At 72.5% G+C, this 114,659-nt stretch carries 97 protein-coding genes, 2 tRNA genes and 1 pseudogene (1 of these 100 running past the window's edge); 40 read left to right on the top strand and 60 right to left on the bottom strand.

Going from position 1 to position 114,659, the window contains the following annotated elements; translation table 11 throughout:
- The 3 genes in view from ABT112_RS06915 to ABT112_RS35320 are tightly spaced (at most 23 nt apart) and all read right to left on the bottom strand, a layout consistent with a single transcriptional unit that may run on beyond the window.
- Positions 1-349, bottom strand: the 5' portion of a protein-coding gene (locus tag ABT112_RS06915) for a GNAT family N-acetyltransferase (protein ID WP_351506382.1). The gene continues 197 nt to the left of window position 1, outside the view; the window shows 349 of its 546 coding nt (coding positions 1-349); the start codon lies at positions 347-349; its stop codon lies off the left edge, out of view.
- 23 nt (positions 350-372) lie between these two features.
- Complete coding sequence (locus ABT112_RS06910) at positions 373-843, bottom strand: NsdA family TPR-like regulatory protein (RefSeq protein WP_502975267.1); 471 nt, start codon at positions 841-843, stop codon at positions 373-375.
- On the bottom strand, positions 836-1,549 hold the full coding sequence (locus tag ABT112_RS35320) for an NsdA family TPR-like regulatory protein (RefSeq protein WP_502975262.1): 714 nt from the start codon (positions 1,547-1,549) through the stop codon (positions 836-838). Before ABT112_RS35320 ends, ABT112_RS06910 begins: the two co-directional genes overlap by 8 nt.
- A 474-nt stretch (positions 1,550-2,023) precedes the next feature.
- Between ABT112_RS35320 and fxlM the strand changes: the two genes are divergently transcribed.
- A complete protein-coding gene (gene fxlM, locus ABT112_RS06895) occupies positions 2,024-3,682 on the top strand; it encodes a methyltransferase, FxLD system (RefSeq protein ID WP_351506374.1) in 1,659 nt (552 codons plus the stop codon).
- Positions 3,683-4,020: 338 nt separating this feature from the next.
- Here the strand turns inward: fxlM and ABT112_RS06890 are convergent.
- Positions 4,021-4,094 (bottom strand) — tRNA-Ile (locus ABT112_RS06890).
- Between the two features lie 177 nt (positions 4,095-4,271).
- Positions 4,272-4,344: transfer RNA gene (locus ABT112_RS06885), tRNA-Asn, on the bottom strand.
- Between the two features lie 159 nt (positions 4,345-4,503).
- Between ABT112_RS06885 and ABT112_RS06880 the strand changes: the two genes are divergently transcribed.
- The 4 genes from ABT112_RS06880 to ABT112_RS06865 all read left to right on the top strand — a co-directional run bounded on the left by ABT112_RS06880 (position 4,504) and on the right by ABT112_RS06865 (position 11,440).
- Entirely contained in the window at positions 4,504-4,803 is a 300-nt protein-coding gene (locus ABT112_RS06880) for a YtxH domain-containing protein (RefSeq protein ID WP_351506372.1), read from the top strand.
- A gap of 735 nt (positions 4,804-5,538) precedes the next feature.
- Positions 5,539-6,996, top strand: a complete 1,458-nt coding sequence (locus ABT112_RS06875; protein WP_351506370.1) for an FGGY family carbohydrate kinase — start codon at positions 5,539-5,541, stop codon at positions 6,994-6,996.
- Positions 6,997-7,847: 851 nt separating this feature from the next.
- The gene (locus ABT112_RS06870) at positions 7,848-9,581 is read left to right on the top strand and encodes an ABC transporter ATP-binding protein (RefSeq protein WP_351506368.1); all 1,734 of its coding nucleotides are present in this window, start codon (positions 7,848-7,850) and stop codon (positions 9,579-9,581) included.
- Positions 9,578-11,440 (top strand): ABC transporter ATP-binding protein, encoded by a 1,863-nt coding sequence (locus ABT112_RS06865; RefSeq protein WP_351506366.1) that lies wholly within the window; start codon positions 9,578-9,580, stop codon positions 11,438-11,440. Before ABT112_RS06870 ends, ABT112_RS06865 begins: the two co-directional genes overlap by 4 nt.
- A 141-nt stretch (positions 11,441-11,581) precedes the next feature.
- Here ABT112_RS06865 and ABT112_RS06860 read toward each other — a convergent pair whose 3' ends face one another.
- Positions 11,582-12,643, bottom strand: a complete 1,062-nt coding sequence (locus tag ABT112_RS06860) for a serine protease (protein ID WP_351506365.1) — start codon at positions 12,641-12,643, stop codon at positions 11,582-11,584.
- A 120-nt stretch (positions 12,644-12,763) separates the two neighbouring features.
- On the opposite strand from ABT112_RS06860, the gene ABT112_RS06855 reads away from it, so the two are divergent.
- Positions 12,764-14,527, top strand: coding sequence for a molybdopterin-dependent oxidoreductase (locus ABT112_RS06855; protein WP_351506363.1), 1,764 nt, complete (start codon positions 12,764-12,766; stop codon positions 14,525-14,527).
- Between the two features lie 272 nt (positions 14,528-14,799).
- On the opposite strand, the gene ABT112_RS06850 is transcribed toward ABT112_RS06855, so the two are convergent.
- Positions 14,800-15,450 (bottom strand): fasciclin domain-containing protein, encoded by a 651-nt coding sequence (locus ABT112_RS06850; protein WP_351506361.1) that lies wholly within the window; start codon positions 15,448-15,450, stop codon positions 14,800-14,802.
- Between the two features lie 420 nt (positions 15,451-15,870).
- Here ABT112_RS06850 and ABT112_RS06845 point away from each other — a divergent pair, with 420 nt between their 5' ends.
- The 3 genes from ABT112_RS06845 (at position 15,871) to ABT112_RS06835 (ending at position 18,218) form a co-directional block, all read left to right on the top strand.
- Positions 15,871-16,602 carry an alpha/beta hydrolase family protein gene (locus tag ABT112_RS06845; RefSeq protein WP_351506359.1) on the top strand — a complete coding sequence of 244 codons (732 nt, stop codon included), beginning with the start codon at positions 15,871-15,873 and terminating at the stop codon, positions 16,600-16,602.
- Positions 16,603-16,845: 243 nt separating this feature from the next.
- Positions 16,846-17,397 carry a HEAT repeat domain-containing protein gene (locus ABT112_RS06840; protein ID WP_351506358.1) on the top strand — a complete coding sequence of 184 codons (552 nt, stop codon included), beginning with the start codon at positions 16,846-16,848 and terminating at the stop codon, positions 17,395-17,397.
- An 89-nt stretch (positions 17,398-17,486) separates the two neighbouring features.
- Positions 17,487-18,218, top strand: a complete 732-nt coding sequence (locus tag ABT112_RS06835) for a hypothetical protein (protein WP_351506356.1) — start codon at positions 17,487-17,489, stop codon at positions 18,216-18,218.
- Positions 18,219-18,439: 221 nt separating this feature from the next.
- Here the strand turns inward: ABT112_RS06835 and ABT112_RS06830 are convergent, their stop codons facing one another.
- The 10 genes from ABT112_RS06830 to ABT112_RS06785 all read right to left on the bottom strand — a co-directional run bounded on the left by ABT112_RS06830 (position 18,440) and on the right by ABT112_RS06785 (position 29,940).
- Positions 18,440-19,882 (bottom strand): sigma-70 family RNA polymerase sigma factor, encoded by a 1,443-nt coding sequence (locus tag ABT112_RS06830; RefSeq protein ID WP_351506354.1) that lies wholly within the window; start codon positions 19,880-19,882, stop codon positions 18,440-18,442.
- Between the two features lie 512 nt (positions 19,883-20,394).
- Positions 20,395-22,320 carry a DNA primase gene (gene dnaG, locus ABT112_RS06825; protein WP_351506353.1) on the bottom strand — a complete coding sequence of 642 codons (1,926 nt, stop codon included), beginning with the start codon at positions 22,318-22,320 and terminating at the stop codon, positions 20,395-20,397.
- Between the two features lie 150 nt (positions 22,321-22,470).
- On the bottom strand, positions 22,471-22,932 hold the full coding sequence (locus ABT112_RS06820) for a GNAT family N-acetyltransferase (RefSeq protein ID WP_351506351.1): 462 nt from the start codon (positions 22,930-22,932) through the stop codon (positions 22,471-22,473).
- A 74-nt stretch (positions 22,933-23,006) separates the two neighbouring features.
- Positions 23,007-24,269, bottom strand: a complete 1,263-nt coding sequence (locus tag ABT112_RS06815; protein ID WP_351506349.1) for an NAD(P)/FAD-dependent oxidoreductase — start codon at positions 24,267-24,269, stop codon at positions 23,007-23,009.
- Positions 24,270-25,013: 744 nt separating this feature from the next.
- Positions 25,014-25,226 (bottom strand): hypothetical protein, encoded by a 213-nt coding sequence (locus tag ABT112_RS06810; RefSeq protein ID WP_351506347.1) that lies wholly within the window; start codon positions 25,224-25,226, stop codon positions 25,014-25,016.
- Between the two features lie 99 nt (positions 25,227-25,325).
- Positions 25,326-26,117: a class I SAM-dependent methyltransferase gene (locus ABT112_RS06805; RefSeq protein WP_351506345.1), complete on the bottom strand. Its 792-nt coding sequence runs from the start codon at positions 26,115-26,117 to the stop codon at positions 25,326-25,328.
- A 43-nt stretch (positions 26,118-26,160) separates the two neighbouring features.
- Positions 26,161-27,258 carry a nucleotidyltransferase domain-containing protein gene (locus ABT112_RS06800; RefSeq protein WP_351506342.1) on the bottom strand — a complete coding sequence of 366 codons (1,098 nt, stop codon included), beginning with the start codon at positions 27,256-27,258 and terminating at the stop codon, positions 26,161-26,163.
- On the bottom strand, positions 27,173-28,117 hold the full coding sequence (locus ABT112_RS06795) for a phosphotransferase (protein ID WP_351506340.1): 945 nt from the start codon (positions 28,115-28,117) through the stop codon (positions 27,173-27,175). Before ABT112_RS06795 ends, ABT112_RS06800 begins: the two co-directional genes overlap by 86 nt.
- Positions 28,117-29,265 (bottom strand): hypothetical protein, encoded by a 1,149-nt coding sequence (locus ABT112_RS06790; protein ID WP_351506338.1) that lies wholly within the window; start codon positions 29,263-29,265, stop codon positions 28,117-28,119. The genes ABT112_RS06795 and ABT112_RS06790 overlap by 1 nt, the downstream gene beginning before the upstream one ends.
- Before the next feature lie 15 nt (positions 29,266-29,280).
- On the bottom strand, positions 29,281-29,940 hold the full coding sequence (locus ABT112_RS06785; protein WP_351506337.1) for a histidine phosphatase family protein: 660 nt from the start codon (positions 29,938-29,940) through the stop codon (positions 29,281-29,283).
- A 198-nt stretch (positions 29,941-30,138) separates the two neighbouring features.
- On the opposite strand from ABT112_RS06785, the gene ABT112_RS06780 reads away from it, so the two are divergent.
- Positions 30,139-30,903: a GntR family transcriptional regulator gene (locus ABT112_RS06780; RefSeq protein WP_351506335.1), complete on the top strand. Its 765-nt coding sequence runs from the start codon at positions 30,139-30,141 to the stop codon at positions 30,901-30,903.
- A gap of 569 nt (positions 30,904-31,472) precedes the next feature.
- Here the strand turns inward: ABT112_RS06780 and ABT112_RS06775 are convergent.
- On the bottom strand, positions 31,473-32,828 hold the full coding sequence (locus ABT112_RS06775) for a deoxyguanosinetriphosphate triphosphohydrolase (protein WP_351506333.1): 1,356 nt from the start codon (positions 32,826-32,828) through the stop codon (positions 31,473-31,475).
- Positions 32,829-33,286: 458 nt separating this feature from the next.
- Positions 33,287-34,324 (bottom strand): sirohydrochlorin chelatase, encoded by a 1,038-nt coding sequence (locus tag ABT112_RS06770; RefSeq protein WP_502975261.1) that lies wholly within the window; start codon positions 34,322-34,324, stop codon positions 33,287-33,289.
- A 270-nt stretch (positions 34,325-34,594) separates the two neighbouring features.
- Here ABT112_RS06770 and ABT112_RS06765 point away from each other — a divergent pair, with 270 nt between their 5' ends.
- Entirely contained in the window at positions 34,595-35,410 is an 816-nt protein-coding gene (locus ABT112_RS06765; RefSeq protein ID WP_502975260.1) for a SanA/YdcF family protein, read from the top strand.
- Between the two features lie 161 nt (positions 35,411-35,571).
- Positions 35,572-37,665 (top strand): molybdopterin oxidoreductase family protein, encoded by a 2,094-nt coding sequence (locus tag ABT112_RS06760; RefSeq protein ID WP_351506329.1) that lies wholly within the window; start codon positions 35,572-35,574, stop codon positions 37,663-37,665.
- Between the two features lie 211 nt (positions 37,666-37,876).
- Here the strand turns inward: ABT112_RS06760 and ABT112_RS06755 are convergent, their stop codons facing one another.
- Positions 37,877-38,857 carry an adenosine deaminase gene (locus ABT112_RS06755; RefSeq protein WP_351506327.1) on the bottom strand — a complete coding sequence of 327 codons (981 nt, stop codon included), beginning with the start codon at positions 38,855-38,857 and terminating at the stop codon, positions 37,877-37,879.
- 195 nt (positions 38,858-39,052) lie between these two features.
- The gene (locus ABT112_RS06750; protein WP_351506325.1) at positions 39,053-39,517 is read right to left on the bottom strand and encodes a gamma-glutamylcyclotransferase family protein; all 465 of its coding nucleotides are present in this window, start codon (positions 39,515-39,517) and stop codon (positions 39,053-39,055) included.
- A 188-nt stretch (positions 39,518-39,705) separates the two neighbouring features.
- On the opposite strand from ABT112_RS06750, the gene ABT112_RS06745 reads away from it, so the two are divergent.
- From ABT112_RS06745 to ABT112_RS06730, 4 genes are all read left to right on the top strand, one after another.
- On the top strand, positions 39,706-42,054 hold the full coding sequence (locus ABT112_RS06745) for an ABC transporter ATP-binding protein/permease (RefSeq protein ID WP_351506323.1): 2,349 nt from the start codon (positions 39,706-39,708) through the stop codon (positions 42,052-42,054).
- A 241-nt stretch (positions 42,055-42,295) separates the two neighbouring features.
- On the top strand, positions 42,296-42,808 hold the full coding sequence (locus ABT112_RS06740) for a hypothetical protein (RefSeq protein ID WP_351506321.1): 513 nt from the start codon (positions 42,296-42,298) through the stop codon (positions 42,806-42,808).
- Positions 42,808-43,932: a serine/threonine-protein kinase gene (locus ABT112_RS06735; RefSeq protein ID WP_351506318.1), complete on the top strand. Its 1,125-nt coding sequence runs from the start codon at positions 42,808-42,810 to the stop codon at positions 43,930-43,932. Before ABT112_RS06740 ends, ABT112_RS06735 begins: the two co-directional genes overlap by 1 nt.
- A gap of 269 nt (positions 43,933-44,201) precedes the next feature.
- The gene (locus tag ABT112_RS06730; protein WP_351506316.1) at positions 44,202-44,780 is read left to right on the top strand and encodes a GNAT family N-acetyltransferase; all 579 of its coding nucleotides are present in this window, start codon (positions 44,202-44,204) and stop codon (positions 44,778-44,780) included.
- 176 nt (positions 44,781-44,956) lie between these two features.
- Here the strand turns inward: ABT112_RS06730 and ABT112_RS06725 are convergent, their stop codons facing one another.
- Complete coding sequence (locus ABT112_RS06725) at positions 44,957-46,294, bottom strand: streptophobe family protein (protein ID WP_351506519.1); 1,338 nt, start codon at positions 46,292-46,294, stop codon at positions 44,957-44,959.
- A 565-nt stretch (positions 46,295-46,859) separates the two neighbouring features.
- Here ABT112_RS06725 and ABT112_RS06720 point away from each other — a divergent pair.
- Entirely contained in the window at positions 46,860-48,062 is a 1,203-nt protein-coding gene (locus tag ABT112_RS06720) for a DUF6777 domain-containing protein (RefSeq protein WP_351506314.1), read from the top strand.
- Between the two features lie 276 nt (positions 48,063-48,338).
- On the opposite strand, the gene ABT112_RS06715 is transcribed toward ABT112_RS06720, so the two are convergent.
- Entirely contained in the window at positions 48,339-49,118 is a 780-nt protein-coding gene (locus ABT112_RS06715; RefSeq protein ID WP_351506312.1) for a sulfite exporter TauE/SafE family protein, read from the bottom strand.
- A 367-nt stretch (positions 49,119-49,485) separates the two neighbouring features.
- Here ABT112_RS06715 and ABT112_RS06710 point away from each other — a divergent pair, with 367 nt between their 5' ends.
- The 6 genes from ABT112_RS06710 to ABT112_RS06680 all read left to right on the top strand — a co-directional run bounded on the left by ABT112_RS06710 (position 49,486) and on the right by ABT112_RS06680 (position 57,750).
- Positions 49,486-50,970 carry an NAD(P)/FAD-dependent oxidoreductase gene (locus tag ABT112_RS06710; protein WP_351506310.1) on the top strand — a complete coding sequence of 495 codons (1,485 nt, stop codon included), beginning with the start codon at positions 49,486-49,488 and terminating at the stop codon, positions 50,968-50,970.
- 2 nt (positions 50,971-50,972) lie between these two features.
- Entirely contained in the window at positions 50,973-53,576 is a 2,604-nt protein-coding gene (gene nirB / locus ABT112_RS06705) for a nitrite reductase large subunit NirB (protein ID WP_351506307.1), read from the top strand.
- Entirely contained in the window at positions 53,573-54,073 is a 501-nt protein-coding gene (locus tag ABT112_RS35315) for a nitrite reductase (NAD(P)H) small subunit (protein ID WP_502975259.1), read from the top strand. Before nirB ends, ABT112_RS35315 begins: the two co-directional genes overlap by 4 nt.
- A gap of 309 nt (positions 54,074-54,382) precedes the next feature.
- On the top strand, positions 54,383-55,309 hold the full coding sequence (locus ABT112_RS06690; protein ID WP_351506305.1) for an oxidoreductase: 927 nt from the start codon (positions 54,383-54,385) through the stop codon (positions 55,307-55,309).
- Positions 55,310-55,521: 212 nt separating this feature from the next.
- Positions 55,522-56,289, top strand: a complete 768-nt coding sequence (locus ABT112_RS06685) for a pirin family protein (RefSeq protein ID WP_351506303.1) — start codon at positions 55,522-55,524, stop codon at positions 56,287-56,289.
- Between the two features lie 300 nt (positions 56,290-56,589).
- Entirely contained in the window at positions 56,590-57,750 is a 1,161-nt protein-coding gene (locus ABT112_RS06680) for an alkaline phosphatase PhoX (RefSeq protein ID WP_351506300.1), read from the top strand.
- 117 nt (positions 57,751-57,867) lie between these two features.
- Here ABT112_RS06680 and ABT112_RS06675 read toward each other — a convergent pair whose 3' ends face one another.
- Entirely contained in the window at positions 57,868-58,914 is a 1,047-nt protein-coding gene (locus ABT112_RS06675; protein ID WP_351506298.1) for a helix-turn-helix domain-containing protein, read from the bottom strand.
- 1,135 nt (positions 58,915-60,049) lie between these two features.
- Between ABT112_RS06675 and ABT112_RS06670 the strand changes: the two genes are divergently transcribed.
- Complete coding sequence (locus tag ABT112_RS06670) at positions 60,050-60,436, top strand: hypothetical protein (protein ID WP_351506296.1); 387 nt, start codon at positions 60,050-60,052, stop codon at positions 60,434-60,436.
- Between the two features lie 281 nt (positions 60,437-60,717).
- On the opposite strand, the gene ABT112_RS06665 is transcribed toward ABT112_RS06670, so the two are convergent.
- Positions 60,718-61,314 carry a TetR/AcrR family transcriptional regulator gene (locus ABT112_RS06665; protein WP_351506294.1) on the bottom strand — a complete coding sequence of 199 codons (597 nt, stop codon included), beginning with the start codon at positions 61,312-61,314 and terminating at the stop codon, positions 60,718-60,720.
- 322 nt (positions 61,315-61,636) lie between these two features.
- On the opposite strand from ABT112_RS06665, the gene ABT112_RS06660 reads away from it, so the two are divergent.
- The gene (locus tag ABT112_RS06660) at positions 61,637-62,641 is read left to right on the top strand and encodes an AraC-like ligand-binding domain-containing protein (protein ID WP_351506292.1); all 1,005 of its coding nucleotides are present in this window, start codon (positions 61,637-61,639) and stop codon (positions 62,639-62,641) included.
- A 209-nt stretch (positions 62,642-62,850) separates the two neighbouring features.
- Here the strand turns inward: ABT112_RS06660 and ABT112_RS06655 are convergent, their stop codons facing one another.
- The 17 genes from ABT112_RS06655 to ABT112_RS06575 form a co-directional block, all read right to left on the bottom strand.
- On the bottom strand, positions 62,851-64,086 hold the full coding sequence (locus ABT112_RS06655) for a tyrosine-type recombinase/integrase (protein ID WP_351506290.1): 1,236 nt from the start codon (positions 64,084-64,086) through the stop codon (positions 62,851-62,853).
- A 78-nt stretch (positions 64,087-64,164) separates the two neighbouring features.
- Positions 64,165-64,353, bottom strand: a complete 189-nt coding sequence (locus ABT112_RS06650) for a helix-turn-helix domain-containing protein (protein ID WP_351506288.1) — start codon at positions 64,351-64,353, stop codon at positions 64,165-64,167.
- A 459-nt stretch (positions 64,354-64,812) separates the two neighbouring features.
- Positions 64,813-66,288 (bottom strand): AICE element replication initiation protein, encoded by a 1,476-nt coding sequence (locus ABT112_RS06645; protein ID WP_351506285.1) that lies wholly within the window; start codon positions 66,286-66,288, stop codon positions 64,813-64,815.
- 2 nt (positions 66,289-66,290) lie between these two features.
- Positions 66,291-67,130, bottom strand: a complete 840-nt coding sequence (locus ABT112_RS06640) for a bifunctional DNA primase/polymerase (protein ID WP_351506283.1) — start codon at positions 67,128-67,130, stop codon at positions 66,291-66,293.
- A complete protein-coding gene (locus tag ABT112_RS06635) occupies positions 67,127-67,840 on the bottom strand; it encodes a class I SAM-dependent methyltransferase (RefSeq protein ID WP_351506281.1) in 714 nt (237 codons plus the stop codon). Before ABT112_RS06635 ends, ABT112_RS06640 begins: the two co-directional genes overlap by 4 nt.
- Positions 67,841-67,927: 87 nt before the next feature.
- Positions 67,928-68,062, bottom strand: coding sequence for a hypothetical protein (locus tag ABT112_RS06630; protein WP_351506279.1), 135 nt, complete (start codon positions 68,060-68,062; stop codon positions 67,928-67,930).
- A gap of 12 nt (positions 68,063-68,074) precedes the next feature.
- A complete protein-coding gene (locus ABT112_RS06625; protein WP_351506277.1) occupies positions 68,075-68,593 on the bottom strand; it encodes a hypothetical protein in 519 nt (172 codons plus the stop codon).
- 10 nt (positions 68,594-68,603) lie between these two features.
- Positions 68,604-68,813: a hypothetical protein gene (locus ABT112_RS06620; protein ID WP_351506275.1), complete on the bottom strand. Its 210-nt coding sequence runs from the start codon at positions 68,811-68,813 to the stop codon at positions 68,604-68,606.
- Between the two features lie 226 nt (positions 68,814-69,039).
- Entirely contained in the window at positions 69,040-71,205 is a 2,166-nt protein-coding gene (locus ABT112_RS06615) for an AAA family ATPase (protein ID WP_351506272.1), read from the bottom strand.
- A 97-nt stretch (positions 71,206-71,302) separates the two neighbouring features.
- A complete protein-coding gene (locus tag ABT112_RS06610; RefSeq protein WP_351506270.1) occupies positions 71,303-73,411 on the bottom strand; it encodes a hypothetical protein in 2,109 nt (702 codons plus the stop codon).
- A gap of 92 nt (positions 73,412-73,503) precedes the next feature.
- The gene (locus ABT112_RS06605; RefSeq protein WP_351506268.1) at positions 73,504-73,839 is read right to left on the bottom strand and encodes an RRQRL motif-containing zinc-binding protein; all 336 of its coding nucleotides are present in this window, start codon (positions 73,837-73,839) and stop codon (positions 73,504-73,506) included.
- The gene (locus ABT112_RS06600; protein WP_351506266.1) at positions 73,839-75,536 is read right to left on the bottom strand and encodes a coiled-coil domain-containing protein; all 1,698 of its coding nucleotides are present in this window, start codon (positions 75,534-75,536) and stop codon (positions 73,839-73,841) included. The genes ABT112_RS06605 and ABT112_RS06600 overlap by 1 nt, the downstream gene beginning before the upstream one ends.
- The gene (locus ABT112_RS06595) at positions 75,533-76,033 is read right to left on the bottom strand and encodes a hypothetical protein (protein WP_351506263.1); all 501 of its coding nucleotides are present in this window, start codon (positions 76,031-76,033) and stop codon (positions 75,533-75,535) included. The genes ABT112_RS06600 and ABT112_RS06595 overlap by 4 nt, the downstream gene beginning before the upstream one ends.
- Complete coding sequence (locus ABT112_RS06590) at positions 76,030-76,311, bottom strand: DUF6303 family protein (RefSeq protein ID WP_351506261.1); 282 nt, start codon at positions 76,309-76,311, stop codon at positions 76,030-76,032. Before ABT112_RS06590 ends, ABT112_RS06595 begins: the two co-directional genes overlap by 4 nt.
- A complete protein-coding gene (locus tag ABT112_RS06585) occupies positions 76,311-76,571 on the bottom strand; it encodes a DUF6284 family protein (RefSeq protein WP_351506259.1) in 261 nt (86 codons plus the stop codon). Before ABT112_RS06585 ends, ABT112_RS06590 begins: the two co-directional genes overlap by 1 nt.
- An 89-nt stretch (positions 76,572-76,660) precedes the next feature.
- On the bottom strand, positions 76,661-77,113 hold the full coding sequence (kilB, locus tag ABT112_RS06580; RefSeq protein WP_351506257.1) for a plasmid transfer protein KilB: 453 nt from the start codon (positions 77,111-77,113) through the stop codon (positions 76,661-76,663).
- A 108-nt stretch (positions 77,114-77,221) separates the two neighbouring features.
- Entirely contained in the window at positions 77,222-77,410 is a 189-nt protein-coding gene (locus ABT112_RS06575) for a hypothetical protein (protein WP_351506255.1), read from the bottom strand.
- Between the two features lie 776 nt (positions 77,411-78,186).
- Between ABT112_RS06575 and ABT112_RS06570 the strand changes: the two genes are divergently transcribed.
- The gene (locus ABT112_RS06570; protein WP_351506253.1) at positions 78,187-78,957 is read left to right on the top strand and encodes a GntR family transcriptional regulator; all 771 of its coding nucleotides are present in this window, start codon (positions 78,187-78,189) and stop codon (positions 78,955-78,957) included.
- Positions 78,957-79,553, top strand: a complete 597-nt coding sequence (locus ABT112_RS06565; protein ID WP_351506251.1) for a GNAT family N-acetyltransferase — start codon at positions 78,957-78,959, stop codon at positions 79,551-79,553. The genes ABT112_RS06570 and ABT112_RS06565 overlap by 1 nt, the downstream gene beginning before the upstream one ends.
- A gap of 298 nt (positions 79,554-79,851) precedes the next feature.
- Here the strand turns inward: ABT112_RS06565 and ppdK are convergent, their stop codons facing one another.
- Complete coding sequence (ppdK, locus tag ABT112_RS06560) at positions 79,852-82,566, bottom strand: pyruvate, phosphate dikinase (RefSeq protein ID WP_351506249.1); 2,715 nt, start codon at positions 82,564-82,566, stop codon at positions 79,852-79,854.
- Between the two features lie 609 nt (positions 82,567-83,175).
- On the opposite strand from ppdK, the pseudogene ABT112_RS06555 reads away from it, so the two are divergent.
- Positions 83,176-83,480 (top strand): annotated as a pseudogene (locus ABT112_RS06555) (glycogen debranching N-terminal domain-containing protein); the annotation flags it as partial.
- A gap of 7 nt (positions 83,481-83,487) precedes the next feature.
- On the opposite strand, the gene dusB reads toward ABT112_RS06555, so the two are convergent.
- Positions 83,488-84,648: a tRNA dihydrouridine synthase DusB gene (gene dusB / locus ABT112_RS06550; RefSeq protein ID WP_351506246.1), complete on the bottom strand. Its 1,161-nt coding sequence runs from the start codon at positions 84,646-84,648 to the stop codon at positions 83,488-83,490.
- 187 nt (positions 84,649-84,835) lie between these two features.
- Between dusB and ABT112_RS06545 the strand changes: the two genes are divergently transcribed.
- Positions 84,836-86,290, top strand: coding sequence for an MFS transporter (locus tag ABT112_RS06545; RefSeq protein WP_351506244.1), 1,455 nt, complete (start codon positions 84,836-84,838; stop codon positions 86,288-86,290).
- Here ABT112_RS06545 and ABT112_RS06540 read toward each other — a convergent pair.
- Positions 86,263-87,144: a helix-turn-helix transcriptional regulator gene (locus ABT112_RS06540; protein ID WP_351506242.1), complete on the bottom strand. Its 882-nt coding sequence runs from the start codon at positions 87,142-87,144 to the stop codon at positions 86,263-86,265. The genes ABT112_RS06545 and ABT112_RS06540 overlap by 28 nt on opposite strands.
- Positions 87,145-87,380: 236 nt before the next feature.
- Between ABT112_RS06540 and ABT112_RS06535 the strand changes: the two genes are divergently transcribed.
- The 3 genes from ABT112_RS06535 to ABT112_RS06525 all read left to right on the top strand — a co-directional run bounded on the left by ABT112_RS06535 (position 87,381) and on the right by ABT112_RS06525 (position 91,049).
- Complete coding sequence (locus tag ABT112_RS06535) at positions 87,381-88,823, top strand: MFS transporter (protein ID WP_351506240.1); 1,443 nt, start codon at positions 87,381-87,383, stop codon at positions 88,821-88,823.
- A 584-nt stretch (positions 88,824-89,407) separates the two neighbouring features.
- A complete protein-coding gene (locus ABT112_RS06530) occupies positions 89,408-90,427 on the top strand; it encodes an aldo/keto reductase (RefSeq protein ID WP_351506237.1) in 1,020 nt (339 codons plus the stop codon).
- Between the two features lie 34 nt (positions 90,428-90,461).
- Entirely contained in the window at positions 90,462-91,049 is a 588-nt protein-coding gene (locus ABT112_RS06525) for a TetR/AcrR family transcriptional regulator (protein ID WP_351506235.1), read from the top strand.
- A 475-nt stretch (positions 91,050-91,524) separates the two neighbouring features.
- Here the strand turns inward: ABT112_RS06525 and ABT112_RS06520 are convergent, their stop codons facing one another.
- On the bottom strand, positions 91,525-92,103 hold the full coding sequence (locus ABT112_RS06520; protein ID WP_351506234.1) for a TIGR03086 family metal-binding protein: 579 nt from the start codon (positions 92,101-92,103) through the stop codon (positions 91,525-91,527).
- Positions 92,104-92,167: 64 nt separating this feature from the next.
- Between ABT112_RS06520 and ABT112_RS06515 the strand changes: the two genes are divergently transcribed.
- Positions 92,168-92,968 carry a DUF6597 domain-containing transcriptional factor gene (locus ABT112_RS06515; RefSeq protein WP_351506232.1) on the top strand — a complete coding sequence of 267 codons (801 nt, stop codon included), beginning with the start codon at positions 92,168-92,170 and terminating at the stop codon, positions 92,966-92,968.
- 118 nt (positions 92,969-93,086) lie between these two features.
- Here the strand turns inward: ABT112_RS06515 and ABT112_RS06510 are convergent, their stop codons facing one another.
- A complete protein-coding gene (locus tag ABT112_RS06510; protein ID WP_351506230.1) occupies positions 93,087-94,469 on the bottom strand; it encodes a glycine--tRNA ligase in 1,383 nt (460 codons plus the stop codon).
- A gap of 225 nt (positions 94,470-94,694) precedes the next feature.
- Between ABT112_RS06510 and ABT112_RS06505 the strand changes: the two genes are divergently transcribed.
- The 4 genes from ABT112_RS06505 (at position 94,695) to ABT112_RS06490 (ending at position 97,964) form a co-directional block, all read left to right on the top strand.
- Complete coding sequence (locus tag ABT112_RS06505) at positions 94,695-95,663, top strand: metal ABC transporter substrate-binding protein (protein ID WP_351506227.1); 969 nt, start codon at positions 94,695-94,697, stop codon at positions 95,661-95,663.
- A 29-nt stretch (positions 95,664-95,692) separates the two neighbouring features.
- Positions 95,693-96,493 (top strand): metal ABC transporter ATP-binding protein, encoded by an 801-nt coding sequence (locus ABT112_RS06500; protein WP_351506225.1) that lies wholly within the window; start codon positions 95,693-95,695, stop codon positions 96,491-96,493.
- 67 nt (positions 96,494-96,560) lie between these two features.
- Positions 96,561-97,457 carry a metal ABC transporter permease gene (locus ABT112_RS06495; protein ID WP_351506223.1) on the top strand — a complete coding sequence of 299 codons (897 nt, stop codon included), beginning with the start codon at positions 96,561-96,563 and terminating at the stop codon, positions 97,455-97,457.
- Between the two features lie 72 nt (positions 97,458-97,529).
- Positions 97,530-97,964, top strand: coding sequence for a Fur family transcriptional regulator (locus tag ABT112_RS06490; RefSeq protein ID WP_351506221.1), 435 nt, complete (start codon positions 97,530-97,532; stop codon positions 97,962-97,964).
- Between the two features lie 275 nt (positions 97,965-98,239).
- On the opposite strand, the gene ABT112_RS06485 is transcribed toward ABT112_RS06490, so the two are convergent.
- From ABT112_RS06485 to leuA, 4 genes are all read right to left on the bottom strand, one after another.
- Positions 98,240-99,079, bottom strand: a complete 840-nt coding sequence (locus ABT112_RS06485) for an isoprenyl transferase (protein ID WP_351506219.1) — start codon at positions 99,077-99,079, stop codon at positions 98,240-98,242.
- A 13-nt stretch (positions 99,080-99,092) separates the two neighbouring features.
- On the bottom strand, positions 99,093-99,839 hold the full coding sequence (recO, locus tag ABT112_RS06480; RefSeq protein ID WP_351506217.1) for a DNA repair protein RecO: 747 nt from the start codon (positions 99,837-99,839) through the stop codon (positions 99,093-99,095).
- Positions 99,840-99,945: 106 nt separating this feature from the next.
- Complete coding sequence (locus ABT112_RS06475) at positions 99,946-100,638, bottom strand: tellurite resistance TerB family protein (RefSeq protein ID WP_502975258.1); 693 nt, start codon at positions 100,636-100,638, stop codon at positions 99,946-99,948.
- A 321-nt stretch (positions 100,639-100,959) separates the two neighbouring features.
- Positions 100,960-102,726: a 2-isopropylmalate synthase gene (gene leuA / locus ABT112_RS06470; RefSeq protein WP_351506212.1), complete on the bottom strand. Its 1,767-nt coding sequence runs from the start codon at positions 102,724-102,726 to the stop codon at positions 100,960-100,962.
- Between the two features lie 351 nt (positions 102,727-103,077).
- On the opposite strand from leuA, the gene ABT112_RS06465 reads away from it, so the two are divergent.
- Together ABT112_RS06465 and ABT112_RS06460 are read left to right on the top strand one after the other, a co-directional pair.
- Entirely contained in the window at positions 103,078-104,145 is a 1,068-nt protein-coding gene (locus ABT112_RS06465) for a M4 family metallopeptidase (RefSeq protein ID WP_351506210.1), read from the top strand.
- 38 nt (positions 104,146-104,183) lie between these two features.
- Positions 104,184-104,450, top strand: a complete 267-nt coding sequence (locus tag ABT112_RS06460; protein ID WP_351506208.1) for a protealysin inhibitor emfourin — start codon at positions 104,184-104,186, stop codon at positions 104,448-104,450.
- 133 nt (positions 104,451-104,583) lie between these two features.
- Here ABT112_RS06460 and era read toward each other — a convergent pair whose 3' ends face one another.
- The 3 genes from era to ABT112_RS06445 form a co-directional block, all read right to left on the bottom strand.
- A complete protein-coding gene (era, locus tag ABT112_RS06455) occupies positions 104,584-105,546 on the bottom strand; it encodes a GTPase Era (RefSeq protein ID WP_351506207.1) in 963 nt (320 codons plus the stop codon).
- Positions 105,547-105,678: 132 nt separating this feature from the next.
- A complete protein-coding gene (locus ABT112_RS06450; RefSeq protein WP_351506204.1) occupies positions 105,679-106,032 on the bottom strand; it encodes a cytidine deaminase-like protein in 354 nt (117 codons plus the stop codon).
- A 225-nt stretch (positions 106,033-106,257) separates the two neighbouring features.
- Complete coding sequence (locus ABT112_RS06445) at positions 106,258-107,073, bottom strand: helix-turn-helix transcriptional regulator (protein WP_351506518.1); 816 nt, start codon at positions 107,071-107,073, stop codon at positions 106,258-106,260.
- A gap of 190 nt (positions 107,074-107,263) precedes the next feature.
- On the opposite strand from ABT112_RS06445, the gene ABT112_RS06440 reads away from it, so the two are divergent.
- A complete protein-coding gene (locus ABT112_RS06440; protein WP_351506202.1) occupies positions 107,264-108,721 on the top strand; it encodes an MFS transporter in 1,458 nt (485 codons plus the stop codon).
- A 60-nt stretch (positions 108,722-108,781) separates the two neighbouring features.
- On the opposite strand, the gene ABT112_RS06435 is transcribed toward ABT112_RS06440, so the two are convergent.
- The 6 genes from ABT112_RS06435 to ABT112_RS06410 form a co-directional block, all read right to left on the bottom strand.
- Positions 108,782-110,113 (bottom strand): hemolysin family protein, encoded by a 1,332-nt coding sequence (locus ABT112_RS06435; RefSeq protein WP_351506200.1) that lies wholly within the window; start codon positions 110,111-110,113, stop codon positions 108,782-108,784.
- A complete protein-coding gene (gene ybeY, locus ABT112_RS06430) occupies positions 110,110-110,607 on the bottom strand; it encodes an rRNA maturation RNase YbeY (protein ID WP_351506198.1) in 498 nt (165 codons plus the stop codon). Before ybeY ends, ABT112_RS06435 begins: the two co-directional genes overlap by 4 nt.
- A gap of 29 nt (positions 110,608-110,636) precedes the next feature.
- Positions 110,637-111,650: a PhoH family protein gene (locus ABT112_RS06425; protein WP_351506196.1), complete on the bottom strand. Its 1,014-nt coding sequence runs from the start codon at positions 111,648-111,650 to the stop codon at positions 110,637-110,639.
- A 150-nt stretch (positions 111,651-111,800) separates the two neighbouring features.
- A complete protein-coding gene (locus ABT112_RS06420; protein WP_351506194.1) occupies positions 111,801-112,919 on the bottom strand; it encodes a carbohydrate kinase family protein in 1,119 nt (372 codons plus the stop codon).
- Positions 112,920-112,995: 76 nt separating this feature from the next.
- The gene (locus tag ABT112_RS06415; RefSeq protein ID WP_351506192.1) at positions 112,996-113,919 is read right to left on the bottom strand and encodes a ribonuclease Z; all 924 of its coding nucleotides are present in this window, start codon (positions 113,917-113,919) and stop codon (positions 112,996-112,998) included.
- 4 nt (positions 113,920-113,923) lie between these two features.
- The gene (locus tag ABT112_RS06410; RefSeq protein WP_351506190.1) at positions 113,924-114,283 is read right to left on the bottom strand and encodes a histidine triad nucleotide-binding protein; all 360 of its coding nucleotides are present in this window, start codon (positions 114,281-114,283) and stop codon (positions 113,924-113,926) included.
- Positions 114,284-114,659 lie beyond the last annotated feature (376 nt).

Raw genomic sequence — 114,659 nt, 5'->3', positions numbered from 1 at the left:
GGTACTCGGGGAGAACCATCAGTCCCCGGAGCCAGAAGACCTGTCCGGCGTCCGCGAGGGTCTGGAGCTGCTTCGGCCTCCTGTCGCCGAGCGAGATCCACCACGGCTTGTCGGCGGGCAGGGTGGCGCCGTGTACGTATCCGACGATCTCCCCGTTCCGGCACGCGGTCACCGTCTCGAAGCCGTCGCTGTCGAAGGCGGCTTCCAGCCGCTGGCGGAAGGAGGCGACGGAGAAGAACGGGTCCCCGGTGTACGGCGGTGTGTCGTACACCCGGGCGTACACCTCGGCCAGGTCATCGGTGACGGCCTTGACCGAAGTTCCGTCGTACCGCTGGTACTCCGCATCCACTGGTTGATCTCTCCCCTTCTGAATCACGCGACGACTGCGCGGATCTCTTCAAGCAGCTCCCCCACCCCGCGGGCGCGTTGGTGAGGAGCCAGTCCATCGTGGACGATCTTCAACTGCTGGACTGCCCGAGCGGAAGACATGCCCGCTGTCCGGATCAGCACGATGGCCTTCCTCGTGGCATCGGCGCTGTGGTCGATGTCCCCTGCACCGATGGCTGCGGTCGCGAGCCGGCCGAGACACATGCCTCTGTTCCGGGAGTGCGCTACGTCTTGCAGCTTCTCGGACTGCGCCAACAGCTTCTGGGCTCGAGCTGTCTGGCCGAGGTCGAGGCGGCACATCCCCTCCAGGCACACCAACTCGGCCTGGTTGAGGAACGTCGTCCAATCAGGGTCGCGGCCGTCCGCCCCGCGCTCCCATTCCTTCCAGGCCCTCTTGATCGCGGACTCGCAGTTGAAAGCGTCACCGACCCGGGCGTGCCCCTGAGCCTCACGGATCGCCAGGAGCGCCGAACACCCGGGTCGGTGCGCTCCACATACCCGCGTGCGTCTGCGCGAGCCGAGCGAAGCGGATCGCTTCCCGCCCCTTGTTCAAATCCACGGCTTGGCGGGCCATGTTGCTCAGGGTCCGGCTGGAGAGCACGTCGTCGCCGGTCAGCATCGCGGCGTTCAGGGCCTCGGAGAAGTACTGTCGGGCCTGCGTGTGCAGGCCGGCGTCGTAGCTGAACCAGCCGAGGCTGGTGGTGAACTTCCCTGCGAGCGAATGAAGTTGCTGGCCCAGCTGTTCGTCATAGATGCCTCGATCGATCATGTGGTGCACCCAGAGCAAGTGCGCGCGCGTCGGCCTCCAGAGGCGGTTGCCACCGAATTGCTGATCCTGCGCATCCATGTCGTCCGCGGCTTCCCGCAGAAGCTCGACCTCGTCCTCAGCGATCTTCCAGTCAGCGGCGCCGGGTACGTCGCTCGTCGTCTGAGCCAGCCACGGCGGTGTGTCCTGGTCGCCCCGGCGAGGAGCGGGACCGCGGCGGCCGACGGCTCGATGAGCGAGGCCGGCGTCACGACGGGCACAGCGGAGGCGTCGGAGGCATCTTCTCCGGCACCCGGGCAGAGCCCCAGCTCCTCGACCGACCGCTGGAAGTACAGCTCCAGGACCACCCGCGTGTCCGGATGCGGATACGGGCGCGCCCTCGTCTCGCTCTCCCACTTCGACATCTGCCGGACGGTGAAGGTGGGGCGCTTCGAGACTCGTCCCTCGGCAGCGAGCCGCTCCGCCAGGGCGTTGAGTTCGCCCACCGCCTTCTCCTGGGTCCGGTTGCGGCTCTCGCGTAGCGCTCTCATCGGACTGCGGCTCACCGGACACCCCCTTGCCGACTGGTGTCAGCTCACCGTAGCGGTCATCCAGCGGGCCGTGTGAGGCATCGTCAGCAAAGGTGCTGGTGAGAGGCAAATGGCGTTCAAAAGGGCGGGGGAAGGGCGGGAAGGAGGCGGGCGGGGTTCGGGCGAAAGGACCTGTTCACCACCTCGGAGCTTCCGATGCACTAGGTGACCGCGGACGCACTGTGCGTATCGAAGCTTGGATGTTGACCTGGGAGGGCCCATGGAGAGCCGCACCGTGACAAGCGAGCACGAGCGCCTGTCCGCACGGCCGCGATGCGCCTCCCACAGTGACGGCGACCTCATGAGTTCCACGTTCCAGATCCAGAAGCGACCACCGGGCGCACTTCCGGCGCCCGAGGACGGTGAAAAGGTCGGTGTCATGCGGCACCGGACCCGAGAGCGCCTGAGCGCGCGCGGCCTGGCCCACGTCGCCGACAGCGTGTGCCGCGCAGGCGGGCCGCTCGACGGCCACGCGGAGTGGATCGCCGCCTTCGAGCGGGCGGGCACCACCCTCGCCTACCTCGCCGCCCAGGGTGAGCTGACCCGCGGTCTGCGCGCCGTCATCGCCCACCACGTGATCTTCCACGCCAACCGTGCCGGTCTGCCCTCCGCGGACCAGCACACCCTGTCCCACATCGCACGAGAGGTAGTCATGGGATCGAGTGACAACACCGCGTCAACGGCGGCGACCAACTCCGCGGCCTATAGCGTCAACGCGGTGAACACCGACACGCTCACCACGCCCGAGGCCGAACGGCTCCGCAACGCCCTGGTGGACCAGATCCAGGCCGAGGGCCATGCCCACACCCCGGCGGTCGAAACCGCTCTGCGCACCGTGCCCCGGCATCTATTCGTCCCCGACGCGCCGCTCGCCGACGCCTACGCGAACGCTCCGGTAAACATCAAGTACGACACCGACGGCACGTCGATCTCCTGCGCCTCCCAGCCTGGCGTCGTCGCCCTCATGCTGGACCAGCTCCAGGCCCAGCCCGGTGAACGCATCCTCGAACTCGGTGCCGGCACCGGCTACAACGCCGCCCTGCTCGGCCACCTCGTCGGCCCAGGCGGGCACGTGACGACCATCGACGTCGATGACGATCTGGTCGCAGGCGCCCGTGCCCACCTCGCCGCCGCCGGTGCCGCCAACGTCGAGGCGATCACCCGCGACGGCGCCCTCGGTCACGCCGAGGGCGCGCCGTACGACCGGATCATCGCCACCGTCGGCGCGCACGGCATCCCGCACGCCTGGCTCGAACAACTCGCCCCCGGTGGTCGGCTCGTCACTCCCCAGCGGCTCAAGGGCAGCGTCTCCCGCTCCATCGTCTACGAGAAGCACGACGGCCGGTGGGTGTCGTCGGGCTCGCAGATGAACACCTTCATGCCGCTGCGGCGCGGCATCGCCGACGACGACCGGCGCATCGTCCCGCTCACCGCGGACGGCACCGTGCGGCTTCAGGCTCCGGCCGGTCAGCAGATCGACGTCGATGCCCTCGCCGGGGTCCTGGAACAGCCGCGGACCGAGGAGTGGACCGGCATGAAGGTCCGGGCCATGGAGAGCCCGGAGTGGATGGAGCTGTTCGTCTCCTCCTCCCTGCCGTCCGGTCTGATCCGGATGCTGTTCCCGCAGACCGCCAAGGGCTCGGTGCTCGCTGAGGACCCGTACCCGTCGTCCACGGCGGCCGTGGACAAGGGCGCGGTCACCTACCTCGCCCGGCGGCTGCTGGACGAGAAGACCCCCGAGGGCGAGAAGCTCTGGGAGTTCGGCGTCATCGGCCACGGCCCCGGCAGCGACGAACTGGCCTCGAAGGTTGCCGACGCCATCCGCACCTGGGACCGAGGCTTCCGTGACCGCGAAGCAGCGTTCGAGATCCTGCCGCTCGACGCCCCCGCAGTCGAGCAGCGACCCGGCGTCTTCCTCCTGGACACCCCGCTGAACCGCGTCCTCGTCACCTGGCAGTAGCCAGGCGTGGCGCGCCCGCCGCCCCGCGGGATCTGGTTCTCCATCCTGCAAACGGCATCCTGCTTGCGCTGGGAGTCCAGCAGGGTCACGGGCTTCACGCTGTGCTCGGCGGCTGCACGACGGATGACACGGGCCAGCGGAGCGGCGGCGAGCTTGGCGGCCGGCGCGATGGCGAGCTTGGGCTCTACGAGGGTCTGTCCGCTCCGGGGTCCTCACCGTGCATGAGGCGCCGGGCTGGAGGGAACCTACGGGCCCCGGTGTGGCGATCGCGCGGCGAACGCCCCACCGGTGCTAGCGTGAAAACGGCGTTTCCGCAGGTCACGTCGTTTCTGCTGGTGTGGGGCGGGTGGGACTCGAACCCACGACCGACGGATTATGAGTCCGCTGCTCTAACCGGCTGAGCTACCGCCCCGTAACGGCGCGCCGCGCACAACTGTGCGCGCCGTCTGCCGCAGCATAGCTGCTCATAGGATCTGCCGCCCGTGTGGGCCACAGTGCCTCGCATGGAGGACATCGATCACGCTCGCGGCGGTTCCCGGGTTCGCCATGCCATGAAAAAAGGCCCCGCTACCGGGGCCTTCATCATGGGCTCCCCCGACTGGACTCGAACCAGTAACCTGCCGGTTAACAGCCGGCTGCTCTGCCAATTGAGCTACAGGGGACTGCTCTGCTCGGACCCGCCTGACCGGTTTCCCGGGGGCGTTCCCTCGCTGCGAGCAATACATTAGCGCATGCCAGGGGGTGCTTTGAAATCGGTAACCGCATCGGCACCCACGAGGCGGGGCATGCGCTCAGTACGCATCGAGTGAAGGGTGGAAGCCATGCTGTACCGGCTCACGTTCATCTCCGGTCTTGCCGTCGGTTACGTGCTGGGCGCGCGGGCCGGTCGGGAGCGGTACGAGCAGCTGCGGAAGGCCGCGCAGCGGGTCGCCCAGAACCCCGCGGTCCGCAATGCCGCGGAGTCCGCGGCGCAGAACGGGCGGTCCGCCGCTTCGAAGGCCGTCGACACGGTCTCCTCGAAGGTCGGGCACCGCCTGCCCGACTCCGTGGCGGACCGGGTCCGCTCCCTCCGGGAGCAGCGCGGGGCGACGGAGGACGACTGGGGCACCAGCAACACCTGACGCCGAGAGGCCGAGGCCCCCGGGCAGCTCGGTGACCCGGGCCGCTCGTCGGCCTGGCCGCTCGTCGGCCTGGGCGGTCGTCGGCCTGGGCGGTCGGGGGCCTGGGCGGTCGGGGGCCGGGCCTGGCCCGCCGCTCGTCGGCCGGGCGGCCGAGGGCTGGCCTGGCCCCGGCCCGGACGAGCCCCCGCCAGAGGCCGATGCCGGTGCCCCCGTCAGAGGCCGGTGCCCGAAGGCCGGAGGCCGATGCCCGGGGGCCGGTGCCCGAGGCCGATGCCCGGAGGCCGGTGCCGGTGCCGGTGCCGGTGCCGGTGCCGGAAGAACAGACCGGAGAACCGGAGAAGCGGACCGGCCCGAGCTCCCCGGATGCCGCTCGGGCCCGAGCTCCGCACCGCCCTGAGTGATGCCCCTCGCACCAGGCCCCGCACCGTCCCCCGAGTGACCTCACCCTCTCCGCACGCCGCACCGACATCCGAGTGACCTCACCCTCTCCACACGCCGCACCGGCCCCCGAGCGACGTACCCGGACATCCGGGGCGCCGGGCCGGGGCACCGAGCCGGGGCGCCGAGCCGGGGTGCGGGGTGAGGTGTCCGGGCCCGGTCGTGGGGCCCGGGGCTCTGCCGGGCCGCGTGCCGGTGCGGGCGTGCCGTCCGCCCTGGCCTGCACCGAGTGGTTCCAGCCGCCCGGGGCGGTCCGGATGACGGCACGGGGCCCGAGGTAGGGCATCATCGAGCGACATGGGGATAGTCGCCGGGTTGGACAGTTCTTCCGACTACACACGCATCGTCGTCTGCGACACCGAAACCGGTGCCGTGCTCAGGCAGGGGTATGCCCCGCATCCCGAGAGTGACGGTGACCCCGGCGGCAAGCGGACCGAGATCGACCCGCAGGCCTGGCTCGTGTCGCTCGGCGAGGCCGCCGGCAGCGGGGTGCTGGAGGGCGTGCAGGCCATCGGGGTGTCGGCGCAGCAGCAGGGGATGCTGGCCCTGGACGCCGAGGGCGGACTCGTCCGGCCCGCGCTGCTCGGCAACGACAAGCGCGCCCAGTCCTCGGCCGCCGATCTCATCGACGCGCTGGGCGGGCGTGCGGCCTGGGCCGAGGCCGTGGGCTCCGTTCCGCAGGCGTCGCAGCCACTGGCGAAGCTGCGCTGGATGGCGCGGTACGAGCCGGAGGCGGCGGCCCGTACCGCGGGGGTCCTCCAGCCGCACGACTGGCTGGTCTGGCAGCTACTCGGCCGGCCGCTGCGGCGGACCACGGACCGGGGCAGCGCCTCCTCGACCGGCTACTGGTCGGCGGCCACCGGTGCGTACCGCCCGGACCTGGTGGAGCTGGCCCTCGGGCGGCAGGTCGTGCTGCCCGATGTCCTCGGTCCCGCCGAGCCCGCCGGGACCACCCCGGAGGGGCTGCTGATCGCGGCCGGTACGGGCGAGACGATGGCGGCGTCGTTCGGGCTGGGCGTGGGCCTCGGGGACGCGGTGGTGTCGCTCGGCGCCTCCGGTTCGATCTTCGCCGTGCACCACGAGGCGCTGGCGGACTCCACCGGCACCATCACCTCGTTCGCCGACGCGACCGGCATGCACCTGCCCGTGGTGCACACCAGCAACGCCGTGCGCACCCTGCGCGGCGCCGCCGAGCTGCTGGGCACGGATCTGGAGGGCCTGTCGACGCTGGCGTTGAAGTCGACGCCCGGCTCCCACGGGCTGGTGCTGCTGCCCTATCTGGAGGGCGAGCGGACGCCGCACCTGCCGCACACCGCGGGGACCCTGGCCGGGCTGCGGCGGGAGAGCATGAAGCCGGAGAACCTGGCGCGGGCCGCGTTCGAGGGCATGCTGTGCGGGCTGGCCGACGCGCTGGACGTGCTGCGCGGGCGCGGGGTCGCGGTGAACCGGGTGTTCCTGCTGGGGGCGGCCGCCGAGCTGCCCGCGGTGCAGGCCGCGGCTCCGGCGCTCTTCGGCGCGCAGGTGATCGTGCCGCAGGCCGCCGACTACGCCGCGCTGGGCGCCGCCCGGCAGGCCGCGTGGGCGCTGGGAGTGGCGCAGGGCTACCTGTCGCCGCAGCAGCCGCCGCTGTGGCAGGGCGCGACGGCGCAGGTCTTCGATCCGGGCGAGGAGCTGGCGGTCGGCCAGGCCGTCCGGCAGCAGTTCATCGCCGTGCGGGAGCAGACCCACCCCGGGGCGTTCCAGAACGTGTTCTAGCGCCCTCGCCGGTCGCCGCTAGCCGCCCGCCGTCCGCGATACGGGCCGGCATCCGGTTTCCGGGACGGTGGTTTCCGGTCATACCTCGCACGGTGCGGACGGGTGTCCCGGCGGGCGGATCCGGCGTCGGCGAGGTGTCGGACGGGCATGGATGGCCCGTGCGCGGCCCGCGCATGGATGGCCCGTACGCGGCCCGCGCATGGACAGCCCGTGCGCGGATCACAGGCGCGGCTGCGGCCCCGGCCGGCTGGGTCGGCCGGGGGCCTGCCGTGCTCCGCCCAGGCGCCCGGCGCCCTCCCGCGCAGGCGCCCGCCCCAGCCCGAAGCGTCCACCGCCGTCCGGCCGAGGCGTCCACCCCACCCGGGCCCATGCGTCCGTCCGGTCCGTCCGGTCCCGTCCGTCCGGTCCGGTCCGTCCGGTCCATCCGGTCCGTCCGGTCCGTCCGGTCCGTCCGGCTGAAGCGTCACCCCGCCCGCGCCGGGCGTCCGTCACAACGGCCGGTGGCCGGGGACTGGCCGTGCAGCCGGGGACCAGCCCGTGCACCGGGGACCGGTCCGTGCAGCGGTTCGGACGGAACGGCAGGCCCCGGCCAGGTGTCCGCCGCACCGGCCCCAGGCGCCCGCCGCGGGCCGGGGCGAAACGTTCGGGGCCTCCCGGGCGATGCATCCGTAGCACCCGGCCGACGCATCCGCGGCGTCCGGCCGGTGCGTCCCTGCTGCCGTACGGCCCTACGTCCCGTAACAAAACGTTTGACCTCAAGTGCTGTTGAGGCCGCAAGGTGTCCGAGGCCCGCCGGTTCCGGCCGGCTCCGTGCGCTCGCCGAAGACCGTCATGACCGAAGAGAGCCCGTTGTGCTGATCCGACTCCTCAGACCCCATATGGGGCCGTACCGACGACCCGTGGCGCTGCTGGTGCTGCTCCAGTTCGTGCAGACGCTCGCCGCGCTCTACCTGCCCGCGCTCAACGCCGACATCATCGACAACGGCGTGGTGACGGGCGACACCGGCTACATCCTGGAGACCGGCGGCGTGATGATCGCGGTCTCGCTGCTCCAGGTGGCCTGCTCGATAGGTGCCGTCCTCTACGGCGCACGGACCGCCATGGCCGTCGGCCGGGACATCCGGGCCTCCGTCTTCGACCGGGTGCAGAGCTTCTCCGCCCGCGAGGTCGGCCGGTTCGGGGCGCCGTCGCTGATCACCCGCACCACCAATGACGTCCAGCAGGTCCAGATGCTGGTGCTGATGAGCTTCACGCTGATGGTCACGGCGCCGATCATGTGCGTCGGCGGGATCGTCATGGCGCTGGGCCAGGACGTGCCGCTGTCCTCGCTGCTGCTCGCCGTCGTCCCGGTGCTGGCCGTGCTGATCGGCCTGATCGTGCGGAAGCTCGGCCCGCAGTTCCGCACCATGCAGGGCCGGCTCGACACCGTGAACCGGGTGCTGCGGGAGCAGATCACCGGCATCCGGGTCATCCGCGCCTTCGTCCGGGACGACCACGAGCGGCAGCGCTTCGACCGGGCCAACACCGAGCTGACGGACGTCTCGCTGCGCACCGGGCGGCTGATGACCCTGATGTTCCCCACGGTGATGACGGTGGTGAACGTCGCCGGGGTGGCCGTGCTGTGGTTCGGCGCGCACCGGATCGACGGCGGCAGCATGCAGATCGGGGCGCTGACGGCGTTCCTGAGCTATCTGATGCAGATCCTGATGGCCGTGATGATGGCCACCTTCATGTTCATGATGGTGCCGCGCGCCGAGGTCTGCGCGGAGCGCATCCAGGAGGTCCTGGCGACGGAGTCCAGCGTCGTGCCGCCCGCCGAGCCCGTGACGTCGCTCGGCCGGCGGGGCCATCTGGAGCTGCGCGGCGCGGACTTCCGCTATCCGGGCGCCGAGGCGAAGGTGCTGCGCGGGGTGGACCTCGTGGCGCGGCCGGGCGAGACGACCGCGGTCATCGGCTCCACGGGCAGTGGGAAGAGCACGCTGCTCGGGCTGGTGCCCCGGCTGTTCGACGCGACGGGCGGCTCGGTGCTGGTCGACGGGGTGGACGTGGCGTCGATCGCCCCGGCCCTGCTGGCCGAGACCGTCGGGCTCGTGCCGCAGAAGCCGTATCTGTTCTCCGGGACCGTGGCGTCCAACCTGCGCTACGGCCGGCCGGACGCCACCGACGCCGAGCTGTGGCACGCCCTGGAGGTCGCCCAGGCCAAGGAGTTCGTGGAGCGGCTGGAGGACGGTCTGGACGCGCCGATCTCTCAGGGCGGCAGCAATGTCTCCGGCGGCCAGCGGCAGCGGCTCGCCATCGCGCGGGCCCTGGTGCGGCGGCCGGAGATCTACCTCTTCGACGACTCGTTCTCCGCGCTCGACTACGCCACCGACGCGGCGCTCCGGGCCGCGCTGTCCCGGGAGACCGCCGGGGCGACGGTGGTGATCGTCGCGCAGCGGGTGAGCACCATCCGCGACGCCGACCGGATCGTGGTCCTCGACGAGGGCCGGGTCGTCGGCACCGGCACCCACCCGGAGCTGATGGCCGGCAACGACACCTACCGGGAGATCGTGCTCTCCCAGCTCACCGAGCAGGAGGCGGCATGACCACCCAGGCACCGGCACCGCGCCGCGGACCCGCCCCGGCCGTGGGACCGGCGCGCTTCATGGGCGGCCAGCCGGCCGAGCGGTCCATGGACTTCGCCGGTTCGGGCAAGCGGCTGCTGCGCCGGCTGCGGCCCGACCGGGCCCGGCTGTACGGGGTGCTGGCCATGGGCGTGGCGAGCGTGGCGCTGTCCGTGCTCGGGCCGAAGATCCTCGGCGACGCGACCGACCTGGTGGTCGACGGCGCCGTCCTGCCGCCGCACCGGGGCGTGGACTTCGGCGCCGTGGCGGGGGTGCTGCTGTGGGCGCTCGGCGTGTACGCCGCGTCCGGGGTCTTCGGCGTCGTCCAGGGCCGGCTGGCCACGGGCGCCATCAACCGCACCGTCTTCCGGCTGCGCGAGGACATCGAGGCGAAGCTGTCCCGGCTGCCGCTGTCGTACTTCGACCGGCAGCCGCGCGGCGAGGTGCTGAGCCGGGCCACCAACGACATCGACAACATCGCGCAGACCCTCCAGCAGACCATGGGCCAGATCGTGAACTCGCTGCTCACGATCGTCGGCGTGCTGGTGATGATGTTCTGGATCTCCCCGCTGCTGGCCCTGGTGGCGCTGATCACCGTGCCGGTGTCGGTGTTCGTCGCGACGGCCGTCGGCAAGCGGGCGCAGCCGCAGTTCGTCGCCCAGTGGAAGACCACGGGGAAGCTGAACGCGCACATCGAGGAGATGTACACCGGCCATGCGGTGGTGAAGGTCTTCGGACGGCAGGCCGAGTCCGCCGAGGCGTTCCGGGAGCAGAACGAGGCGCTGTACCGGTCGGGCTTCCGGGCCCAGTTCATCAGCGGGATCATCCAGCCCGCGATGATGTTCATCGGCAATCTCAACTATGTGCTGGTGGCGGTGGTCGGCGGGCTGCGGGTGGCGTCCGGTGCGCTGTCGATCGGGGACGTGCAGGCGTTCATCCAGTACTCGCGGCAGTTCAGTCAGCCGCTGACCCAGGTGGCCAGCATGGCGAACCTGGTGCAGTCCGGGGTGGCGTCCGCCGAGCGGGTCTTCGAGCTGCTGGACGCGGCCGAGCAGGACCCGGACCCGGTGGCCCCGGAGCGCCCCGCCGAGCTGCGCGGGCGGGTCACGCTGGAGCAGGTGGCCTTCCGCTACGAGCCGGACAAGCCGCTCATCGAGGATCTGTCGCTGGCCGTGGAGCCCGGCCAGACGGTGGCGATCGTCGGGCCGACGGGCGCGGGGAAGACCACCCTGGTGAACCTGCTGATGCGGTTCTACGAGGTGAGCGGCGGCCGGATCACCCTGGACGGGGTGGACGCGGCCCGGATGTCGCGGGAGGAGCTGCGGTCCGCGGTGGGGATGGTCCTCCAGGACACCTGGCTGTTCGGCGGCACGATCGCGGAGAACATCGCGTACGGGGCGCGGGGGGCGACCCGGGAGCAGGTGGAACGGGCCGCCCGGGCGGCGCACGCCGACCGCTTCATCCGCACCCTGCCCGACGGCTACGACACGGTGATCGACGACGAGGGGACGGGGGTGAGCGCGGGTGAGAAGCAGCTCATCACCATCGCCCGCGCCTTCCTCTCCGATCCGGTGATCCTGGTCCTGGACGAGGCCACGAGCTCGGTCGACACCCGGACCGAGGTGCTGATCCAGAAGGCGATGGCGACCCTCAGCCACGGCCGGACCAGCTTCGTCATCGCGCACCGGCTGTCCACGATCCGCGACGCCGACGTGATCCTGGTGATGGAGAACGGCTCGATCGTCGAACAGGGCACGCACGAGCGGCTGCTGGCCGCCGGCGGGGCGTACGCCCGGCTGTACACGGCGCAGTTCGCGCAGGCGGTGGCGGAGGTCGACTGACCGGCCGGGGGCGCGGGGCCGCGGAGTGTCCGGCTGCGGGGTACGGAGGGCCGGGCGGCCCGCCGGCACGGGGTGCTTGTCCGTGTCCGGTGAGCCGCCCGGCCGCGTTCCGGGTCAGGCGTGCTCCGTTCAGTGGGGCGGTCAGTGCTGCCCCGCCCAGCGGCGTACCGTCGCGGTGGCGTCGGCGGCGTCCTCGGGGGTGAGGTCGGCGATCCGCGCACGGTGGTTGGCGCCGGGGGCCGGCCGGACGGCGCTGTCCCGGCTGCCGCTCCCCAGGCGGAACGGTTCCGCCCGGGCGGTGTCGTTTTCGCCGTACACGAAGAGCAGTTCCCGGCCGTGGCGCCGTACCCACCGGTCGATGTCGGGCATCGCGTCCGGCTGGAAGCGCAGGGGGATGTCCCGCGGCACGTAATTGCGCACCTGCTGGATCCCGGGGTGGCGCAGCAGGCCGGCCAGGTGCGCGGTGTCGAACCGGACATAGCCGAGCTGGGTGCCCAGCTGGTGGAAGTACGGGAGGACGGACGCGAGGCTGCGGTCGGTGTAGACCGGGAAGCGGGAGACGCCGTCGACCCACCGGTACAGCTCGTCCGTGGTGGCGGTGGGCGCGGGCACCGACGCGCAGCCGTCGGCCCCGCTGTACATCCAGAACATCAACGGCAGCCGCAGGATGGCTAGTTCGTACGCTCGGTCCGCGCTGCCGAGCGTGTGGAAGGTCTGCCCCTCCTGCCGGGCCCACCGGGCGTACCGGCCGGCCATCTCCTCCCGGCGCACCAGCGCCTCGCGCTGCACCGCCCGCAGCGCGGAACGGCAGGCGGGGGGGGGAGCTGCGGGCGCCAGTGCGGTGCCGAGCGGTGCGGTGCCGAGCGGCGCGAAGTCTCGGGGAGCCGGGGCCTCCCCGTCACCGGGTCCGCTGTCCGGTGGTCCCGGGCGGCGCCGTGCCGCCCGGCCGGGGCGGGGCGGAGTGCGGGCGGGTGGCGGAGTGCGGGCGGGTGGCGTTGCGAGGCGTGGTGGTCCGCGACGTCGTGGCCCGATGAGGTCCGGCGGGGCGGCTGGTGCTCGGTGGAGCGGGGGGGTGTGCCGGGGTCGGTGCGGCTGCCGGGCGTCGTGTTCGTCATGGGTCCAGCCAAGCCGTCGCCACCGGGGGCCCGGATCCCCCGGGAAGCGGAACGCCCTCCCCCACGCGAGGGAGAGCGCGCCCCGCATCACCCGAATCAGGCCAATCCGCACTCCGCCCGGGGACGAATGCACGGTGTGAGCGGAGAGCGAACGGCAGGGGCGGACGGGGTGGCCGGACCGAGGGGCCGTCGGTGGCGGCACCGCTCGGTGAGGGACGTGCTGGGGGCGCTGAGCGGGCTGCTCGCCGCCTTCGCGGCACTGGCGGTCGCGGAGCTGGTCTCCGCGGCGGTGCGGCCGGAGGCCGGCCCGGTCACCGTGGTGGGCGGCGTGGTGATCGACAGCACGCCGACGGCGGTGAAGTCCTGGGCCATCCGGACCTTCGGCGCCCAGGACAAGCTGGTACTGCAGCTCGGCATCCTGACCCTGCTGGCCCTCTTCGCGGTGGTGCTGGGGCTCCTGGCGCTCCGCTTCCGGCGTTCCGGTTCAGCGGGCGTCCTGGCGTTCGGACTGCTCGGCGCCGCGGCGGCACTGCAACGGCCGGCCGCACAGCCACTGGACGTGGTGCCCGCACTGGCCGGTGCGGTGGCGGGAGCGGGGGTGCTGTATCTGCTGGCCGGCCGGCTCGCGGCGCGGACGGTGCCGGGGGCGGGTACGGCAGAGGGGCCGGGACGGTCCGGTGGCGCGGACGCGGACGGCTCGGACAGCTCGGACGGCTCGCACGGCTCGGGCAGTTCGGAGGGATCGGGAGGCCCCGACGCGTCGGGAGGCCCGGGAGGCCCGGACGCATCGGAGGCCCCGGAAGGCGCGGAAGGCGCGGAAGGCCGGGAAAGAACGGAAGGCAGGCAAAGCACGAAAGGCCGGGAAGGCGGGGAAGCCACAGGCGTCTTCGACCGGCGCGGATTCGTGGTGGCGGCCTCCGTCGCCGCCGCGGCGTCGGCGGGCGCCGGCCTGCTCGGCCGCCGGCTGAACGCGTCCGGCGCCCGGGCCGCCGCCTCGCGGAAGGCCGTCGCGCTGCCCGCCCCCGCGTCACCCGCCGCACCCGTGCCCCGGGGTGCCGGCCTCGGGCTCCGCGGGCTGAGTTCCCACCTCACGCCCACGAAGGACTTCTACCGGGTGGACACGGCGCTGGTCGTGCCGAAGGTGGACGCGGAGAGCTGGCGCCTCCGGATCCACGGGAAGGGCGTCACCCGCCCGCTCACCCTGGACTTCCAGGACCTGCTGCGCCGTGCACTCATCGAACGCCGCATCACCCTGACCTGCGTCTCGAACGAGGTCGGCGGCCCGTACGCGGGCAACGCGCAGTGGATCGGCGTACGACTGGCCGATCTGTTGCGGGAGGCCGGGGTCCGCCCGCCGTCCCGGGGCGGCCCGGCCGATCAGTTGGTGGCCCGTTCCGTGGACGGCATGACGCTGGGCAGTCCGGTGGAGACCGTCATGGACGGCAGGGACGCGATGCTCGCGGTCGGCATGAACGGTGAGCCGCTGCCGTTCGCCCACGGCTTCCCGGTGCGCATGGTCGTACCGGGCCTGTACGGCTATGTGTCCGCCTGCAAGTGGCTCCAGGACCTGGAGCTGACCACGTTCGCCGACTACGACCCGTACTGGGTCAAGCGGAACTGGGCGCGCGAAGCTCCCGTCAAGACGCAGTCCAGGATCGACACCCCGCGGCCCCTCGCCGACCTCCGGCCCGGCACGGTACGGGTCGCCGGTGTCGCCTGGGCCCAGCACCGGGGCATCGACAGGGTCGAGGTGCGGGTCGACGGCGGCGCCTGGCACCGGGCGCGGCTGGCCGCGGAGGACACCGAGGACACCTGGCGGCAGTGGATGTGGGAGTGGCAGGCCACATCCGGTTCGCACACGCTCGAGGTCCGCGCCACGGACCGCGGCGGCCGCCCGCAGACCGGCGAGCGCGTGGGCACCGTTCCCGACGGCGCGACCGGATGGCACGCGCTGGTGGTCAACGTGGCCTGACCGCGCGGGTGGTCGGGGCCCGCTGCCAGGCGACACACGTTCCGCTCACGGGGCGCTGGCGCCCCTGGCGTACAGCGCAGGGCCAATCAGGGCACTGGCCGTGCGGTGCGACGGTTCCCGTATCCGGCAACACGTGATGTGCGGCAGCGGATCCGAACGCGGAAGACCCCGGCAGCGTCGCCCTGTGACGTCGCTGCCGGGATGGAGGCCCGGGCCCGGTGACACGGCAGGATGCGGAGCGGCCGGCTGCCGCCCCTCACCGCGCCGCGTGGCTACTCGGGCATCAGAACGCTGTCGATGATGTGGACCGTGGCGTTGGAGGTTTGCACATTGCCGCAGACCACGTTCGCCGCGTCATCCACCTTGTAGGACATGCCCGAACCGGAGGTCGTGAGCTCGCTCTTGGCCAGCGTGGTGTACGAGCCGTCGGCCAGCTGCTTCGGCGTGATCTCCTCCCCCACGACATGGCCGGTGAGAATCCTGGTGAGCGTGGCCTTGTCGGCCAGGACCTTGTCGAGCTGCGCCTTGGGAATCTTTTCGAAGGCGTCATTGGTCGGCGCGAACACCGTGATGTTCTTGGAGCTGTTGAGGGTGTCGACCAGCCCGGCCTTCTTGACGGCGGTGACCAGCGTGGAAAGTGCGGGGTTGTTGGACGCGGCCGTGGCGACCGGGGCCTCGGCCATTCCGTCGAAGCTTCCCTTGCCCGACTTGGGAATCGTCGAACACGCGGGGCCGAACGGCTCCGTCATGGTGTCCGTCTTCCCGCCGGCGTCGCCCTTCTCGGAATCCGAGGCGGGTGAGGAGGCCTCGGAGCCCGACGCCTTGTCCTTCATGTCGCCGGAGGAGCAGGCGGCCAGCGAAAACGGCAGGAGCACAGCGGCAGCGACGGCGAGCGTCGTGCGACGTACGAGGAGGGTGCTCACGGTTTCTCCAGAGAATTCGGTGCGATGGGCCGAAAAGCCCGTACAGTTGTGCCAGAGCCCTGAACGGACGTTCGCCATGAATTCCTCAGCAGGGTGACTGCACGCGTCGGCGACGCTCTCCGGCTTGAGCTCATGACCGGTATTCGGACCACACCGCGACGCGGATTGGTCACGCATTCCGGATCGCCGAAAATACCTCCGCTGAACTGTCCACCCCTGCGCGTCAACGCCCGCCCGGGGCAGCGTCCGTGGGCGGAAACGCGGGGGCGCCCGCTGTGATCGTTGTGGTAATTTCAGCGCCGCCGTGCGCCGCTGTGAACCGAAGGAGGTGGGACCGATCAACGCTGTGACAGGTCGGGGCTCCCTCCCACGCATGGCCCGGGGAGTGCCCGCAGAAGGCATCCCGAAAGGCTGAACGCCATGCGCTTCACCTCTGAGACGTCGTCCGACGGCGTCACCGAACAACTCTTCACCCTCGGCGAGATCCCCGGTGTCCTGTGGACGCCCGACGGCGCCACCGGCTCCCGTCCGCTGATCCTGATGGGACACGGCGGCGGACGGCACAAGAAGGCCCCGGGCGTCGCGGTGCGGGCGCGCCGCTTCGTGGCCGAGTGCGGTGTCGCGGTGGCGGCCGTCGACGTGCCCGGCCACGGCGACCGCCCCAAGGACGAGGAGCTCAACCGGATCGCGACCGAGAACCAGACGCGCGTGGAGGCCGGCGCGGAGCCGGCCCCGCTGATCGCCGCCTTCCAGGCGCTCGTGGCCCGCCGGACCGTCCCGGAGTGGCGGGCGGTCCTCGACGCGGTCCAGGACCTCGTGCACGTCGGCGCCGGCCCGGTGGGTTACTGGGGAGTTTCCCTGGGCTGCGGCCTCGGCGTTCCGTTCGTCGCCGCCGAACCGCGGGTCCGCGCCGCGGTACTGGGCCTGGGCGGCGTCCGGGCCGTGGCCGAGGACGCCGCGCGGATCACCGTCCCGGTGGAGTTCCTGGTGCAGTGGGACGACGAGCGGGTCCCGCGGGCGGAGAGCCTGGCGCTCTTCGACGCCTTGGCCTCGGACGAGAAGACCCTGCACGCCAACCCCGGCAAGCACGGGGAGATCCCGCCCTTCGAACTGGACAGCACGGTGCGGTTCTTCACCCGGCATCTCTGCTGATCCCGGCGCTTCTGCTGGTCGCGCGGCTCCGTTGGCCCCGCGCCTCTGCTGGCCCCGCGCCCGCTGTTGGTCCCGCGCCGCTGTTGGTCCCGCGCCCGGTCCGCCGAACGAGAAGGCGCCGACGGGGCGCGGGGCCGGAACCGAGGCAGCTCGGCTGCACGCTCGATGTGCAGTCCTGTGCCCCTCTCTTCTGGTGCGGAAGGACTGCACGGAGGCAAGGCAGCTGCGACTCCAGGAGGTTTTGTGAGCAGAGGTATCGATGACGACGCACTGGTTGAAGAACTCATCCACGTTGCGGGTGGTCCGGGGTACAGCAGAGAAGAGCGGCAACGGAGGGTGGAAAGCCGGCTCCCGGACGCCCGTGAGCGCATCGCCTTCCTGATGCGCAGGTTGGCCCAACGGTCCGATTGGAGCCGATTCAACACCCTGGAGAACATCGCCGCCGATCTGCGCGATGTACCCGACCTCGATCGAGTGTTGATCGATGTGGTCAGGTCAGGAGAAGGGCCGGGCTACCTGGAAGACCACATCGAGATCCTCGGGGAGTTGGCACATCCGGCAGCAGTTGATGACATCATCCGTGTATTCACAGAACGAGAACATTCCGGCGGTCCGTCCTCCGGGCTGCGCCTGAAGTGCATCCAGGCACTCGGCAGCATGGGAGGTCCGTCGGCTCGGGACTTTCTGCGGGGTATCGCGGAAGGAAACCATCCGCCGCGCCTGAAGTGGGAGGCCGCGGTAGAACTCGGGATCGAGGATGAGCTGGGCTTCGATGAGGACGAGATGTGCGGTTGAGGCAGCGTTCATCCGGCGCAAGGTCCGCTCGGCCGCTCATCGTGCAAGAACCCCTCAGTTGAGACGTGACGACCCAAGGAGTTCCCGGCATGGCGACAGATGCCTCCGACGGACCGGTTCCGGCAGCGGCCTTACGCGGGCAGCGAGTCCTCGACGTCCTGGACAAGGCGATCGACATCCAGAGCCCGCTGGTGCGCAAGAACATCGCCCGGGCCCGCCAGCGGAATCCGGAGGCGACACCGGCACAGGTGATCCGCAATCTGGAGCGGATGTACGTCAGCGCCTTGACCGGAACGGGTGCCGCAGTGGGAGGAGCCGCCGCCGCGCCCGGCGTCGGTACGGGAGTCGCCCTGGCGCTGTCGGCAGGCGAGGCTCTCTCATCTCTTGAGCTCAGCGCCCTCTTCGCACTCTCGATCGCCGAAGTCCACGGAGTCCCCATCGACGAGATCGAGCGCCGCCGGACCATCGTGATGGGAATCCTGCTCGGCGGGAGCGGCTCCGCCACCATTGCCGGGGTCGCCGAGCGTACGGGGCAGCACTGGGGACGTCAGATTGTCGCCAAGGTGCCTGTCGAGACGTTGCGTCGGATCAACAAGATCCTGGGGAAGAACTTCGTCACGAAGTACGGGACCAAGCAGGGAATCGTGGTTCTCGGTCGAGTGGCACCGTTCGGTATCGGCGCGGTGATCGGTGGTGGCGCCAATGCCGGCATCGCCACGCTGGCGGTGCGGGCCAGTCGTCGCGCATTCGGCCCACCCCCGACGTCGTGGCCGGGGCCGACGCACAGCACACCGCCGACGTCCGAGAACGCGCAGGGCTGACGCTCGGCGCGCTGAGGGGCGTCGAGCACGCAACACCTGATGGAGCTGCGGCAGGTGCGGCCCGCGCCCCGAGCGGCTGCGGCAGCAGGTCGAGGGAGTGATCCGGCAATTCGGACGGGTGGGCAGTGGCGGGAGATGCCGCCGGAGTTCGGCCAGGTTCGGCCCCGCAGGAGTTCGCCCTTGGCCGCCGTCGCCCCGGGCGAGCACCGTGCAAGGCCCCCTCAGTCCAGATAACCCCGCAGCTGGTCGGCGTAGGCGTGGTCGCGGAGTTTGCTGAGTGTCTTGGACTCGATCTGGCGGATGCGCTCGCGGGTCACGCCGAAGAGCCGTCCGATCTCCTCCAGGGTGCGGGCGCGGCCGTCGACCAGCCCGTAGCGCAGTTGCACGACCTTCCGTTCGCGCTCCCCCAGGGTGGACAGCACCGCGTCGAGGTGCTGCCGGAGCAGCAGGAACGCCGCGGACTCGACGGGTGAGGCGGCGTCACCGTCCTCGATGAGATCGCCGAACGCGACATCGTCCTCCTCGCCGACGGGCGCGTGCAGCGACACCGGTTCCTGGGCAAGCCGCAGCACCTCGCCGACCCGTTCCGCGGAGAGGTCGAGATGGGCGGCCACCTCTCCGGGGGTGGGTTCGTATCCGCGCTCCTGGAGCATCCGGCGCTGGACCCGCACGACCCGGTTGATCAGCTCGACCACGTGCACCGGGACCCGTATGGTCCGGGCCTGGTCGGCGAGGGCCCGGGACATGGCCTGGCGGATCCACCAGGTCGCGTACGTGGAGAACTTGTACCCGCGGGCGTAGTCGAACTTCTCGACGGCCCGGATCAGGCCGAGGTTGCCCTCCTGGACGAGGTCGAGCATGGTCAGGCCCCGGCCGACGTAGCGTTTGGCGACGGAGACGACGAGCCGGAGGTTGGCCTCGATGAGCCGGCGTTTGGCCATCCGCCCGAGCACCACCAACCGGTCCAGATCCAGGGCAAGTTGGGAGTCGAGCTGTGCGGCGGGGGTACTGCTCAGCTTCTCCTCGGCGAAGAGCCCGGCCTCGACGCGGCGGGCGAGTTCGACCTCTTCGGCGGCGGAGAGCAGCGGGATCCGGCCGATCTCGCGCAGGTACTGGCGGAAGAGGTCGGAGGAGGGGCCGGAGGTGTCGGCGCGCTGGGGCCGCGGCTCGGGAGTGATCTTCTCGACGACGATCTCGGCCGTGGACGGCTCGGACCCGGGGCCCGGGTCGTCGGTCCCGGCCGCCGTCCCGGGTATCGCCGCCGTCCCGGATACCGGAGCGGCGACGGGGGCCGTCGCAGAGGCTTCCCGACCGGCCTCGATACCGGTGGCCCCGCCGGGCCCGGCTTCCGGCTCGGTTGTGGATCCGGTCGCCACCCCGGGCCCGGACCCGCTCGTGAACTCGGCGTCGAACTCGGCATCGGACTCGGCGGCGGGCTCGGTCCCGGGCTCGGTCCCGGTCCCGGGCTCGGACTCGGTGTCCGCCTCGGCGTCGGCAGCGGCACCGGGAGCGGCCGTCCGGGCCGGCCCGGGGCCGGACGCCCCGGTCCCGGAGGCGCGTGCCGGGTCGGACCCGGGGGCGGCCGGGCCGGCTTCCGGGTGGTGCGGGGGCAGGGTCTGTGGCGGCACCTTGCTGACCGCACCGGTGAGTGTCTGGGATTGCACGGGGGCGACCTCCAGGTGATCGCTGCCGGGCCGGGGGCGTTCCGGCAGCGGAACGGTTGCGGCTGCGCCACCCTCCGCTCCGGACATTCGGACAGACATCCGCAGGAGGTCCCGGCCGGGCGGCCGGGCGCACCGCGCTCCGCGGACTGAGGCACCGGCCACCAGTGTGGGGTAAGACGTACACCCGCCACGAGGGTCGTGCAGCAACTTTTGAGTCCGGTCCGTGACCGGGCGGCTACGGCGCGGCGCGGATGCCCCGCGGGGAAGGTGCCGGCGATCCGCCGGGGAACGGCCGCAGGGCGGGCCGACGGATTCCGCCGCGCCGGGGAGCCCCGGGTGCCGGGGTACGGCCCGAGGGGAGCCCCAACGGGCCGGCCGTCAGCCGGGCCGCATACTCCGGACGCTCATCGCCGCCCCCAGCGTCACCGCCGCACGAACGGCCGACGGACGGACGACCCGGCGGCCGAACGACGGCCGGACGACCCCGGCGGCCGGACGACGGCCGCCTGACGCTACAGCGCCGCCGCCCCCCGCTCGCGGAGGGACTGGCCGTACTGCTGGAGGACCCACAACTCGTTCTGCACGGTGGCCACATGGCCGGGGTCCGCCTGCGAGCCGAGGCGCTGGAGCGCGCCGCGGATGTCGGTGATGCGCTGGTTGACCGCGGCGAGGCGGACGGCCACGAGCTGGACGCCCGCGTAGACCTCGTCGGCGTCCCGCCGGGTGTGCAGGGGCTCCACGGCCAGCTCGGTGACCAGGGCGCGGACGGAGTCGTCGGGGGCGGCGTCGCGGACCCGTGCGAGGTACTCGCGGTCCGCGGCGGCCGCTCCCCCGGCCTCCTCGATGGTCTGCCGCACGGTGGCGTAGGGCGGAGCGGTGAACTCGTCGGCGCCGTAGGCGTCGAAGGCCGGGGAGACCAGGTCGGGGCGCTGGAGGGCCAGCTTCAGCAGTTCCCGCTCGACGCGGTGGGCGGGGCTGCGCAGGTTGAGGGCCGGGCCGCGCGGGCCCGGCGGGGCGGCCGGCTGCTGCGGCGGCCCGTCCTGCGCCGGCCCGCCGGCGCGCCGGCCGTTCCGGCCGTCGGAGGAGGCGGGGCCGCGCTGCCCCCGCTCGCGGGCCCAGCGGGCGAGCTGGCCCACGCGGCGGACGACGAACTGCACGTCGAGGATGCCCAGCAGGCCGGCCAGCGTCACCGCGTACTCGTGCTGGATGGAGCTGTTCTTGATGCCCGCGACGATCGGGGCCGCCGCCTCCAGGGCGGCGGCGCGGCCCTCTGCGGTGTCGAGGTTGTACCGGTCGACGACGTGCCGGATGGCGAACGCGAACAGGGGGGTGCGGGAGTCGACCAGGCCCTGTACGGCCTCGTCGCCCTTGGCGAGCCGGAGTTCGCAGGGGTCCATGCCGTCGGGGGTGATGGCGATGGAGGTCTCGGCGGCGAACTTCTGGTCGTCCTCAAAGGCCCGCAGCGCCGCCTTCTGGCCCGCCGCGTCGCCGTCGAAGGTGAAGACCACCTCGGCTCCGGAGTTGTCCATCAGCAGCCGGCGGAGGATCTTGATGTGGTCCCCGGCGAAGGCGGTGCCGCAGGTGGCGATGGCGGTGGTGACCCCGGCGAGGTGGCAGGCCATGACGTCGGTGTAGCCCTCGACGACCACCGCGCGGCTGCTCTTGGCGATGTCCTTCTTGGCGAGGTCGATGCCGTAGAGGACGTGCGACTTCCGGTAGAGCGGGGTCTCCGGGGTGTTGAGGTACTTGGGCCCGTTGTCGTCGTCGCGGAGCTTGCGGGCGCCGAAGCCGATGACCTCGCCGGTGATGTCGCGGATCGGCCACATCAGCCGGCCGCGGAAGCGGTCGATGGGGCCGCGGCGGCCGTCCTGGGCGAGGCCGGAGAGGATCAGCTCCTTGTCGCTGAAGCCGCGGCCGCGGAGGAAGCGGACGAGGTGGTCCCAGCCCGCCGGGGAGTAGCCGACGCCGAAGTGCTGGGCCGCCGCCTGGTCGAAGCCGCGCTCGGCGAGGAACTTCCGGCCGATCTCGGCTTCGGGGCCGTCCAGCTGCTCGACGTAGAACTGCGCGGCGATCCGGTGCGCCTCGACCAGGCGGATGCGCTCGCCCTGCTGCCGGCCCGGGGTGTAGCCGCCCTCCTCGTAGCGGAGGGTGATGCCCGCCTGGGCGGCGAGCCGCTCGACGGACTCGGAGAAGGAGAGGTGGTCGACCTTCATCACGAAGTCGAGGGTGTCTCCGCCCTCCTGGCAGCCGAAGCAGTAGAAAAGCCCCTTGCTGGGACTCACCTGGAAGGATGGCGACTTCTCATCGTGAAACGGACAGAGGCCCTTGAGGTTGCCTCCGCCGGCGTTGCGCAGCTGGAGGTACTCGGAGACGACGGCGTCGATCGGGACCGCGTCCCGGACCGCCTTCACGTCGTCGTCGTTGATCCTGCCTGCCACGGGTGAAGTCTACGGCGACGGCTCGCGGCCCCCGACGGCGACGGCTCCCCCGCAGCCCGGCGGCGGCTCCCGCACGCCACCGCGACGGCTCCGCCGCCGCGCTCCGGCGGCGCCCGGCGCCCCGTCCGGGGCCGGGTTCGGTCCGTGGGTTCAGTCCGTGAGTTCCCGCACGAAGACGTAGTGCGCGCCGCCCGGGTCCAGGACGAACTCCTCACCCAGCCGGGTGAAGCCCTGCCGCTGGTAGAAGCCGGTGGCCGGGGTGCGGCCGTTGCACCAGACGTGGCGGACGTCCCGGGCCCCGATCTCGGCCAGCCCCGCCGCCAGCACGGCCTGCCCGTACCCCTGGCCGCGGACCTCGGGGTCGCTGGCCAGGCCGCGGAAGCGGTAGGCGGGGGTCCGGCCGCCGGGGGCGGCGGCCTCGGGGAGCGGGTCCGGGAAGAAGGTGCCGCAGGCCCGCAGGGCCCCGCTCCCGTCGTAGGCGGCGATGTGGAACACGTCCGGGTCGGAGTCCTCGGGGAAGACCGCGGTCTCCGCGGGCAGGCCGGCGCGCAGCACCGACCGGCGCAGCTCGAAGATCTCCGACACCGGGACCACAGCCGTGGGAATCGCCATGGCGCCCACGCTACGTGATCTTCGTTCTGGACGTATTCGATCACGGGCGTTGCCGGCACTCGTGATCAATACACCTAGGCGACCAGGGACGACAGCGGCACCGAGGGGTCGGCGAGGGCCTCCGGGTCCAGCCGGTTCCCGGCGCGGATGAGCTCCTGGATCCGGCCGGTGACGTCCCAGACGTTGACGTTCATGCCGGCCAGCAGCCGCCCCTCGCGGAGCCAGAAGGCGATGAACTCCCGCTTGCCGACGTCGCCGCGGACCAGCACCTGGTCGTAGACGCCGGGCGGCGCGTACCCGGAGTACTCCAGCCCGACGTCGTACTGGTCGGAGAAGAAGTACGGCACCCGGTCGTAGGAGACCGGGTTGCCGAGCATGGCGCGGGCGGCGGCCGGGCCGCCGTTGAGGGCGTTGGCCCAGTGCTCGACGCGGAGCCGGGTGCCGATGGTGGGGTGCTGCGCGGCGGCGACGTCGCCGGCCGCGTGGATGTCCGGGTCGGAGGTGCGCAGCGACTCGTCCACGGCGATGCCGCCGCCGTGCGCCCGGTCCACGAGCTCCAGCCCGGCGTACTCGGCCAGCGCGGTGCGCGGGGCGGCGCCGATCGCGGCGAGCACGCCGTGGGCCGGGTGCTCCTCGCCGGTGTCGGTGCGGGCGGCGAGCACCATGCCGTCCTGGCCGACGATCTCGGTGAGCCGGGAGCCGAAGTCGAAGCGGACGCCGTGCTCCTGGTGCAGATCCGTGAAGAGGGCGCCCAGTTCGGGCCCGAGGACGGAGTGGAGCGGGGTGGCCAGCGGCTCGACGACGGTGACCTCGGCGCCGTAGCCCCGGGCCGCGGCGGCGACTTCGAGTCCGATCCAGCCGGCGCCGGCGATGACCAGATGGCCGTTGTCCCGCCCCAGCGTGGCGAGGACCTGGCGCAGCCGGTCGGCGTGGGCGAGCCGGCGCAGATGGTGCACGCCGGCCAGGCCGGTGCCGGGGATGTCGAGGCGGCGCGGCTCGGCGCCGGTGGCGAGCAGCAGCTTGTCGTAGTGGACGCGGGTGCCGTCGCCGAGGGTGACGGCCTTCGCCGCGCGGTCGAGGTGCACCGCGGGCTGGCCGAGGTGGAGTTCGATTTCGGCCTGGGCGTACCAGGCGGGCTCGTGGACGAAGACGCTCTCCCGCTCGGCGGCCCCGGTGAGGTAGCCCTTGGACAGCGGTGGACGCTCATAGGGGTGGTCGCGCTCGTCGCAGATGAGGATGACCCGTCCGGTGAACCCCTCCGACCGCAGGGTTTCGGCGGCTTTCGCCCCTGCCAGCCCTCCTCCGACGATGACGAACGTCTGATGTGCGTCGACCACTTGGTGCCTCCTAGCTGCCGGGCCTTAAGCCAGTGTCCATGGTCCCCCGCCCTTCTCGCCTCAGGTGAGCCTCCCGCACGGAGCGTGATGCGGGAAGAGGCACCCCCTCCGCACCGGTGGCCGTGCCCCGTCCCGGCGTTCGGGTGCGGTCCGGCCGTTCGGGCCGGGGCGTGACGGTGTGTCGGGGGCGGGACGGTGTGTCGGGGGCGGGACGGTGTGTCGGTTCGGGGCGGGTGCCGGTTCGGGGTGGGGTGGGTTCGGCGCGGAGTGTCGGTTCGGGGCGGGGGCCGCTTCGGCGCGGGGTGCCGTGGGGTGTCGCGGTGTCGGCGGCCGGGAGGCCGGCCCGGACGACCATGCTGCAGTACGGCCGTACGGAGACGACCCCGGCCGCGCCGGTCCCTCCCCGGGTTGCTGTGGGATCTCGTCTGCGGTGAGGCCGGACGTCTGATCACCGAGACCCCGGCCGACCACCGTGACCGCCCCCCGCGGCCCGCCCGGGGGGGCGCGGCAACTGGAGCAGGCCGCAGTCGGTGGAGGACGTGCGCTTCCACCCGGCTCCTGCGAGAGCTGCCCGATGGGGCCGGGGCCACCGAGCGGCACCGTTCAGCACGGTCACGCGTCGCGGGACCAGCAGCGGGAAGCCGCCTACTCCGTGTGGGGTGAGCACTACGCGCCCTACGGCATCTGGGACGAGGACAGCGCCACGATCGGGGGCTCGCGCTACGCCAAGGAGAACGTCGGCCGCTACCTGTCTCGAACTTCCCAGACCGCCAGGGAGTGCAGGGCGTACGCGGCGTGGGTGGCCCACAGCAGCACCACGTCGTGACCGAGCCCGTACTCCCGGACGCAGTCGTCGCGGTCGACGTACGGGTCGACGGCGGCGAGGACCAGGCGCTGGAGTCCGGTCGGCCCCAGCGCCTGGTCCTCCCGCTGCACCGGACGGCTCGGTCGAGTCACCGTTTCGAGTGGCGCGTTCTGAGCGGGCAAGACTGCCACCGGCCAGAAACTGCGGGCGCGTCGACCCCGACGGGCCGGCCGACGTACGGAGGCCCTCATCTATCGAGTGGTGATCAGGACCTCGGTGCGGATCGTCTCCTCGAACCGGCCCGAGGGCTCGTGCTCCAGGAGCGCGCAGCGCAGGTCTTCCTCGAAGGCCTTCCGTCGCGTACCGAGTTGGGCCGGGGTGGAGTAGGAGTTGCTCAGCTGGAGGCCGATCAGCTCCTCGGTGCTGCGCACGACGAGCTGGTCGAACGACGTGATGTCGACCTTGGGAAAAGGCGAGCGCCGCACCGTCTCCTCGTATGGCTCCGCCGGCTCCGGGTAGGTGCCGCTCCCGGCTCGTCGGACGGTGCCGAGGTAGGCGGCTCGGACGTCGGCGACCACCGGTGCCCAGGTGGGCAGGGGCGTGGTGCCGGGCGGGCCCGCAGAGATGATGACGATGCCGGCCTGCTCGGTGGTGATCCTGCTCAGGTCTTCCAGGACGCGGACGCGGTCGGTCCAGTGGAACGACTTGGCCATCACGGCCAGATCGAGCGGCGGCAGGCCGAGGTCGCGCAACGTGTTCGAGTCGCCCTGCTGCCACCGGATGTTGTCGATGCCCCGCTCGCGGGCGAGCGCGCGGCCCTGCTCGAGCATCCCGGCCGCGGGGTCGACGGCGATAATGGTGTGGACCAGGTCGGCGAGCTCCAGGGCCACGGTGCCCGGGCCGCACCCGAGGTCAAGGGCCCGCTGGGTGCCGTCCAGGCCGAAGCGGTCGGCGAGGAGCCGGTACAGAGCGTCGGGGTACCGGGGGCGGAAGGCGGCGTAGTGGGCTTCGGCGGAGACGAAGGCGTGCGGATCAGCGGTCATCAGGACCTCCAGAGGGGCGCGGACGTGGATGTTCGCCGGAGGATCAGCGGGCGAGGTTGGCGAGGTAGCTCTCGGTGGCGCTCCAGGGGGTGAGCTCGATGCCGAATCCGCCGGCGCCTTTGGGGCCTTGGATGTGGACGAGGCGTCCGGAGATGTGGACGGTGTCGCCCTCGCGGAACGCGCCGGTGTAGGCCCCGAGGTAGCTCCGCAGGTGGGTGATGCGGCGGGCGAACACTTCGGGCTCGTCGATCGTGGAGGCGATGACGGTGTCGACCTCGATGCCGTAGAGCGCCGGCGTGGCCAGGCCTTCGCGGTGGTCGGTGATCCGGGCGAGGACGCTGATCTGGCCGACCTCCTGCGCGATCACGTCGTGGAAGGTCCGGTCGCCGTCGGCGCGCAGCGGCTCGCAGTTGATGTGGGCCCCGGCGCCGGCGGTCAGGCCCTGGAGCTTCCGGGACTCCTGCCGCAGCAGCATGTCGAACGACGAGCCGGCCATGTACTTCGCCCGGCGAAGGTAGAGCCGGGTCAGGTCCTCGCCTTCGTATGGCCGGATCAGGGACCGCTCGGCGAACAGCCCTTGCGCCGCCTCGTAGCCGCGGGGGCCGTAGCAGACGAGATCGATGTCGGAGCGGGGGCCGGCCACGCCGACGAGGAAGGAGCCGGTGACGCCGATGACGTCGCCGGCGTCCTGGTCGGCGATCCAGCCGATGATGGCGAGCAGGTCCTTGCTCACCGCGGAGCCGTCGAGCAGTTCGGGCGTCTCGTGCAGGGTGGCCAGGGCCTGCCGGCACGAGTAGTGCATGACGACGTCCTCGCACGGCACGCCGGTGATCACGCACCCGATCGCGGGTGAGTAGACGTAGCACTCGGGCCGGTCGGCGAGGATCCCGTAGGCCTTGGAGACGACGGTGTTCTGCCGGTAGGTCGTGCCGAACAGCGTCCGGTCGCCGCGCTGGTCCGGGTGGTACTTCACGTACCCCAGCCAGTGCGAGCCCGGATGGACGTCGCCGATCACCTTGAAGATCACGCCGGAGCGGTCGAGGAGGTAGTCGCGGTCACGGACGGCCAGTAGCGCCTGGCCCAGCGGCGAATCCGTCGAGGGTGGGGAAGAGGGCGGTGTCGATGGTGCCGGTGCGCTCATACTGCTCGACTCCCGTCAGGACGAGGTGGCGCCGGTACTGCCACTTCTGGTGTTTGTCGACCCGGGCCGGGTCGGTCGGACGCATCAAGGCGAGGAAGAACAGGCTCTTGACCATGAGGAACGCCCCCAGGCGTGGGCTGACCGGCGGGCCGCCGGCCGCTCGGGCCGCCGTGTCGAGCGTGGCGAGGTAGCGGGCGCGCTGCTCGGGGGTGGCCGCGTAGCCCTTGGCGCCGCCCTTGAAGGCAACGATCTCCAGGGCCGGGGCGGCGTCGTAGCCGAGGGGGGCGACGCCGTGGTGCTGCCAGTCGATGACGCCGCCGGGCAGGACGTTCGGCAGGCCGTAGTCGAGGTGGCCCCACACCAGCGGCAGCCCGGCGACCTCGTCGACGGCGCGGGCGAGGGCGGCGCGGAGGCGGGAGGTGTCGAGGTCGGGGTTCTCGGTGAAGACCATGTCGGTCCAGCCCGCCTGTTCCACCCACGTCCGCAGCGCGCCGGGTTCCCCGTCGGCGGGGTGTCGGGCCTGAGCGGTCAGCAGCCGGGAGGAGACCGCGGCAAGCTGGTCGACCACCTGGTCCGGCAGTTCGGGTCCGCCGTCCAGGGAGGCGAGCGCCATCTCGTGCAGCGACTGCGTCCCCACGGACTCTTCGTCGACGAAGAACGCGCCGTCGGGCAGCCGGCCCTGCTCCAGGACGTGCGGCACCGGGTAGTCCCAGTCGGCGGCCCTCTGCTGGAAGGCGGCCTCGCGGCGCAGCCCCTCGCCGCCGGTGCGCCGGTACCGGCTGCCGTCGGCGGAGACGTAGACCGCGCCGTCTGCGTCGGCCGTCCGCGGCTTGACCAGCCGCCAGTCGGTGGTGTCCATCAGGGTGCTCCTCTCGTGGGGCCCGTGGGCCCGGTGGTCTCGCGGTCGGTCAGGGCGCAGGCGAGCGCCTGGGGGTCCGTCACCCAGCGCATATCACCTGCCGCGACGCGGTGTCGCAGGTCGGCGAGGACACCACCCGGGGGCGTGGCCGGCCGAGCGAGGTACGCCCGGCGCAGAAACTTGAGCAGGCCGGGGATCCGGTCGGCGTGCACGCCGGATCGCTCCCGGGCGGCGCACAGCGGCAGATACCAGTCGGTGAACAACTCCCGGACCCGGTGGGCGCGGTGCACCTCGTAGAGCCGGTCGTCGGCCGCCGCGTCGTAGGGGATCTTTCCGTGCAGTGTGTACCGCAGCCGTATCCCGCCGTGGCGGCGGAACGGGGCGCCGTGGGCGGCGACGTTGGCCGCCGCGTTCTCGGTCACCGTCATCGCCGGCTGTACGACCCCGCGCTCGCCGGCGGCGGCGAGCACCGCGACGTGCAGCCCGGCCCGCGGGTCCAACACCATCCCGTCCAGCCCGAGCGGCGCGAGGTCCATCCCGTGATCCCGGGTCCTGGAGAGCACCATCAGCCGAGGGGCGTGGTGGGCGATGTGCAGCAGGTGCGCCGGGGCGCGGGCGCCGGCCGCGTGGACGTCGTCCCGCTCCAGCAGGGGGCCGTAGGTGGTGCGGTCGAAGACGAGCAGATCCCGGCGCGCTGCCCGCAGGACGTGGTGTCCGCAGGCGCGGCAGTCACTCGCCGCGCCGGTGCCGGCCATGTGTCCGCAGCGGGCGCACAGCCGGACCGGCAGATCCTGCACCGCCAGGGTCCCGTCGGCGAGGAGGGCCCGGACCATGGTCAGGGCGAGGGCGGCGACCTGCGGGTCGGTGTCGGTGAGCACGCCGCCCGCCGGGACGGTGCCGGGCGCGTACTTCGCCCGCAGGATCTGCTCCTCTCGCTGCCGCCTGCCGACCGCGTTCCGGTCGTCAGCGCTGCGGTGGCGCACGTCGCCGGCGAGGGTGACGGTGTTCCACAGGTGCGGCGCCGGCGCGTGGCCGAGCAGTGCGTTGAGGGCTTCGGCGAGCCGGATGCCGGCGGACTTACCGGGGTGGTCGGCGAATGTGAAGTCGCCGTTCTGGACGGGGCCGTTGAAGTAGGTGACGTCGCTCATCGCGGGGCTCCCGGCTCAGCAGTCCGGCTCGGCGGCGTCGACCTGGTGGAAGAGCCCGCCGCGCCGCTCGTAGACCAGGACCCCCGCGTTCGGCGTCTTGCGGGCGCGGACCTCGTCGACCAGCTCAGTGACCGGGCGCCGCTCCAGCACGCTGCGCAGCGCGAGGATCGCGGTGTGGTGGGTCATGGCCACCACAGCCGGCGCGCGCTCCTCGAGGTCGTCGACGAACGCCGCCGCCCGGCGCATCACGCCGACCGCCAGCGATTCGCCGCCCTCGCCCGGAGGCGTCCACAGGTGCTTACGGGTCTGCCGGTCGACCTCGCACGCGGGCCAGGTCGCGAACAGCTCCGCCTTGGTCATGTACGTGGCATCGCCGTAATGCTGCTCGCACAGCAGCGCGGTCACGTCGACCGGCCTGCCGGGGAGTGCCAGTTCCACGGTGTCCAGGGCTCGCCGGTAGGGCGAGGAGTACACGTACGGGTCACGGCCCACGAGGATCTCCAGCGCGGTACGGAGCCACTGGCACTGGCGGAAACCGCGGGGCGTCAGCCCGACGAGGTCGCGGGACAGGGCGTGCGCGGCCCGGCTGTTCCACGGCCGCGGGTCCTGGTAGAAGCTGGTGTGCTTGGTCGCGTTCTCGACCGACTCGGCATGGCGAACAATGGTGAGGAGCATGCGTTCACCCCAGTTCAGGCTGGCTGGAGAAGAACAGAAGGGTCTGTCGCGGATCGAGTTGAGACCGGCGAGCAGCTGGCCGCCGATACTCACGACACGTTAGAACTAGGACTATCTTCGGGAGCATGTGATGCACCGTCAATAGGGCTAGGACTATCGAGTGAGGTTGTCCGAATCCACGCGACACTGGAGGTACGGATGAGCAGCCCCGCCTACCGGCAAATGGCCGCCGAACTGCGCGCCGCCATCGAGGACGGGACCTACCCCGCGGGCGGGACCCTGCCGAAAATCGTCGACCTCGCCCAGCAGCACGGCGTCGCGAAACAGACCGCCCGCGAAGCAGTAGCCGAACTTGAGGCCGAGGGCCTGGTCGACGTCACCCGCCGCCGCGGCACCGTCGTGCGCACTCCGCCGACCCGCCGCCGGCTCACCCGCAGCCGCCAGGTCTACCGCGACGACCGCGGCTACTACTTCGACGCCTCCGCCCAGAGCTGGATCGCCCTCGAATCACCTACCGTCACCTGGGCGCCCGCCCCCCGCGACATCGCCGCGCTGCTTCGTCTTCCCGAAGGCGAGGAGCAGGACGTCCTGGTGCGGGACCGCCTCATGGGCGACCCTGCCACAAGGACGCCCCTCCAGCTGGCCACCAGCTACCTGCCTGCTCCTGTCGCCCGCGGTACCCGGCTCGCGGAGACGGACACCGGTCCCGGAGGCATCTACGACCTGCTCGAGCAGATGGGCCACGCCCCGCTCTCCTGGGAGGAGGCCGTCAGCGCCCGCATGCCCACCCCCGTTGAGAGCGACCGCCTGCACCTCCCAAGAGGAGTCCCGGTCCTGCGCATCACCCGCACGACCACGGGACCCGACGGCACCGTCCTCGAGATCAACGACACCCGCATGTCCGCCAGCACCTTCGATGTCGGCTACGCCCTCACCCGGCACCCCACCGCCGAACACCCGTGACGGGACGGCCTTCCGGCGCTGATGCGCGTCTCGCGCGGAGCCACCCGTTCAGCGTGTATCGCCGGAGTGGTAGAAACGGCAGCTCACACCGGGGCCCGGAGGGCGGGGCTCGCCGGGGCGCGGGTCGTACAGAGCGCGGCCGCCGGGCCAGGTTCCGGCCTGCGCTGTCGGTGCCGACTGCGAGCGGAACAGGCCGCGCTTGTTCTTCAGCTCCGCTTCCGCCACCTCCCTGGCCGCGGCTTCCTGCGTCTGGAAACGTGCGGCCTTCTCCGCCCTCACCTGTTCATAGTGTTCGTCCAGGCACGGCCTGCACAGCTCATCAACCTCACTGCGCCAGTTGGACTGCCGGATCGACTGCCGGCGCTCATCGGTGAACTTCCCTCCGCAGCGGGTGCACACCGGCCGCTGCGCCGCTGCGCGGCCTCACGCTCTGCGGCACGGCGGCGCGCCTCCTCCCGCTAGGAGCATCGCGGGCACGCCGGCGTCCGGGGCGCGCACGCCCTGGGCTCGGCGGCACCCAGCCCGCGGCGCGGCTGCCCGCACCCGGTGATCAGCGGCCCCCGGACGGTTCAGCGCCCCCGGGTGAGGCGGGCGTGCAGGCTCCGTGCCGTGGCGTCGGTCAGCGCGGCGATCTGGTCGACGACGACCCGCTGCCGCGCCCGGTCGTCGTCGGCCGCGTGGTACAGCGCGCGGAACTGCGGGTCGAGGCCCTCGGGGGCGCGGGCGCTGAGGGCCTCGGCGAGCTCCCCGAGGACGACGCGCTGGTCGGCCCGGACCTGTTCCTGCTCGTCGCGCTGCATCACATAGAGGTCGGCGACGGCCTTCAGCACCGCGCACTCCAGCCGGGCCGCCCGCGGGACGACCAGTTCGGCGGCGTAGCGGGTGAGCCGGCCGGGCCCGTACGCCTTGCGGGTGGCGCTCTCCGCGGCGAGGCAGAACCGCCCGATGAGCTGGCTGGTGGCGTCCTTGAGACGGGCCTGGGCGAGGGCCGAGCCGTCGTAGCCGTGCGGCCACCACTCCTGCTCCATCAGGCGGTCCAGGGCCTCGGCGAGCTCGTCCGGTTCGGTGCCGGGCGGGGCGTAGCGGGCGACGGCGCAGGCGAAGACCTCCCTGCGCTCGGGCTCGGCGAGCAGCAGACCGGGGTCGAGATGCCCGGCGTGCAGCCCGTCCTCCACGTCGTGGACGGAGTACGCCACGTCGTCCGACCAGTCCATGACCTGGGCCTCGAAGCACTGCCGGTGCTCCGGCGCGCCCTGCCGCAGCCAGTGGAACAGCGGGAGGTCGTCGGCGTAGACGCCGAACTTCGGGGAGTCGGGGTCGGTGGGGTGACCGCCGCGCGCCCAGGGGTACTTGGTGGCGGCGTCGAGCGCGGCGCGGGTGAGGTTGAGACCGACGCTGACCTGCTCGCCGTCCGCGTCGCGCAGGAACCGCTTGGGCTCCAGGCGGGCGAGCAGCCGGAGCGACTGGGCATTGCCCTCGAAGCCGCCGCAGTCCTTGGCGAAGTCGTTGAGGACCTGTTCGCCGTTGTGCCCGAACGGCGGGTGGCCGAGGTCGTGGGCGAGGCAGGCGGTCTCGACGAGGTCCGGGTCGCAGCCCAGCGCCGCCCCGAGCTCCCGCCCGACCTGGGCGCATTCGAGGGAGTGGGTCAGCCGGGTGCGCGGGCTGGCGTCCCAGGACAGCGAACGGTCGCCGGAGGCCGGGTCGTGGGGCGCCGAACCGGGGGTGACCACCTGGGTCTTCCCGGCCAGCCGGCGCAGCGCGGCGGAGTGCAGGACCCGGGCCCGGTCGCGCTGGAAGGCCGTGCGGCCGGGGCGCTTGTCGGGCTCGGGGGCCCGGCGCTGGACGTCCTCCCCGGCGTAGGGGCCGTACTGCTCCTGTGCGGTCTCCCGCGCGGGAAAGGAGCTCACCCGGTCGTTTCCTGCCATACAGGGACGGTAACGGGCCCGGCCGACAGCCGGGGCACCGCCTGTCACGCGGGGGAGGAATCGGTTCCGCACCGCGCTCCGCCCTCGGCCCTCTGCCCTGGGTCCTCTGCCCTGGGTCCTCTGCCCTGGCTCCTCTGCTCTCGGTCCTCCGCCCACTGCCCTCTGCTCTCCGCCCTCGGCCCTCTCCTCGCTGCCGTCCCGCGGGGTCCGGCGCGCCGTCGTGGGGTCTGCCGCCGGGCCGCCCGCGGTCGTGGGGCCGCCGCCCGCCCGCTGTCGTGGGGGCCGCCGCCCGCCTGCTGTCGTGGGGGGGGCCGCCGTCGCCCCACCCGCGGTCGCGGTTCCGCCGGCAGCGTCCCGCCCGCTGTGGCGGGACGGCGCCGGCCCGGTGCGGCCCCGGGCCGGGACGTCACACGGTGTCCCGGGGCCGGGGCTGTCACGCGGACCGGGAGCCCGGAGCGTCACGCCGCGGCCGGGCGCCGCTCCATCATCCGTACCGGTGCGGTGGCGAGCGCCTCGTCGTAGCGGTGCAGCAGCAGCCGGGCCATGGCCGGGTGCGCGCCGAGCGGCGCGGCGGCGACCCCCGGGGCCTCGGCGGCGCTCCGGGCGGCGAACCGGCCCGGGGCGGTGTAGTAGGAGGCGACGGCGATGCGCCCGTGGCCGCGGGCCCGGAGCTCGGCCACCGCGTCGGGCACGGTGGGGCCCGCGGCCGAGGCGTAGGCGGGCAGGACGGGCACTCCGCCGAGCCGGGCGGAGAGCAGTTCGGCGGTGGCCGCGGTGTCGACGGCGGAGTCGGGGTCGCGCGAGCCCGCGGCGGCCAGCACCACGGCACCGCGCTGCATTTCTGTCCGGTTTACTGCCGGTTCAGTGTAGTCTGCGCCCGTGCCGCTGGAGTGGCCGGTTACCGCGGTACCGCCCAGGTGGTGGCCGGAATCCGGCGCCCCCACGGCGGGCCAGCCCGCTTCGACGAGCCGGCCGTGCAGGGCCTCGGCGAGCAGCGGGTGCGGGCCGAGCGGCGCGGCGATCCGGGCCCGCAACCCGGCCGCGGCGGCGAGGGCCTCCGGAATGTCGTGCTTCACATGGTGACCGCGGCCGAGCAGCAGCGGCACCAGCACCGCCTCGCCGCGCAGGGCGGCCAGCGTGTCGGGCAGCAGCGGCGCGTTGAGCTCGATGTGCCCGAGCCGGACGGGGACCTCGGGCCGCAGGGCCCGGACCCGGTCGAGGAGAGCCCGGACGGTGCGCAGGGCGCGCGGGTCGCGGCTGCCGTGGGCGACGGCGACCAGGGCCGGGGGCCGTCGGCGGCCCCCGGGCAGCGGACGCCGCGGACTACGGGCGCCGGCGTGCGGCAACTGGCTGCTGAGCTGTGCGGTGATGCGGAACATGAGCTGCGCCGTACTGTCGAGGGGGACCGGAACCGGCCGGCCGGGCCTCCGGGGCCCGCTGCCGGGGTGGGACGAGGGTGGCCGAGGGGTGCCCGCGGGCGGTGTCGACGCCGTCATGAAGGAAGTCTGGCCACCGGTCGTTGCCGGGCGATTGCGGCCGGATGACACCTGGTTTCGGAGGCCTCACGGTGCGTCGAGCCCGACGGGGAAGCCCGCGCCAGGAGAGCCCGCGGACCGCCGGTCGCCCCCAGGGCCCGCGGACCGCCGGTCGCCGCGCGGACCGCCCGGTCGATCACTCGTGCGAACCGTTTCCGTCCATCCGTCGTCCTTCCCCTCGGTGGGGAAGCGATCAGGCCCGTGGGTGGGAAGCGATCAGGGGAGGATCGGATGGGCGGACCTCGGCTGCCACGGTTCCAGGGAAGCGGGCCGGCGGGGAGGCCGCGTCCCGAGGTGCGCACATCGTGGCCCGGACATCGGAGATCGTGGCTCGGCATCCGGAATACCGGACTGCGCAGAGCATGGCCCGGGCTCCAGCGGCTGTGCACCGCATGGCGAACCTGGCCCCTCCGGAAGCAGCGGCGGGCCGTGCGGGCCGCCGTGCTGGCCTGCGTACTGGCGCTGCTGCCGATGACCTGGCTGTACGCGACCACGTCCGACCGGATGCGCGATGTCGCGGGCGCCCCGTCCGCGCCGGTGGCCGTGGTCTTCGGCGCCGGGCTGTTCGGGGGCCGGCCCACGCCGTACCTCGCGCACCGGCTGGAGGCGGCGGCCGAGCTCTACCGGCAGGGGAAGGTCCGGGTCGTGCTGGTGACCGGCGACAACAGCCGGACCGACTACGACGAGCCGGACGCGATGCGCGGCTACCTCATGCGGCACGGGGTACCGGGGCGCCACATCGTCAGCGACTACGCGGGCTTCGACACCTGGGACTCCTGCGCCCGGGCGAAGCGGATCTTCGGGGTGGACCGGGCGCTGCTGGTCAGCCAGGGGTTCCACATCCGGCGGGCGCTGGCGCTCTGCGGGGCCGCGGGCATCGACGCGTACGGCGTCGGGGTGGCCGAACCCCAGGACGTCACCTGGTGGTACGGCGGCACCCGGGAGATCGCCGCCGCGGGCAAGGCGGCCCTGGACTCGGCCCTGCGCCCGGAGCCGCACTTCCTCGGCCCCCGCGAGCACGGGGTGACCCGGGCGCTGGGCGGCTGAGCGGTGCCGTGACGGGGGAGCCGCCGTGACGGCGGACCGGTGCCGTGACGGCGGACCGGCCCCACTCCTCACCCCGCCCCCGCGCGCCCGCTGAGGTGACCGTGCGCCGGGTGTAACCCGGGGAGTCCCGGGGCGTAACACCCCCGACGCACGCTGGCCGCATGCGCACCGAGACCGCGGCCCCCGTCGACACCCACTGTCCGTACTGCTCGCTGCAGTGCGGCATGGGACTGCAGCCCGGGGCGGGCGGGGTGGAGGTGGTGGAGCGGACCGCGTTCCCCGTCAACCGGGGCGCCCTGTGCGGCAAGGGCCGGACCGCGCCCGCCGTGCTGTCCTCCCGGGTACGGCTGACCGAGCCGCTGGTCCGCTCCCCCGCCGGGGAGCTCGAACCGGCCGGCTGGGAGGAGGCCCTGGACCGGGTCTCCACCGGTCTCGCCGGGGCGCGCGCCGGGCACGGGCCGGACGCGGTCGGTGTGTTCGGGGGCGGCGGGCTGACCAACGAGAAGGCGTACGCCTTGGGCAAGTTCGCCCGGGTGGCGCTGGGCACCTCGCAGATCGACTACAACGGGCGCTTCTGCATGGCGTCGGCCGCCGCCGCGCACCAGCGGGCGTTCGGGCTGGACCGCGGGCTGCCGTTCCCGCTGGCGGACATCCCCGGCGCGGGCTGTGTGATCCTGGTCGGCTCCAACCTCGCCGAGACCATGCCCCCGGCCGTCCGCTACCTCACCGAGCTGAAGGAGAACGGTGGGACCCTGATCGTCATCGATCCGCGCCGGACCCGCACCGCCGACCAGGCCGACCTGCACCTCGCGCCGCGCCCCGGCACCGATCTGGCCCTCGCCCTGGGCCTGCTGCACCTGGTGGTCGCGGAGGGCAGGCTGGACGAGGAGTTCATCGCCGCCCGGACGTCCGGCTGGCCCGAGGCCCGCGCCGCGGCGATGGCGCACTGGCCGGAGCTTGTGGAGCGGATCACCGGTGTGCCGCTGCCGCAACTGCGCCGGGCGGTGGCCCTGTTCTGCGACGCGCCCGCCTCGATGGTGCTGACCGCCCGCGGCCCCGAGCAGCAGTCCAAGGGCACCGACACCGTGGGCGCCTGGATCAACCTCTGCCTGGCGACCGGGAACGCCGGGCGCCCGCACGCCGGTTACGGCTGCCTCACCGGCCAGGGCAACGGGCAGGGCGGACGCGAACACGGCCAGAAGGCCGACCAGTTGCCCGGCTACCGCAAGCTCACCGACCCGGCGGCGCGCGCCCATGTGGCGGGCGTGTGGGGCGTGGACCCCGACGCGCTGCCGGGCCCGGGCCGCAGCGCCTACGAGCTGCTGGACGCCCTGGGCACCGAGGTGAAGGCGCTGCTGATGATGGGCTCCAACCCGGTGGTCTCCGCGCCCCGCGCCGCCCACATCGAGGAGCGGCTGCGCTCCCTGGACTTCCTCGCCGTCGCCGACGTGGTGCTCTCCGAGACCGCGCAACTCGCCGATGTGGTGCTGCCGGTGACGCAGTGGGCGGAGGAGACCGGCACCACCACCAACCTGGAGGGCCGGGTGCTGCTGCGCCGCCGGGCCCTCGACCCGCCGCCCGGGGTCCGTTCGGATCTGGACGTGCTCCACGGCCTCGCGGCCCGGCTGGGCCGGGAGAAGGGGTTCCCCACCGATCCGGAGGAGGTCTTCGACGAGCTGCGCCGCGCCTCGGCGGGCGGCCCCGCCGACTACTCCGGCATCACCTACGGCCGGATCGCCGCGGAGGACGGGGTCTTCTGGCCCTGTCCGGACACCGCCCGGCCGCACCCGGGCACGCCCCGGCTCTTTCTCGACCGGTTCGCCACGGACGACGGGCGGGCGCGGTTCGTCCCGGTGACGCACCGGCCCGCCGCCGAGGAGCCGGACGCCGACTACCCCGTGCTGCTGACGACGGGCCGGGTGCTGGCCCAGTACCAGTCGGGGGCCCAGACCCGGCGGGTCGACGAGCTGAACACCGCTGCCCCGGGGCCGTTCGTGCAGCTGCACCCGCAGCTCGCCGAGCGGGTGGGGGTGGCCGAGGGCAGCCCGGTGGCGGTGGTCTCCCGCCGCGGGCGGGCGGTCGCACCGGCCCGGATCTCGACCGACATCCGCCCCGACACGGTCTTCATGCCCTTCCACTGGCCGGGGGCCGGCCGGGCGAACTCGCTGACCAACCCGGCGCTCGACCCGACCTCGCGGATGCCGGAGTTCAAGGTCTGCGCGGTCCGGCTGGAGGCGGCCCCGGCGGACGGCTGACCCCGGTGGGAGGCGGTGGAGGACCGGTGCGGGCCGGTGCGGGCCGGTGCGGGACGGTGCGGGGCCAGGCCTGACCGGCCGCCCCCGATCCGGCCGGCGACGGCCGGACCGGCTCCTCCTGTGAACCGGGCCGGTGCGGGGACCGCGGCGGCACAGCCCTCGCCCCTCCGCCGCGGCGAGGCCCTCCGCCCGGCGCACCGGCCCGCCGGTGTCAGTGGGCGTCGATCTCCCGCAGATACGCCTGCTTGGCCGGCTCGTCCAGGAAGGACGCCCGGAAGGAGTTGCGGGCCAGGGTGCGCACCGTCTCCTCGTCCAGCCCCAGGGCGTCGGTCACGGCCACCATGTTGTCGTGCAGGTAGCCGCCGAAGTAGGCGGGGTCGTCGGAGTTGACGGTGACCAGCAGCCCGGCGTCCAGCATCAGCCGCAGCGGGTGGTCCTCCAGCCGGTCGATGACGCGCAGCCGGACGTTCGACAGCGGACAGACCGTCAGCGGCACCTGGTCGGCGACCAGCCGGGCGACGAGGGCCGCGTCCTCCAGGGACCGCACGCCGTGGTCGACCCGGTCGACGCCGAGCACGTCCAGCGCCTCCCACACATAGGAGGGCGGGCCCTCCTCCCCCGCGTGGGCGACGCACTTGAGACCGGCCTCGCGGGCCAGCGCGTACACCTCGCGGAAGGCGGACGGCGGGTTGCCGACCTCGGCGGAGTCCAGCCCGACCGCGGTGATCCGGTCCAGGTGGGGGCGGGCGCTCTCGAAGGTCGCCACGGCGGACTCCGGGCTCTCGTCCCGCAGGAAGCACATGATCAGCCGGGTGGTGATGCCGTGCTTCTCCGGGGCGGCGTCCAGCGCGCGGGCGAGGCCGTTGATCACGGTCCCGATGGGCACCCCGCGCGAGGTGTGGGCCTGCGGATCGAAGAAGATCTCGGCGTGCCGGACGCCCTGCTCCCGGGCGCGGGCCAGATAGGCGTCGGCCAGGTCCGCGAAGTCGTCCTCGGTGCGCAGCACCGCCATCAGCGCGTAGTAGAGGTCCAGGAAGGACTGCAGGTCGGAGAAGGAGTACGCGGCGCGCAGCGCGTCCTGATCGGCGTACGGCAGCCGGATCCCGTTGCGCTCGGCGAGCGCGAAGGCGAGCTCGGGCTCCAGGGTGCCTTCGATGTGAAGGTGCAGTTCTGCGGTGGGGATCGGGCGCACGGGCGGGAACACCTGCTCTGTGTTGCGGGGACGGTCCGGTACCGGGGGCGGGGCCGACCGCCGGGGTGCGGGGCTGTGGGGCTGTGGGTTACGGGGCTGTGGGGCTACGGGCTGTGGGGTTGCGGGCCTCAGGGCTACGGGGCTGTGGGCGTGCCGGCCGCCCCGGAAGCGGAAGTGATCATTCAGGGTCAGGAGTCATTCAGGGTAACGCGCCGATCCGGACGGCCAGTCGCCGCCGCGCACCTGCCTGCCGGACGTGCGCAGCCGCCTGGCCACCGGTTCCGCGGCGAGGTAGACCCAGGCGCGGGCGGCTCCGCCGGCGGCGGGCAACACCTCGCGGACCACGCGTTCGTAGATGTTCGCGGGGTCGCCGGGGGCGTAGTCCTCCAGCTCGTCGAGGGCCGCGAGCAGCGCGGCGTAGTGCGCGGCGGCGGGGGTGACGAGCTCGCCGCGGATCTCTCCCCGCGGGTCCTCCACGGCGTACGGCCAGCCGGGCCCCTCGTAGAGCACCGCTCCGCGCATCGACCCCGGCTCCTCGGCGACGGTGCGGCCGAGGAGGAAGCGGTCGTGGTTGACCTGGCCGGGCCTGAGCGTGCCGTAGACGAAGAAGGGCAGCCGCTCGGGGGCGGCCGGGTCCCCGGGGGTCGGTCGGGTCGTCATGGCAGGGGTACCTCCTCGGGGCCGGGGCGCTGGGACCAGCCTGCACCGGGGCGTCCCGGCGGCGGGGAGCGGGGGCCTCCCCAGGGCCCCTGACCGGGCGGTTTCTCCCGTACCGGGGCGGCTTCCCGGAGCACGCCCCGGCAGGCGCGGAAAGGCGTCCGCGGGGCCCCGGCCGTAAAATCCAAGACATGGGAGAGCGGCCGTTCGCGCCCGCCGCGCCGGAACTCGTCCTTGAAGCCGACGGCGACTCCCGGGTGATGCGTCCCAGCCGGTCGTACCACGTGGGGCGCGATCCCTCGAGCGACATCGTGCTGAGCGATGCCAGGGTCTCCTGGCACCACGCGGTGCTGCGGCCCTCCGCGGGCCACTGGATGCTGGAGGACACCGGCAGCACCAACGGCACGTACGCGAACGGGGAACGCGTCCGGCAGTCGGGGGTCGGGCCCGGCACCGTCATCCGCTTCGGCAGCCCCGCCGACGGCCCCCGCGCGGTGCTCAGCGGGCTGCCCCGGCCCCGGCCGTACGAACGGCCCCCCGCGGTCTCCCACCCCTCGGCCACCAACACCTTCCGGCGGCCGACCTCGGTCCGTCCGCTGTCCCCGGAGCGCACCGTGCGGATCGGCCGGGCGGCCGGCAACGACCTGGTCGTCGCCGATCTGTCGGTGTCGCGGCACCACGCCGAGCTGCGGGCCACCGGGGTGGACGGCGGGCACGAGATCGTGGACCTCGGCAGCCACAACGGCACCTATCTGAACGGGCAACGCGTACTGCGGGCCCTGGTCGGGCCCGGGGACATCATCGGCATCGGGCACTCCGCGTTCAGCCTGGCCGGGGACGAGCTCCAGGAGTTCGTCGACACCGGCGAGGTGTCGCTCGCCGTCCAGGACCTCACGGTGCGGGTCGACCGGGGGCGGCGGACGCTGCTGGACGACGTGTCTTTTCCGGTGGGCGAAAAGTGCCTGCTCGCGGTGGTCGGACCGAGCGGCGCGGGGAAGTCGACGCTGCTCAACGCGCTGACCGGGCTGCGGCCGGCGGACCGGGGCACGGTGCTCTACGACGGCCGGGACCTGTACCGGGACTACGCGGAGCTGCGGCAGCGCATCGGGCTCGTCCCGCAGGACGACATCCTGCACACCCAGCTGACGGTGCGCCGGGCCCTCGGCTACGCCGCCCGGCTGCGCTTCCCCGAGGACACCGCGAAGGCCGAGCGGCAGGCCCGGGTGGACGAGGTGATCCACGAGCTGGGTCTGGACCAGCGGGTGCGGCAGCACGTCCACAGCCTCTCCGGGGGCCAGCGCAAGCGGGTCAGCGTGGCGCTGGAGCTGCTGACGAAGCCGTCGCTGCTCTTCCTCGACGAGCCCACGTCCGGTCTCGACCCGGGCATGGACCGCTCGGTGATGCACATGCTGCGGGGGCTGGCGGACGACGGGCGCACCGTCATCGTGGTGACGCACAGCGTGCTGAGCCTGGACGTGTGCGACCGGCTGCTGGTGCTGGCGCCCGGCGGGCGGATCGCCTACTACGGGCCGCCGGAGGAGAGCCTGGCGTACTTCGGCTTCCGGGAGTGGCCGGAGGCGTTCGAGGCCTTCGAGAACGACACCGGGCGGGACTGGGCCGGGCGGTTCCGCGCCTCCGCGCAGTACCGGCAGTACATCGTGGCCGCCACGGAGCAGCCGCAGCGCCCCCGGGAACCGGCGCAGAGCTCGGTGGCGCCGCCGAAGGCCCAGAGTTGGGGGTCGCAGCTGTGGACGCTGATCCGGCGGTACGCGGCGGCGCTCGCCGCCGACCGGACCTTTCTCGCCGTCATGGTCGTGCTCCCCTTCGTGATGGGCGCGATGGCGCACGCCCTCGCCGGGAGCCGGCTCGGCCGGCAGGAGGCGATGAACACGCTGCTGATCCTGTGTGTGGGGGCGGTGCTGACCGGCGCCGCCAACGCGGTGCGGGAACTGGTCAAGGAGAGAACGATCTATCAGCGGGAGCGGGCCGTCGGGCTGTCCCGCTCGGCGTATCTGATGTCCAAGGTGGTGGTGCTGGGGCTGATCACCGTGGTCCAGGCGGTGGTGCTGACCGTGGTCGGGCTGTTCGGGGTGGACCTGAACGCCCCCGGCGGCGCAGGGGTGTTCCTGCCGGCCGGTGTCGAGATCGCGCTGGCCGTGGCGCTGCTGGGGTTCACGGCGATGATGCTGGGCCTGTTCGTGTCCGCCCTGGTGCGGAAGGAGGAGGTCACCATGCCGCTGCTGGTCCTCCTCGCGATCGTGCAGGTGGTGTTCTGCGGCGCGCTGCTGAAGCTGAGCGGAGTGCCGGGGCTGGACCAGCTGTCGTGGCTGGTGCCCGCGCGGTGGGGGCTGGCCGCCATGGCCGCCACGGTCGACCTGCAGCGCATCGTGCCGCAGAGCGTCGCGTCGGACCCGCTGTACGACCACGCGGCGGGGATCTGGGTGCTCGACATGGGCATGTTGGTGGTGCTGTCGGTGCTGCTGGGTTACGCGGTGACGAAGCTGCTGCGCCGCCACGAGCCGGACGTCATGCGGGAGTAGCGGGTGGTCGCGGTGCGCGGCGGAGTACCGGGCGGGTGCGGCGGCGTGCCAGGCGGGGGCGGCGGGGTGCCGGGCGGGTGCGGTAGCCCGTCCGGCCGGGGGCGGGACGGGGCGCGGGGCACGGCAGGGGGCGGGACGGAGCACAGCGCGGACGGCAGGGCGCAGGAAGCGGACAGCAGAGTGCAGGAAGGGCACGGCAGCGTGCAGGAAGCTGACGGCAGGGCATAGGAAGGAGCCGCCGATGACGACCGAGGCCGACTTCCGTCCGAGCCATGTGGTCCCCCGGGAGGGCATGGCCACCTGGTCGGCACCGGACGGTGCCTGGCCATCGGTCCCACTGGACCCGTTGCTGCCCGTCCAGGTGGTCGACCGCCGGGGGGACTGGGCGCTGGCGCTGTGTTCCAACGGCTGGTCGGCGTGGGTGGACGGGCGGCTGCTGGTGTCCGTGCCGCGCCACCCGCCCGCGCCCGGCCGCCCCGCCGTACGGGAGGCGGACCCCCGGCCGCTGCTGGAGCGGGTGGCCGACGAACTGGCCGAGTACCGGCACCTGGTGGCGGAGCTGGCGGCCGGGCGGCTGGACAGCGGCACGTTCCGGCAGCGGACCGAGGGCCGCCGGGTGGGCGTGGTCGTGGACGGCGAGTCGGTCTGGCTGTACGACGCGCGCCATGAGCGGTGGTGCTACTGCGACGGCACCTCGCTGCAGACGTTCGCCACGCCGGAGGGGCCGGTGCGGACCCGGTGGGGTGACGGCTGATGACGGGGCGGGAGCGGGAACCGGGTGAGCGGGAGCCGGACGCCGGTGCAGGCAGGGATCCGGGTGAGCGGGAACCGGACGCCGGTCCGGGTGGGGATCCGGGTCCGCTCGGGGCTGCCGGTGCCCGTCCCAGTGCGTCCGAGGGCCCCGGGCGGCGGGTCGCCACCTACCGGCTGGAGCAGGAGATCGGGCGGGGCGGCATGGCCGTCGTCTACCGGGCGGAGGACCTGCGGCTGGGCCGCACGGTGGCGGTCAAGCTGCTCGCTCCCGAACTCGCGCGCAACGAGACGTTCCGCCGGCGGTTCGAGCTGGAGTCCCGGGTGGCCGCGGCGATCGACCATCCGCACATCGTGCCGGTCTTCGAGGCCGGTGAGACGGACGGGGTGCTCTTCATCGCCATGCGCTACGTCGAGGGCCGCGACCTGCGGGCGCTGCTCGACCGGGACGGCCCGCTGTCCATCGAGGACGCCTGCCGGATCGCCGTCCAGGTGGCGTCCGCCCTGGACGCGGCCCATGCGCACGAACTGGTGCACCGGGACGTCAAGCCCGGGAACATCCTCGTCGCCGAGGGCACCGACGCCGACCACCCCGAGCACGTCTATCTGACCGACTTCGGGCTGACGAAACGGGCGCTGGCCCTCAGCGGGTTCACCAGCGCCGGGCAGTTCGTGGGGACGCTCTCCTACGTGGCGCCGGAGCAGATCTCCGGCCGCCCGGTCGACGGCCGCTGCGATGTCTACAGCCTGGCCTGCGTCGTGTTCGAGGCGCTGACGGGCGCCCCGCCGTTCCGCCGCGAGGACGACATCGCCCTGCTCTGGGCGCACCAGAACGACCCGCCGCCGGTGCTCTCCGAACGGCGGCCGGAACTTCCGCCGGCCGCGGACGAGGTGATGGCCAGGGCCCTGGCCAAGGCTCCCGACGACCGCTACGGCACCTGCCGGGAGTTCGTGTCGGAGCTGCGCACGGCGGGCCGGACCGTACGGCCCTCGGACACCGGGCACCGGCGGCCCGCGGAGCGGACGCCGACCCGGCTCGATGTGCGGCCGGGCGCACCGGAACCGCCGTCGGCCCCGCCCCCGCCGCCGCGCTGGGCGGCACCGGTCTTCGCCGTGCGGCGCGGCTGAGGACACCACGGCCGGACGGCCACAGTGACGGCGACGGCGACGGCGACGGCGACGGCGACGGCGGCCGACACAACCACCACGGCCACGGCCACCCGTACCGGCCGGGGCCACGACGGCGCCGTCCTCCCCGGAACAGCAGCCCAGCGCCCCCGCACCGCACCTCGCCCCAACTCCGTTCCTTGCTAGGGGATTTACCCGTTCGGGCGGCCCCCCGGCGGTCATCTGCCCTGTGGAATGATCAAGCAGAGTCGTTGCGAGGGGGAGTCGTCATGACCGTCACCGTCCGGCTGGCCGCCACGGCGTCCCGGCCCGCGCTGCTGCTGCGCCCCTGGGAGGACGGTGACGCGGACGCGCTGATCGAGGCGTACCGCGACCCCGCCGTGGGCCGGGCGAAGACACTGCGCGTGACGAACCACGCGGACGCCCGTCGCTGGCTGGACCTCGAACGGCAGGGCTGGGCCGACGGGCACCACCTCTCCTTCGCGGTGCTCATGGCCGCGGAGGACGGCAGGGACGAACCGGTGGGCTACGTGGTGCTGAAGCGTCCGGATCCCGCCGGGCCACGAGCCGAAGTCGGCTACTGGACGATGCCGCGCGCCCGGGGCCGGGGGGTGGCACCCCGCGCCCTGGAAGCGCTGACGTACTGGGCCTTCGAGACCTTCGCCGCCGAGGGGCTCGAGGAGTTGGAACTGCTGCACCAGGCGGACAACACCGCCTCCTGCCGGGTGGCGGAGAAGGGCGGTTTCCCCTTCGTCCGGGTACTGCCGCCCCGGCCGCCAAAGTTTCCGCTGGACGAACACCTGCACCTGAGGCGGGCCCCGGCACTGCCGGGCACCGGCGGAGCCTGAACTTCCGGGCCGGGCGCGGGCGGTCCGGCCTGCCGGGACGAGGCCGTCGCACCGCACCGTGCGCCGCCGACGCCCGAACACCGTGACGCCCCGAACACCGTGACGCCCGGAACACCGCGATACGCCCCGGGCCGCGGCCGGTGGGTCAGCCGGCTCCGGCGCGGACGGCCCCCGCCTCACCCTCCGGGCGGGCCGTCCGCGCCCTGTCCCGGGGCCTCCTCGTCCCGCGCCTCGACCGCGCCATGGTGGCGTACGCGCAGGGCGAGGAGCCCGCCGAGGAAGCCCGCGGCCAGGCCCCACAGCGCGCCGAAGCCGATCAGCGGCAGGAAGTTCGCCCGCAGGGAGACCTCGCCGCCCAGTCCGCCGCCGAGGTCCCCGACACCGATCACGGTGAGGCCGTAGTGCGCGGAGATCCTGGTCAGCAGCCCGATCACCAGCATCGTCAGGGCCATCGCCAGGCCGAGGTGCCAGGCGTGCTGCCAGGGCCGGATCCGGGCGGGTGAGCGGACCGCGGTGAGGAAGCCCGCCCCGAGCAGCGCGACCACGGCCACGACGACCAGCACCCAGGCCCGGTCGTCGCGTTCGGCCACCGCGGCCAGGTCGAGCGTCGCATTGCCGCCGCCGGACGTGCGCAGCACCTCGTCGAGCACCCGCGGCACGGGCAGGCCGATGCCCTCGGCCACCCGGCCGTCCCAGGAGCCGCCGATGCCGACGCCGAACGCCAGCCACACCAGGTTGGGCAGCCCGAGCAGCATCGCGGCCAGGGTCTCCGCGGGGTGCCCGCGGGTGGCGGCCACCACCAGCCCGACGACCACGCCGATCGCCACATAGAGCAGCAGCACCGCCACCATCGCGAACGCGGGTGGCCGTACGGACTCCTGGAAGTGCAGCAGCCGGGACGGCAGCGGGGCGCGGTGGGAGACGAGGAAGGTGAGCGCCAGCACGGCCAGCAGCCACAGCAGGCCGAACCCCAGGGTGGCCGGGACGTCGGCCCGGAAGCCCACGGTCGGGTTGGTGTCGAGCAGATCGCCGATGTCCTCGGCCAGGCCGCCACCCAGGGACACTTCGAACGTGTGGCGGGCGAGGAGGGCGAGCAGCACCAGCATCAGGCACCACAGCACCGCCGTCCGGACGACCCGGTCGAGCACCTCCCGGCCCGTGGCCACCGCCCGGTGCCGCAGCGGCAGCAGGAAGAGCACCGCCACGACGAGGGCACCGGCGAGCGTCACCGACAGCGGGACGACCTCGATGGCCGCGTCCGTCTGTGCCAGGAACCCGGCGTCGCCGGAGAGTTGCACATCGCCGCCGACCGCCATGACGACCATGGCCACGACCACCCGGGGGTACGCCTCGCCCGGCAGGTCCGGGGCGCCCGCCGCCCACAGGCCGAGGCAGGCGACGACCAGCATCGTGACCACACCCGCCAGCACCACCACCAGCGCGTCCAGCCAGGCGCGCACGGGCAGCAGGGCCGGTGGTTCGCTCCCCGTGTCACCCGGGGCGGGGCGTCGCATCTGGCTCACGCAGTCTCCTACGGACTCACGCCACGTCCTACCGACTCACACCGTCCACGGACTTCACGCTGTCCGCCTGCGGACCCGCGCCGCATCCCGCGGGCGGGAGCGTCGTGGGGCGCCCCGACCGGATGGCCCGATTCCTCGTCCCACCGTAAGCACGGGGCCGCCGCCCCGCTTGCGGACGGTGAGGATGCGCCGCACACAATGAGACGAAACAGACCATTGGGGTAACGATGTCTCCCTGAAGTGAGGTAACGGTGTCTCCCGGAAGCCCGCGCCACGGGCGCTCCGGGAACCCCGCGCTTCGCCCCTCCCCGCGGAAGCACGGCTCGGGCCCTCCCGGGCGTCCGGCGGCCCGGCACGCTCCCCGGGCATGCGGCGCCCTCCGGCGTTCCCGAACGGTGCTCCGCGCCGGGAAGCCGGGCCGCCGTAGCCGTACTGCTCGGAGGGTTCGCCGGCTGTTCGGAGATTCGCCGCAGTCCGGAGGTCGCCGCCGTTCGAAGGTTCGCCGCCGTTCGGAGCTTCGCCGCACAGACCGGGATCACGCCGGGAAGGAGAGCCCGTGACCTCCCCACCCCCGCCCGGCCGCCGTCCAACGGGCCCGCCGTCGGGGCCGCTGTCCGGTCGGCCGACGGAGCCCGGCTCGTCCGGTCCGCCGGGCGCCTCCGGCCCGCCGGGCTCGTCCGAGCCTCCGGAGCCGCTCATTCCGGGACCGCCGGAGGGTCCGCCGCCCGGCGGCTCCGGGGGATTCGGCGGTCCGGAGGGGCCGGGAGAGCCGGGCGGCGGTGCGGGCGGCGGGCCGGGCGGGCGCGGACCGCGCCGCCCGTGGTGGCGCTCGGTTCCGCATCTCGCCGCGCTCGCGGGGCTGCTGGCGGCGGCCGTCGCGGTGATCCTCGTCCTCACCCGGTCGGCCGACGAGCCCGGTACGGGCGAGGTGTTCCTCCAGGCGGCCACCGACGGAGGCCGCGACCCGTTCACCGCGTCCACCGCCGAGGACTCCTCCGCCCCGGAGCGTCCCACCGCCACCCCGAGCGCGCCGTCCGCGACCGGCGGCATCCCGAGCATCACCGGCTCGACGCGCGGCCTCTACGGCGGCACCCGCGACGTCGCGAGCTGCGACGTCGAGCAGCAGATCGACTTCCTGTCCCGGAACCGGGACAAGGCCGCGGCGTTCGCCGGCGTCGTGGGCATCCCGCCGAGCCGGATCCCCTCGTACCTGCGCTCGCTCACCCCCGTGCAGCTGCGCATGGACACCCGGGTGACCAACCACGGCTACCGGAACGGCGAGGCGACCGCCTACCAGGCGGTCCTCCAGGCCGGAACGGCCGTCCTGGTCGGTCCGCACGGGCTGCCCCGGGTGCGCTGCGCCTGCGGAAACCCGCTGCAGCCGCCGGTGGCCGTGGAGCGGAACCCGAAGCAGACGGGGCAGGCCTGGGCCGGATACCAGCAGCCGAACGTGGTGGTCGTGGCCCCCGCGTCCCGGGTGATCGACGTCTTCGTCCTGTTCGACCCGGAGACGGGCACCTGGTTCGAACGCCGCCGCGGTGACGACACGGCACGGAACGACCGGGGCACGAGCCGCCCCTCCGACATCCCGGCGGCCTCCCCCGCGCCGCCGACCCGGGACGCCTCACCACCGACCCGGGGCCCCCGGAGCCCGGAGAGGTCCGAGCCTCCGGACACCGCCACGTCCCGGCCTCCCGAGACCCCGACGAGTGCGCCGACCGGCCCGGACAGCCCCGCTCCGGACGGCACACCACCGTGACCGTGCCGGGTCCGCTCGCCCGCCCGGAAGCACAGCGGAACGCCCGGCGGAACGCCTGGCGGAACGCCTGGCGGATCACCCGGCGAAGAGCCCACCGAAGAGCCCACCGAAGAGCCCGACGAAGCTACCGGCGAGGAGCCCGCAGCGGAACCCGGCAGGAGCACCCCGGGGAGCGCACCGGCCTCATCGCGCCGGCCCCGGACGGACCGGCCGGGGTGATCACGCCCACCCGGCGTGCACCGCAGGCAGGCCCGACGGGCCCGCGGCGGGGGCCGGTCAGGCCATCCACTGATCCCAGGCCAGCTTGCACACCAGGCCCACCACCACGACCACCAGGACGCCCCGTACGAAGCCGCTCCCCCGCTTCAGCGCCATGCGCGCGCCCACCGTGCCGCCCGCCAGGTTGAAGACGGCCATCAGGGCGGCGAGCCGCCAGAGAACCGTGCCCTGGACGGAGAACATCGCCAGCGCGCCCAGATTGGTGCAGACATTGACGACCTTGGTCGTGGCGGAGGCCGTCACCAGGTCCATGTGGAGGATCGCGGCGAGGGCGATGACCAGGAAGGTGCCCGTTCCGGGGCCCAGCAGGCCGTCGTAGAAGCCGATGCCCAGCCCCGCCACCAGGACGGCGGCGACGACGCGCTGCCGGGTCGCCGGGCCGGGTGCGGGCGCCGTGCCGAAGGCCGGCCGGAGCAGGACGAACGCCAGCACCCCGAGGAGCACCACCATGATCAGTGGCCGCAGCACCGCGCTGTCGATGCCCGCCGCGAACGAGGCTCCCGCGAGCGATCCGGCCAGTGCCGCCATCCCGATCCGCACGGCCGTCCGGACGTCGACCGGGGCTCTGCGCACGTAGGTGACCGCGGCGGCGGAGGTGCCGACGACCGCCACGGCCTTGTTGGTGCCCAGGACGTACACCGGCGGGAGGTGCGGCAGGCCGACCAGCAGGGCCGGGAGCTGGAGCAGACCGCCGCCGCCCACCACCGCGTCGATCCAGCCCGCCGCGGCGGCCGCGAGGCACAGCAGGAGCAGCGTTGTCAGAGATATGTCGGGCACCGCGGCAGCCTACGCGCCGCGGTGCCCGGCCTCCCGTCACCCGGCCGGCCGTCTCGCGGCTCGCCGGGCCCCGAGTCGCGCCCGGCCGCCCGGCCGGTCATCCATCCGCCCGGCCATCCGTCCGTCCGGGAGACGCAGCAGTGGGGCGGGGCCTGTTCGATGTCCGCCCGGCTGCCCCAGCGCCGGGAGCCGACAGGGCCCGCCCCCGCACGCCGTCGCCCCCGTAAGCCGTCCCCGGAAGTCGTCCCCGGAAGTCGTCCCCGGAAAGCGGGCTCACAGTTCCCCGCGGGCCGCGCTGAGGGCAGCGTTGCGCACGGGAAACAGGGGTGATGCGGGCGGGAAACGCACACCCCGCAGGCTTCGGAGCATGGCACCCGCGCAGCACGACCCCGCCCGCCCCGCAGGCCACCGCATCACGGTGGTCGGCGGCGGCATGGCCGCTGCCCGCCTGGTGCAGCAACTGGCGGCGCGCGGCGGTGCGGACGGCGGTCCGGCGCCGGCCGTCACGGTGATCGGCGAGGAGGCCCACGCGCCGTACAACCGGGTGCTGCTCGCCGACGTCCTGGCCGGCCGGTACGCGCCCGAGGTGATCGGGCTGCCCGCCCCGCCGTCCGCGGCGACCTGGCTGACCGGCGTCCGCGCCGTGCGGCTGGACCGCGCGGCGCGCGAGGTGTGCTGCGACGACGGGCGGCGCGTGCCGTACGACTCGCTGGTGCTGGCCACCGGCTCGAACCCGGTCCTGCCCCCGCTGCGCGGCCTGTTCGCGCCGGACGGCCATGACCTCCCCGAGGGGGTGCACGCCTTCCGCACGCTGGACGACTGCCTCGCGCTGGCCGCCGCCGTCCGGCCCGGCACCCGGGCCGTGGTCATCGGCGGCGGGCTGCTGGGGGTCTCCGCCGCCCGCGCGCTGGCCTCCCGCGCCGCGCAGGTGGTCCTGGCGCAGCAGGGCGAGCGGCTGATGGAGCGCCAGCTCGACGCGGGCGCCTCACGGCTGCTGCACGGACACCTGACGGAGCTGGGGGTCGAGGTGCACACCGAGTGCCGGGTCCGGGGTCTGCGCCTGCGGCCCGCCGGGAGCGGGGGTCCGGACCGGGCCGTCTCGGCCGTCGAACTCGCGGACGGCTTCCGGCTCGACGCCGATCTCGTCGTCCTCGCCTGCGGGGTCCGCCCCCGGGTGGGCCTGGCGCGGGCCGCCGGGCTGCGGACCGACCGCGGCATCGTCGTCGACGACCGGCTGCGCACCTCGGACCCCCGGATTCACGCGATCGGCGACTGCGCGGAGCACGACGGCGTGCTGTACGGCCTGGCCGGACCGGCGCAGGAGCAGGCCGACGCGCTCGCGGGCCTCCTCACCGGAGGCGCCGGGGACACCCCCGGGTACACCGGGACCCGCTCGCTGACCCGGCTCACGCTCTCCGGGCACGGGCCCCGAGGGGGCCGGGCCACGGCGCCGGACGCCACCGTTCCCGCCACAGGAACCGTTCCCGCCACGGGAACCGCCCCCGACACCACCGGCGCGCAGGCCCGCCGCGCGGCCGCCGTCGGCCCGGCCACCGCGACCACCGCGACCACCGCGTCCGCCCCGCTCCCCGAACCGGCCGCCGCCCCCGGGCCGTTCGACCTCGCCGCCTTCGGCGAGACCGAACCCGCGCCCGGCGACGACGTCATCCACCTCTCCGACGCCACCCGCGGCGCGTACCGCAAGGTCGTCGTCCGCGGCGACCGGCTCGTCGGAGGCATCCTGCTCGGCGATCTCGGCACCGTCGGCGCGCTCGCCCGCACCTGGGAGGGCGACGAGCCGCTGCCCTCCGCCCCGCTGCTCCACCTGCTCACCAACGATGGAGGCTCCTGATCATGGCGCTCGCGTCCCTGCCCACGATTGTGCTGATCGGCCACGGGATGGTCGGCCAGCGCTTCCTCGAGGCCCTCGCCGACCGCGGAGTCACCGACCGGGCGCGCGTCGTCGTGCTGTGCGAGGAGCCCCGCGCCGCCTACGACCGGGTCCAGCTGACCTCGTACTTCTCCGGCCGGACCCCCGACGACCTCTCCCTCGTCGAGGCCGGCTTCATGGCGCGCCACGGCATCGAGCTGCACCTCGGGGACCCGGCGGAGTCCATCGACCGCGCCGCCCGCACCGTGACCTCGCGCGCCGGACTGACCATCGGGTACGACACCCTCGTCCTGGCCACCGGGTCCTACCCGTTCGTGCCGCCCGTCCCGGGCAAGGACGCGACCGGCTGCTTCGTCTACCGCACGGTCGAGGACCTGCTCGCGATCGAGGAGTACGCGCAGGGCCGGACCACCGGCGCCGTCGTCGGCGGCGGGCTGCTCGGGCTGGAGGCCGCCGGGGCGCTCAAGGGCCTCGGACTGGACACCCACATCGTCGAGTTCAACCCCCGTCTGATGCCCGTCCAGGTGGACGAGGGCGGTGGCGCGGCGCTGCGGCGCACGGTCGAGGAGATGGGGCTGACCGTGCACACCGGCGTCGGCACCCAGGAGATCACCACGGACGGGGACGGCGCGGTCACCGGCATGTCCCTGTCCGACGGCTCCGAGCTCACCACCGGGCTCGTCGTCTTCTCCGCCGGGGTGCGCCCGCGGGACCAGCTCGCCCGGGAGTGCGGACTCACCGTCGGCGAGCGCGGCGGCATCGGCGTGGACGAACACTGCCTGACCTCCGATCCGTCGGTCTACGCGATCGGCGAGTGCGCGCTGGCGACGGACGGCCGGGTCTACGGCCTCGTCGCACCCGGCTACGAGATGGCCGAGACCGCCGCGGACGCCATCGCGGGCCGGGCCTCGGAGGGGTCGGGCTTCACCGGAGCCGACACCTCCACCAAGCTCAAGCTGCTCGGGGTGGACGTCGCCTCCTTCGGCGACGCGCACGGCACCGCCCCCGGCTGTCTCGACGTCGTCTACGCCGACTCCCGCGCCGGGGTCTACAAGAAGCTGGTGGTCGGCGCGGACGGCACCCTGCTGGGCGGCGTACTGGTCGGGGACGCCGACGCGTACGGCATGCTGCGCCCCCTCACCGGGACGGTGCCGCCCCTCTCGCCCGAGCAGCTGGTGCTGCCGGCCGGCGCGGGGGCGCCCGCCGCGCTCGGCCCGTCGGCGCTGCCCGACGACGCGGTCGTCTGCAACTGCCACAACGTCACCAAGGGCGCCATCCGCACCGCCGTCACCGAGCACCGCTGCACCGATGTCCCGGCCGTGAAGAAGTGCACCAAGGCGGGTACCGGCTGCGGCAGTTGCGTGAAGGTGCTCACCACCCTCGTCAACGACGAGCTGGAGGCCGGCGGCATCACCGTCGACAAGGGGCTGTGCGGCTGCTTCGAGCAGACCCGGGCCGAGCTGTACGAGATCGTGCGGGTCCGCGGCCTGACCACGCACGCCCAGGTGCTCGACGAGCACGGGCGGGAGGCGGCCCGCGGCGGCGACGGCTGCGAGATCTGCAAGCCCACCCTGGGCTCGATCATCGCCTCGCTCGCCCCCTCGATCGGCGCGGACGGCTATGTCCTCGCGGGTGAGCAGGCCGCCCTCCAGGACACCAACGACCACTTCCTCGCCAACCTCCAGCGGAACGGCTCGTACTCGGTGGTGCCCCGGGTCCCCGGCGGGGAGATCACCCCCGAGAAGCTGATCGTGATCGGCGAGGTCGCCCGGGACTTCGGTCTCTACACCAAGATCACCGGCGGTCAGCGCATCGACCTGTTCGGCGCCAGCGTGGACCAGCTGCCGCGCATCTGGGCCCGGCTGGTCGACGCCGGCTTCGAGTCCGGACACGCCTACGGCAAGGCGCTGCGCACGGTGAAGTCGTGCGTGGGACAGACCTGGTGCCGCTACGGGGTGCAGGACTCGGTCCGGATGGCGATCGACCTGGAGCTGCGCTACCGGGGGCTGCGCAGCCCCCACAAACTGAAGTCGGCGGTGTCCGGGTGCGCCCGCGAGTGCGCCGAGGCGCGCGGCAAGGACTTCGGGGTGATCGCCACGTCCAACGGCTGGAACCTCTACGTCGGCGGCAACGGCGGCGCCGACCCCCGGCACGCTGATCTGCTCGCCCAGGACCTCTCCGACGCCGAACTGATCCGGCTGATCGACCGCTTCCTGATGTTCTACATCCGCACCGCCGACCGGCTGGAGCGCACCTCCGCCTGGCTGGAGCGCATCGAGGGCGGGCTGGACCACGTACGGGACGTGGTGGTCCACGACTCCCTCGGCCTCGGCGACGAGCTGGAGCAGCTGATGGCCGACCACGTCGCGGGCTACCGCGACGAGTGGGCGGCGACCCTCGACGACCCCGACCGGCTGCAGCGCTTCGTCTCCTTCGTCAACGCGCCCGGCACGCCGGACCCGTCGGTGCGGTTCGTCCCCGAACGCGACCAGGTGAAGCCCGATCTGACCGTGCTGGCCGGTCCCGTCCTTCCTGTCCGGACCCTCGAAGGGAGCTCTGCCCGATGACACTCGCCCCGGAACACCCGCTCGCCCCCGAACAGCTCACCACGCGCGTGGAACTGCTCGTCGACCAGCGGTGGCTGGCCGTCTGCGACCTCGCCGCGCTCACCCCCGGGCGGGGAGTCGCCGCACTGCTGCCGGACGGCCGGCAGGTCGCGGTGTTCCTGGACCGCGGGGGCGCCGTGTACGCCATCGGCAACCAGGACCCGTTCACCGGCGCGTACGTCCTCTCCCGCGGGCTGGTCGGCCGGGCCGCGGAGGACGGCGGCACCGCTGCCGGGGAGGACGGCGGCACCGCTGCCGGGGAGGACGGCGGCACCGCTGCCGGGGAGGGCGGCGGCGGGAGCCCCGCGACGGCGGGCACCGACATCCCGGGCGCGGTGGAGGGCGCGCGGGCGTTCGTGGCCTCGCCGCTGCTCAAGCAGCGCTTCTGCCTCACCACCGGCCGCTGCCTGGACGACGCGTCGGTGACCGTGCCCGCATTCGCCGTCCGGCTGGGCTGAGCCCGGCCCGGCGGGCTCAGCGGTATTCCGGAGCCGGCGGCTCCGGCGGTGGTGCCCCGGCCCGGGGCAACCGTCCGGGCCGGGGGTTCGGGGGGCGGGCCGGGACGCCATGGGGCCGGTGGGAACGCCGTGCCCCTGGGGTTCCGGCCCGCGCGGGAGCACCGGAACCAGCCGTGCCGCCTCTCGCACAACGGCACCGCCGCGCCTAGGCTGACTCGCGGGTGACGCCATGGGACGGGACTGGGCCGGACGGGACGGCACCGGACAGAACGGCGCGGCCCCTCCGGCGACGAGGCGAGGAGACCGGTCATGACGGGCTGGACGGCGAACGACATTCCGGATCAGGCCGGGCGGACCGCCGTGGTGACCGGCGCCAACAGCGGCCTCGGCTATGTGACCGCCCGCGAGCTCGCACGCCGGGGAGCCCATGTGGTGCTCGCCTGCCGGGACGCCACGCGCGGCAAGGAGGCCGAGGCCCTCATCCGGAGCGAAGTCCCGGACGCCGACGTGCAGTTCGCCCCGCTCGACCTCGCGGATCTCTCCTCGGTGCACGACTTCGCCCGGTCCTTCGAGCGCGACCGGCTCGACCTGCTGATCAACAACGCGGGGGTGATGGCCCTGCCGCACCGGCGGACCATCGACGGCTTCGAGATGCAGTTCGGGGTGAACCACCTGGGGCACTTCGCCCTGACCGGCCTGCTCCTGCCGAAGCTGCTCGCGGCGCCCGCGGGCGCGCGGATCGTGACACTCTCCAGCGGGCTGCACGTCCTGGCCAACATCGACACGCGCGACCTCAACAGCGAGCGCGGTTACCGCCGCTGGGTGGCGTACGCGCGGTCCAAGAGCGCCAACCTGCTGTTCGTGCACGAGCTGGCGCGACGGCTGACCCGCGCGCACGCCCCGGTGACGGCCGCCGCCGCACACCCCGGCTACGCCTCCACCAACCTGGCCACCGCGGGGGTGCGGATGGAAGGCCGCCGGGCGGCCGAGACGATCGTGTCCGCCGGCAACCGGCTGCTGGCCCAGCCCGCCGGGAGCGGCGCGCTGCCCTCCCTGTACGCCGCCACCGCCCCCGGGGTGCACCAGGACGCCTACATCGGCCCGCGGCTGCACTGGCGCGGCGCACCGGTCCCCGCCCGACGGGCCCCGTGGACCCGCAACGACCTGGCGGGCGAACAGCTCTGGGGCGCCTCCGAGCGGCTGACCGGGGTGACGTACGCGGCGCTGGAGCGGTAGCGCGGAAGCGGGAGAACGGGAGCGGTAGAACGGGAGCGGGGGCCGAGCCCGACCGCGCCCGCACGGTGGAGCGGCCCGGGAATGTTTCCGCCTCCAGGATTGTATAAAGTTCAACCAATCCGTTGGCGCCCGTCCCGGGACCTCCGGGCCGCCACCGCGCCGGGGCGGCCGCTCCCGGGCCCCCGGCAGCCCGTACCGAGGAGGAGACTCCCATGGCATCCACCCTCGACATCCGCCGCGCGGACGAGCGCTTCCACACGCGGACCGGCTGGCTGGAGTCCCACCACTCGTTCTCCTTCGCACGGCACCGGGACCCGGCCAACACGCACTTCGGTCTGCTGCTCGTCTCCAACGACGACGTCGTCGCCCCCGGCACCGGCTTCGACACCCATCCGCACCGCGACATGGAGATCGTCACCTGGGTGCTGGAGGGCGGCCTCGTGCACCAGGACTCGGAGGGCCACAACGGGCTGATCCACCCGGGACTCGCGCAGCGGATGAGCGCCGGGCGCGGCATCCTGCACAGCGAGAAGAACGACTCGTGGACGCTCACCGGCGAGCCGGAGCACCGGAACCCGGTGCACTTCGTCCAGATGTGGACCGTCCCCGACGAGGCCGGGATCGCGCCCGGCTACGAGCAGCTGGACATCAACGACGAGCTGGCCCGCGGCAGCTGGACCGTCCTGGCCTCGGGCATGGCCCGGGACCGCGACCGGCGGGCGATCTCGATCCGGCAGAAGCACGCGGCACTCCAGGTCGCCCGCGTCCGGCCGGGCGAGACCCTGGAGATCGCCACGGCGCCGTTCGTCCACCTCTTCGTCGCCCGCGGCGAGGCGGACCTGGAGGGCGCGGGGCGCCTCGGGCAGGGCGACGCCGTGCGGATCGGCCGCGCCGAGGGGCAGCGGATCACCGCGGGGGCGGCGGGCGCGGAGGTGCTGATGTGGGAGATGACGGCGGCCCTCGGCCCGGCAGCCGCCTGACGCACGGGCGGGCCCGGAGCGCGCCCCGGCCCCGGGCCCGTCGAATCCGGCCACTCGGCCACCCTCGGCGCTCCACCGCACCCACGCCACAGCCGTCCCCCGGCCCCTCCGCCCAGCACTCCTCCCCTCCACCACTCCTTCCCTCTCCCCTCCTCCCCTCCTCCCGTCCGCCGGTCAAAGAGCACTGCCGCTTCACCGCTCGTTGTCACCCCGGTCACGGCCCGCTCCTATCGTCCGGTGGCGCGTGACTCCGTGCGCCGTCCGGCCACGGGGTGGTCACACAACTGGCGGTGAGTGACAGTGGAACGTCGCACCTTCCTGCGTGGAGCAGTCATCGGCACCTCGGCCGCGGCCTTCGGCGGCACCCTGATGCGGGGAGCCGCCTACGCGGCCCCCGCTCAGCCCGGCCCCGGCCCCTACGGCGCCCCGGGCGCGGCCGACGCGAACGGCATCCACCTGCCCGGCGGGTTCAGCAGCCGGGTGATCGCCCGGTCGGGACAGACCGTCCCGGGCACCTCGTACACCTGGCACAGCGCACCCGACGGCGGCGCCTGCTTCGCCGACGGCACGGGCTGGATCTACGTCTCCAACTCCGAGATCGACCCCGGCGGCGGCGCGAGCGCCGTCAGCTTCAGCGCGGCGGGTACCGTCACCGGCGCCCGCCGCATCCTCTCCGGCACCCGGCAGAACTGCGCGGGCGGCAGCACCCCGTGGAACACCTGGCTGTCCTGCGAGGAGGTCAGCCGGGGCTACGTCCACGAGACGGACCCGTGGGGCGTGCGGCCGGCCCGGCGCCGCGACGCGATGGGCCGCTTCAAGCACGAGGCGGCCGCCGCCGATCCGGTGCGCCGGACGGTCTACCTCACCGAGGACGAGACCGACGGCTGCTTCTACCGCTTCACCCCCGACACCTGGGGCGACCTGTCCAGCGGCACCCTTCAGGTGCTCAAGGCCGGTTCCGGGACGTCCGGTTCCTTCAGCTGGGCGACCGTGCCCGACCCGGACGGCTCCCCCACCGTCACCCGGAACCAGGTCTCCGGCGCCAAGCGGTTCAACGGCGGCGAGGGGTGCCACTACGCCAACGGCACCGTCTGGTTCACCACCAAGGGCGACAACCGGGTCTGGCAGCTCGACCTGGCGAACGGCACCTACCAACTGGCCTACGACGACTCCCTGGTCGTGGGCACGGACGCCCCGCTGACCGGCGTGGACAACATCACCGGCACCTCCTCCGGCGACCTCTTCGTCGCCGAGGACGGCGGCACCATGGAGATCTGCGTCATCACCCCGGACGATGTCGTCGCGCCGTTCCTGCGGATCAACGGCCAGTCCGCCTCCGAGATCACCGGCCCGGCCTTCTCCCCCGACGGACGCCGGCTCTACTTCTCCAGCCAGCGTGGCACGAGCGGCAGTTCGTCGACCGGCATCACCTACGAGGTCACCGGCCCGTTCCGGGCGTAATCCCGGCCCGACGCGGACGCGGGGGCCGCACCGGCGGCCGGGGTCCGGGGCGGCCCGGCCCCCGTCCGGGCGGTCACCGTGCCGCGAAGCGGCCCTGCCTGCTCAGGGACCTGCCGCTCAGGAACCGGCGCCGCTCGCCGCGGCCGGCACCTCCGCGACCTCCGACGGCGACGGCACCACGGCGGCGGCGCCGCCCCGCAACAGGGCGGCGCCCAACGGCGTCAGGGTGTGCAGCACCGCGCCGCCGTGCCGCAGCGTGACGACGAGCCCGGCCTCCCGCAGCACGCTCGCGTGCTGGCTGGCCGACGCGGCCGACACCCCGACCCTGCGGGCGAGTTCCCCGGTCGTACAGCCGTGGCCGATGGTCCGCAGCACCGCGGACCGGGTGTGCCCCACCAGCTTGCCGAGCGAGCCGACGTCCCCCGCGCAGCTGCGCACCGGCCTCGGCGGCACCGACTCCTCGGTGTGCTCCACCGGGTAGACCAGCACCGGCGTCAGATCCCGGTCGTGGAACGTCACCGGGGTCCGGCGGCAGAAGAACGACGGCAGCAGCAACAGCCCCCGGCCGCCGAGGTACAGGTCCCGGTCGACCGGATAGTCCGACTCCAGCACCGGGGAGCGCCAGCGCATGGTCCCCGGCAGCGACGCCAGCAGCCGGTCGGTGCCGCCGTCCAGCAGCGCCCGGCCGCGCGCCGCCCGGTCGGCCTCGATCCGGGCCCGTATATGCGGCCAGTACGGGGCGATGGCGGCCCGGTGGTAGCTGCGCAGGGCGCCGATGAGCCGGCCCAGCGCCCCACTGTCGCCGTCGGCGAGCTCGCGCAGCCAGCCCGGCCGGGTGCGCGCCGTGCCGAGCAGCGACAGCTCGCGCTGCAGCCGCGGCGCCGGTGTCTCGCGCAGCGCCTCGATCGCCGGCTCCACGCCGAGCACGCCTTCCGGCGGCGTCAGGAAGTCGGGGAAATAACCGCGCGACGGCACCAGGGAAGAGAGCAGGCGTGTTTCACCATTCAACCTGGATCGCGCTTCACAACGCCACGGTCCGTAAACCGTTGGCCCTTGCTTGTCGCGTAGTCGGTGAAAACTGAGGACGGATTCCCATAGCGCGTCCGGACGTGCGGCTATCCGGACCCGGGCGAGATCAAGCCCGGTGAAATGGATGCGTAGCACCAAACCCCCACAAGTGGCCCCCGCCATTGCCCCGGTCACCGAGTATGCACTCCGGCACTGTCGGTTACCACGCCGTTTAAGCCACAGTTGAAACGGGTCGCGGGCCTCCGGCCGCTACCGAAATGCTGGACCCCGTCGGGCACACGGAAGCCGCCGATGGGACTGTTGTGGGGGCAGTGCGGCGGTTCGCTTCCGGGCGGCTTTGGGTACCGCCTCGCGCTCGGCAGGGGTTACGGCCTGCGGTCCGGTGCACACGAGCCCGCCCGGACCGCGGGTCGAACACCTGACAGCCGTCCGCGATACGGCGCCCGCGGAATCCCGGCCCCTCCGAACGGGCCGGCACCCTGCGCAAACGCCCGCCACCGAGGACCACCCCCCTCCCTCCGGCGATTCCCTTCCCGCACTTCCGCCCAGCTCCGCACCGACACGACTTCGACGTGCCGGCGCGCACGCGTCGGCCCAGCGAGCCCCACGCGGCTCGCCCCACCGACTGGCCGGGTACCCTCCATGCGGCGGTCCGATCATGGACCGGTCGCAGCGGACGCGCGGAGGAACGGACTCCAAAAGGCGGACTCGATTCCGCGAACCGCATGGAGCCGGTACGGCGCCGCATGACCCCGCCATCACGCAGGGGATGAGCAAGGGCACGGCGGCCACGGCAATCCCCATGAGGACTCCGGGTGCACGCATTGCGAACCATTTGTGTACCGGTTGCGCACGACAGGGCTGCCGCATTGCCCCATGCTCATAGGACAAGGCCGGGCGTTCCGGCGGCCCGTGCGGAAGTCTCCATCACCGCACCGGAGTTGCCGGAATCCCCGGGACGCCGCACAAGGAACGCCGACAAGCCCATCCCCCGCACGGCCCGCCCGATCGAACTCATTCGTACGGGGTGACGGACTCATTGCACACGAGGCACGCACGGACAGGGAAAGCGATTGCGGCGGCCCTCTCCAGCCCATGAACCATCGAAGCGCACCACGGACAACTCCGGCACAGGACGACTCGCGTCCATCGGCTCGCGTGGCGGTCGCCCGCGCTCCGCGGTTCGGAGACTCGCACCCGCCCGGAGAGCCGGGCACACACCGAGCCGAGCGACGCCCGCACATCCGACACGCAGAACCCGAGGAGGGACATGCGCAAGATCAGGACAGCTACGGTTCTCGCCACAGCATTCGCCACCGTGCTGCTGTTCCCGGGAACGAGCAACGCCGGCACGAACAGCGGCTGGGTCTACACCACCGACTGGGATCCCGGTGGTGCCGGAGCCTTCGGACACGACGGCGACGTGATCAAGGCCTGCGATGACCAGGCGGACGGCTACGACGTCATCATCCATCTGTTCAGGATGAGCAACTACAAGGATCTGGCCACGGTCAAGACGAACGGCGGACACCAGGACTGCGAGACGAGAGGCTTCGCCCGCAAGGTGCCCGAGAACATCCGGGTGGGCATCCGCGTGTCACTGGCGAAGAACGGGCACGAGAAGTTCCACGGCCGGAAGTTCAACCTGATTTCCTGAGTCCGGCGCCCGGCGCCCTGCGGCCGGCCGAGGGGAGCGGAGGCCGGGCCGGACCCGTGGCGCAGGGCAAGCACCGAGGCGTTCACCAAGGAGACGGCCACCCCGGCGCGGGAGTGGGTGGCACCGCCACAAACGGTGCCACCCACTCCCGTACGGCCCCATGCCGTCACCGTTCGCCGGCCACGCCCCGTGGCCGGGCCGCCGGCCGGAACAACTCCCGCGCCGGGGCCCGTCCGAGCCCCGGCCGGACCCCGGCCACGCACGCGTCTCCCCCTGCGCGCTCAGGCCTTGCTGGTAAGGGTCCGGAGCAGGGTGTCGAGATAACGGCGCTGACCGTCGACATCGGAGGGCAGGGCCTGCGGGACCGCGTGGAGGAGCTGGATCTGGCCGAGGTGAGCGGTGTAGACCAGCACGCCGCGACGGTGCGCCTCGTCGGCGGGAAAACCGAGATCGGTGAAGATCTGGGTGACGAACGCGATCCGGCGCTCGGTCACCCGTCGCAGCACGGCGGCCACTTGAGGGTGCGAGATCGACGTCAGCAGGGTGACTTCGATGGGATCTCCGCTGGTCGCCGCCGCAGGGACCGCTTTGAACAGGCTGCGCAGCCGCCGCTGCGGGTCCGGCTCCGGTTCCACCGCAGCGATCACGTGTTCCGTGTTCGTCTCTTCCCAGTGGCTGAGCGCGGCCTCGATCAGCGCGTCCCGGTTGGCGAAGTGCCAGTAGAAACTGCCCTTCGTGGTCCCCAGGCGCTTGGCGAGCGGCTCGACCGCGACAGCCCGCAGGCCGCCTTCACCGATGGCCGTCAGGGCTGCGTCGATCCAGTCCTGAGCAGCCAGTCGGCCGCTTTCACGGGGTGGCTGATTCTTGCGGTGCACCATGGCGCCATACGCTACCGTATGGACATCCATACGCTTCCGTATGGTGCGCGGCGGAGCGTGCAGGAAGACGTTCCGTCGCGGCCGTGCGGGCCCGACGTGCCTGCGTCGAGACCCGTACGGGAGCAGGCGCATCAGGAGGGGGTGTCCGCGGCACGATACCGCGTCCCCTCCCTTCACCACGGGGGAACGAGACCATGCGAACGACCCGGCCCACAGCGCGCGGCACCTGGCCGAAGAGCGGTACCGACAACAGGAATCCGGCAGCGGTGGCCGCCGACGGGCTCACCACCGATCGGCCGGCCGGCCACGGGGGGACGGAGTCATGCTGACCGAGACGGGATTCTGCACCCGGGACGTGGCTCCGGAGGACCGGTTCGACTACTGGCGGGACATCCTGTCCAAGAACGACGCGCCCGCGGAGATTCTCAGCGGCCGGGCATCCGACTTCCCCGCGTCACTACGCATCCTGCAGCTGGGCGCGGTACGCCTGTGGAAGACCGAGCACCCTGGGATGACGCTCCGCCGCACCCGGAAACTGATCCGGCATTCCGATCCGGAGATCTATCACCTGTCACTGGTCCTCCGCGGCACCAAGACGCTGACCCTGCGCGAGCGCGAAGTGCACTACGGAGCCTATGACGTGACGCTCCTCGACACCTCGCGCCCGTACTTCATGGAGGCACGCACCGAAGACGGCGGGGAACACGTCCTGAGCACGGATGTCTTCATTCCGCGTCACCTGCTGCCGCTGCCGGCGACGAGCGTCGGCCGGCTCCTCAACCGGCGGTTCTCCGGCCGGGACGGGCTCGGGGGCATACTCGCCACCTTTCTCACCCGGATCTGGGACGACACCGGCTCCTATCACCCCACCGACGGGCCGCGGCTGGGCACGGTCGCCACCGATCTGCTCTTCGCGCTCTTCGCCCACGTCCTCGACGCCGAGCGGCCCCTCGAACCGGAGCCCCAGCGCCGCAGTCTGACCCTGCGCATCAGGACCTTCATCCACCAGCACCTCTCCGACCCCGGCCTCACCCCCCGCACCATCGCGGCCGCACACCACATTTCCCTGAGCTACCTGCACCGCCTCTTCCAGGAGGAGCAGCTCACCGTCGCCGGCTGGATCCGCCACCAGCGACTCGAACGGGCACGCCACGACCTCGCCGACGCCGCGCTGTGCCACACCCCCGTCTACGCGATCGCCGCCCGCTGGGGTTTCCCCGCGCCTCCGACTTCACCCGCGTCTTCACCTCCGCCTACGGCGTGTCGCCCACGGCCTACCGGAACGAAGCGCGCCACACGAGCATCGGCGCGTAGCGCTCGCCCGTAGCCGCCGGCGGACGCATCGCCGGGCCCTCGCCCTTGAGGCCCGATCGGGGTCGTTCGGCACGGCCCATCGGGCATCCGGCCCGGCATGAGGTGTTCCGCGGGCCGGAGGGAGTGCGGGCCGGAAAAGAACGGGGGCGGCACCTCCGCACAGGGTGGATGGCTGGCTTCCTGACCTGGGAAGCCAGCCATTCCTCATGCCCCAGGGCACTCTCAGGGCACATCGCTCAGGACGGCTTCCATCATGTCGGCCGTCCGATCCACCTCCGCCTCCCACAGATGCGTGTAGACGTTCAGCGTGATCGACGGCTTGGCATGACCGAGGCGCATCTGAACCTGCTTCGGCGTCGCCCCGTTCTTGATCAGCACGGAGGCGTAGAAGTGGCGCAGATCATGAAGCGTAGTGTCCTCGGGGACGCGTACCTTGCTGCCGGACTTCGCCAGGTAGGCGTTCGCCCGCTTGATGTTGCGGGCCCACAGCTTCGCCCAGCTTCCGCGCCGGATCGCCCCGCCCGTCTCGCTCGTGTACAGCAGCCGAGCATGACGCCACACGGGCTTACGCGGGTTCGTCCGGTCCTCGATGTGCACGACCTTGGGCGGGAACTTCTTCCGGTGCCGCTCGATCTCGTCGACAACAGACCTCCCCTGGGGAACTGCCCTGTAGCTCTGCTTGGTCTTCGGCTCTCCCAGGTACGGCACGCCCTTGTCGGGGCCGATCATCTGCTGCTTGACCGTGACGGTCTCGGCCGGCTCGTCGTCTTCCAGGCCGAACAGCTCGCCCTGGCGGAGTCCGGTGGAAGCCGCCTGCCGCACCAGAGCCCGGTACCGCGGGGACGCGGTGACGATGAGCGCCCTCACGGCCTCCGGGTGGAGCGGGTGGATCTCCGGATAGAACACCTCGGGCGGCTTGAGGCCCTCCCACGGGTACTTCGGGATGATGCCCTCTTGGTGGGCCATCTTCAGGATGCTGGTGCAGACGTTCCAGGACGTCGCGAACGTCGACGGGGCGATGGCCGAGAACCGATCTTTGATCCACTTCTGTCCGTCTGCCCGCTGGATGCTGCCGATCTGCCGGTTGCCGAAAGTCGGGTAGATGTGCAGCCGTAGGGCACGCTCGACGTTCGACTCGGTCCGCTCGCGGTGTACAGCCACCTCCTGCCAGCGCTCGGCGACAGCCTTGAACTTCTGCTTGCCAAGCTCCCGGTTCACGAACGTGCCGCCGTCGAGTTCGGACGTCACCTTCGCGGCCCGGGACTCCGCGGCCGTCTTCTTCGCGTAGTTCTCCTTGCACTGCTTGCCGGAGAGATCCCGGTAGCGCACCTGCCAGCGTTTCCCGACTCCGTGCCCTGCGCTCGGGTACACGGTCGCCGTCTTGGTGCTGTGCGCTTCGCACGGCTCGGCGTCGGCCGGCGGTCGGGACAGGTGCCAGCGGTCATACACGTCAGCCATCAGTTCCCCTCCCCCCAGAGCAAGCCGCGCCAGCCATGAAGCGGCTTACTGTCTGGAGGGGTTCATTGCCGTCTCGGGTCATGCTGCGCATCGACCTCCGATCTCTTCGGCGTCGTACTTGTCAAGCGCTGCGGCGTCGTACAGAACCTGTCGACCCCGCCTGATGAAGCACTGCGGGCCGCTTCCGGCGTAGCGCCAGTAGCGGACAGTCGCGGGGGACGTGCGGTAGCGCTCTGCGACTTCCGCGGTCGTCAAGTACCTCTTCATGACTTCCCTCCTCAAAATTCAGGGGCGGTGGCGGGCAGGGGTACTCGCGCCTGTCCGAGGCCCGGATTTCTGCGTCATTGCGTCATCAGCGACATTCGCGCGTCTGACCTGCGGCTTTGCTTGACGCAGTGGTCAGGGGCTGCGTCATCGGTGCGGCATGGGCTGCGTCATCGCGTGACGCAGGTGACGCAGGATGACGCAGGGATCGGAGTCTGCGTCATGCCGTTCGCCGCAGGTCAGGGGCCGTTTGGCGTCCCGCGTGACGCAGATGACGCAGTGTCTTCCCTCTTAGGACAAAGAGGGGGTGGTGTCTGTTGTGGTGCTGGGTGGCGCCTCAAAGCGTGAAGAAGGAGCCGCTTCGCGGCGCGTCCTTCGAGCGGCGCGTTGCGCCGAACAGCAAGAGGAGCACCCCTGGCAGGTGGTGCTCTTCTTGCTTGTCCGGCGGCGCGTGGCCGTGGGTCAGAACACGCGCCCCTGCGCGTGTGGGGGCGAGGCGGCCGGGCGGGTCATTTCGAGGTAGCGGCCCGTGCTGGTGCGCCCGGAGTCGATGAGGACGCCCCGGGCGGCCAGGGTCGGTTGGAGACGCTTGAGCCGGTCGGAAAGGACCTTGCCCGTCGTCGGCCACCCCTTGGGCAGAGGACGCGGCTCGTCGCTGCTGTAGATGCCGCTCAGGAGGTGCAGCCACTCGGTAGAGGTCATCCGCTGCGCCGCGCCCGGAGCGATTGTGTCGGCGTGCCGGAGGACGGTCTGCGCGAGGAGGTCACCCTCGATCACGTCGTCGTTCAGGTCGTCCAGGCTCGCCCGGTAGGCGGTGAGCGCCCCGAGCCCGGTGGCGGCATCGAGCTGGGCGCACAGGTGCGCGAAGTCCGCCATCCGCAGATCAGTGGGAGTCTCCGCGTCCACCGCGCGGACCCTCACGGTGAGATCCAGGAGCGACCCGAGGACGACCGGCAGCACCTCGGCGTACTCGGCCCACAGCTCCGCTTCGGTGCGCCGGACCTTGGGGCGCTCCAGACGCAGTGGCAGGAGCCGTTCGGCGAGGTCGGGGCGGATGACGCCCACGTCGATGCCTGTGAGGAGCAGGGGGCGGCGGTAGCCGACGCGGAAGACGTCCCCGTCGGTGAACAGGGCGCGCTTGACGCTCTCGGCGCCGGTGACGATGCAGCACATGGCGTCGGACAGTTCGGGGGTCATGTGGGAGAGGTTGTCCAGGGCGGTGACCCATCCGGCTGCGACCGCCGCGATCAGGTTCTCCTCATCCTTCGGAGCGCGCCGCAGGTCCCCGCTCATGCCTTCCACGATCCTGGTGAGCATCCGCCCGCCGGTGGACTTGCCCGCGCCTTGCGGGCCGGTGAGGAAGGGGGCAGGGACGGGCACGGACGGGCCGAGGCAGCCGATCAGCCACGCGATGGCCAGGCACTCGGTCTCGGCGGTGGCGAAGTTGCACAGCCGCAGAAGCAGGTCGATGCCCTTGCCGTCGGTGTCCTTGGCCGGCAGGGGCAGTTCCCCGGTGAGCTGGGTGCGGCGCCAGCACACCTCGCGCGGGTCGGGAACGGTGATCTCCCAGCCGGTGGGGTGGATGCGGACGGACTGCCCGTCGTCGCGGCCCAGGTCCAGCCACGTCGCCCCGTCGAACCCGGGAGCGACGCGGATGCGGACCGGTTGCACGTCCTCGCTCAGCGCGAGTGCTTCGATCAGGTCCAACGCTTCCTTGAGCGCGGTCCCGTTGAACACGCCGCGTCCGTCGCGGAACAGGCCGACCATGAGTTCCTGCCGGTGGCTGCCCGTCGTGCCCTGTGAGCGGATCGGACGGGCCACGGGGTGGCCTTTCCTCTGCGCGTACACGGTGCCGTCGGGGGTGCGGAAATACCGGAAGTGAGCCTGCGCGTAGTCGGTGATGACCTCGCGGGCGGGGGTCTTCTCGTCGTCTGCCATGGTCACATCCCCAGTGCGGTGCGGGCGTTGGCCCAGGCGTCGGTGCAGTGCCGGACGGTTTCGCCCTTGGCCTGCGCGGCGGTGAACAGGCGCGTGATGTGGGCGTGGGTGAGGCAGCCGCACCGGCCGTGCGTGGAGAGCACGGCCAGGAACGTGCGGTAGACGGTCGTGTGCACCGCCTCACTCGCCCCGGTGATGCGCTGCTCCGCCATGGCGATGCCGCGCTCCAGGAACGCGGGCGTGCGATGACGGCACTCCCCGCCCCCGGCCAGCGCGGGCACCGTGACGGCCTGCGGTCCGGGCCGAGCCGGGGCGGGCTTGCTCACTGCCAGCGCACGGACGGTGTCCGGCAGGGCGGTCATGGTGCCGGTCCCGGGCCCGAGCCACCGGGCGTAGGCCATGGTCGACTTGATGTCGACGCCGGGACGGACGGCGTTCACCGAGCGCATGGCGCCCCGGTAGATCCAGTGCTCACCGCGCGTCGTCGGCACGGTCCGCGTGGCGGGCAGGGCGCCGTGGGCCCATGCGATGGCTTCCGCGTTGTCCAGGTCGACCACGGTCAGCCCGGCGCCGCCGGGGTGGTAGCCGACACACACCGCCTGCCGCCACGCCGCACCCCACGAGGGCGAGGCGATGACGGCCGGGTCGGTGGTGGCGGCGGCCCAGGCGTGGCAGACGCCGGAGCAGGCGCAGGGCCCGGGGGTCTTCATGTTCGGCCGCCCGCCGCACGCGTTGCCCGCGCAGGCCGGGCAGTTACCGAAGGGGACCTTGCCCGCCCGCAGCGGCAGGACCGGGATCTGTGACGCCGCGAGGTCGAGCGCAGTACGCAGGTGCTCGCTCATGCCGCCACCTCCAGCGTGCGGGAGGCGAGGAAGGCGCAGCCGATGTGCTCGGTGTAGGCGGGCGGCAGGGCCTCCCTCAGCCGGAAGTGGTCGGTGGACCAGTCGATGCCCTTGGCCGCGCGGATCTCGGGCACGGTGGCCTTTCCGCCGCCGGAGCCGTAGGCGGCCACGTAGGGGCCGTCGAAGTACTCGCCGTGCCGCCAGCCACGGACCCGACCGCGGTGGACGGGGTGCGCCGGCTGCCGGGTCGTCCACCCACCGAGTTCGAAGTAGCGGTGCATGAGCACGGCCAGGCCGAACATCTCACCGCACAGCCGCAGGTCCTTGCGCACGGTGCTACCGGCCACGTTCTCGATCACGTACGGCACCCCGGTCGCCTCCAGCGCGGCCCGGGTCGGTGTGATCAGGCGGGGGTGGGTGCGGCCGGTGGCCTTGTTGCGGGCGGCGTTGGTGCCCTTGGTGGGGGCTCCTTCGCCCTGGCAGGGCGGGGAGGCATGGATGAAGTCGAACTCCGCACCGTGGGCGCGGATGAACTCGATCGCATCCCCCTGGTGGAAGACGTCGCCGCAGTAGTCGGGCTGCGGGACCAGGTCCACGCCGGTGACGTGGAAACCGGCGCGCTGATAGCCGCGGGCCGCGCCACCGATGCAGGAGAACGCGTCCAGGACCCGCAGCACGCGGGGTCGCCGGATCCGGGCAGGTTGAGTCATGCTGGATGCCTCCAGTTCTCTCGGGATTGCTGGCAGACGAGGGCGGCCCCGATTCATTGGCGTGAGAGGGGGCCGCCCTCGGCGTTGCTACTCGCAGGCGCACTCGGGAACGTCGCCGTACCCGGTGTCGCCGCACTGGCAGCAGTGCGGGTGGGGGTAGGGCTCGCTGTCGTCGGTGGGCTCGCACAGTTCGCAGTCGATGAACTCGTCGTCCTCGTACACGGGCGGTGCTCCTCAGTGGTGGTGGATGGTGCCGTGGGCTCGGCCGAAGAGGCCGGTGGCGGTGACGTGCTGGGTGATCTGCGTCGGGGCGGCATGCCGGTGGCTGGTGAGGGTGGTGCGGAGCCAGCCGATGCCGACCGTGAGCGCGAGGCCGAGTGCGGCGATGGCGTAGAGGAGCGTTTCCAGGTGCGGGAGTGCGGGGGCGAGCTGGCCGATGCCCCAGCCGGTGAGGGCGAGCGTTCCGCCGGTGGACAGGCTCAGCGCGCTGTACTTCCACACCCACGCCGGAACGGCCGGTGCCGCGGGCACCTGATGGGCGCCCGGCATCGGGGCCGGAGCGTGGGTCCACGCGACGGGCGCGGTGTTCGCGAGCGCCGCGTGGCGGTGTTCCTCTTCGCGGATGAGGTCCCAGACCCGGGCCATGTAGGCGGGGTCGTTGACCGGCTGGACGGGGATGGCGACCGGTCCCCGGTGGACCACCGGCGCGGGCGGGGCCGGTCGGGGGTCGAGGAGTTCGCGCGGGAGTGTCATGGCGGGGCTCCTAGCTGATGAGTTGGGCGATGGCGTCCAGGGCGTGGGTGATGGCGGGGGCGTCCAGGGCGTGGGTGATGGCGGGGGCGATTCCGGTGGAGGCGAGGAAGAAGCCGAACAGCGCGGCGGTGAGGGCGCCGCCGGCGCGGGCGGTGCCGTTGCGGAGCTGGGCGGCGAGGATGAGGGCGAGCAGGACTGCTGCGGGGATGGTGAGCGTCAAGGCGTCACTTTCTGTGTCGGAATCCGTGTGCCGCACACAGCGGCCGGCGAGAGGCCCGGGAACCGGCCCGGAGGGGCCCCTCGGGGCCGGTTCGGGGAGTGCTGGTGTGTGCCCCCACACGCCCCACACGCGCAGGTCACGGCCCCACACGGCCGTGTGTGGGGCACACAGGCTGTGTGGGGGTCCGTGTGGGGCTGGCTGTGTGGGGCCACACAGCCGGGCGCCGCTACTGTGCGTGTTGGGCGTGGTAGCGGCGGATGGCGTCGGCGAGGGTGTCGGCGAGGTATCCGGCCTTGGGCTTGCCCTCGGTTCCGGCGCGGACGGTGCCGACGCCGGGCCGCTCGACGCCGACCTGGCGGAGGAGTTCGCCGAGCTCGGTGCCGAGCGCGGTGGCGTCCATGCCGAGCCGTGCGGCGAGGTCGCCGGTGTGCATCCGGCCGCCCGCGGCGACGACCTCGTTGTGCGCGTCGGCGAGAAGCCGCGGCACCGGGGAGGGCCGGTCGGCCGGTCCGCCGGCCTGGGCCACGACGCGTCCGAACGCGGCCCGGATCACCGTCGCGTCCTCCGCTTCGCCGCCCCCGTCGGGGGCGCTCGTCTGCTCCTCGGCGGTGCTGCCGACGGAGCCGAGGAGGTCGTCCAGCGCGGAGGCCCCGAACCGTCGCCGTTCGGCGACCGGGGCCGGACTGCCCTCGGCGGTCGGGGCGGCCGCGGTGGTGGTGCAGGGCCCGGTGCCGGTGGTGGGCAGGCCGGTGATGTCGTCGGCGGCGGGGTGGAGGACGTCGAGGTCGGTGTAGGGGCGGGTGGTGTCGGCGAGCTTCTGTGTCTTGTACAGGCGCGGGAGGATCCGGCCCCAGCGGGAGGCGTAGAAGCGGGCGGGTTCGGTGTCGAGGAACACCTTGTCGAGGCGGGGGCGGCGTGGTGCGAGTTTCGGGGAGAGGCCGCGGATCTGCTTCGGGGGGATGCGGTAGGCCTTGAAGGGGGTGGGGTCGGTGTCGACGTCCTCGGCGTCCGGGGCGCCGATGAAGCCGCTGCCCTTGCGGGAGGCGGCTTTGGGGTCCAGCCGCACGCCGCCGGTGGGGAAGAGGTGGTGCAGCTCCTCGGGGTCGGAGACGCGCATGCCGACCCGGGCGCGGGACTGCTTCTTCATGGCGGCGGTGATGACGTCCTGGGTGGCGCGCAGGCCGCAGATGATGGTGCGGACCCGGGCGGCGCGGCCGGTGTTGACGATGGTGTCCAGCTTCTCCAGCAGGGGGCGGGAGAGTTCGGCGATCTCGTCCACGATGAGCAGCACTTCGGGCACGTCCGGGGAGACGGGGATCTTGTCGTCGTCCACGGCGTCCATCAGGTCCTGGTAGCCCGCCTTGCGGGAGCCGATGCCCGCGATCAGCACGTCACACAGGATGTGGGCTTCGGTCTCGGTGTCGGCGGTCCAGTCGATGACCGGCACCTCGGCGTCGCCGTCCAGGGCCCAGGAACGCAGCCAGGGCAGGGAGATCCCGGCGCCGGTGGTGTCGATGTGCATCACCATCGTGTCGTTGGTCTTGAGCGCCTGGGCGTTGGCGACGTTGACCGTGTTCGTCTTGCCCGAGCCGGTCTGCCCGGTGAGCAGCGCGCAGGTGTCCACCACCGGGATCACGGCGGGGTTGGCGTCGGGCCGCAGCCCGAGGGCGAGTCCGTCGTAGATGGTGGTGGTCTCGGTGTCGTCGGGGAAGGGGATGTCCTTCTCCATGACGTCCACGCTGGTGACGCGGATCTGGAGCTGGCCGTGGACTTCGCCGTCCACGATCTGCACGCCCCCGCCGCGTGGGAGGCGGAGGTCGGCGGCGAGCTTGCGCGGGGCGTCGGCGGGCAGTTCGGGGGTGTCGGAGGGCATCCGGACGCGGACGGTGTAGCCGACCTCGCCGGGCCAGGGCTTGACCCCGTCCACCTCGTGGTCTTTGAGGCGGAAGAGGCGGGTGAGGCGTTCGTCCCACTGTCGGGCCTGGCCGTTGGCCCACTTCTGCAGGCGCCGCACCGACCGTTCGGCCCGGGCGGTCTGCTCGGCGCGGACCAGGCCGCGGGCCAGGGTGATGCCGGCGGCGGTCCCGGCCGCCCACCATCCGGCCGCATGCCAGGTCAGCGGCGTGTGGGCTTCCAGCGCGACCGCGGTCCAGCCCCCGGCTGCCAGCCAGGCGGCGCAGCGGGCGGTGATGTGGCCGCCGGGGCGGTGCTGGTAGAGGTCGGCGGCGGCCTGGGCGGTGGCGCCGGTCCCGGCGACGAGCAGGGCGTGGGAGGCGGGCAGGCCGGTCAGGGAGCCGAGGGAGGCGATGCTGTAGGCGCCGCCGGCCACCAGGGCGGCGGCGGTTGCGGGGCTGACGTTCCAGCCCCAGTCCAGAGCGAAGCTGCGGGCCATCAGGGTCCTCGCTTCCGTGAGTGACGGGCAGGGAAGCAGCGACGGGCCGGACACCGTGGCGCTTGGTGTCCGGCCCGCCGCCGTTGGCTGCTGTGGGTCAGCCGTCCCACATCGCTTCGCCCTCTTCGCCGTTGCGGGGGGCTTCGTGGCGGGCGATGTCGGGGGCGTGCAGGCGCCGGAAGTTGGGGAACAGCTCCTGCGCGGCCGAGGCCGCCTTGATCAGCAGGGAGTGGACGTCGGCGATGGCGTCGACCACGGGCTTTTCCACCGGGTAGCGCTCGGCGCTGCGGACCTGCAGCAGGCTGACGGCGGCAGCGATGTTCTCAAGACCGTCGGGGATGCCCTCGTACTCGGCGGCCACCTGCCGCATGTGGCCGGGCTCGTAGCGGGCGTAGACGTGGGCGATGTCCTGGCAGGCGGCCACGAAGTGCGAGGGACCGAGCTGCTGGTAGCCGCCGTCGGGACGGCGTTCGAGGATGTTCCACATGTGCTCGTTGACCCGCGGCTCCTCCAGCCGCTTCAGGTCGTGCTCGTGCAGCCCGGCGAACAGCGGGCCGACCTCGGCGGCCTTCTGCGCGGCCTGGTGGACCAGGGCGTAGACCTGGGCGACCAGGTCCGCCATCCGCGCATCGGCCGGGTACTGGTCCGCGGTGTTCACCGCGAGCTGGCGGACGGCTTCTCCGACGGCGGTCACGCCCTCGGGCAGGCCCCAGTACTCGGCGGCCACCGCGAGCATCATGGGCGGGTCGTACTTGGCGTAGGCGTCGCGGACCGCTTCGGTCTCGCGCTGGAAGTGCGACATCAGGTTCCCTCCGAAGTGCGCGGTTCCCCAGGTGGGGCGGCTGCGGCCCGGCTCGGTGAAATCGGTCAGGACATCGGGACGGACCGCGGCTGCGAAGGCCTGCCGGGCCCGGTCCATCCGGCGCCGCCACACCCAGCGCGCCACGCGGGCGCCCCAGGTGGCCGGGCCCTTGGACCACGCCCGGCCGAACAGCCGGGCCACCGGCGCCAGCAGCAGCCCCGGCAGCGCGGCCAGGGCACCCGCGCAGGCGGCCAGCCCGGCGGCCTGCGCGGTCCGGGCCAGGAACGGACCCAAAGCCCGCAGCCGCTTCCCCAGCGCCGCCCGCGCAGCCTTCACCAACCGGCCCAAACGGCCCCCGGCAGTGCGGGCACGCTGTGCCAGAGCGGCGCGGGCGGCCTTGGCCTTGCCCACGGCCGCCTTGCCGGCGCTGCGGATCCGGCCCCGGGCCGCCTGCCCGGGACCGGAGTTCCACACCGCCCGCCCGGCACCCGCCACCCCGCGTCCGGCCCGGCCTGCACGCCGAGCAGCTGCCGCCACCGTCGACCGCACCCGACCCGACCCCACACGACCACCCGAAGTGTTCCCGGCCTCGGAGCCCGCGCCGGAACCCCGCGGGCCCCTGCCCCGGCGGGATCCCAGCAGCGACCCCATACGCCCGGTGCCGGAGCCGCTGCTGCCGCGACCGGACCCGCCCCCGGCCGAACCGCGACGGCCACCCGTGCCGACAGCGGAGTTCCCTCGGGCCGGGCCCCCGAGCCCGGAGACCGAACCCGTACGGCCGCTCCACCCCTGCCGGTTCCCGGCCCGGGCGCCCCGGCCGGATCCGGCCGGGCCGGAGCCGCCAGTCCTCGGCGTGCTGGCCATCGGGCTGGACGCCGAAGTACCGGAGCGGCGCTGACGGCCGATCAGCCCACCGGAACCACGCCCAGCAGCCCCGCCACCACCGGCGGAACCACCACGACGACCACCGGCAAGGCCACCGCCCGCCCCACGGGAAGAGCGGCGGCCGCCGCCCCGGGAGCCGCCCGCGCTGCCGAAGGCGGCGCTCCCTCCGGCCCGTCCGGGCTTGCGGGGGCCGGTGGTCCGGCGGGAGCGGACTGCCTTCGTGGCCGCAGCAGCGGCGGTCGCGGCCGTGACCACACCGGCCGCCGTGACCGTGCCGACGATCCCGGTGGCGGAGTAGAGCGCGGCCCCACCGGTGGTCAGCACTTCCGCGCCGAACAGCGATGCCGGCAGCGCCCGCAGCGTCCCCCGCGGGGCACGACTGGAGCCCTCTGCGCTGGGCTGGTCGGCCTGGTTGACCGTGACCTCAATCGGAACGACCTGGGCGTCCTGGCCGGACGGGACCTCGGTGTCGGTCGGGGTGTCCGGATTCTTCGGCTTGGGCGCCGTGGTGTTGGACACTGATACAGCTCCTCTCGGAGTGAAAGGGCGCCCCCGGCCGGGCCGTAGGAAGCGGGCCGGGGGCGCCATGCGAACGGCCCAGTTCAGGGCCCTCAAGCGGCAAGCGCCGGAGCATCCGCGCAGACCACGCAGACGCCCAAAGACGCGGGAATGGTGTAGCCGCGGTCCACGCCACAGCCAGGACACAGACGGCGAGCGGCCATAGCCTTGCCCAGCGCCGCCCACTTCGCGGCCGTCATCGGCCGAACCGGCTTCGCGGCGTCGATCCGGTAGAGGTAGGCCACCAGCGGCCCGCGCCGGCGACGCGGGCGCTGGAGTTCCGCGACGACATCCTGACCCCCGGGGCGTAGCCCGAGGGCGCGGAGCTGCCGGCGCGTGGCCAGCCCCTCCGGCGCCAGGCGCCAGAGGTAGACGGGCAGGGTGCTCATCAGCGGTCAGTGCCGTTGACCGCGGCCAGGGCGCGCGGTTGGTGCGCGGCGAGCTGCGCGGCGCGCGCGGATCGGAAGTCCCGCAGCCAGTTGCGGGCGTTGCCACCGTCGACGCCGAACCGCTCGGCCAGCTCGGCCGCGGTCGGCTCGGCCCGGCCCTGGGTGGTGTCCAGGGTGTGGAGGTAGTGCTGCCAGCCCTCCTGCTTGGCAGGCGACTTCCACACCGGACCGTCCCCCGTGGTGGCGCCGTCGGGAGCCTGGGGGGTGAGGGCCGCGAGGTCCCCGCGGAGCCGGTCACGGATGAGCGTGGCCTGCTGAATCTCCGCGTTGAGCTGCGTCAACGCCTCCTGCCGCCCCCGCCCCTGCTCGTCGGCCTGCCGTGCCTGAGACAGCAGGGAGTTCAGCGCGTCCTGCTGCTCGGCGGTGGCGTTCCGCACCTGAGTGAGAGCCTGTTCGGCGTCGGTGCGCAGCCGTTGGGCGTCGGTCTGCGCGGTGGTGAGGATGTCTGCCGCGCGCTGCCGCGCGGCGTCGGCTTCCTGCCGCGCGGTCTCCGCGCGCTGCCGCGCATCCTCGATGGTGGCGGTCGCGCCGTCCTGGTCTTCCAGAGCGGCATCCCGCGCCCGCTGCACCCGGGCCAGTTCTTCCCGCGCGGCCGTCAACGCCTCTTCCGCGCGCTGCCGCGCGGCCTCGGCCTCCTCCCGCGCGGCATCCGCGCGCCGCCGCGCACCCTCCGCCTCCTCCGCCAGAGCAGAGGAGGCGATGCGCTGGGCCCCGGGCGTGACCGCCAGATCCTCGATCATCGCCAGGACAGCCAGGGCGTCGGAGTAGTCCAGCCGCGCAACCTCCTCCGCCCGGGTGAGCGCGGCCAGGCGCCGCGCCAGGGCGAGCGACTGGTTCGGGTCGGTGGCCACGTCCGCACGGTCCAACGCCTTCTGGGCCCGCCCCCGCAGCTTCTCCCGACGGCGCTGGGCCCGCCGGGCGGCCCGCGGCGACCCGCCGGCCGGGGTGCTCTCCAGGGCGAGGCGCAGGCGGTAGACGTGCAGGGCGGCCCGCTGGGCCATGGCGGCGCGGGCGATGGCCGAGGACGAGGTACGCGCGTCCAGCCCCAGGAGAGCGAAGATGCCCGACCAGGCGTGCTGCCACAGCAGCGCCACCAGCCGCGCCGGGCCCGGCCGCACATCCTCATCCGGATCGTGCCGCGGGGTGTGGAGCTTGCTGCGCAGTTGCAGTTCGATCAGCCACGCGGCCAAGGCCGGCACCGCGGCGAGCACCGGCCGGGCCCACCAGTTCGGGGCGTGGACGGCGTTCATCGCGCCGGAGAAGCTGACCAGGGTCCAGGCGGTGCGGTGCATCAACCGCAGCTCCCGCGTCCACCCGACCTCGGGGTCGGCAGCACGGTAGAGCATCACCAGCAGCGTCATCTCCGCCGCGTCGAACACCGAGATGAACGCCACCGCAAGGACCTTGGGCAGGTGCACGGTGTCGGTGGCAAAGCCCCACAGCCCGTAGACACTGACCGCCACACCGCCCAGCGCCACCACGGCCTGCGGGCCGATACCGGCCAGCCACGCCGACTTCCGCAGACGGCCCACACCCCACAGCGCGACAGCGACCGCGACCAGCGCACAGACCAGCGGACCGGCCCAGGACAGCCAGCCGGGACCGTCCGGCACGATGCCAATCAGGTTCTGGATCATCCCTGGCCACCGCCTTCCGCAACCGCCAGGGACCGCAGCGACACGACGCACCAGGCCACCTCCGAAGCGGGAGCGCCACTGGCCACCCACCGCCCCTCAGCCGCACCGCATGCCTCGGCGTGCCGCTTGGCGGCCGGCCGGTCGGGGTGGATGCTGTGGAGCTGCCCGAAGTGCAGCAGCGCAACAGCCTCAGCCATCGCGTTCAGGTCGCCGCTCAGCGCGTCGATCCGCGCGGCCTGCTCAGTCACCGTCGCACGCGCGCTGGCCAGCAGGGCCTCCGTGCACTCCAGGACCTCCCGGAGAATCACCGCGTCGGCTCGTTCCGCGTCGACCTCGCGCTCAGCGGCATCCGCCTTGGCGCTCAGGTCGTGGACGGTACGCACGTGGCGGGCGTAGGCGGCATCTGCGGACGCCTGTACCTCCCGCGAACGCGCGCGGGCCTGGTCGGCCTCCTGCTGGAGGGCGACCAGACGGGTGCGGGTGATAATGCGGATCACCGCTCCTCCTTCCGGCGGACGCTGACAGCGCCCAGCAGAACGACCGCGCTCGCCGGGTCATCGGGGATCTCGCTGTACTCGATCCACTCCCACTCGACCTCGTCCGCGACCGTGTAGCCGAGCGCATCCAGGGCCTGCGCGCGCTGCGTGAGCGTCGGCACACCAGCGGCACGGCCGAAGTCATGCTCCGGCCACACCGCCGTGGTGTTCAGGAGCACCACGTACAGCCGCCACCGGCCGTCGCGGGCCGCCATCTGCGCGATGAACGTCTGCTCCATCACGCCACCTCCGGCGAACCCGCGGCGCGGTTGCTCAGCTCCCGGCGGGCGGCCAGCACCCGCCGGCGGGCCCGCCGGACCCGCCGCCGGTCCAGCGGCAACGGGGCCCGGTCCAGCGTCGCGATCTGCGCGTCCAGCAGCTCGACCTCCGCCCGGATCAGCGGCATCTCGTGCTCGATCGCGTCCAGCTCCGCGGCCGTCGGCTCACGGTCGAACTCGGCGGCGGTAACAACCGCCTGAACAGGAACGATGTACCTCATTGGGTCGTGTTCTCCTTCACAGTGGACGGCCCGAAGGCACCCCTCGGAGCGGCTACTCCGGGGGGTGCGGGCCGTTGCGGGGTGGTGGATCAGGAACGGGACAGGGCGCGTGCCGCTGCGCCCGCCAGGGCGTCGGCCGCGTCGACGGCCGACTCACGCCAGGACGCCAGGACGGCAGCGTTCGAGGCGCCGCGCATCTCGTACGTGGCGCGCACAGCGGCGTCCACATCGGCACGGAGCTGCGGCAGCAGCGTCGTCAGGGCGACCTGCGGGGCGGTGACGGCGGACCGGGTGACGTGGCTGGCCTCGCGGGCAGCAGCGACATCGGACGGCGCCGCACCGGACAGCCGCAGGTCCTCGCGCACCCACATCGCGCGGCGGTGATCGGCCAGCGCGGTGCTCAGCTCGCACAGGGCCTTCAATGCCTGGTCCCGCAGAGCCTCGCGGCGCTGCGACCGGGCCGCGTAGTACTGCTGGACACCGACGACACCAGCACCCAGCACGGTGCCGATGACCGCGACAACGGCGGCAGCGATCTCCATAGCTCCCCCTTTCGGGGCCGGGCGTTCCGGCTCCCCTCAGCCCCGCCCGTACGACACCGCGCAGTACGCGGGACCGGACGGGCGGAGGAGGCAACCGGCCGCCCTCGGCTACGCCTTGCGCACGGTCAGCTCGTTCGGTTCGTAGCCGCGAGAGCGCAGCGAAGCTTCGACCTTGGTGATGGCCTCCTGCCGGGAGGAGGAGGCCAGGCGGCCCCTGACGTTGTAGGTGTCGGGGTAGCACTCCTCGTCGCTGACCACAGCGGTGAAGGTGTAGACCTCGGTCTTCTTGCTGGACATGGACTTCTCCCTTGTCGGGTCGAATCCAGACGGATGTCCGGCTCCCCTCGGCCCCGCCCGTACGGCACCGCGCAGTGCGCGGGACCGGACGGGCGGAGGAGGCAACCGGCCGCAGCGCGAAGCGCCGCGGTGGTGGAGGCGGACCGGTTGTCGTGAAGGCGCCGCCGGCCGGTCCATCAGGGCGGCGCCGAGATATGTCGTCGGTTCACACCGACCTCCCAGAACGCGGGGACACGGCTTCACCGGTGCGCCGTTGCCACGGAGCACCGGTCCCGAGCCGGTGGAATCGGGCGCGTCATCGTCGCTGCTCTGACGCCAGCAGGGCGGCGCGCATCAGGTGGCGCCCAAGGGGCTGTCCTCCAGAGGTGAAGGCATGCTCCCCGAGAGCGTTTCTCCAGAGCTGACACGCAGGGCAGGACAGGTTCGCCTGCCACAAAGTGGCCGCCATGGCCATCACCCGGGCCGTTGCGGGGACGGGGACTCGAACCCCGTCGAATGAACGCTGTTGAGTTCTGAAGGAACGACCGCTTCCTTTCAACCCGTGTCACGGGGCCGTCCGGGCGACCCGGAACTTCGTGTCGGAAGTTCCGATGAGCAAGAAGGTAGAGCCATCCATGAGGGTCCGTCAACTACTTCCGACACGAAGTCAGGTTGCGATGCACTGGCGTCCTGAGCACGCACATTGACGAATCGTCACCTGACCAGCGGCGACATCCGACACGAAGCGGATCGGCGAGATCGAAACTTCCGACCGGAAGTTGGGTAACCTGCTGGGCATGGCATCCAAGGCAGCCCCGGGGGTCCGGGACATCGCAGACGTCCTGCTCGATCGCATCGCCAAGGGCGACCTCAAGCCCGGCCAGAAGCTCCCCAGCACGAGCGACCTGGTGAAGGAGTTCGGCGTCGGGGACAAGTCGATCTACCGCGTGATCTCGCTACTCAAAGCGAGTGGGCAAGTCGAAGGCCGCCAAGGTAAGGGGGTCTTCGTACGAGATGTACGTCCCCTTGAGTGGCGCCTCCATCAGTTCGAGCGGGGAGACCGGCGCGACGACAGCGCCACCGGCCGCGACGACTGGAAGGCCGCCGCCTCGGAACAAGGCCGCGAGGCCACTCAGGACACCCCTCAAGTCAGCGTCGAGCCCGCTCCCGAAGACATTGCGGCCTGGCTGGACATCGCGCCAGGCACGTTCGTCGTTGCCCGCCGCCGCGTCCGTCGCGTCGACGGAACCCCGTTCCAGCTCGCAGACTCCTGGTTCCCCACCGCCGTGGCCCTGGACACGGACCTCATGGTCGAAGAGGACGTCACCCGGCCCGGCGGGATCCTCGCCTTCAGCGGACACCCGCAAAAGCGGCTCCGAGACGAGATTCGTTCATGGCCGCCGGCCACGCCGGAAGAGGCCGCCCGCCTGCAACTCCCCGAGGGAGTCGGAACTCCCGTCACGCGTCACTCCCGGGTGGGGTACGGCGAAGACGGCGTGCCGGTCCGAGTCATGGTGACCGTGGCGCCGGGGCACCTGAACACTCTCGTCTACGAATTGGACGTCTGATGAACGATCACGAGATCCGGCGCGCCACGACGAACGACAGTGACGCCTTGATGGGTCTGAGGATCGAAGCTGAGACCTGGCTTGCGGCAGCCGGTATCGATCAGTGGCGAACGCCAGGGTTCCGTGATCGAGCCCTGGCGAAATGGAAGGTGGACATCGAGCACCACCGGACGTGGGTAGTGGAGAACGGTGCCGCCATCCTTGCCACCGTGACCCTTGCTCCTCCAGACCGGGACTTCTGGAACGAGGAGGACGAGCCCGAAACGGGCGTCTACGTTGCAAAGCTCATCACTGCGAGGAAGGCTGCCGGCCAGCAGCTCGGCGGGCGCATTCTCGACTGGGTCGGCTCCGTAGCTCGCTCACAGGGAAAGCCTTGGGTCCGGCTCGATTGCTGGCGAGCCAACGTCCCCCTTCAGGAGTACTACTTGCGCGAGGGCTTCCATCACGTGCGCACAGAGGCGCCTTCGCACCGGCTCTCAGGCTGGATGGCGCAACGCTCCGCCCACGTGACCATGCACCAGGACGCTCCCCTAATGCAGCAGACGCTCCCAGTTCCACTGCAACCTCAGAAGGGTCTCCGGGTGCCCGGTGAGTGAGCGATACGCGGCCCACGTACCGGGATTCGCAGGGGCCTTGCTGAGTCTCGGGCCATCACCGGAGGGCACAATGAGGGCACAACAGCCTCGCGCGGGTTCAACGGCAACCAACGCCAGCAAACGCCATTTCACCTGCTCAGCGGCGTGGCTTGACAGTCTCTGCCGATGATGCCCGGAGGGGCGGCACCTCCGCACAAGGTGCCGCCCCATTCAGGTGCCGAAGCCGCCGGGTCGAGGGTGAGTCCCGGCGGGTGCTCCGGCGTGCGTGGCGAGGCGCCGACCGTCGCCCCGCCACTTCTCAGCGGTGGTCGCTGCCCTCGCTCTCGGCGGCCGCACGGCCCGCCTCGAGACGCGCCACCGGGATCCGGAACGGCGAACAGGAGACGTAGTCCAGTCCCGCCTCGTGGAAGAAGTGGACCGAGTCCGGGTCGCCACCGTGTTCGCCGCAGACGCCGAGCTTGAGGTCGGGACGGGTGGCCCGGCCGGCCTCGACGGCGTTCCGGACCAGCGAGCCGACACCGTCACGGTCGATCGTCTCGAACGGGCTGACGCCGAAGATGCCCTTCTCCAGGTACGCGGTGAAGAAGCTCGCCTCCACGTCGTCCCGGGAGAAGCCCCACACGGTCTGGGTGAGGTCGTTGGTGCCGAAGGAGAAGAACTCGGCGGCCTCCGCGATCTGGCCGGCGGTCAGCGCGGCCCGCGGCAGCTCGATCATGGTGCCGAGGGTCAGCTTGAGGTCGGTGCCGGTCGCGGCCTCCACCTCGGCGATGACCTGCTCGGCCTCGTCGCGCACGATCTCCAGCTCCTGCACCGTGCCGACCAGCGGGATCATGATCTCGGCCCGCGGGTCGCCCTTGGCGTTCTTGCGCAGGGCCGCGGCCTCGGCGATGGCCCGCACCTGCATGGCGAACAGCCCCGGGATGACCAGGCCGAGCCGCACACCGCGCAGGCCCAGCATCGGGTTCTGCTCGTGCAGCTTGTGGACGGCCTGGAGCAGCCGCAGGTCGTTCTCGTTGGGGTCCTTGCGGGACTCGGCGAGGGCGACCCGGACAGACAGCTCGGTGATGTCCGGCAGGAACTCGTGCAGCGGCGGGTCGAGCAGCCGCACGGTGACCGGCAGCCCGTCCATCGACTCGAACAGCTCGACGAAGTCGTCGCGCTGCAGCGGCAGCAGGGAGCCCAGCGCCTCGTCGCGCTCGTCCTCGGCGTCCGCCAGGATCAGCCGCTCGACCATCTCGCGCCGCTCGCCGAGGAACATGTGCTCGGTGCGGCAGAGCCCGATGCCCTGGGCACCGAAGCGGCGGGCCCGCGAGGCGTCCTCGGCGTTGTCGGCGTTGGCCCGTACCCGCAGCCTGCGCACCCGGTCCGCGTAGGCCATGATCCGGTGGACGGCCTTGACCAGCTCGTCCGCGTCCTCGGCGCCGGCGTGCATCCGGCCCTCGAAGTACTCGACGACCGGGGACGGCACGACCGGCACCGTACCGAGGTAGACCTTGCCGGAGGAGCCGTCGATGGAGACGACGTCGCCCTCCTCGATCACCACGCCGCCGGGCGCGGTCATCCGCCGCCGCTTGGTGTCGACCTCGAGCTCCTCGGCGCCGCAGACACAGGTCTTGCCCATGCCGCGGGCGACGACGGCCGCGTGCGAGGTCTTGCCGCCACGCGAGGTCAGGATGCCCTCGGCGGCGATCATGCCGTTGAGGTCGTCGGGGTTGGTCTCCCGGCGGATGAGAATGACCTTCTCACCCGAGCGGGACCACTTGACCGCGGTGTAGGAGTCGAAGACCGCCTTGCCGACGGCCGCGCCCGGGGAGGCTGCGATGCCGCGGCCGATCTTCTCGGTCTTCGCGTTCTCGTCGAACCGGGGGAACATCAGCTGGGCGAGCTGGGCGCCGTTGACCCGCTGCAGCGCCTCGGCCTCGTCGATCAGCCCCTGGTCCACGAGCTGGGTGGCGATCCGGAAGGCGGCACCCGCGGTGCGCTTGCCGACCCGGGTCTGCAGCATCCACAGCTGACCGCGCTCGATGGTGAACTCGATGTCGCACAGGTCCTTGTAGTGCGTCTCGAGGGTCTCCATGATCTGCATCAGCTGGTCGTACGACGCCTTGTCGATCCGCTCCAGATCGGCCAGCGGCACGGTGTTGCGGATACCGGCGACGACGTCCTCGCCCTGCGCGTTCTGCAGGTAGTCGCCGTAGACGCCCTGGTGGCCGCTGGCCGGGTCGCGGGTGAAGGCGACGCCGGTGCCCGAGTCCGGGCCGAGGTTGCCGAAGACCATGGAGCAGATGTTGACCGCGGTGCCCAGGTCGCCGGGGATGCGCTCCTGGCGGCGGTAGAGCTTGGCGCGGTCGGTGTTCCAGGACTCGAAGACGGCTCGCACGGCGAGGTCCATCTGCTCGCGCGGCTCCTGCGGGAACTCGCGGCCGGTCTCCTTGGCGACGATGCCCTTGAACTGCTCGACGAGCCGCTGGAGGTCGGCGGAGTCGAGGTCGATGTCGACCTTGACGCCCTTGGCCTGCTTGGCCTCCTCGATGGCCTCCTCGAAGAGGTCGCCGTCGACGCCGAGCACGGTCTTGCCGAACATCTGGATGAGCCGCCGGTAGGAGTCCCAGGCGAACCGCTCGTCCCCGGCCTGCGCGGCGAGCCCGTTCACCGACTCGTCGGAGAGGCCGATGTTGAGGACCGTGTCCATCATGCCGGGCATGGAGAACTTGGCACCGGAGCGTACGGACACCAGCAGCGGGTCGTCCGGCTGGCCGAGCTTCTTGCCCATGTTCTGCTCGAGCGCCTCGAGGTGGGCGCTCACCTCGTCCCGCAGCGCCGGGGGCTCGCTGCCGCTGTCGAGGTAGACCTTGCAGGCCTCGGTGGTGATGGTGAAGCCCGGAGGCACCGGGAGACCGAGGTTGGTCATCTCGGCGAGGTTGGCCCCCTTCCCGCCGAGCAGGTCCTTGAGGCCCTTGTTGCCCTCGGTGAAGTCGTAGACGAACTTCTGCTGATCTTCTGTTTCCGACACGGGACTCGACTCCTCGCGGACGGCTGCCCTGACGGCCGGGAGCGTACCCAGATCGAAGGCATGTGAGTACGTCCACTCGGCCGTCATGCGGCTGTAACCACTCGTCCGCCACCAGATCGAAAGTGCGGAGCTCGAAGGCCACTCATCTGAGCGTCTTTAAGAATTGAACTCATAACTACTGAGCGCTACTACTATGCGAGATTCAATCACTTACCGCGAGAAGATTGTTCAATTCTAGAAGCTTCAATGGGTGGCACCCAGTGCCACCCATTGAAAAGGCGCACCCCGCCTCCGAGCGCTCATCTGAGCGGACGCCCTATCAGGGGTGGCGAGGATCACGCGCTCAGCGAAGGCCGAATCTCATTCCGTGGACACATTCGGAGCGACGTCAGCTCAGATGAGCATCCGCGCGGCGACCCGCAGCGTCGACCGTTTCCGTGACACGGAGACTCAAAGTGACCAGCTCCGGACGGAGCGCGACGAAGGGTGGGGCCGGCAGCATGCCAGGGCACCATCTCCTGGTCCTGACCGTGGACGGCGCAGCTCCCGATGTGCTCGTCACCGCCGCGCAGGCGGGCTCCGACCGCCCAGCGGCCCCGGGATCTCATCGGCCGGCCCGAGCCGGCCCGCACATGTGAGCAGGGGCTGGCCGACCTCGCCGGGCTGCGCATCCCGGCGAACGGCCCGGGCGGGGAGCCGCTGCGGGTGCCCGGGGCCGGCATCCGCTGGTTCCTCGCCCTCTCGCGGCGCGACTCGCTGCTCACCTCGCTGTTCGCCCTGCCGTACCGGCCCGAGAGCCGGCCGCCGCGACCCTGCCGGCGCTCGCCGCGGCCCAGGGCACGGCGTACGACGAGCCCCCGGCGCTCGGCGGCACCGGCCGGCAGGAGCAGCCGGGCCGAATCCCGCACGCCGTCCTCGGGGTCAGCCGCCGGAGGTGTCGAGCTCCGCGTCGGCCCCGATCCCGGCGCAGTCGTAGGGGTCGTCGAGCCAGCCGTCGGGCAGGACCACCCGGTTCCTGCCGGACGTCCGTCCGCGCGGGCCGTCCGCGCCCTGCGGCCAGGGCTGGTCCAGGTCCAGCTCGTTCAGCAGAGCGTCCAGCTCGTCGAGCGACGAGGTGATCGCGAGCTTCTTGCGCATCTCCGAGCCGATGGAGAAGCCCTTGGTGTACCAGGCGACGTGCTTGCGGAAGTCGATGACACCCCGTGCCTCGTCCTCCAGCCACTCCCCCAAGAGCTGGGCGTGCCGCCGCATGACGACCGCCACCTCCTTGAGCGTCGGGGCTGCCGGTCCGGGGCCGGTACCGGCCTCGCCCGGCTCACGCCCGTCCGGGTTCTCGAAGGCCGCGACCAGGTCTCCGAAGATCCACGGACGCCCGAGGCAGCCCCGGCCCACCACGACGCCGTCGCAGGCGGTCTGCCGCATCATCCGCACGGCGTCGTCGGCCGACCAGATGTCCCCGTTGCCGAGCACCGGGATCTCCGGCACGGCCTCCTTGAGCCGGGCGATCGCGTCCCAGTCGGCGGTGCCGCCGTAGTGCTGCGCCGCGGTGCGCCCGTGCAGGGCGATCGCGGTGACGCCCTCCTCGACAGCGATGCGCCCCGCGTCGAGGTAGGTGATGTGGTCGTCGTCGATGCCCTTGCGCATCTTCATGGTGACCGGCAGGGAGCCTGCGCCCGCGACGGCCTCCCGGAGGATGGAACGCAGCAGGTTCCGCTTGAAGGGCAGGGCGGAGCCGCCGCCCTTCCGGGTCACCTTGGGCACCGGGCAGCCGAAGTTGAGGTCGATGTGGTCGGCCAGGTCCTCGTCCGCGATCATGCGGGCGGCCTTGCCGACCGTGACCGGGTCCACTCCGTAGAGCTGGATGGAGCGGGGCTTCTCGGTCCCGTCGAAGTGGACCAGCCGCATCGTCTTGGCGTCCCGCTCGACCAGCGCCCGCGTGGTGATCATCTCGCTGACGAACAGCCCCTTGCCGCCGCTGAACTCGCGGCACAGGGTGCGGAACGGCGCGTTGGTGATGCCGGCCATGGGGGCCAGGACCACCGGCGGCTGCACCGTGTGCGGACCGATCTGCAGCTGGGTCATCGGGAGAGCGTCCTTCAGGCGTGACGGGCGGGTCGGCGTCCCCGCGGTGCGGTCTCGGGGACCGGGTATCCGGCGGGACGGCCTCCCATTGTCCCGCATCCGCGGGGACGGTTGTCCCGCATCCCGGGGACGGTCCGCACGGTGCGGTTCCTCGTGGCCACCCGACCGATGGTTGTACGGTTCAACCGTGTCCGGACTCAGCCACCGGCGGCGGCTGCTCGTGCTCGGTATCTGCTGTATGAGCCTGCTGATCGTCAGCCTCGACAACACCGTTCTGAACGTCGCCCTGCCCGCCATGCGCCGCGACCTGGACGCCTCCGTCCCGGGCCTACAGTGGACCATCGACGCATACACCCTGGTGCTGGCCTCGCTGCTGATGCTGGCCGGCTCGACGGCGGACCGGATCGGTCGGCGGCGGGTGTTCAAGGCGGGTCTGGTGCTGTTCACCGTCGGCTCGGTGCTGTGCAGCGTGGCTCCCGGCCTGGGCTGGCTGGTGGCCTTCCGGATGGTGCAGGCCGTCGGGGGCTCGATGCTCAACCCGGTGGCCATGTCGATCATCACCAACACCTTCACCGAACCCCGGGAGCGGGCCCGCGCGATCGGCGTCTGGGGCGGGGTCGTCGGAATCAGCATGGCCGCCGGACCACTGGTGGGCGGGGTGCTGGTGGACGGTGTGGGCTGGCGGTCCATCTTCTGGCTCAACCTGCCGGTGGGGCTGGCGGCCCTGGTGCTCACGGCCCGGTACGTGCCCGAGTCGCGGGCGGCACGGCCCCGGCGGGTGGACGCCGTCGGCCAGTTGCTCGTCATCGCCCTGCTGGGATCCCTCACCTACGCGATCATCGAGGGCCCGGCGGCCGGCTGGACCTCGCCGCTGATCCTGACCTGCGCCGCCGTCGCGCTGCTCGCCGCCGTGACCCTGGTGCGCTACGAACAGCGCCGCGAGGAGCCACTGATCGACCCGCGGTTCTTCCACAGCGCGCCGTTCAGCGGAGCCACGGTCATAGCGGTGAGCGCGTTCGCGGCGCTGGGCGGCTTCCTGTTCCTCAGCACGCTCTACCTGCAGGAGATCAAGGGGCTGTCGGCGCTGCAGGCCGGGGTGTGGATGCTGCCGATGGCAGCGACGACGTTCGTCTGCGCACCGCTGTCCGGACGGCTGGTGGCCGTCCGCGGTCCCCGGCTGCCGCTGCTGCTCGCCGGGGTGTCGATGGCCGCGAGCGGTCTGCTGTTCGCGGTGTTCGACGCGCAGCGCTCGGACGGACTGCTGCTCACCGGCTACGTGCTGTTCGGCGTGGGCTTCGGCCTGGTGAACGCGCCGATCACCAACACCGCGGTCTCCGGCATGCCGCGCTCCCAGGCGGGCGTGGCCGCGGCCGTCGCCTCCACCAGCCGGCAGGTCGGTCAGTCGCTCGGGGTGGCGGTGATCGGCGCGGTGCTGGCGACCGGGGTACGCGCAACGGCCGACGCCGGGGCGTTCGTCGCGGCGAGCGGCCCGGCCTGGTGGATCATCGCCGGGTGCGGTGCGGTGGTACTGGCCGTGGGCCTGGCCACCACCGGTGGCTGGGCGGCCCGATCGGCCCAGCGGACCGCCGCCCTGCTCGAGCCGGGCACGGTGGATCAGGCGTCCGCGAACTCGAGGGCGTGAAGCCGCTCCAGCCGCTCGCGCGACTCGTCGTCCGCCGGGACGTAGGTGACGATCCGCGGCCCCTGCCGGGGACTCAGCCAGAGGCTGGTGTGGTGGAGGTGCAGCATGCCGACCCGGGGATTCCGGATGCGCTTCAACTGATCCGTCGCGTTCAGCACCTCGTGCTCCTCCCAGAACGTCCGGAACGCGGGCGAGACCCGCTGGAGCCGGTGGAGCAGCGTGGTCCAGGCGGGCTCGGCGAGGTGTCCGGCCATCGCCGCCCGGAACTTGGCCACCATCGCCCGCTGCGACTCCTCGAGATCGACCAGGGCGGCCTGCCAGTCGGCGTTGGTGAAGCCCAGCCACATGCAGTTGCGGTCCTCGTACGGCAGCGCGTCGAGGTCGACGATCAGCCGCGCGAAGCCGCGGTTGTAGGCGAGGACGTCGTACCGGCTGTTCTGGACACAGGCCGGGTACGGCTCCAACTGCTCCAGCATCAGGCGCAGGGACGGGGAGACTGTGGCGCACGTGCGCCCGGGCGCCGGGTCGGACACCGCGGCGAGCGCGAAGAGGTGGCTGCGCTCGCTCGGGTCGAGCAACAGGGCACGGGCGACGGCATCGAGGACCTGCGCGGAGACGTGGATGGGGCGCGCCTGCTCCAGCCAGGTGTACCAGGTGACCCCCACCGCGGAGAGCTGCGCGACCTCCTCACGGCGCAGGCCGGGCGTACGGCGACGCCGCCCCCGGGGCAGTCCCACCTGCTCGGGGGCGATCCGTTCCCGGCGGCTGCGCAGGAAGGCGGCGAGCGCGGCCCGCTGCGCCGCTTCCCCCTGGGGGCGCTTCGGGACGGTGGCCCGGGTGCCCGACTCCTGCACCGCCGTCCGGGACTGTGGGGTAGACCTGGACCGCGGGGCCGTCCCGGGCAGCAGGGTCGTCTCCGACCGCGGGGTCGACCTGGATTGCGGGGCCGTCGCGGACTGCGGGGTCGTCGCCTGCGCTGGAGTGGTCATAACGTCAGGGTGCCGCACCGTTCAGCCCGTTTCCAGGTAGTCCCGATACCAGGATAAGGAGACTCTGGTACCCGGCTCAGCGCTGATCGATGCTCGGAATCGTGAGCGATACCCGACTACACACCCCGACCTCCACCCACACCGCGGAGACCGCTGCCGCGCCGCCCGCACTCGGCCGACTCGGCCTGTTCACCGTGCTGCTGGGCGCCTCCCTTCCTCTGATCGACTTCTTCATCGTCAATGTCGCCCTGCCGTCCATCGACCGGGAGCTCTCCGCCGGCCCCGCACTGCTGGAACTGGTGGTGGCGGGGTACGGCGTCTCCTATGCCGTCCTCCTGGTGCTGGGCGGCCGGCTGGGGGACATGTTCGGTCGCCGCAGGCTCTTCCTCGCCGGAATGGCAGCCTTCGGCCTGACCTCACTGGCGTGCGGCGTCGCGCCGGACGCCTGGTCGCTGGTCGCCGCCCGGGTGGCGCAGGGCGCCGCCGCGGCCCTGATGCTCCCCCAGGTGCTGGCCACCATCCAGGCGACGACATCCGGCGCCCGCCGGGGGCGCGCGCTGAGCCTGTACGGCGCGACGGCGGGGCTGTCGATGGTCGCCGGGCAGGTCCTCGGCGGCGTTCTGGTGGCGGCCGATCCGGCCGGGACCGGCTGGCGTTCGGTCTTCCTGGTCAATGTGCCGGTGGCGCTGCTCGGCCTGGCGCTTGCGGCCCGTACCGTCCCGGAGACCCGCTCCGAACGGCCCGCGCCGGTCGACCTGCCGGGCACCGTCCTGCTGGGCATCTCGCTGACCGCGCTGTTGGTGCCGCTCACCGAGGGACGGGCCGCGGGCTGGCCGCTGTGGACCTGGGTCCTGCTGGCGGCGGTCCCCTTCACGGTCGGCGCGTTCTGGGCGGTGGAACGACGGGCCGACCGGCAGGGCCGTACGCCGCTGGTGCCGCCGAGCCTGCTGGCGTTGCCGGGGCTGCGGCGCGGGCTGCCGATGGTGCTGCCGTTCTCCATCGGCTTCGGCGGCTTCATGTTCGTCGTGGCGGTGGCGCTTCAGCAGGGGCTGCACCTCGGGCCGGTGGCGGCCGGCCTGGCGCTGGTACCGATGGCGCTGGCCTTCTTCATCGCCTCGCTGATGGGCCCGCGGCTGATCGGCCGGTACGGCAGCCGAGTGGTGACCGCCGGTGGACTGCTCCAGGCCGCGGGACTGGCACTGATCGTCATGGCCGCACTGCGGAACTGGCCGGAGCTGGGCTTCGGGGACCTGCTGCCGGGCACGGCACTGGCCGGGTTCGGACAGGGGTTCCAACTGCCCGTGCTGTACCGCATCGTGCTGGCGGACGTGCCGGGGGACCGGGCCGGGGTCGGCAGCGGTGTCATGGTGACCACCCAGCAGTCGAGCCTGGCGCTGGGCGTGGCCACCCTCGGCAGCCTGTTCCTGGTGCTGGACGAAGCGGTGGGAATGCGCGACGCGCTGGTCGGCACGCTCGTCGTCCAACTGGGCCTGGTGACGCTGACGGTGCTGCTGAGCCTGCGGTTGCCGCGCACGGTGACCTGAGGGGCGGGCCCGACGAGCGGATACAGGGCCGGGCGCGGGGCACGGCGGAGCTCCCACGCCACCTGACAACTGACGGAGGGCCGATGTGCCGAGCGTGACCGAGCGCTCGGCGGGGCGGAGGCCCGTATGCCGGCGCGGAGGCCACAGCCGGAGGAGTGCGAGACCGCGCCGGAGCGATGCGGAAGCCAGAAGCCCCGGCCGAGGCAGAGGCCGGGGCCGGAACAGAGCGAGGACGGCCGGGGCCCACGGGGGAACGGGACGGATCCGGCGGGCGGAGTGGGGTGCGGTCGATGCAGGCCACCGGAGGCACCTCGCGCCGCCCCGCGCCCCGTTTCGCACGCATCGCCGCATCTCGTTTTCCCTGCGCATCGCGTCCCCCTGTCCGTTACCGGCGCATCGCACCGCCCTGCGTTCCGACATTCACCGTGCCTGACTCGGCCGCCGTCGGCGCCCGCTCCGCCGCCGATCCCCACGAAGGAGTGACAACTATTGAAATCTGTCATCGCGCATGCCATGGTCGATGAGCAGAAGGGCATGACCCAGCACCGTCCGGCCCGCGGGCCGCCGACCTCCACGGAGTTCCCATGACGTCGCAGCAAGTCCCCCTCCGCACTCTCGGCTCCACCGGCCCCCGGGTCCCGGCGCTCGGCCTGGGCTGCATGGGGATGTCCGCGCTCTACGGCGAGACGGACGAGAAGGAGTCGATCGCCACCATCCATGCCGCTCTCGACGCGGGCCTGGCGCTGCTCGACACCGGCGACTTCTACGGCATGGGTCACAACGAGCTGCTGATCCGCGACGCACTGCGGAGCAGCAGCCAGGGCCGCGACCGGGCCGTCCTCAGCGTGAAGTTCGGAGCCCTGCGGGATGCCCGGGGCGGCTGGTCCGGATACGACGGCCGGCCGGCCGCGGTGAAGAACTTCCTGGCCTACTCTCTCCAGCGGCTCGGCACCGACCATGTCGACATCTACCGGATCGCCCGGGTGGACCCCGCCGTACCGATCGAAGAAACGGTCGGGGCGATCGCCGAGGCAGTCGAGGCCGGGCAGGTGCGGCACATCGGTCTGTCCGAGGTCGGCTCCGACACTCTGCGCCGGGCGTCAGCCGTGGCCCCGGTCTCGGACCTCCAGATCGAGTACTCCCTGCTCTCCCGGGGCATCGAGGAGGACATCCTGCCCACCTGCCGGGAGCTGGGCATCGGCATCACCGCGTACGGCGTGCTCTCCCGCGGCCTGATCAGCGGGCACTGGAGTCGCGACCGCCGGCTCGACTCCCGTGACTTCCGCGGCATGAGCCCCCGTTTCACCGGGGACAACCTGGACCACAACCTCGATCTGGTGGAAGCTCTCCGCAAGGTCGCCGATGCGAAGAGTGCTACCGTCGCCCAGATCGCCATCGCCTGGGTCCTGGCCCGCGGAGAGGACGTCGTTCCGCTTATCGGCGCCCGACGGCGCGACCGGCTCGGCGAGGCGCTCGGCGCACTGGAGGTCCCCCTGAACGCGGAGGACCTCATGGCGATCGAGACGGCCGTCCCGGCAGGTGCGGCAGCGGGAGCACGCTATCCCGCATCCCAGATGGCCCACCTGGACAGCGAGAAGATATAGCCCCCGTACCCGAACGAGAGGCCCCAAGGACCCGATGCCGCCCGAGACTCTGACCCCCGCCCGCATCCTCGAAGTCACCGAGGAGGTGCTCCGGCGGTACGGCCCGGCCAAGGCCACGGTGGTCGATGTGGCGCGGGCACTGGGCGTCAGTCACGGCAGCGTCTACCGGCATTTCCCCAGCAAAGCCGCCCTCCGCGAAGCGGTCACGGCGCGCTGGCTCGACCGGACCTCGGCCGAACTGGACACGATCGCCTCCGGGCCCGGACCGGCCGCAAGCCGGCTCGAGCTCTGGCTGTCCGCACTGTTCGACGCCAAGCGCCACAAGGCAGGCGACGATCCGGAACTCTTCGCCACCTACATGGTGTTGATCGGCGAGAGCAGCGGAGTCGTCGACCAGCACATCGACGACCTGGTGGGGCAGCTGGCGAAGATCCTCAAGGACGGCTGCGATCAGGGGGTGTTCGCCGCCCCGGAGGCCGGCTTCGATGTCACGGCGCGCGCGGTGTTCGACGCCACGGGCCGCTTCCACGACCCGGCGTATGCCATGGAGTGGTCCGCACCGGAGATCACAACCGCGTTCGCGGGCGTACGGGACCTGGTCCTGCGGGGCCTGCGCAGCTGAGCCCAGGTGCTGCACGGTTCCCACACGTCGAACCTTCTCCGCACCAAGGCCGTGCGTGCTGGTTCTCGGGCAGCCCCGGATCATGCGGCGGCTGCGGGGGCACCGCAGGCCGCGACGGATAGGCCTCGGACGAGCGTCGGAGCGCCTTGATGGGGGCTTTGCCCAGGGCCTGTTGGGGCGGCCCGGCCGTCGACGTCGAGCGCGAGAGGTCACTCGGCATACCAGCGGATCACCAACGTGGCGCAGTCGACAGACCGGCCGCACAGCACACGAGTAGCGGGAGCGGGGGCTGCGGGTTCGTCGCCTTCGATGCTCCAGTTTCCGTCGCCTTCGGATGCTGCGGTGCCCGAGGCCTTCGGGCGCTGCGGTGCCCGACGCCTTCGGACGCTGCGGTGTCCGTCGCCTTCGGGCGCTCCAGTGTCCGACGCCTTCGGATGCTGCGGTGTCCGACAGGGCTTCGCCCCCGGTCGTCGGCTCAGGCCGAGGCTGGGGCGCGCCAGCCCGTGTCACGTCCCGTCGCGGCCAGCAGCGCGTCGAAGGCCGAGGCCCCGTCGGGCACCGGCAAGGGGTCACCGAAGACCTTCATCTGCCGGGCCGTCGGAGCCATTTCGTCCACCAGGGCGGCGAGGGCGCCGATGCTCGCGGGGTCGGGGGTGAAGGACTGCCCGGTGGCGCGGGCCAGGTCCCAGGCGTGCACCGTCAGGTCGAGCAGCACCATGCTGCCGAGCGTCCGCGCGGGAAGGTTCATGGATCCGGCGGCGCCCTCGTCGGCGCCCGGTGCGGCCCAGGCCTCGACGAGCCGTGCGGTCTCGTCGCCGAAGCGTCCGCGCCAGTCCCCCTCCAGATAGTCGGGGGTGGTGGTGAAGTCCGCCTCCTTCCGGGCGGCGACCGCCTGGAAGCCGATCACCACATGAAGGAGGTGGTTGAAGAGATCGCCCACGGTGTACTCCGCGCAGGGGGTGGGCGCTCCGAGCTGATCGTCACGCAGGCCGCGCACCACGGGTGCCGCTTCCCGGGACGCCGCTGCGAGCAGTTCACTGATTCCGGTCGTCATGGCTCCGACGCTAGAGGAGGTCCAGCGGAGGCGGCTTGAAAAAACGCGACGTACGATCGCCGTCATGGCACGACCACGGCGTGACACCCGGGGCATCGTGGACGCCCCGGAGCTCCTCCGGCGGGTGCGCTTCCGCCGCCGCGAACCCGCCGGTCCGCTGCGTCCGTACCTGGAGCACTACTGGCTGATCGACTGGGATCTGCCCGAGCCGTACGCCTCCCATGTGGTGCCGCACCCGTCGGTCAACGTCGTCTTCCAGCGGTACGGCGACCATGAGGGCTTCGGTGAGCTGTCGGGCATCGGCCAGGAGCTCGCGACGCACAAGCTCGAAGGCATCGGCCGGGTGTGCGGGGTGCAGTTCCGGCCCGGGGGCTTCCGGCCGTTCGCTCCCGGCCCGCCGGTGTCGCGGTGGACGGGGCGGCGGCTCCCGCTCACCGAGGTCTTCCCCGACGCCGCCGGGAGCGCGGAGGCGGTTCTCGGCCCGGCCGAGGAGGACACCCGGGTCGCCGCCCTCGACGCCTTCCTCCTGGCGCACGGCCCGGTGGCGGACCCGCAGGCCGATCTCGCCATGGCGCTCGCCCACCGCATCCGTACCGACCGGACGATCCTGCGGGTCGCCGACTTCGCCCGCGCCGAGGGGCTGTCCGTGCGGACGCTCCAGCGCCTTTTCGCCGGCTACGTCGGGGTCAGCCCCAAGTGGGTCATCCTGCGCTACCGGATCCACGAGGCCATGGAGCGCGCCACCCTGGAGGCGGACGTGGACTGGGCGGGCCTGGCGGCCGAACTCGGCTACAGCGACCAGGCACATCTGGTGCGCGACTTCACCGCCAAGGTCGGTGTACCGCCGACGGCCTACGCGAGCTGAACCACGGCTCGAACGCACCAGCAACGCAAGGGCAACGCACCCAGTAACGCACCGGCGCCCCGGACCTGCGAGGTCCGGGGCGCCGGGACAATCAGCCGTGGGCCGAGAGCTGCGTCGTTCAGCAGCCGAGCAGGCGACCGCCCAGGTAGGCCTGGATCTGGTCCAGCGAGACGCGCTCCTGCTTCATGGTGTCGCGCTCACGCACGGTCACCGCGTTGTCGTCCAGGGTGTCGAAGTCGACGGTGACGCAGAACGGCGTGCCGATCTCGTCCTGGCGACGGTAGCGGCGGCCGATGGCGCCCGCGTCATCGAACTCGATGTTCCAGTTCTTCCGCAGGTCGGTGGCGAGGCCCTTGGCCTTCGGCGACAGCTGCGGGTTGCGGGACAGCGGCAGCACGGCCACCTTGACCGGGGCCAGGCGCGGGTCGAGCCGCATCACGGTGCGCTTCTCCATGACGCCCTTGGCGTTCGGCGCCTCGTCCTCGTTGTAGGCGTCGAGCATGAAGGCGAGCATCGCCCGGTTCACACCGGCCGCCGGCTCGATGACGTACGGAGTCCAGCGCTCGCCGGCCTCCTGGTCGAAGTACGACAGGTCCTGGCCGGACGCCTTGGAGTGCGCGCCCAGGTCGTAGTCGGTGCGGTTGGCCACGCCCTCCAGCTCGGAGAACTCGGTGCCACCGAAGTTGAAGCGGTACTCGATGTCCGCGGTGCGCTTGGAGTAGTGCGAGAGCTTCTCCGCCGGGTGGTCGTACCAGCGGATGTTCTCCTCACGGATACCGAGGTCCCGGTACCAGTTCCAGCGCTGCTCCATCCAGTACTCGTGCCACTGCTCGTCCTCGCCCGGCTTGACGAAGAACTCCATCTCCATCTGCTCGAACTCGCGGGTGCGGAAGATGAAGTTGCCCGGAGTGATCTCGTTCCGGAAGGACTTGCCCATCTGCGCGATGCCGAACGGCGGCTTCTTGCGCGAGGTCTGCTGGACCTGGGCGAAGTTGGTGAAGATGCCCTGCGCGGTCTCGGGACGCAGGTAGGCGACCGAGCCGGAGTCCTGGGTCGGGCCGAGGTGCGTGGCGAGCAGGCCGGAGAACTGCTTGGGCTCGGTGAAGGCGCCCTTGTTACCGCAGTGCGGGCAGTTCACGTCCGTGAGGCCGTTGGCCGGCAGGTGGCCGTGCTTGGCCTCGTACGCCTCCTCCAGGTGGTCCGCGCGGAACCGCTTGTGGCAGGAGGTGCACTCGGTGAGGGGGTCGGTGAACGTGGCGACGTGACCGGAGGCCTCCCAGACCTCCGGGGCCAGGATCACCGACGAGTCGATACCGACCACGTCGTCGCGCGAGGTGACCATGGAGCGCCACCACTGGCGCTTGATGTTCTCCTTGAGCTCGACGCCCAGCGGTCCGTAGTCCCAGGCGGCGCGCTGGCCACCGTAGATCTCGCTGCACGGGTAGACGAAGCCACGGCGCTTGCTCAGGCTGACGATGGTGTCGATCTTGTCGGCGGCCACGGTGCTCTCTTCATTACGACGACGAAGGTCATGGTGGGATCCGCCGGAACACCCGCGCGCGGATGGGGACCGTCCCGCCCGGAGGGTGCGGGAGGCCGGCCCCTGCGGCCCAGCGAATACCTCAGATTACCGGCGGCTGTACCCCCTGGATCAAATCGGTTCGGCCTTGCTCCGCCCGATGCGCTTTGTTGACAATCGTTTCCACCTTTGTTGAAAATGAGTGTCATGAACGTAGGACGCCGTCTCATACCCGCCGCAGCCGTCGCCGGCGCCACCGCGCTCGGCCTGGTCGCCCTCTCCGCCTGCTCCCCCGCCGACGGCTCGACCGGCACGAAGAACGGCAAGCTGGACGTGGTGGCGTCCTTCTACCCCATGGAATACCTGGCGAAGGAGATAGGCGGCAAGCACGTCTCCGTCTCCGCCCTGACGAAGCCCGGCACCGAGCCGCACGACCTCGAGCTCACCCCGCAGCAGACCGCCCGGCTGGGCGAGGCCGGCATGATCCTCTACCTCAAGGGCCTGCAGCCCGCGGTCGACGAGGCCGTCGGCCAGGCCGAGGTGAAGAACACCGTCGACGCCGCCGGCCTGACGCGGCTGGAGCACCACGGCACCTCCGTCGGCCACGGTCACGAGCACGGCCACGGCGAGGAGCAGCACGGCGCCGAGGGAGACGCGGCCGACCCGCACATATGGCTCGACCCGGTGAAGTACGCGCAGGTCGCCGAGGGCGTGGGCAAGGCCCTGGAGAAGGCCGACCCGGACCACGCCGCTGAGTACCGGAAGAACACCGAGCAGCTGGTGGGCAAGCTCGACGGGCTCGACAAGGCGTTCCGGGACGGCCTGAAGAAGCGTTCCACCGACACCTTCATCACCACCCACGCCGCCTTCGGCTACCTGGCCGAGCGCTACGGCCTGGACCAGGAGGCCATAGCGGGCCTCAGCCCGGAGTCCGAGCCCAGCCCGGCACGGATCCGGGACCTGCACGGGATCGTCGCGAAGGACAAGGTCAACACGGTCTTCTTCGAGGCGATCGCCTCGAAGAAGACCGCGAAGAGCCTGGCCCGGGACACCCGGCTGAAGACCGATGTCCTCGACCCGCTCGAGGGGATCACCGCACAGTCCCAGGGCGACAATTACCTCGAGGTCATGCAGGCGAACCTGCGGAACCTGCAGAAGGCACTCGGGACCCCATGACGGCTCGGGACCACATGACGGAGGCACCCATGGCACGCCGCGCCGAAGGCCGTAGCGACGACGAGGACCGGCCGGTCGTATCGCTGCGCGGGGCATCCGCCTCGCTCGGCGCGCGGCCCGTGCTGCGCAAGGTCGACCTGACCGTGCGGCGCGGCGAGGTCGTCGCGCTGCTCGGCGCCAACGGCTCCGGGAAGTCGACGGCCGTACGGGCCGTGGTGGGACAGGTTCCGCTCACCGGCGGTGAACTGGAGCTGTTCGGCACCGAGGGGCGCCGGTTCCGCGACTGGGCGCGCATCGGCTATGTGCCGCAGCGCACCACCGCCGCGAGCGGCGTGCCCGCGACCGTCCGTGAAGTCGTCTCGGCGGGCCGACTGTCCCGGGCCGGGCTGGGCGTGCTGCGCCGCGCCGACTGGGCCGCGGTGGACCGGGCCCTGGAGCTGGTGGGCATGGCCGACCGGGCCAAGGACTCCGTGAACGCGCTCTCCGGCGGCCAGCACCAGCGAGTGCTGATCGCGCGGGCCCTGGCGGCCGAACCCGAACTGCTGATCATGGACGAGCCGATGGCCGGTGTGGACCACGCCAGCCAGGAGGTCCTCGCCGCGACCCTGCGCGAGGCGGTCTCCGGCGGTGCCACCGTCCTGCTCGTCCTGCACGAACTCGGTCCGCTGGAGCCGCTGATCGACCGCGCCGTGGTGCTGCGCGACGGCTGCGTGGTCCACGACGGGCCGCCGCCGCAGGCCGTCGGCCAGCACGCGCTGCCGGGCCACGACCATGTGCATCCGCACGCGGACACCACCGCGGAGCCGATCCGGACGGGGCTGCTGACCTGATGACCACCACCACGACCCACCGCACCGGCCGCCGCCTCGCGCGGCCGTCCCGGGGGTACTGAGAGCCATGGACCTCCTCACCTACGACTTCATGCAGCGGGCGCTGCTGGCCGCCGTGCTGGTGGGCATCACCGCCCCCGCCGTCGGGATCTACCTCGTGCAGCGCCGCCAGGCGATCATGGGCGACGGCATCGGGCACGTGGCCCTGACCGGTGTCGCCCTGGGCTTCCTCACCGGCACCAACCCGGTGTGGACGGCCGTGCTGGTCTCCTCGCTCGGCGCCGTGCTGATGGAGCTGATCCGCTGGTACGGCAAGGCGCGCGGCGATCTGGCGCTGGCGATGCTGTTCTACGGCGGCATGGCCGGCGGTGTGCTGCTGATCAATCTTTCGCCGAACGGGTCCAACGCCAGCCTCACCTCGTATCTCTTCGGCTCGATCACCACGGTGTCCCGGTCCGACGTGGTGGCGATCTCCGTGCTGGCCGCCTTCGTGGTGCTGATCACGCTGGGGCTGCGGCGCCAGCTGTTCGCCGTCTGCCAGGACGAGGAGTTCGCCCGGGTCACCGGCCTGCCGGTCCGGCTGCTGAACCTGCTGCTGGCCGTCACCGCGGCCGTCACCGTCACCGTGGCGATGCGGGTCGTCGGCCTGCTGCTGGTCAGCGCGCTGATGGTGGTCCCGGTGGCCGCAGCCCAGCAGGCCACCCGCAGCTTCGCCATGACGCTGGCCTTCGCGATCGGGATCGGCGTGGTGGTGAGCCTGTCCGGCACGGTCGGCTCGTTCTACGTCAACGTGCCGCCCGGGGCGAGCATCGTCATCCTCGCCATCGCCGTCTTCGGAGTGATCACCGCGCTCGCCGCGCCGATGGCGAAAAAACGGGCCCGACGGGCCGCGGCGGCCGGGGAAGAGTGCACCCTTGAAGTACCACCGGGCGTCGCCGCCACGGGGGACGACGTCAAGGTGTAGCCGTTTCCGCACGCCCGGGCTGGCACAATGGCGACCCGTACGTGCGGAGCGGGTGATCTTCAGGAGGCAACGGTGGCTACCGCGGGGAGCAGTTCGGCGAACACCGCCCCGGTGCGCGGCCGGTCGACCCGACAGCGCGCCGCGGTGGCGGCGGCACTCGACGAGGTGGACGAGTTCCGCAGCGCCCAGGAGCTGCACGACATGCTCAAGCACCGTGGCGACTCGGTCGGCCTGACCACCGTCTACCGCACCCTCCAGTCGCTCGCCGACGCCGGCGAGGTGGACGTCCTGCGGACCAGTGAGGGCGAGGCCGTCTACCGGCGTTGCAGCACCGACGACCACCACCACCATCTGGTGTGCAGCCACTGCGGCAAGGCGGTCGAGGTGGAGGGCCCGGCGGTGGAGAAGTGGGCGGAGCAGATCGCCGCCGACCACGGCTTCGTGGACGTCGCCCACACCATCGAGATCTTCGGCACCTGCGGGGAGTGCGCGGCAGCGCGGTCCTGAGCCCGCAGGAGAGCTGCGAGGGCGGCAGAACGCTCCGAGGGCGCGTCCGGCGCGAGAACCGCCCCGGGGCCCGTCCGGAGCGCGCTCCGGCGCCCGAGACGGCTCTGTGCGCCCTCCGCACACGCACACCCGCTCCCTGGGCCGGGGAACCCCGTGGCACGGTCCCACCAGGCCCTCCAGCGCTTCCTGCTCCCCCACGGCGTCCGCCCCCGCACCGAACGAGGCGCGGGGGCGGAGCGGCGGCCTTCCGGCCGGGGTACGAACCGGGCGGGGGTTCAGGAACCGGCCGGGGCGGACGTCCCGTCGGTTTCCTCCCCCGCATTCGGCAGCGCGCCGCCGAACCGGCGGTCCCGGGAGGCGTACTCCAGGCAGGCGCGCCACAGGTCACGGCGGTCGAAGTCCGGCCACAGCACGTCCTGGAAGACCATCTCGGCGTAAGCGCTCTGCCATATCAGGTAGTTGGAGGTGCGCTGCTCGCCCGAGGGACGCACGAACAGGTCCACGTCCGGCATGTCCGGGTAGTACATGTACTTGGCGAAGGTCTTCTCGTTCACCTTCGAGGGGTCGAGCTTCCCCGCCTTCACGTCCGCGGCGATGGCCGCCGCCGCATCGGCGATCTCCGCACGGCCGCCGTAGTTGACGCAGAAGTAGAGCGTCATCGCGTCGTTGTCCTTGGTCTGCTCCTGTGCCACCTGGAGCTCCTGGACGACGGACTTCCACAGCTTCGGCATCCGGCCGGTCCAGCGGATCCGGATGCCCAGGGCGTCCATCTCGTCGCGGCGGCGCCGGATCACATCGCGGTTGAAGTTCATCAGGAAGCGCACCTCGTCCGGCGAGCGCTTCCAGTTCTCGGTGGAGAAGGCGTACAGGGAGAGGTTCTTGACACCCATCTCCAGACAGCCCTTGAGGACGTCCATGACGACCCCCTCGCCGACCTTGTGCCCCTCGGTGCGCGGCAGACCGCGCTCCTTCGCCCAGCGGCCGTTGCCGTCCATCACGACCGCCACATGGCTCGGCACCAGCTCGGCCGGGATCTTCGGCGGGCGCGCACCGGACGGGTGCGGCTCGGGGGTCAGGTAGTCGCGGCGGCGGCCCAGAAGCCCGCGTCGTGCCATTGCGTTCCGTCTCCTATTTCTCTACATACCTGAGCGAGCGCAGTCCGCGCTCCAAATGCCAGTGCAGATACGCCGCCACGAGTCCACTGCCTTCCCGGGCGTGCCGGGCCTCGCTCCGGTCAGCGGTCTCCCAGTCGCCGGTCAGCAGCGCGCCGAGCAGCGTCAGAGCTTCCGTCGAGGGTACGACGCTGCCGGGAACCCGGCAGTCGACGCACACCACTCCACCGGCGGCGACCGAGAAGAACCGGTTGGGGCCGGGCATCCCGCAGCGCGCACACGCCTCGAAGCTCGGGGCGTAGCCGTTGACGGCGAGGGAGCGGAGCAGGAACGCGTCCAGGACGAGATGCGGCTCGTGCGCCCCCGACGCCAGGGTCCGCAAACCCCCGACGAGCAGCAGGTACTGCTGCACGGCGGGCTCGCCCTCGTGGTCGGTGAACCGTTCCGCGGTCTCCAGCATGGCGGTGCCGGCGGTGTAGCGGGCGTAGTCGGTGACGATGCCGCCACCGTACGGGGCAATGGTCTCGCTCTGGGTGCAGAGCGGCAGGCCACGCCCCACGAGCTCGCTGCCGCGCGCGAAGAACTGCACGTCGACGTGGGAGAACGGCTCCAGCCGGGCCCCGAACTTCGACTTGGTGCGGCGCACTCCGCGGGCGACCGCCCGCACCCGGCCGTGGCCGCGCGTGAGCAGCGTGATGATCCGGTCCGCCTCACCCAGCTTCTGGGTGCGCAGCACGATGCCGTCGTCGCGGAACAGACTCATGCCGCCATTGTCCCGTACGGAGGGACCGGCACCGGCGGCCGGGGCGCGGGTCGCGGGCGGTGCGGGCACATACGGCGGGCGGTGCGGCGGGGCGCGGCGGGCCGGGTCAGGAGGGGGTGCGGGCCGCCGCGGCGAGCAGCCCCTCGGTCTCCGCGTGGCCGAGGAGAAGGGCCCGGCCGACGGCGGCGAGCGCCTCGCGCTCCGCGGGGCTGTACGGGCCGTCGGCGAGCGCGATCCGGGCACCCTGCAGCAGGATCCCCTCCCGGCCCACCGGGGCGAGGTGCGGGGACAGCGGTTCGAGGGCCTCGTGGAGCTCGATCGCCAGCGCGGTGCCGCCTTCGAGACCGCCGTCGAAGCAGCCGGGAAGCCGTCCGGTGTCGGCCGCCAGGGCTTCGACCAGCGCGAGCAGCTGCTCTCCGGTGCAGTCCTCGAATCCGGCGCCGCGCACCGCGCCGACCGCGACCTCCCGGACACCGCGGTCCTCGGCGCCGCCCGCCGCGAGGACGGCGAGCGCGACGGTGTGCACGGCATCCCGGAGCATGGCGGAGAAGCGGGTGGTGGTCGGGTGGTCGAGGACGTCGGCGCCGAACCGTCCGTGGCAGGAGCAGCACTCCACGACGGGGCCGGTGGCGCCGCGCGGGAGGAGCGGCAGACCGAACACGGCGAGCCGGCGGCGGCCGGTGCGCCGGCGGTAGTTGCGGTCGCCGCCGCAGTCCGGGCAGAAGAACTCACCGTCACCGACGGTGCGCCACGTCGTGCGCATTCCCCACACGCGCTGCATTGCGCACCTCCGCCACATCAGCCCCGAATGTACCGACACGGACTGCCGTCACTCGGTGACTCTTCGGCAACGGCGCCGTGTGGAGGTGATGTTAACCACATCCGTGATGCGACGTCAGCACCCTGTACGGAGCCGGCCGTCCGGCCGCGCGCCGCGGCGGCTCCCCCCGGCGCCCGGGTGCGGGCATCCGGACCCGCCCGACCTGCGGCGGGCCGGTGGGGCGCCGAGCGGGGCCGGCCGCCCGGGCGGCGCAGATCACACCGCGGGCCCGCCCCGGACACGGCCGTGCCCCCGTTCCGGCGCCGGAACGGGGGCACAGAGGCGGAAAACGGCGCGGAATCAGCCGCGCGCGGCCCGGTTCACCGCGGAGATGACGGCCTTCAGCGAGGCGCGGGTGGTGTTGGGGTCGGTCCCGATGCCCCACAGCACCTTCCCGTCGATGGCGCACTCGATGTACGAGGCGGCGCGGGCGCTCGCGCCCTCGCTCATCGTGTGCTCCTGGTAGTCCAGCAGCCGAGCGTCGATGCCGATCGCGGCCAGCGCGTCGAAGAACGCGGAGATCGGGCCGTTGCCGGTTCCGGTCAGGACCGTGTCCACCCCGTCGACCACGGCCTCCACGGTGAGCGCGTCCCCGCCGTCCGTGGTGGTCGAGGTCTGGGCGGAGCGCAGCGCGATCCGGCCCCAGGCGTTCTCCGGGGTGGGCAGGTACTCGTCCTGGAAGGTGGACCAGATCTGCGCCGGGGTGACCTCGCCGCCCTCGGTGTCGGTCTTCGTCTGGATGATCTTCGAGAACTCGATCTGCATCCGGCGCGGCAGGTCGAGGTGGTGGTCGTTCTTCAGGACGTAGGCGATTCCGCCCTTGCCGGACTGCGAGTTGACCCGGATCACGGCCTCGTAGGAGCGGCCGACGTCCTTGGGGTCGATGGGCAGGTACGGCACGGCCCACTCGACGTCCCCCACCGGCTTGCGCTGAGCGGCGGCCTCGGTCTCCATGGCCTCGAAGCCCTTCTTGATGGCGTCCTGGTGGGAGCCGGAGAAGGCGGTGTAGACCAGGTCGCCCGCGTAGGGGTGGCGCGGGTGGATGGTCATCTGGTTGCAGTACTCGGCGGTGCGACGGATCTCGTCGATCTGCGAGAAGTCGATCTGCGGGTCGACGCCCTGGCTGAACAGGTTCATGCCCAGCGTCACCAGGTCGACGTTGCCGGTGCGCTCGCCCTGGCCGAACAGGCAGCCCTCGATGCGGTCGGCGCCCGCCATGACGGCCAGTTCGGCGGCGGCGACGGCGGTGCCGCGGTCGTTGTGCGGGTGCACCGACAGACATACGTGCTCACGGCGGGAGAGGTTCCGCGACATCCACTCGAAGCGGTCGGCGTGCGTGCTCGGGGTCGAACGCTCCACGGTGGCGGGCAGGTTGAGGATGATCTCGCGGCCGGGCTCCGGCTGCCAGACGTCCATGACGCCTTCGCAGACCTCCAGCGCGAAGTCCAGCTCGGTGTCGGTGAAGATCTCGGGGCTGTACTGGTACCCGAAGGCTGTCTCGTCGCCCAGCAGCTTCTCGGCGTACTCCATGACCAGCCGGGTGCCGTCGGTCGCGATGGCCTTGACCTGCTCACGGGAACCGCGGAAGACCACCCGGCGGAAGACCGGCGCGGTCGCGTTGTACAGGTGCACGGTCGCCCGGTGCGCGCCCTTCAGCGACTCCACGGTGCGCTCGATCAGTTCCTCGCGCGCCTGGGTGAGGACGGAGATCGTCACGTCCTCGGGGACGGCGCCCTCTTCGATGATCGAGCGGACGAAGTCGAAGTCGGTCTGCCCGGAGGAGGGGAAGCCGACCTCGATCTCCTTGTAGCCCATGGAGACCAGCAGGTCGAACATGGCCCGCTTGCGGGCCGGGGACATCGGATCGATCAGCGCCTGGTTGCCGTCCCGCAGGTCGGTGGAGAGCCAGCGCGGGGCCTGCGTGATGCGGTTCTCCGGCCAGGTGCGGTCGGGGATGTCCACGGCCTCGTACCGGCCGTAGCGGTGGATCGGCATTCCGGAGGGCCGCTGGGTGACGGACGCCGCGGTGATGGGCGTGGGGCGACCGACGGACGATGCGGGATTCATGTGCGCTGGGCTCCTGTCGAAGGGTTCTCGACGGCCGACGGTGGGCAACACCGGACTCCGCGGGGAGGGGGTCGGCCTCGACTACAGACCCTCGCCGCGGCGGCTAAGAAGAAGCAGCCCAAAACGCATGATGATCCGCAGCGTAGCGGAGTCCCCCGCCCGCCGCCGAGCCCGTTCCAGCATGCAAGACGGACAGGGCGTGACAGCGACGTGGTGTGACGGTGACGTGGCGCGACAGCGGAGTGGTGCGGCAGCAGGGCGGGTGACGGCGGGGACCGGGACGTCACTCCATTTCGGTAATCATGGTCGCAACCAGTGACACTTTCATCACTCCATGCCACATTGCGCAGCATGACCCCAGTCTTCTGCACGATCGTGCCGCCCCACGTCCTCGACAAGCTCGCCCGGGCCGGCGACCCGGCGCTGGCCTCGCCCGCCCGGCGCACCCTGGAGCACGACGCCTCGCAGCGCACCCGGCGCCGGCTGACCACGGTCATCGGAGCCGCCGCCGCGACGGCCTCCCGGGGCCCCGCCGACAAGCCCCTCCGCACCATCTGCGACGCCCGGCACCGGGAGCAGCTGCCGGGCACCGAGGTGCGCGGCGAGGGCGACGAACCGGTCAAGGACGCGACCGTCAACCGCGCCTACGCCGGGCTCGGCGCGACGTTCGAGCTCTACCTCAAGGTCTACGGCCGCAGCTCCATCGACGGCTCGGGGCTGCCGCTGGACGCGACGGTCCACTACGGCGAGGACTACGGCAACGCCTTCTGGGACGGCCACCGGATGGTCTTCGGCGACGGTGACGGCGAGATCTTCCTCGACTTCACCATCCCGGTGGACGTGATCGGTCACGAGCTGACCCACGGCGTCACCCAGTACACGGCCAATCTGGAGTACTTCGGCCAGTCGGGCGCCCTCAACGAGTCGATGTCCGACGTCTTCGGCTCACTGATCAAGCAGTACGCACTGGGCCAGACCGCCGAGGAGGCCGACTGGCTGATCGGTGCGGGCCTGCTCGCCCCCCGGGTCACCGGGGAGGCGCTGCGCTCCATGAAGGCCCCCGGCACCGCGTACGACGACGACGTCCTGGGCAAGGACCCGCAGCCCGCGTCGATGGACGACTATGTCCGCACCGGCAGCGACAACGGCGGGGTGCACATCAACTCCGGCATCCCCAACCGGGCCTTCCACCTCACGGCCACGGAGCTCGGCGGCCACGCCTGGGAGCGGGCCGGGCAGATCTGGTACGACGTGCTGACCGGGGGCGAGCTGGCCTCGGACGCCGAGTTCGCGGACTTCGCGCGGCTCACGGTCGCCGCCGCGCAGGCCCGCTACGGCGAGGGGCCGGAAGGCGAGGCGGTGCTGAAGGCCTGGTCCGAGGTGGGGGTGCCGACCGGACGGCAGCGCACGGCGGGCTGACGGCGGGAACGGCCCCCGGAATGGGTACTGGTCCAGCCATGCGCATTCACGTGACACGCAGCGGAGGATTCGCGGGCATCGAGCGCAGCGCCGAGGTGGACACCTCGGGGCGGGCCGATGCCCCCGAGTGGCAGGCGCTGGCCCAGGAGGCGGCGGCCGCCGGCCGGGACGCGCCCCCGGCCGGGGTGCCCGACGGCTTCAGCTACCGGATCACGGTCGACGGCCGTACGTTCCACTGCGCCGAGCCGCGGCTGAGCGACGCCCAGCGGGAGCTGGTCACCCGGGTGCTGAAGGAAGGCGCGTAGCCGGAGGTCGTGCCCGCCTCCGCGGGGCGGGCACGGGCGGCGCGGGACCCTGGGGCGTGTTTCGAAAGTCCCGCCTGGCCGGAGGTGTCCGGCCCCGCCCTTCGGGCGGACGACGCTACTTTCGAAACACGCCCTAGAAGCCCAGCTTGCGCAGCTGCTTGGGGTCCCGCTGCCAGTCCTTGGCCACCTTGACGTGCAGGTCGAGGAAGACCGGGGTGCCGAGGAGCGCCTCGATGTGCTTGCGCGACTTCATCCCGACCTCCTTCAGCCGGGCGCCCTTGGGGCCGATGATGATGCCCTTCTGGCTGGGGCGCTCGATGTAGACGTTGGCGTGGATGTCGAGCAGCGGCTTGTTCTCGGGGCGCCCCTCCCGGGGCAGCATCTCCTCGACGACGACCGCGATCGAGTGCGGCAGCTCGTCCCGCACGCCCTCCAGGGCGGCTTCCCGGATCAGCTCGCCGACCATGACCTGCTCGGGCTCGTCGGTGAGGTCGCCCTCGGGGTAGAGCGCCGGACTCTCGGGGAGCATCGGGACGAGCAGGTCGGCGAGCAGGCCGACCTGCCGGTCGCCCACGGCGGAGACCGGGATGATCTCGGCCCACTCGATGCCGAGCTCCTTGCCGAGCCGGTCGATCGCGATGAGCTGCTCCGCGAGTTGCTTCGAGTCGACCAGGTCGGTCTTGGTGACGACGGCGACCTTGGGGGTCTTCTTGATCCCGGCCAGCTCGGTGGCGATGAAGCGGTCGCCGGGGCCGAGCTTCTGGTCCGCGGGCAGACAGAAGCCGATGACGTCGACCTCGGCCCAGGTGGTGCGCACCACGTCGTTGAGCCGCTCGCCGAGCAGGGTGCGCGGCTTGTGCAGCCCCGGGGTGTCGACCAGGACGAGCTGGGCGTCGGGGCGGTGCACGATGCCGCGGACGGTGTGCCGGGTGGTCTGCGGCCGGTTGGAGGTGATCGCCACCTTCGTCCCGACCAGTGCGTTGGTCAGGGTCGACTTGCCCGCGTTGGGGCGGCCGACGAAGCACGCGAAGCCCGCGCGGTGGGTCGCCTCCGGCGCGGACTGGGACGAGGGGGATCGGTCACTCATGGCGCCCATTCTCCCCGATCGTCCGGCCCGGCTCGACCAGCCCGGGGGGACCGGGACCCGGAGAGGGCGCGCCCCTCGGCCCGTGCGCCGGCGCCGTGGGGCGCGGGCGCCCCGGTCACCCGACGGTGACGGAGGCGCGGATCACCCGACGGTGACGGAGGCGCGGAGCGTGCCGTCGGGGCCCGCGAGGAGGACGGGGGTGTCCGGGCCGCCGAGGTCGCGCACCGCGGCCCGGTCGCTGTCCGAGACCTCCTCGGCGCCGGTGACCAGGGCCGCGGCCTCCAGGGACTGGGCGCCGCCGGCCACCGCCATCGCCACGGCGGTCTGCAGCGCGCTGAGCTTGAGGGAGTCGAGGTCGACGGTGGCGGCGACATAGGTACGGCCGGTCTCGTCCCGTACGGCCGCCCCCTCCGGGACGGAGTTCCGCGCCCGGGCGGAACGGGCGAGGATGATGATCTTGCGGTCGTCCGGGTCGAGAGGCGCTTCGCTGCTCATGCGGACGAGCATATGCCGCGCCCCGGCACCGGGCGCGGGAGGGCCGCCGGCGGGAGGGCCGGGCGGGGGAAGGACCGCCGGCGGGAGGGCCGGACGGGCCGCCGCCGACGTAAAGCCGGGGGCGAGCGCCTCCCGGTGACCGGCAACTGGACGCACGGACGGCCGCCGCCATCGTCGCGACGGCCCCGGACGGGGCGGTCGCCGGCCCCGCCGCGTCGGCGGCCGTCAGCCCGCGACCGTGGAGATCGACTCGCGGCGGCCCTCGGGGGAGGTCAACCAGGCCAGCTTCGCGGCGGTGTCGGTGCCGTGCAGCGGGTTGTGCAGCACCACCGTCAGGTCGGGACGGGCGGGCAGGCGCAGCTGGGTGCTCTCGAAGAACAGGCTGCCGGCCAGCGGGTGTTCGTGCTCCTTGACGAGCTGGCCGCCGGCCCGGACATCACCGCGGGCCCACAGCTCGGTGAACTCCTCGCTCACCGCGGAGAGTTCGTCGATGATCTGCTGGAAGCCCTCGTCGTCCGGCCGCTCGGCGACCGAGGCACGGAACTGGGCGACGACCGCGGACGCGGCCTCCTGCCAGGTGCGGCTGCGCGACCGGTAGGCCGGGTCGGTGAAGAAGTCCACCAGGCAGTTGCCGCCGGGGGCGAAGCCGAAGACCAGCGCGGCGGCGTCGTTGTGCATCACCGTGTTCCAGTACGGGTCCAGGATGTGCGCGGGGAACGGCATCCAGCCGTCGATCAGCCGGCGCAGCCCGTCGCACGCCGGGGAGCCGGGCTCCTCGGCCTCGGGGAGCGGCGGGTTCAGCCCGGCGAGGATGTAGAGATGGCGCCGTTCGGCGCTGCCGAGCCTGAGCACCCGGGCGACCGCGTCGAGGACCTGCGGGGAGACCGTGATGTCGCGGCCCTGCTCCAGCCACTGGTACCAGGAGGCGCCGACCCCCGCGAGGACGGCGACTTCCTCACGGCGCAGTCCGGGCGTGCGCCGCCGGGCGCCGCCGTCCGGCAGCCCCGCCTCCGCCGGGCTGATCCGGGCCCGGCGGCTCATCAGGAAGTCCCGTAGTTCCTGCCGCCGACGGGACTTCGCGCCCGCCGCCTGCCGTGCCGCCCCGGTCCCCGTCACCGGCTCCCCCTCCTGCTCGCCCCCGGCACCGTCCGGCAGCTGCCCGCCTGGTGGTGCGACCACCAGCATAAACTCCCGCTCCCCGGGGGGACTTGGCGCCGCGGAGGCTGGTCGCATGGCGATCGACACCACTTCTCCACCGGCAGCTCAGACCCCGCCCCGGGCGGAACGGCTCGCTCCACGGGCCCGGCTCGTGCTGCTCATCCTGTGCGCGGCCCAGTTCATGGTCGCGCTCGACTTCTCCATCCTGAACGTGGCACTGCCCGTGCTGGGCGAGGATCTCGGATTCGGCCAGTCCGACCTCCAGTGGGCGGTCACCGCGTTCGCGCTGCCGTCGGGCGGTTTCCTGCTGCTGTTCGGCCGGATCGCCGACCTGTACGGGCGGCGCAGGCTGTTCCTCACCGGCCTGGGCCTGTTCACCGCGGCGTCCGTGCTGGCCGCGCTGGCCTGGGACCCGGCGTCCTTCCTCACCGGGCGGGCGCTCCAGGGGCTGGGCGCCGCGGTCGTGGTGCCCACCGGTATGTCCCTGCTGACCACCACCTTCCCCGAGGGGCCGCAGCGGGACCGCGCGCTGGGCGTCAGCGGCACCCTGCTGTCGCTGGGCTTCACCGTGGGCATGGTGCTGGGCGGTGTGCTGACCGACACGGCCGGCTGGCGGTCCACGATGGGCCTGCTGGCGGTGGCGGGCGCCGGCGTGCTGCTCGCCGCGCCCGGGCTGCTCGCCGAGAGCCGTCATCCGCAGCGGCCCCGGGTCGACGTTCCGGGCGCGGTCACCGTCACCGGCGGTCTGCTGGCCCTGATCTACGCCCTGTCGACGGCGGCCCAGCGCGGCTTCGGCGGTGCGGACGTGCTGCTGACCCTGGTCGCCGGGGTGGTCCTGCTGGGCGCGTTCGTGGTCGTGGAGTCCCGGGCGGCCGAGCCGCTGGTGTCGCTGCGGATGCTCCGCCGTCCGACGGTGGCCTGGGGCAACGCCGGGGGCCTGACCACCTTCGCGATGATGAGCGCCGTCATCTTCCTGCTGACCCTCTATCTCCAGGAGGTGCTGGGGCTCTCCGCCTTCTGGACGGGGCTGGTCTTCGGGGTGCAGGGCGTGGTCGCGGTGTTCTCCGGGATGATCGCGCCGCGGCTGGTCGCCCGGATCGGCGCCCGGTCGACGCTGCTCCTGGGGCTGTCGACGCAGGCCCTCTTCACCGCGCCGCTGTTCCTGCTCGGGACAGCCGCCTGGGGCGCCTGGGCCGCCACGGCAGGGGTCACTCTGGCCTGCGCCGGGCACCTGTGGGCGATCGTCGCCTACGGCAGCATCGCCACGTCCGGTCTCCCGGACGGCGAACAGGGGCTGGCCACCGGTCTGGTGACCAGTTCCCAGCAGGTGGGGATCACGGTCGGCATTCCGCTGCTCAGCGCGTTGGCGACCAGCCGGGGCGACGCCCTGCGGGAGACCGGTACGGACGCCGTCGCGGCCACGCTGGACGGCATCCGGCTGGGGCTGGGCGTGGACGCCGTCGTCGTGGCGGCCGTGGCGGTGCTGATCGGCGTCGGGCTGCGCCGTCGCGGGGGTGCGGCCCGCGGCTGAGGGCCCCCTGCGGACGCCGGGAGGCCCGCCGTGATCGGCGGGCCTCCCGGGGCCTTGCGGTCAGTCGTCGGTGTCCGCGTCCTCGTCGGCCGGCGGGCCCTCCCCGGAGCGCACCGGCTCGACCAGGACCGTGACGATCCGGTTCCGGCGGCCGGCCGGGGACTCCGCGGTCAGCCGCAGGGCCTTGAGCGTCGGGTCGGCGGTGTCCTCGGAGAGGTCGACCTCGGCCGTCGCCCCGGCGATCGGGACCCGGCCCAGCGACTTGGCGAGCAGCCCGCCGACGGTCTCCACGTCCTCGTCGTCCAGTTGGAGCCCGTACAGCTCGCCGAGGTCGCCGATGTCGAGCCGGGCCGTGACCCGGTGCCGCTCCTCGCCCAGCTCCTCGACGGGCGGCAGCTCCCGGTCGTACTCGTCGGTGATCTCGCCGACGATCTCCTCGAGGATGTCCTCGATGGTGACGATGCCGGCGGTGCCGCCGTACTCGTCGATGACGACGGCGACGTGGTTGCGGTCGTGCTGCATCTCGCGCAGCAGGTCGCCCGCGTTCTTGGTGTCGGGCACGAAGGCGGCCGGGCGCATCGCGGTGGAGACCAGGTCGGTCTCGGCGTCCCGGTTGATGTGCGTCTTCCGGGCGAGGTCCTTCACGTACACGATGCCGACGACGTCGTCCTCGTTCTCCCCGGTCACCGGGATGCGGGAGAAGCCGGAGCGCAGCGCGAGGGTGAGTGCCTGGCGGACGGTCTTCGCCCGCTCTATGACGACCAGGTCGGTGCGCGGCACCATCACCTCGCGGACCAGGGTGTCGCCCAGCTCGAAGACCGAGTGCACCATCCGGCGCTCCTCGTCCTCGATGAGGGACTCCTGTTCGGCGAGGTCCACCATGGCGCGCAGCTCCGCCTCCGAGGCGAAGGGGCCCTTCCGGAAGCCCTTGCCGGGGGTGAGGGCGTTGCCGAGGAGGATCAGGAGCAGCGGGACCGGCCCCATGACCCGGGCCAGCGGCAGCAGCACGTACGCGGCGGCGGTGGCGGTGTTCAGCGGGTGCTGGCGGCCGATGGTGCGCGGGGAGACCCCGACGGCGACGTAGGAGACCAGCACCATCACGCCCAGCGCGACGGCCAGCGCCTCCCAGGTCTCCCGGAACTCGCTCACACACACGTAGGTGACCATGACCCCGGCGGCCATCTCGCAGGTGACGCGGACCAGCAGCGCCACATTGAGGTAGCGGGTGGGGTCGGCGGCGACGGCCATCAGCTTGGCGCTGCCGCGCCGCCCGGAGCGGACGGCCTCCTCCGCGCGGAACCGCGTCGTCCGGGCCAGGCCCGCCTCGGCACAGGCCGCGAGCCAGGCCACGACGACGAGCAGGACGGCGGCCGCGACGAACGAACCGGTCATCGCGTGGTGGGGGCCGGGGAGGGCCCTTCGAGGCCGCGCTCGGCACGCCAGCCGTCGATGATCGCCTTCTGCAGACCGAACATCTCGGCCCGCTCGTCCGCCTCCTCGTGGTCGTAGCCGAGCAGGTGGAGGACGCCGTGCACGGTGAGGAGCTGGAGCTCCTCGTCCATGGAGTGGGCCGTCTCCGCCTCCTCGCCCTGCTTCTGCGCCACCTCCGGGCAGAGCACGATGTCACCGAGGAGCCCCTGCGGGGGCTCCTCGTCGTCCTTGGCCGGCGGGCGCAGCTCGTCCATCGGGAAGGACATGACATCGGTCGGGCCGGGGAGGTCCATCCACTGGATGTGGAGCTGCTCCATGGCGTCGGCGTCGACGACGATCACCGAGAGTTCGGAGAGCGGGTGGATCCGCATCCGGGTGAGGGCGTAGCGGGCGACGTCCAGGACCGCCTGCTCGTCGATGTCTGTGCCGGACTCGTTGTTGACGTCGATCGACATGGGGTTTTCGCGTTACTTTCGTTGGATTGTCACAGCCCGTTGCGGCTGTCGTACGACTCGTACGCGTCGACGATACGGCCGACCAGCTTGTGCCGGACGACGTCACTGCTGTTCAGCATCGAGAAGTGCACGTCGTCCACTCCGTCCAGGATCTCCCTGACCTGGCGCAGACCGCTCTTGGTGCCGCCCGGCAGGTCGATCTGGGTGACGTCACCCGTGATCACGATCTTGGAGTCGAAGCCGAGCCGGGTGAGGAACATCTTCATCTGCTCGGGATTGGTGTTCTGCGCCTCGTCGAGAATGATGAACGCGTCGTTGAGCGTCCGGCCGCGCATGTACGCCAGCGGGGCGACCTCGATGGTGCCGGCCGCCATCAGGCGCGGGATCGAGTCCGGGTCCAGCATGTCGTGCAATGCGTCGTAGAGCGGGCGCAGATACGGGTCGATCTTCTCGTAGAGGGTGCCCGGCAGGAAGCCGAGCCGCTCCCCCGCCTCGACCGCGGGCCGGGTCAGGATGATCCGGTTGACCTGCTTGGACTGCAGGGCCTGGACCGCCTTGGCCATGGCCAGGTAGGTCTTGCCGGTACCCGCCGGGCCGATGCCGAAGACCACCGTGTGCTTGTCGATCGCGTCGACGTAGCGCTTCTGGTTGAGCGTCTTCGGGCGGATCGTGCGGCCGCGGTTGGACAGGATGTTCTGGGTGAGCACCTCGGCGGGGGACTCGGTCGCGCCCGCTGCTCCGTCCTCCTCGCGCAGCATGGCGATCGAGCGTTCCACTGCGTCCTCCGTCATCGGCTGGCCGGTGCGGAGCACCAGCATCATCTCGTCGAACAGGCGCTGGATCAGAGCCACTTCCCCGGCGTCGCCGACGGCGCTGATCTGATTGCCGCGCACATGGATGTCGGTGGACGGGAAAGCCCTCTCGATCACTCGCAGCAGGGAGTCGCCGGATCCCAGGACCGTGACCATGGGGTGCTTGGCCGGGACGGTGAAGTGGGCGCGCGCCTGCCCCTGCGCGGGAGTCTTGGCTGGTGTCTGAGTCATGAGCCGGCTCTCTGGCCTGCTCACCCCGCCTTCCATGCTCGACATGCCGCGCGCCATGCCGCACGGCACCTTGGGATACCAGCCTACGACGGAGCACCGACAACGCCCGAGCGCTTTTCGCGTACGCCCGTACGCGCTCCGCGTCCGGCCTCAGCGCGGCCGGAAACCGATGGTGGGCACCGCCCGGCGCAGCGGCCAGGGCCGGGCCCCGGCGGGCAGCAGCTCGTCGAGGAAGCGGTACCGGCGCAGTGCCGCGGCCTGGTCGTCGAACGACTTCACGTGCTGCCACCAGGAGGCGACCTCCACCCAGCCGGGCGCGGACAGCGAGCCGCCGAACTCCTGCACCGAGAGGGCGGCGGTCAGCCCGGCGAAGGCGAGCCGGTCGCCGAGTGGCCAGCCGGCCAGGGTCCCGGTGACGAAGCCGGCGACGAAGACGTCCCCGGCGCCGGTGGGGTCGAGCGCCTCGACCCGGATGGCGGGGACCTCGGCGGTCTCCCCGGTGCCGCCGTCGACGGCGTACGCCCCGTCGGCGCCCATGGTGACGACGGCGAGCGGCACGGTCTCGGCGAGGGCCCGGGCGGCGGCGCGCGGGCAGTCGGTGCGGGTGTAGCGCATCGCCTCCTCCGCGTTGGGCAGGAAGGCCTCGCAGAGCTCCAGGTCGGGGAGGGCGGTGAGGTCCCACTGCCCGGTGTCGTCCCAGCCGACGTCGGCGAAGATCCGGCTGCCCCGCCCGGCGGCGACCGAGATCCACTCGGCGTGCCGCCCGGGGGCCAGCGCCGCGACACAGGCGCGGGCGGGCGGCGGGCAGGCCGGGTCGAGCCCGGCGGGCGGCGCCTCGTGGCCGTGCGTGACCATCGTGCGCTCCCCCTCGTACGCCATGGAGACGGTGACCGGGGAGTGCCAGCCGGGCACCCGGTGCGACTGGTCGAGGTCGATGCCCTCGCCGGCCTCCAGGCTGTCCCAGCAGTAGTCGCCGTACATGTCGTCGCCGAACGCCGCGGCGAGCGAGGTGCGCAGCCCGAGCCGGGCGAGCGCGGTGGCCATGTTGGCGACCCCGCCGGGGCTGGACCCCATGCCGCGCGCCCAGGACTCGGTGCCGCGGACGGGGGCGCTGTCGAGTCCGGTGAAGATGATGTCGAGGAAGACCGCGCCGGTCAGATAGACGTCCACCGCCGGATCATCGGGAGTGCGCAGCGCGGCGAGCGGATCGAGCAGGTGGCCCGGCCCCGTCTCCCGCGCTTCAGGAATCCCGTCCGGTGTCGTCCTCATGATGTTCCCCGGTCTCACCACGTTCGTTGCAGGTTGCACCACCATGACCCATCGTACGAACCGGGTCGAGCACCGCTCAGCGGCGCCCCGGCAGGGCGACCCGCATGAGGTCCCGGGCGACGGTGAGCTCCCCGGCGAACCCGGCGGCGCGCGCCTGGCGTTCGAACTCGGCGGGCTCGGCGTAGCGCTGCGAGAAGTGGGTGAGCACCAGATGCCGCACGCCCGCCTCCGCGGCGGCCCGCCCGGCCTGCCCGGCCGTCAGATGGCCGTGCTCCTCGGCGAGCCGGGTCTCCTCGTCGAGGAAGGTCGACTCGATCACCAGCATGTCGCACCCCTCGGCGAGCGCGTGGACGCCCTCGCACAGCCGGGTGTCCATCACGAACGCGAAGCTCTGGCCCCGCCGGGCCTCGCTGACCTGGTCGAGCGTGACGGTGACGCCGTCCTCGGTGGTGAACACGCCGTCCCGCCGGATGCGCCCCACATCGGCGCCGCGGATGCCGAACCCGGCCAGCCGGTCCGGCAGCATCCGCCGGCCGTCCGGCTCGGTGAGCCGGTAGCCGTAGGACTCCACGGGGTGCGAGAGCCGCCGGGCCTCGAAGGTGAACTCCGGCCCCGCGACCAGCACACCTCCCTCACCGGAAACCGGCTCCTCCGTGATCGGGACGGTCTCCCGGTAGGCCGTGGACCAGCGCAGCCGGTCGAAGAACCGCTTCCCGCTCGCCGGGTAGTGCGCGGTGACCGGATGCGGCACCCGGTCGAGGTTGATCCGCTGGATCACCCCGGCCAGCCCGAGCGAGTGGTCGCCGTGGAAGTGGGTGACGCAGAGCCGGTTCAGATCGTGCGCGGCGACCCCGGCGAGCAGCATCTGCCGCTGGGTGCCCTCGCCGGGGTCGAACAGGATGCCTTCGCCGTCCCAGCGCAGCAGGTAGCCGTTGTGGTTGCGGTGCCGCGTGGGCACCTGGCTGGCGGTGCCGAGGACGACGAGTTCGCGTGCGGACAAGGGACTATCCGGGGGGCCAGTTCAGGCCACGGCCGCCGAGTACATGGGCGTGCGCGTGGAAGACGGTCTGCCCGGCTCCGGAGCCGGTGTTGAAGACGATGCGGTAGCCGGTGCCGACGACCTTCTCCTCGGCCGCCACCTCACCGGCCTCCCGCAGGATGTCGGCGGTCAGCGCCGGCTCGGCGGCCGCGAGAGCGGCGGCATCACGATAGTGCGCCTTGGGGATGACGAGAACATGCGTGGGCGCCTGGGGGTTGATGTCCCGGAACGCAACGGTCGTCTCGGTCTCCCGCAGGACGTCAGCGGGGACCTCTCCTGCGGCGATCTTGCAGAACAGGCAGTCGGTCTGCGGTTCTCCCGCCATGTGCCGAGCCTCCTTGAAATGCGATCAGTACGTCCGCATGCTAACGGGCCCACCGACCACCCCCACGATCACCACCACCCACCGACCACCGAACCACACACCACACTCCCGTTGAGCATCACGCGCGGGGCTGCCTCAGCGCCGAGGCCACCGGCCCGGCCTGCACGCAAGGGATGGGGCCCAAAGCCGCTGGACGACCGTGACAGCGCGGGCCACCGACCCAGCGGTCGGACGCAAGGGCGCGGGGCCGCAGGGCTGGGTGAACGCAAGGGGGGCGCAGGGCGGCCGGGTGAACGCAAGGGGGTGGGCGTACCGGGCGTACCGGGCCTGCGGCGAAATGAGGGGGGCATTGGGGGAGGCGGTCCGTCCGGGGGTG

The organism is Streptomyces sp. NPDC002055 (assembly GCF_040296705.1).
Taxonomy (GTDB): Bacteria; Actinomycetota; Actinomycetes; order Streptomycetales; family Streptomycetaceae; genus Streptomyces.
This window is presented reverse-complemented; position numbering and strand designations above follow the sequence as displayed.

Coding starts and splice junctions, on each gene's coding strand:
- fxlM (WP_351506374.1), top strand. CDS start 2,024: ATGAGTTCCACGTTCCAGATCCAGAAGCGACCACCGGGCGCACTTCCG.
- ABT112_RS06880 (WP_351506372.1), top strand. CDS start 4,504: ATGCTGTACCGGCTCACGTTCATCTCCGGTCTTGCCGTCGGTTACGTG.
- ABT112_RS06875 (WP_351506370.1), top strand. CDS start 5,539: ATGGGGATAGTCGCCGGGTTGGACAGTTCTTCCGACTACACACGCATC.
- ABT112_RS06865 (WP_351506366.1), top strand. CDS start 9,578: ATGACCACCCAGGCACCGGCACCGCGCCGCGGACCCGCCCCGGCCGTG.
- ABT112_RS06860 (WP_351506365.1), bottom strand. CDS start 12,643: ATGCGGGGCGCGCTCTCCCTCGCGTGGGGGAGGGCGTTCCGCTTCCCG.
- ABT112_RS06845 (WP_351506359.1), top strand. CDS start 15,871: ATGCGCTTCACCTCTGAGACGTCGTCCGACGGCGTCACCGAACAACTC.
- ABT112_RS06835 (WP_351506356.1), top strand. CDS start 17,487: ATGGCGACAGATGCCTCCGACGGACCGGTTCCGGCAGCGGCCTTACGC.
- ABT112_RS06820 (WP_351506351.1), bottom strand. CDS start 22,932: ATGGCGATTCCCACGGCTGTGGTCCCGGTGTCGGAGATCTTCGAGCTG.
- ABT112_RS06805 (WP_351506345.1), bottom strand. CDS start 26,117: ATGACCGCTGATCCGCACGCCTTCGTCTCCGCCGAAGCCCACTACGCC.
- ABT112_RS06800 (WP_351506342.1), bottom strand. CDS start 27,258: ATGAGCGCACCGGCACCATCGACACCGCCCTCTTCCCCACCCTCGACG.
- ABT112_RS06795 (WP_351506340.1), bottom strand. CDS start 28,117: ATGGACACCACCGACTGGCGGCTGGTCAAGCCGCGGACGGCCGACGCA.
- ABT112_RS06790 (WP_351506338.1), bottom strand. CDS start 29,265: ATGAGCGACGTCACCTACTTCAACGGCCCCGTCCAGAACGGCGACTTC.
- ABT112_RS06785 (WP_351506337.1), bottom strand. CDS start 29,940: ATGCTCCTCACCATTGTTCGCCATGCCGAGTCGGTCGAGAACGCGACC.
- ABT112_RS06780 (WP_351506335.1), top strand. CDS start 30,139: ATGAGCAGCCCCGCCTACCGGCAAATGGCCGCCGAACTGCGCGCCGCC.
- ABT112_RS06775 (WP_351506333.1), bottom strand. CDS start 32,828: ATGGCAGGAAACGACCGGGTGAGCTCCTTTCCCGCGCGGGAGACCGCA.
- ABT112_RS06770 (WP_502975261.1), bottom strand. CDS start 34,324: ATGACGGCGTCGACACCGCCCGCGGGCACCCCTCGGCCACCCTCGTCC.
- ABT112_RS06765 (WP_502975260.1), top strand. CDS start 34,595: ATGGGCGGACCTCGGCTGCCACGGTTCCAGGGAAGCGGGCCGGCGGGG.
- ABT112_RS06760 (WP_351506329.1), top strand. CDS start 35,572: ATGCGCACCGAGACCGCGGCCCCCGTCGACACCCACTGTCCGTACTGC.
- ABT112_RS06750 (WP_351506325.1), bottom strand. CDS start 39,517: ATGACGACCCGACCGACCCCCGGGGACCCGGCCGCCCCCGAGCGGCTG.
- ABT112_RS06745 (WP_351506323.1), top strand. CDS start 39,706: ATGGGAGAGCGGCCGTTCGCGCCCGCCGCGCCGGAACTCGTCCTTGAA.
- ABT112_RS06740 (WP_351506321.1), top strand. CDS start 42,296: ATGACGACCGAGGCCGACTTCCGTCCGAGCCATGTGGTCCCCCGGGAG.
- ABT112_RS06735 (WP_351506318.1), top strand. CDS start 42,808: ATGACGGGGCGGGAGCGGGAACCGGGTGAGCGGGAGCCGGACGCCGGT.
- ABT112_RS06730 (WP_351506316.1), top strand. CDS start 44,202: ATGACCGTCACCGTCCGGCTGGCCGCCACGGCGTCCCGGCCCGCGCTG.
- ABT112_RS06725 (WP_351506519.1), bottom strand. CDS start 46,294: ATGCGACGCCCCGCCCCGGGTGACACGGGGAGCGAACCACCGGCCCTG.
- ABT112_RS06710 (WP_351506310.1), top strand. CDS start 49,486: ATGGCACCCGCGCAGCACGACCCCGCCCGCCCCGCAGGCCACCGCATC.
- nirB (WP_351506307.1), top strand. CDS start 50,973: ATGGCGCTCGCGTCCCTGCCCACGATTGTGCTGATCGGCCACGGGATG.
- ABT112_RS35315 (WP_502975259.1), top strand. CDS start 53,573: ATGACACTCGCCCCGGAACACCCGCTCGCCCCCGAACAGCTCACCACG.
- ABT112_RS06690 (WP_351506305.1), top strand. CDS start 54,383: ATGACGGGCTGGACGGCGAACGACATTCCGGATCAGGCCGGGCGGACC.
- ABT112_RS06685 (WP_351506303.1), top strand. CDS start 55,522: ATGGCATCCACCCTCGACATCCGCCGCGCGGACGAGCGCTTCCACACG.
- ABT112_RS06670 (WP_351506296.1), top strand. CDS start 60,050: ATGCGCAAGATCAGGACAGCTACGGTTCTCGCCACAGCATTCGCCACC.
- ABT112_RS06665 (WP_351506294.1), bottom strand. CDS start 61,314: ATGGTGCACCGCAAGAATCAGCCACCCCGTGAAAGCGGCCGACTGGCT.
- ABT112_RS06660 (WP_351506292.1), top strand. CDS start 61,637: ATGCTGACCGAGACGGGATTCTGCACCCGGGACGTGGCTCCGGAGGAC.
- ABT112_RS06655 (WP_351506290.1), bottom strand. CDS start 64,086: ATGGCTGACGTGTATGACCGCTGGCACCTGTCCCGACCGCCGGCCGAC.
- ABT112_RS06650 (WP_351506288.1), bottom strand. CDS start 64,353: ATGAAGAGGTACTTGACGACCGCGGAAGTCGCAGAGCGCTACCGCACG.
- ABT112_RS06645 (WP_351506285.1), bottom strand. CDS start 66,288: ATGGCAGACGACGAGAAGACCCCCGCCCGCGAGGTCATCACCGACTAC.
- ABT112_RS06640 (WP_351506283.1), bottom strand. CDS start 67,130: ATGAGCGAGCACCTGCGTACTGCGCTCGACCTCGCGGCGTCACAGATC.
- ABT112_RS06635 (WP_351506281.1), bottom strand. CDS start 67,840: ATGACTCAACCTGCCCGGATCCGGCGACCCCGCGTGCTGCGGGTCCTG.
- ABT112_RS06625 (WP_351506277.1), bottom strand. CDS start 68,593: ATGACACTCCCGCGCGAACTCCTCGACCCCCGACCGGCCCCGCCCGCG.
- ABT112_RS06615 (WP_351506272.1), bottom strand. CDS start 71,205: ATGGCCCGCAGCTTCGCTCTGGACTGGGGCTGGAACGTCAGCCCCGCA.
- ABT112_RS06605 (WP_351506268.1), bottom strand. CDS start 73,839: ATGAGCACCCTGCCCGTCTACCTCTGGCGCCTGGCGCCGGAGGGGCTG.
- ABT112_RS06600 (WP_351506266.1), bottom strand. CDS start 75,536: ATGATCCAGAACCTGATTGGCATCGTGCCGGACGGTCCCGGCTGGCTG.
- ABT112_RS06590 (WP_351506261.1), bottom strand. CDS start 76,311: ATGGAGCAGACGTTCATCGCGCAGATGGCGGCCCGCGACGGCCGGTGG.
- ABT112_RS06585 (WP_351506259.1), bottom strand. CDS start 76,571: ATGAGGTACATCGTTCCTGTTCAGGCGGTTGTTACCGCCGCCGAGTTC.
- kilB (WP_351506257.1), bottom strand. CDS start 77,113: ATGGAGATCGCTGCCGCCGTTGTCGCGGTCATCGGCACCGTGCTGGGT.
- ABT112_RS06575 (WP_351506255.1), bottom strand. CDS start 77,410: ATGTCCAGCAAGAAGACCGAGGTCTACACCTTCACCGCTGTGGTCAGC.
- ABT112_RS06570 (WP_351506253.1), top strand. CDS start 78,187: ATGGCATCCAAGGCAGCCCCGGGGGTCCGGGACATCGCAGACGTCCTG.
- ABT112_RS06565 (WP_351506251.1), top strand. CDS start 78,957: ATGAACGATCACGAGATCCGGCGCGCCACGACGAACGACAGTGACGCC.
- dusB (WP_351506246.1), bottom strand. CDS start 84,648: ATGACCCAGCTGCAGATCGGTCCGCACACGGTGCAGCCGCCGGTGGTC.
- ABT112_RS06530 (WP_351506237.1), top strand. CDS start 89,408: ATGACGTCGCAGCAAGTCCCCCTCCGCACTCTCGGCTCCACCGGCCCC.
- ABT112_RS06525 (WP_351506235.1), top strand. CDS start 90,462: ATGCCGCCCGAGACTCTGACCCCCGCCCGCATCCTCGAAGTCACCGAG.
- ABT112_RS06520 (WP_351506234.1), bottom strand. CDS start 92,103: ATGACGACCGGAATCAGTGAACTGCTCGCAGCGGCGTCCCGGGAAGCG.
- ABT112_RS06515 (WP_351506232.1), top strand. CDS start 92,168: ATGGCACGACCACGGCGTGACACCCGGGGCATCGTGGACGCCCCGGAG.
- ABT112_RS06505 (WP_351506227.1), top strand. CDS start 94,695: ATGAACGTAGGACGCCGTCTCATACCCGCCGCAGCCGTCGCCGGCGCC.
- ABT112_RS06500 (WP_351506225.1), top strand. CDS start 95,693: ATGGCACGCCGCGCCGAAGGCCGTAGCGACGACGAGGACCGGCCGGTC.
- ABT112_RS06495 (WP_351506223.1), top strand. CDS start 96,561: ATGGACCTCCTCACCTACGACTTCATGCAGCGGGCGCTGCTGGCCGCC.
- ABT112_RS06485 (WP_351506219.1), bottom strand. CDS start 99,079: ATGGCACGACGCGGGCTTCTGGGCCGCCGCCGCGACTACCTGACCCCC.
- recO (WP_351506217.1), bottom strand. CDS start 99,839: ATGAGTCTGTTCCGCGACGACGGCATCGTGCTGCGCACCCAGAAGCTG.
- ABT112_RS06475 (WP_502975258.1), bottom strand. CDS start 100,638: ATGTGGCGGAGGTGCGCAATGCAGCGCGTGTGGGGAATGCGCACGACG.
- leuA (WP_351506212.1), bottom strand. CDS start 102,726: ATGAATCCCGCATCGTCCGTCGGTCGCCCCACGCCCATCACCGCGGCG.
- ABT112_RS06465 (WP_351506210.1), top strand. CDS start 103,078: ATGACCCCAGTCTTCTGCACGATCGTGCCGCCCCACGTCCTCGACAAG.
- ABT112_RS06460 (WP_351506208.1), top strand. CDS start 104,184: ATGCGCATTCACGTGACACGCAGCGGAGGATTCGCGGGCATCGAGCGC.
- era (WP_351506207.1), bottom strand. CDS start 105,546: ATGGGCGCCATGAGTGACCGATCCCCCTCGTCCCAGTCCGCGCCGGAG.
- ABT112_RS06450 (WP_351506204.1), bottom strand. CDS start 106,032: ATGAGCAGCGAAGCGCCTCTCGACCCGGACGACCGCAAGATCATCATC.
- ABT112_RS06445 (WP_351506518.1), bottom strand. CDS start 107,073: ATGAGCCGCCGGGCCCGGATCAGCCCGGCGGAGGCGGGGCTGCCGGAC.
- ABT112_RS06440 (WP_351506202.1), top strand. CDS start 107,264: ATGGCGATCGACACCACTTCTCCACCGGCAGCTCAGACCCCGCCCCGG.
- ABT112_RS06435 (WP_351506200.1), bottom strand. CDS start 110,113: ATGACCGGTTCGTTCGTCGCGGCCGCCGTCCTGCTCGTCGTCGTGGCC.
- ybeY (WP_351506198.1), bottom strand. CDS start 110,607: ATGTCGATCGACGTCAACAACGAGTCCGGCACAGACATCGACGAGCAG.
- ABT112_RS06425 (WP_351506196.1), bottom strand. CDS start 111,650: ATGACTCAGACACCAGCCAAGACTCCCGCGCAGGGGCAGGCGCGCGCC.
- ABT112_RS06420 (WP_351506194.1), bottom strand. CDS start 112,919: ATGAGGACGACACCGGACGGGATTCCTGAAGCGCGGGAGACGGGGCCG.
- ABT112_RS06410 (WP_351506190.1), bottom strand. CDS start 114,283: ATGGCGGGAGAACCGCAGACCGACTGCCTGTTCTGCAAGATCGCCGCA.